88 protein-coding genes (1 of these 88 running past the window's edge) are annotated in these 115,343 nt (G+C 71.4%); 36 read left to right on the forward strand and 52 right to left on the reverse strand.

Features of this window, described 5'->3' with window-relative positions; genetic code table 11:
* Window positions 1–284 precede the first annotated feature (284 nt).
* The 6 genes from G4D85_RS04080 to hslO all read right to left on the reverse strand — a co-directional run bounded on the left by G4D85_RS04080 (window position 285) and on the right by hslO (window position 8,981).
* Window positions 285–1,730, reverse strand: a complete 1,446-nt coding sequence (locus G4D85_RS04080; RefSeq protein WP_164008030.1) for a sigma-54-dependent transcriptional regulator — start codon at window positions 1,728–1,730, stop codon at window positions 285–287.
* The gene (locus G4D85_RS04085) at window positions 1,727–4,237 is read right to left on the reverse strand and encodes an ATP-binding protein (protein WP_164008033.1); all 2,511 of its coding nucleotides are present in this window, start codon (window positions 4,235–4,237) and stop codon (window positions 1,727–1,729) included. The genes G4D85_RS04080 and G4D85_RS04085 overlap by 4 nt, the downstream gene beginning before the upstream one ends.
* Window positions 4,234–6,150 carry a selenocysteine-specific translation elongation factor gene (selB, locus tag G4D85_RS04090; RefSeq protein ID WP_164008035.1) on the reverse strand — a complete coding sequence of 639 codons (1,917 nt, stop codon included), beginning with the start codon at window positions 6,148–6,150 and terminating at the stop codon, window positions 4,234–4,236. The genes G4D85_RS04085 and selB overlap by 4 nt, the downstream gene beginning before the upstream one ends.
* 19 nt (window positions 6,151–6,169) lie before the next feature.
* Window positions 6,170–6,829, reverse strand: coding sequence for a phosphoribosyltransferase (locus G4D85_RS04095; protein WP_164008037.1), 660 nt, complete (start codon window positions 6,827–6,829; stop codon window positions 6,170–6,172).
* Between the two features lie 194 nt (window positions 6,830–7,023).
* Window positions 7,024–8,055 carry a Leu/Phe/Val dehydrogenase gene (locus G4D85_RS04100; RefSeq protein ID WP_164008039.1) on the reverse strand — a complete coding sequence of 344 codons (1,032 nt, stop codon included), beginning with the start codon at window positions 8,053–8,055 and terminating at the stop codon, window positions 7,024–7,026.
* A 35-nt stretch (window positions 8,056–8,090) separates the two neighbouring features.
* The gene (gene hslO, locus G4D85_RS04105; protein ID WP_164008041.1) at window positions 8,091–8,981 is read right to left on the reverse strand and encodes an Hsp33 family molecular chaperone HslO; all 891 of its coding nucleotides are present in this window, start codon (window positions 8,979–8,981) and stop codon (window positions 8,091–8,093) included.
* A 255-nt stretch (window positions 8,982–9,236) separates the two neighbouring features.
* Between hslO and G4D85_RS04110 the strand changes: the two genes are divergently transcribed.
* Complete coding sequence (locus G4D85_RS04110; protein WP_164008043.1) at window positions 9,237–9,917, forward strand: succinate dehydrogenase/fumarate reductase transmembrane subunit; 681 nt, start codon at window positions 9,237–9,239, stop codon at window positions 9,915–9,917.
* Window positions 9,918–10,039: 122 nt separating this feature from the next.
* Here G4D85_RS04110 and G4D85_RS04115 read toward each other — a convergent pair whose 3' ends face one another.
* Complete coding sequence (locus G4D85_RS04115) at window positions 10,040–10,546, reverse strand: single-stranded DNA-binding protein (RefSeq protein ID WP_164008045.1); 507 nt, start codon at window positions 10,544–10,546, stop codon at window positions 10,040–10,042.
* Between the two features lie 205 nt (window positions 10,547–10,751).
* Window positions 10,752–13,025, reverse strand: coding sequence for a D-alanyl-D-alanine carboxypeptidase/D-alanyl-D-alanine endopeptidase (gene dacB / locus G4D85_RS04120; RefSeq protein ID WP_164008047.1), 2,274 nt, complete (start codon window positions 13,023–13,025; stop codon window positions 10,752–10,754).
* 376 nt (window positions 13,026–13,401) lie between these two features.
* Here dacB and G4D85_RS04125 point away from each other — a divergent pair, with 376 nt between their 5' ends.
* Genes G4D85_RS04125 through dtd form a run of 4 tightly spaced genes read left to right on the forward strand, consistent with a single transcriptional unit; the run spans window position 13,402 to window position 17,139 of the window.
* Complete coding sequence (locus G4D85_RS04125) at window positions 13,402–14,883, forward strand: ABC transporter substrate-binding protein (RefSeq protein ID WP_240359059.1); 1,482 nt, start codon at window positions 13,402–13,404, stop codon at window positions 14,881–14,883.
* Window positions 14,880–15,794, forward strand: coding sequence for an ABC transporter permease (locus tag G4D85_RS04130; RefSeq protein ID WP_164008049.1), 915 nt, complete (start codon window positions 14,880–14,882; stop codon window positions 15,792–15,794). The genes G4D85_RS04125 and G4D85_RS04130 overlap by 4 nt, the downstream gene beginning before the upstream one ends.
* A complete protein-coding gene (locus G4D85_RS04135; RefSeq protein ID WP_164008051.1) occupies window positions 15,791–16,627 on the forward strand; it encodes an ABC transporter permease in 837 nt (278 codons plus the stop codon). The genes G4D85_RS04130 and G4D85_RS04135 overlap by 4 nt, the downstream gene beginning before the upstream one ends.
* 50 nt (window positions 16,628–16,677) lie before the next feature.
* Window positions 16,678–17,139, forward strand: a complete 462-nt coding sequence (gene dtd / locus G4D85_RS04140; RefSeq protein WP_164008053.1) for a D-aminoacyl-tRNA deacylase — start codon at window positions 16,678–16,680, stop codon at window positions 17,137–17,139.
* Here the strand turns inward: dtd and G4D85_RS04145 are convergent.
* On the reverse strand, window positions 17,136–17,981 hold the full coding sequence (locus G4D85_RS04145; RefSeq protein WP_164008055.1) for a hypothetical protein: 846 nt from the start codon (window positions 17,979–17,981) through the stop codon (window positions 17,136–17,138). The genes dtd and G4D85_RS04145 overlap by 4 nt on opposite strands.
* 24 nt (window positions 17,982–18,005) lie before the next feature.
* A complete protein-coding gene (locus G4D85_RS04150) occupies window positions 18,006–18,467 on the reverse strand; it encodes a PTS sugar transporter subunit IIA (RefSeq protein WP_164008057.1) in 462 nt (153 codons plus the stop codon).
* Window positions 18,468–18,699: 232 nt separating this feature from the next.
* Between G4D85_RS04150 and G4D85_RS04155 the strand changes: the two genes are divergently transcribed.
* Window positions 18,700–19,332 (forward strand): hypothetical protein, encoded by a 633-nt coding sequence (locus G4D85_RS04155; RefSeq protein WP_164008060.1) that lies wholly within the window; start codon window positions 18,700–18,702, stop codon window positions 19,330–19,332.
* Between the two features lie 238 nt (window positions 19,333–19,570).
* Here G4D85_RS04155 and hpf read toward each other — a convergent pair whose 3' ends face one another.
* From hpf to G4D85_RS04195, 8 genes are all read right to left on the reverse strand, one after another.
* Window positions 19,571–20,242 carry a ribosome hibernation-promoting factor, HPF/YfiA family gene (gene hpf, locus G4D85_RS04160; protein ID WP_164008062.1) on the reverse strand — a complete coding sequence of 224 codons (672 nt, stop codon included), beginning with the start codon at window positions 20,240–20,242 and terminating at the stop codon, window positions 19,571–19,573.
* Between the two features lie 260 nt (window positions 20,243–20,502).
* Window positions 20,503–21,285 (reverse strand): hypothetical protein, encoded by a 783-nt coding sequence (locus tag G4D85_RS04165; RefSeq protein ID WP_164008064.1) that lies wholly within the window; start codon window positions 21,283–21,285, stop codon window positions 20,503–20,505.
* Between the two features lie 66 nt (window positions 21,286–21,351).
* Complete coding sequence (locus G4D85_RS04170) at window positions 21,352–21,987, reverse strand: GNAT family N-acetyltransferase (RefSeq protein ID WP_164008066.1); 636 nt, start codon at window positions 21,985–21,987, stop codon at window positions 21,352–21,354.
* Between the two features lie 186 nt (window positions 21,988–22,173).
* Window positions 22,174–23,691 carry an RNA polymerase factor sigma-54 gene (rpoN, locus tag G4D85_RS04175; protein WP_164008068.1) on the reverse strand — a complete coding sequence of 506 codons (1,518 nt, stop codon included), beginning with the start codon at window positions 23,689–23,691 and terminating at the stop codon, window positions 22,174–22,176.
* A gap of 247 nt (window positions 23,692–23,938) precedes the next feature.
* Window positions 23,939–24,679 carry an LPS export ABC transporter ATP-binding protein gene (gene lptB / locus G4D85_RS04180; protein ID WP_164008070.1) on the reverse strand — a complete coding sequence of 247 codons (741 nt, stop codon included), beginning with the start codon at window positions 24,677–24,679 and terminating at the stop codon, window positions 23,939–23,941.
* The gene (locus G4D85_RS04185; protein ID WP_164008072.1) at window positions 24,676–25,296 is read right to left on the reverse strand and encodes an LptA/OstA family protein; all 621 of its coding nucleotides are present in this window, start codon (window positions 25,294–25,296) and stop codon (window positions 24,676–24,678) included. Before G4D85_RS04185 ends, lptB begins: the two co-directional genes overlap by 4 nt.
* Window positions 25,293–25,844 (reverse strand): LPS export ABC transporter periplasmic protein LptC, encoded by a 552-nt coding sequence (gene lptC, locus G4D85_RS04190; protein ID WP_164008074.1) that lies wholly within the window; start codon window positions 25,842–25,844, stop codon window positions 25,293–25,295. The genes G4D85_RS04185 and lptC overlap by 4 nt, the downstream gene beginning before the upstream one ends.
* Window positions 25,845–25,857: 13 nt before the next feature.
* Window positions 25,858–26,784 carry a lysophospholipid acyltransferase family protein gene (locus G4D85_RS04195; protein WP_164008076.1) on the reverse strand — a complete coding sequence of 309 codons (927 nt, stop codon included), beginning with the start codon at window positions 26,782–26,784 and terminating at the stop codon, window positions 25,858–25,860.
* 17 nt (window positions 26,785–26,801) lie between these two features.
* Here G4D85_RS04195 and astB point away from each other — a divergent pair, with 17 nt between their 5' ends.
* Window positions 26,802–28,124, forward strand: coding sequence for an N-succinylarginine dihydrolase (gene astB, locus G4D85_RS04200; RefSeq protein ID WP_164008078.1), 1,323 nt, complete (start codon window positions 26,802–26,804; stop codon window positions 28,122–28,124).
* A 149-nt stretch (window positions 28,125–28,273) separates the two neighbouring features.
* On the forward strand, window positions 28,274–28,795 hold the full coding sequence (locus G4D85_RS04205) for an aminoacyl-tRNA deacylase (protein ID WP_205525411.1): 522 nt from the start codon (window positions 28,274–28,276) through the stop codon (window positions 28,793–28,795).
* A gap of 18 nt (window positions 28,796–28,813) precedes the next feature.
* Here the strand turns inward: G4D85_RS04205 and G4D85_RS04210 are convergent, their stop codons facing one another.
* Both G4D85_RS04210 and G4D85_RS04215 read right to left on the reverse strand, forming a co-directional pair.
* Window positions 28,814–31,435 (reverse strand): O-antigen ligase family protein, encoded by a 2,622-nt coding sequence (locus G4D85_RS04210; RefSeq protein WP_164008082.1) that lies wholly within the window; start codon window positions 31,433–31,435, stop codon window positions 28,814–28,816.
* Between the two features lie 105 nt (window positions 31,436–31,540).
* Window positions 31,541–32,188: a hypothetical protein gene (locus G4D85_RS04215; RefSeq protein ID WP_164008085.1), complete on the reverse strand. Its 648-nt coding sequence runs from the start codon at window positions 32,186–32,188 to the stop codon at window positions 31,541–31,543.
* A gap of 98 nt (window positions 32,189–32,286) precedes the next feature.
* On the opposite strand from G4D85_RS04215, the gene G4D85_RS04220 reads away from it, so the two are divergent.
* On the forward strand, window positions 32,287–32,577 hold the full coding sequence (locus tag G4D85_RS04220) for a hypothetical protein (RefSeq protein WP_164009112.1): 291 nt from the start codon (window positions 32,287–32,289) through the stop codon (window positions 32,575–32,577).
* A 16-nt stretch (window positions 32,578–32,593) separates the two neighbouring features.
* Here G4D85_RS04220 and G4D85_RS04225 read toward each other — a convergent pair whose 3' ends face one another.
* The 3 genes from G4D85_RS04225 to G4D85_RS04235 form a co-directional block, all read right to left on the reverse strand.
* Entirely contained in the window at window positions 32,594–33,784 is a 1,191-nt protein-coding gene (locus G4D85_RS04225; RefSeq protein ID WP_164008087.1) for an acyltransferase family protein, read from the reverse strand.
* Window positions 33,781–35,079: a UDP-glucose dehydrogenase family protein gene (locus G4D85_RS04230; RefSeq protein ID WP_164008089.1), complete on the reverse strand. Its 1,299-nt coding sequence runs from the start codon at window positions 35,077–35,079 to the stop codon at window positions 33,781–33,783. Before G4D85_RS04230 ends, G4D85_RS04225 begins: the two co-directional genes overlap by 4 nt.
* Before the next feature lie 102 nt (window positions 35,080–35,181).
* On the reverse strand, window positions 35,182–36,150 hold the full coding sequence (locus G4D85_RS04235; RefSeq protein ID WP_164008091.1) for a nucleotidyltransferase domain-containing protein: 969 nt from the start codon (window positions 36,148–36,150) through the stop codon (window positions 35,182–35,184).
* Between the two features lie 205 nt (window positions 36,151–36,355).
* Between G4D85_RS04235 and G4D85_RS04240 the strand changes: the two genes are divergently transcribed.
* Window positions 36,356–39,115: an FG-GAP-like repeat-containing protein gene (locus G4D85_RS04240; RefSeq protein WP_164008093.1), complete on the forward strand. Its 2,760-nt coding sequence runs from the start codon at window positions 36,356–36,358 to the stop codon at window positions 39,113–39,115.
* A gap of 78 nt (window positions 39,116–39,193) precedes the next feature.
* Here G4D85_RS04240 and G4D85_RS04245 read toward each other — a convergent pair whose 3' ends face one another.
* From G4D85_RS04245 to G4D85_RS04255, 3 genes are all read right to left on the reverse strand, one after another.
* The gene (locus G4D85_RS04245; RefSeq protein ID WP_164008095.1) at window positions 39,194–40,219 is read right to left on the reverse strand and encodes a nucleotidyltransferase family protein; all 1,026 of its coding nucleotides are present in this window, start codon (window positions 40,217–40,219) and stop codon (window positions 39,194–39,196) included.
* Between the two features lie 5 nt (window positions 40,220–40,224).
* Entirely contained in the window at window positions 40,225–41,712 is a 1,488-nt protein-coding gene (locus G4D85_RS04250) for an MraY family glycosyltransferase (RefSeq protein ID WP_164008097.1), read from the reverse strand.
* Window positions 41,713–41,835: 123 nt separating this feature from the next.
* Window positions 41,836–42,984: a glycosyltransferase family 4 protein gene (locus G4D85_RS04255; RefSeq protein ID WP_164008099.1), complete on the reverse strand. Its 1,149-nt coding sequence runs from the start codon at window positions 42,982–42,984 to the stop codon at window positions 41,836–41,838.
* 146 nt (window positions 42,985–43,130) lie between these two features.
* Between G4D85_RS04255 and G4D85_RS04260 the strand changes: the two genes are divergently transcribed.
* The 3 genes from G4D85_RS04260 to G4D85_RS04270 are packed head-to-tail and all read left to right on the forward strand — an operon-like array spanning window position 43,131 to window position 45,936.
* Window positions 43,131–44,219 carry an acyltransferase family protein gene (locus G4D85_RS04260; RefSeq protein WP_164008101.1) on the forward strand — a complete coding sequence of 363 codons (1,089 nt, stop codon included), beginning with the start codon at window positions 43,131–43,133 and terminating at the stop codon, window positions 44,217–44,219.
* A gap of 11 nt (window positions 44,220–44,230) precedes the next feature.
* The gene (locus G4D85_RS04265; RefSeq protein ID WP_164008103.1) at window positions 44,231–44,986 is read left to right on the forward strand and encodes an FkbM family methyltransferase; all 756 of its coding nucleotides are present in this window, start codon (window positions 44,231–44,233) and stop codon (window positions 44,984–44,986) included.
* On the forward strand, window positions 44,983–45,936 hold the full coding sequence (locus G4D85_RS04270) for a glycosyltransferase (protein ID WP_164008105.1): 954 nt from the start codon (window positions 44,983–44,985) through the stop codon (window positions 45,934–45,936). Before G4D85_RS04265 ends, G4D85_RS04270 begins: the two co-directional genes overlap by 4 nt.
* Window positions 45,937–45,969: 33 nt before the next feature.
* On the opposite strand, the gene G4D85_RS04275 is transcribed toward G4D85_RS04270, so the two are convergent.
* The 3 genes from G4D85_RS04275 to G4D85_RS04285 form a co-directional block, all read right to left on the reverse strand.
* Entirely contained in the window at window positions 45,970–47,166 is a 1,197-nt protein-coding gene (locus G4D85_RS04275; protein ID WP_240359121.1) for an acyltransferase family protein, read from the reverse strand.
* A gap of 40 nt (window positions 47,167–47,206) precedes the next feature.
* Entirely contained in the window at window positions 47,207–49,129 is a 1,923-nt protein-coding gene (locus G4D85_RS04280; RefSeq protein WP_164008109.1) for an LTA synthase family protein, read from the reverse strand.
* A gap of 204 nt (window positions 49,130–49,333) precedes the next feature.
* On the reverse strand, window positions 49,334–50,359 hold the full coding sequence (locus G4D85_RS04285) for an ROK family protein (RefSeq protein ID WP_420821689.1): 1,026 nt from the start codon (window positions 50,357–50,359) through the stop codon (window positions 49,334–49,336).
* Window positions 50,360–50,625: 266 nt separating this feature from the next.
* On the opposite strand from G4D85_RS04285, the gene G4D85_RS04290 reads away from it, so the two are divergent.
* The 3 genes from G4D85_RS04290 to G4D85_RS04300 all read left to right on the forward strand — a co-directional run bounded on the left by G4D85_RS04290 (window position 50,626) and on the right by G4D85_RS04300 (window position 53,238).
* Window positions 50,626–51,186 carry a DUF2780 domain-containing protein gene (locus G4D85_RS04290; protein WP_164008111.1) on the forward strand — a complete coding sequence of 187 codons (561 nt, stop codon included), beginning with the start codon at window positions 50,626–50,628 and terminating at the stop codon, window positions 51,184–51,186.
* 125 nt (window positions 51,187–51,311) lie between these two features.
* The gene (locus tag G4D85_RS04295) at window positions 51,312–52,505 is read left to right on the forward strand and encodes an acyltransferase family protein (protein WP_164008113.1); all 1,194 of its coding nucleotides are present in this window, start codon (window positions 51,312–51,314) and stop codon (window positions 52,503–52,505) included.
* A gap of 316 nt (window positions 52,506–52,821) precedes the next feature.
* A complete protein-coding gene (locus G4D85_RS04300) occupies window positions 52,822–53,238 on the forward strand; it encodes a hypothetical protein (protein WP_164008115.1) in 417 nt (138 codons plus the stop codon).
* 17 nt (window positions 53,239–53,255) lie between these two features.
* Here G4D85_RS04300 and G4D85_RS04305 read toward each other — a convergent pair whose 3' ends face one another.
* The 3 genes from G4D85_RS04305 to G4D85_RS04315 are packed head-to-tail and all read right to left on the reverse strand — an operon-like array spanning window position 53,256 to window position 56,675.
* Window positions 53,256–54,173, reverse strand: coding sequence for a glycosyltransferase family 2 protein (locus tag G4D85_RS04305; protein ID WP_164008117.1), 918 nt, complete (start codon window positions 54,171–54,173; stop codon window positions 53,256–53,258).
* Between the two features lie 13 nt (window positions 54,174–54,186).
* Complete coding sequence (locus G4D85_RS04310) at window positions 54,187–55,137, reverse strand: glycosyltransferase family 2 protein (RefSeq protein WP_164008119.1); 951 nt, start codon at window positions 55,135–55,137, stop codon at window positions 54,187–54,189.
* Window positions 55,138–55,157: 20 nt separating this feature from the next.
* Window positions 55,158–56,675, reverse strand: coding sequence for an oligosaccharide flippase family protein (locus tag G4D85_RS04315; RefSeq protein ID WP_164008121.1), 1,518 nt, complete (start codon window positions 56,673–56,675; stop codon window positions 55,158–55,160).
* A 204-nt stretch (window positions 56,676–56,879) separates the two neighbouring features.
* Here G4D85_RS04315 and G4D85_RS04320 point away from each other — a divergent pair, with 204 nt between their 5' ends.
* Genes G4D85_RS04320 through G4D85_RS04330 form a run of 3 tightly spaced genes read left to right on the forward strand, consistent with a single transcriptional unit; the run spans window position 56,880 to window position 59,877 of the window.
* The gene (locus tag G4D85_RS04320; RefSeq protein ID WP_164008124.1) at window positions 56,880–57,548 is read left to right on the forward strand and encodes a class I SAM-dependent methyltransferase; all 669 of its coding nucleotides are present in this window, start codon (window positions 56,880–56,882) and stop codon (window positions 57,546–57,548) included.
* A 26-nt stretch (window positions 57,549–57,574) separates the two neighbouring features.
* Window positions 57,575–58,720, forward strand: a complete 1,146-nt coding sequence (locus G4D85_RS04325) for a glycosyltransferase (protein ID WP_164008126.1) — start codon at window positions 57,575–57,577, stop codon at window positions 58,718–58,720.
* Between the two features lie 32 nt (window positions 58,721–58,752).
* A complete protein-coding gene (locus G4D85_RS04330; protein WP_164009116.1) occupies window positions 58,753–59,877 on the forward strand; it encodes a glycosyltransferase family 4 protein in 1,125 nt (374 codons plus the stop codon).
* Window positions 59,878–59,884: 7 nt separating this feature from the next.
* Here G4D85_RS04330 and G4D85_RS48790 read toward each other — a convergent pair whose 3' ends face one another.
* From G4D85_RS48790 to G4D85_RS04345, 3 genes are read right to left on the reverse strand one after another with little or no spacing between them, the layout of a single operon-like run.
* Window positions 59,885–62,056 (reverse strand): hypothetical protein, encoded by a 2,172-nt coding sequence (locus tag G4D85_RS48790; RefSeq protein ID WP_205525412.1) that lies wholly within the window; start codon window positions 62,054–62,056, stop codon window positions 59,885–59,887.
* A gap of 8 nt (window positions 62,057–62,064) precedes the next feature.
* On the reverse strand, window positions 62,065–62,877 hold the full coding sequence (locus G4D85_RS04340; RefSeq protein WP_164008128.1) for a hypothetical protein: 813 nt from the start codon (window positions 62,875–62,877) through the stop codon (window positions 62,065–62,067).
* Window positions 62,878–62,896: 19 nt separating this feature from the next.
* Complete coding sequence (locus G4D85_RS04345) at window positions 62,897–64,921, reverse strand: serine/threonine protein kinase (RefSeq protein WP_164008130.1); 2,025 nt, start codon at window positions 64,919–64,921, stop codon at window positions 62,897–62,899.
* Between the two features lie 323 nt (window positions 64,922–65,244).
* Here G4D85_RS04345 and G4D85_RS04350 point away from each other — a divergent pair, with 323 nt between their 5' ends.
* Both G4D85_RS04350 and G4D85_RS04355 read left to right on the forward strand, forming a co-directional pair.
* Window positions 65,245–66,471 carry a glycosyltransferase family 4 protein gene (locus G4D85_RS04350; RefSeq protein ID WP_164008132.1) on the forward strand — a complete coding sequence of 409 codons (1,227 nt, stop codon included), beginning with the start codon at window positions 65,245–65,247 and terminating at the stop codon, window positions 66,469–66,471.
* 169 nt (window positions 66,472–66,640) lie between these two features.
* Window positions 66,641–67,789 carry a glycosyltransferase family 4 protein gene (locus G4D85_RS04355; protein WP_164008134.1) on the forward strand — a complete coding sequence of 383 codons (1,149 nt, stop codon included), beginning with the start codon at window positions 66,641–66,643 and terminating at the stop codon, window positions 67,787–67,789.
* Between the two features lie 12 nt (window positions 67,790–67,801).
* Here G4D85_RS04355 and G4D85_RS04360 read toward each other — a convergent pair whose 3' ends face one another.
* Genes G4D85_RS04360 through G4D85_RS04380 form a run of 5 tightly spaced genes read right to left on the reverse strand, consistent with a single transcriptional unit; the run spans window position 67,802 to window position 74,966 of the window.
* Window positions 67,802–68,944, reverse strand: a complete 1,143-nt coding sequence (locus tag G4D85_RS04360) for a glycosyltransferase family 4 protein (RefSeq protein WP_164008136.1) — start codon at window positions 68,942–68,944, stop codon at window positions 67,802–67,804.
* Window positions 68,913–70,388, reverse strand: a complete 1,476-nt coding sequence (locus G4D85_RS04365) for a hypothetical protein (protein ID WP_240359061.1) — start codon at window positions 70,386–70,388, stop codon at window positions 68,913–68,915. The genes G4D85_RS04360 and G4D85_RS04365 overlap by 32 nt, the downstream gene beginning before the upstream one ends.
* Complete coding sequence (locus G4D85_RS04370; protein WP_205525413.1) at window positions 70,385–71,512, reverse strand: glycosyltransferase family 4 protein; 1,128 nt, start codon at window positions 71,510–71,512, stop codon at window positions 70,385–70,387. The genes G4D85_RS04365 and G4D85_RS04370 overlap by 4 nt, the downstream gene beginning before the upstream one ends.
* 8 nt (window positions 71,513–71,520) lie before the next feature.
* Window positions 71,521–72,777, reverse strand: coding sequence for a glycosyltransferase (locus tag G4D85_RS04375; protein ID WP_164008140.1), 1,257 nt, complete (start codon window positions 72,775–72,777; stop codon window positions 71,521–71,523).
* Window positions 72,774–74,966, reverse strand: a complete 2,193-nt coding sequence (locus G4D85_RS04380) for a GumC family protein (protein WP_164008142.1) — start codon at window positions 74,964–74,966, stop codon at window positions 72,774–72,776. The genes G4D85_RS04375 and G4D85_RS04380 overlap by 4 nt, the downstream gene beginning before the upstream one ends.
* A 215-nt stretch (window positions 74,967–75,181) precedes the next feature.
* Between G4D85_RS04380 and G4D85_RS04385 the strand changes: the two genes are divergently transcribed.
* The 9 genes from G4D85_RS04385 to G4D85_RS04425 all read left to right on the forward strand — a co-directional run bounded on the left by G4D85_RS04385 (window position 75,182) and on the right by G4D85_RS04425 (window position 87,011).
* Window positions 75,182–76,540 carry a bifunctional glycosyltransferase/class I SAM-dependent methyltransferase gene (locus G4D85_RS04385; protein ID WP_164008144.1) on the forward strand — a complete coding sequence of 453 codons (1,359 nt, stop codon included), beginning with the start codon at window positions 75,182–75,184 and terminating at the stop codon, window positions 76,538–76,540.
* A gap of 85 nt (window positions 76,541–76,625) precedes the next feature.
* On the forward strand, window positions 76,626–78,326 hold the full coding sequence (locus tag G4D85_RS04390) for a hypothetical protein (RefSeq protein WP_164008146.1): 1,701 nt from the start codon (window positions 76,626–76,628) through the stop codon (window positions 78,324–78,326).
* A 269-nt stretch (window positions 78,327–78,595) separates the two neighbouring features.
* Window positions 78,596–79,345, forward strand: coding sequence for a pilus assembly PilX N-terminal domain-containing protein (locus tag G4D85_RS04395; RefSeq protein ID WP_164008148.1), 750 nt, complete (start codon window positions 78,596–78,598; stop codon window positions 79,343–79,345).
* Between the two features lie 56 nt (window positions 79,346–79,401).
* Complete coding sequence (locus tag G4D85_RS04400) at window positions 79,402–83,823, forward strand: pilus assembly protein (protein WP_164008150.1); 4,422 nt, start codon at window positions 79,402–79,404, stop codon at window positions 83,821–83,823.
* 56 nt (window positions 83,824–83,879) lie between these two features.
* Window positions 83,880–84,371, forward strand: coding sequence for a type IV pilus modification PilV family protein (locus G4D85_RS04405; RefSeq protein WP_240359062.1), 492 nt, complete (start codon window positions 83,880–83,882; stop codon window positions 84,369–84,371).
* Entirely contained in the window at window positions 84,368–85,567 is a 1,200-nt protein-coding gene (locus tag G4D85_RS04410; RefSeq protein ID WP_164008152.1) for a PilW family protein, read from the forward strand. Before G4D85_RS04405 ends, G4D85_RS04410 begins: the two co-directional genes overlap by 4 nt.
* Window position 85,568: 1 nt before the next feature.
* A complete protein-coding gene (locus G4D85_RS04415) occupies window positions 85,569–86,207 on the forward strand; it encodes a pilus assembly FimT family protein (protein ID WP_164008154.1) in 639 nt (212 codons plus the stop codon).
* Window positions 86,208–86,308: 101 nt separating this feature from the next.
* Entirely contained in the window at window positions 86,309–86,629 is a 321-nt protein-coding gene (locus tag G4D85_RS04420) for a c-type cytochrome (RefSeq protein WP_164008156.1), read from the forward strand.
* 58 nt (window positions 86,630–86,687) lie between these two features.
* Window positions 86,688–87,011, forward strand: a complete 324-nt coding sequence (locus G4D85_RS04425) for a hypothetical protein (protein WP_164008158.1) — start codon at window positions 86,688–86,690, stop codon at window positions 87,009–87,011.
* Here G4D85_RS04425 and G4D85_RS04430 read toward each other — a convergent pair.
* The gene (locus G4D85_RS04430) at window positions 87,008–88,501 is read right to left on the reverse strand and encodes a PAS domain-containing sensor histidine kinase (protein ID WP_164008160.1); all 1,494 of its coding nucleotides are present in this window, start codon (window positions 88,499–88,501) and stop codon (window positions 87,008–87,010) included. The two genes, G4D85_RS04425 and G4D85_RS04430, sit on opposite strands and share 4 nt — an antisense overlap.
* A 205-nt stretch (window positions 88,502–88,706) precedes the next feature.
* On the opposite strand from G4D85_RS04430, the gene mfd reads away from it, so the two are divergent.
* Window positions 88,707–92,300: a transcription-repair coupling factor gene (gene mfd / locus G4D85_RS04435; protein WP_164008163.1), complete on the forward strand. Its 3,594-nt coding sequence runs from the start codon at window positions 88,707–88,709 to the stop codon at window positions 92,298–92,300.
* Between the two features lie 107 nt (window positions 92,301–92,407).
* Here the strand turns inward: mfd and G4D85_RS04440 are convergent, their stop codons facing one another.
* Complete coding sequence (locus G4D85_RS04440) at window positions 92,408–93,007, reverse strand: flavodoxin family protein (RefSeq protein WP_164008165.1); 600 nt, start codon at window positions 93,005–93,007, stop codon at window positions 92,408–92,410.
* 191 nt (window positions 93,008–93,198) lie between these two features.
* Between G4D85_RS04440 and G4D85_RS04445 the strand changes: the two genes are divergently transcribed.
* Window positions 93,199–95,259, forward strand: a complete 2,061-nt coding sequence (locus G4D85_RS04445) for a hypothetical protein (protein WP_164008167.1) — start codon at window positions 93,199–93,201, stop codon at window positions 95,257–95,259.
* A gap of 113 nt (window positions 95,260–95,372) precedes the next feature.
* Complete coding sequence (locus G4D85_RS04450; protein WP_240359063.1) at window positions 95,373–96,752, forward strand: hypothetical protein; 1,380 nt, start codon at window positions 95,373–95,375, stop codon at window positions 96,750–96,752.
* Between the two features lie 53 nt (window positions 96,753–96,805).
* Here G4D85_RS04450 and argE read toward each other — a convergent pair whose 3' ends face one another.
* The 6 genes from argE to G4D85_RS04480 form a co-directional block, all read right to left on the reverse strand.
* Window positions 96,806–97,942 carry an acetylornithine deacetylase gene (gene argE / locus G4D85_RS04455; protein WP_164008171.1) on the reverse strand — a complete coding sequence of 379 codons (1,137 nt, stop codon included), beginning with the start codon at window positions 97,940–97,942 and terminating at the stop codon, window positions 96,806–96,808.
* Between the two features lie 81 nt (window positions 97,943–98,023).
* The gene (gene hutF / locus G4D85_RS04460; protein ID WP_164008173.1) at window positions 98,024–99,412 is read right to left on the reverse strand and encodes a formimidoylglutamate deiminase; all 1,389 of its coding nucleotides are present in this window, start codon (window positions 99,410–99,412) and stop codon (window positions 98,024–98,026) included.
* Between the two features lie 66 nt (window positions 99,413–99,478).
* A complete protein-coding gene (locus G4D85_RS04465; protein ID WP_164008175.1) occupies window positions 99,479–100,939 on the reverse strand; it encodes a TraB/GumN family protein in 1,461 nt (486 codons plus the stop codon).
* A gap of 99 nt (window positions 100,940–101,038) precedes the next feature.
* Window positions 101,039–102,514, reverse strand: coding sequence for a ChaN family lipoprotein (locus G4D85_RS04470; protein ID WP_164008177.1), 1,476 nt, complete (start codon window positions 102,512–102,514; stop codon window positions 101,039–101,041).
* A gap of 98 nt (window positions 102,515–102,612) precedes the next feature.
* Entirely contained in the window at window positions 102,613–104,121 is a 1,509-nt protein-coding gene (locus tag G4D85_RS04475) for a TraB/GumN family protein (protein WP_164008179.1), read from the reverse strand.
* Window positions 104,122–104,206: 85 nt separating this feature from the next.
* Window positions 104,207–104,692, reverse strand: coding sequence for a demethoxyubiquinone hydroxylase family protein (locus G4D85_RS04480; RefSeq protein ID WP_164008181.1), 486 nt, complete (start codon window positions 104,690–104,692; stop codon window positions 104,207–104,209).
* Between the two features lie 172 nt (window positions 104,693–104,864).
* Here G4D85_RS04480 and G4D85_RS04485 point away from each other — a divergent pair, with 172 nt between their 5' ends.
* Complete coding sequence (locus tag G4D85_RS04485; RefSeq protein ID WP_164008182.1) at window positions 104,865–105,179, forward strand: hypothetical protein; 315 nt, start codon at window positions 104,865–104,867, stop codon at window positions 105,177–105,179.
* A 78-nt stretch (window positions 105,180–105,257) separates the two neighbouring features.
* Here G4D85_RS04485 and G4D85_RS04490 read toward each other — a convergent pair whose 3' ends face one another.
* Entirely contained in the window at window positions 105,258–105,587 is a 330-nt protein-coding gene (locus G4D85_RS04490; protein ID WP_164008184.1) for a PQ-loop repeat-containing protein, read from the reverse strand.
* Between the two features lie 292 nt (window positions 105,588–105,879).
* Here G4D85_RS04490 and ligD point away from each other — a divergent pair, with 292 nt between their 5' ends.
* Both ligD and G4D85_RS04505 read left to right on the forward strand, forming a co-directional pair.
* Entirely contained in the window at window positions 105,880–108,813 is a 2,934-nt protein-coding gene (gene ligD, locus G4D85_RS49165; protein ID WP_240359122.1) for a non-homologous end-joining DNA ligase, read from the forward strand.
* Between the two features lie 224 nt (window positions 108,814–109,037).
* Window positions 109,038–110,000, forward strand: a complete 963-nt coding sequence (locus G4D85_RS04505) for a DMT family transporter (RefSeq protein WP_164008186.1) — start codon at window positions 109,038–109,040, stop codon at window positions 109,998–110,000.
* A 10-nt stretch (window positions 110,001–110,010) separates the two neighbouring features.
* On the opposite strand, the gene G4D85_RS04510 is transcribed toward G4D85_RS04505, so the two are convergent.
* The 3 genes from G4D85_RS04510 to G4D85_RS04520 all read right to left on the reverse strand — a co-directional run.
* Window positions 110,011–110,421, reverse strand: a complete 411-nt coding sequence (locus tag G4D85_RS04510; RefSeq protein WP_164008188.1) for a hypothetical protein — start codon at window positions 110,419–110,421, stop codon at window positions 110,011–110,013.
* Between the two features lie 75 nt (window positions 110,422–110,496).
* On the reverse strand, window positions 110,497–114,228 hold the full coding sequence (locus tag G4D85_RS04515; RefSeq protein WP_164008190.1) for an FG-GAP-like repeat-containing protein: 3,732 nt from the start codon (window positions 114,226–114,228) through the stop codon (window positions 110,497–110,499).
* A 34-nt stretch (window positions 114,229–114,262) separates the two neighbouring features.
* Window positions 114,263–115,343 carry the 3' portion of a hypothetical protein gene (locus G4D85_RS04520; RefSeq protein ID WP_164008192.1) on the reverse strand. Its footprint extends 452 nt past the window's final position, so the window shows 1,081 of its 1,533 coding nt (coding positions 453–1,533); the start codon falls outside the window, past its right edge — the gene reads right to left on this strand; the stop codon is at window positions 114,263–114,265.

The following is a 115,343-nucleotide window of genomic DNA, read 5'->3' on the forward strand; positions in this document are numbered from 1 at the left end:
GGGAACCGCCTTCAGCCCCGCTTCGATGTGTCCCGCGCATTCCTTTAGCAGCCGCCGTGCCAGCGTCTTCGCGAAGCCAAAGTCCAGTTTTCTCAAGGACTTGGCTCACCACCCGACGCTACTGGCCCCCCTCGATTGCATTGCAGCCCTGAAATGGAGTTGCAGAAGTGAAAACTACAAGTGATTTCGAGCACTTGCGCTTTTCACCGATGAACCCCCGTTTTCGGATCTGAATCCAAGGGTGCGGGAAAGCTACAGCGGTGGGCCTACCCCCCACATCCACCCTACTCGCGAGCCAGCTCACTGGGCGGGCGGAGGTTGAGGCGCTTCATCTTCCGCCAGAGGGTGGTGGACGAGACGCCCAGCTCGTCCGCGACGCGAGCGAGGTCCACGCCGTGCCGCTCCAGGGCCTGGGTGATGGCGTGGCGCTCGGCCTCCTCCACCACCTGGGCCAGCGTGGGCCCGGTGCCGGCGGGGCGGCTGACGCCGCCCTGTCCGTCCATGAAGCCGACGCTGGGCGTGCCATGGGACGGGGTGAGCCGGCCCTGGCGCAGGGGGAAGTCCTCGGGCAGCAGCTCATCGCCCTCGGAGAGTGCGGCGGCCTGCTCCACCAGGTTCTCCAGCTCACGCACGTTGCCGGGGAAGTTGTAGCCCATCAGGTGGGACACGGCGGAGGCGGACAGGCGCTTGGGCTTGGGGCTGCGCGCGTTGGCGCGCTCCAGGAAGTGCTCGGCCAGCGAGGGCACGTCCTCCAGGCGCTCACGCAGCGGCGGCACGCGCAGCGCCACCACGTTGAGGCGGTAGTAGAGGTCCTGGCGGAAGCGCTTCTCGCGCACCTCCACCTCGATGTCGCGGTTGGTGGCGGCGACGGTGCGCACGTCCACGCGCAGGGCGGTGGACTCGCCCACCCGGCGCACCTCGCCCTCCTGCAGCGCGCGCAGCAGCTTGGACTGGAAGGTGGGGCTGGTCTCCGTCACCTCGTCGATGAAGAGGGTGCCGCCGTCCGCTTCCTCGAAGAGGCCCCGGCGGGCCTTCACCGCGCCGGTGAAGGCGCCCTTGGCGTGGCCGAACAGCTCGCTCTCCAGCAGCGACTCGCTGATGGCGGCGCAGTTGACGGGGACGAAGGAGCGCACCTTGCGGCGGCTGTGAGCGTGGAGCGCGCGGGCCACCAGCTCCTTGCCGGTGCCGCTCTCGCCCTGGATGAGGACGGTGGCGTCGCTCTGGGCCACGCGCATCAGGCGCGTGGTGAGGTCCCGCATGGCGGGGCTGCGGCCCACCAGCGCGGACAGGCCGTGGCGCTGGTTGAAGTCGGTGGCGAGGTTGTCCACGTCCCGCAGCAGGCGGGCCCGCTCCAGGGCGCGCTCCACGCGGTAGCGCAGCTCGCTCTCCTTGAAGGGCTTGGTGACGTAGTCGTAGGCGCCCAGGCGCATGGCCTCCACCGCGCTCTCGATGGAGCCGAAGGCCGTCATCATGATGATTTGGAGGCGGGGGGCCACCTCCAGCGCGCGCCGGAGCAGCGTGAGCCCGTCCATGGGCTCCATCTTCAAGTCCGTCAGCAGCAGGTCGATGCTGCCGCCGGCCAGCTGGGCCAGGGCCTCCTCGCCGGTGGCCGCCTCGAAGACGGTGTAGTGCTCCGCGCGCAGGAGCAGCGCCGTCGTGGCGCGCATGTTGCGCTGGTCGTCCACGACGAGGATGCGTCCACGGAAGGGCGGGGTGTTCGCGTCGGTCATGGGAAGGACGGGGGCTGCGACAGGGGCAGCCGGAAGGTGAAGGTGGTACCGCGGCCGGGCGTGCTCTCCACGGCGATTTCGCCCCGATGCTCCTCGAGGATGCGCTTGACGACGGCCAGGCCCAGGCCGGTGCCCTGCGCCTTGGTGGTGAAGAAGGGCTCGAAGACGCGGTGGAGCAGCTCCGCGGGAATGCCCGGCCCCTGGTCCGCCACGTCGATGCGAAGCTGCTCCCTGCCCGCATGGGCCTCGCGGCGCGCGCGCACCTGTACCAGTCCCCCCTGCGGCATGGACTGGATGGCGTTGACGGCCACGTTGACGAGCGCCTGGCGGATGAGGCGCCGGTCCATGGGCACCGGCGGCAGCCCCGGCTCCACGTCCGACTTGATGTGGACGGGCCGCTCCGGCCCCCCACCCTGCACGCGCGCGGCCTCCAGCGAGTCCTGGAGCACGCGCCCCAAATCCTCGTGCTGGAGCACCGGGTCCCTGGGACGTGTGTAGTCCAGCAGGTCTCCGACGATGCGGTTGAGCCGGTCGCTCTCCTCGCCCAGGATGTCCAGCAGCATGGCCGCGTCACCGCCCGGGTCCAGCAGCCGGCGCAGCGAGGCCACCGCGTTGAAGATGACGCCCAGCGGGTTGCGCACCTCGTGGGCCACAATCGCGGACAGCTCGCCCAGGGCGGCCAGCCGCTCGCGCTTCACCATCTCCGCGCGGGTGGCGGCCAGCTCCGCGTAGCTGGCCCACAGGGACTCGTACAGGCGCGCGTTGGCGATGGAGAGCGCCAGCTGGCCGCAGGTGGCCTCGGCCAGCTCGACCAGCTCCGGCCCGAAGGAGCGCGGCCGGCGGGTGTCGTCCACCACCACCACGCCGATGAGCTCCTCGCGCGAGGTGAGCGGCAGGGCCAGCAGCGCCTTCTCCCCGAAGCGGTGGGCGAGCTGCGAGTCGAAGCCCCCGCCGGCGGCCGCCACGTCGTCGATGGCGATGGGCCGGCGCTCGCGGGCCACGCGCGTGGCCAGGCTGTCACCGTGCAGCGGCAGCACCACCGTGCGGAAGAAGTCGCGGTGGACGGTGGAGGCGGCGGCGCCGCGCAGCAGCTTCGCCGACTCGTCGTACAGCATGATGTAGCAGTTGGACACGTCCAGCAGGTGGACGAGGAAGTCGGACGCGACGTCGAGGATGCTGGAGGTCTCCAGCACGCCCGACGTGGTGCGCGCCAAATCCAGCAGCAGGCGCGTCTCGGCGAGCTGGCGCGAGGACTCGGCGCGCAGCCGGCGCTGCTCCAGCAGCGTCACCAGCAGCTCCGCCAGCGTCCCCAACAGCCGCACGTCCCGGATGTCGAAGGGCTGGCCCGCGGCGCGCAGCACCTGGAGGCTGCCGCACACCTCGCCGCCGCGCGTGAGCCGCGCCACCGCTCCGCACCCCAGCCGCCCGCCGGACAGCCCGCCCAGCGTCGCGCCCTGGTCGTCCGTGGAGAGTCCACCCTCCCCCTCGTCCGCCACCGCCAGCAGCCGGGTGAGCTGCTCCGCGTGCGCGCTGTCACGCACCAGGTCGGCCAGCCCCACGTGGGTGGCCAGCGCCAGCGCTCCACCCTGGGGAGGCGACAGGTGCAGCGCCGCGGCGCGGCCCTGCAGCAAGTCCGAGACGCGCGCCAGGAAGTCCTCCAGCGAGGGCGGCACGGGCTGGGCGACGAAGCGGGCCACCTGGGCCACCGCCTCCACCTCCCAGCGGCTGCGCGCGCCGTCCGCCTGCACGCGCGCGTCCGTCAGCGCGGCGCCCACCACCTTGGCGAAGAGCGTCAGCACCGAGCCATGGCGCGGGGCCACCCACGGCCCCTCCACCCACAGCACCTCGGCCTGAGGGCCACCCACCGGCAGGTACACGTGCGAGGGCGCGGCCCGGTCCGCGCCACCAAAGACGGGGCGCCCGTCCGCCAGCGACTCCATGCCCAGGCGCACGTCCTCCGGCAGGGGCTCGCCGTCGTGCGCCAGCAGCCGCTCGCCGTCCCAGCGCAGCAGGCGGCCCCGGAAGCCCGCGTCCCGCAGGCCCTTCAGCGCCACGCGGCGCACCGCGTCCTCGGAGTGCGCGGTGACCAGCTCCGCGGACGTCTCCACCAGGCACTCGGCCACCGCCATCTCCGGGGGCCGGTTCCCCATGAGCAGGCAGTTGAGGAGCAGCGCCCCGGCGCCGCCCTCCATCGGGAGGCGCGTCGCGAAGAGGGACACCTCGCGGCTGACGCCGCCCGCGCAGGGCACCTGGTAGGTCTGCGTCCGCGCCTCCAGCGGCGCGCCGGCCTCCAGCAGGCGGTAGCGCTCGGACAGGCGGCTGCGCTCCTCCGGCTGGACGAAGTCCATCAACGGGCGCCCCTCCACCTGCTCCCGCGGGAGCCCGAGCATGGCGAGCCACGCGTCATTCACGGCGGACACACGTCCGTCCACCACCGCCAGCACGGGGTTGCCGTAGGGCTCGATGAGGACGCGCAGGTCGGCCTCGCTGTAACGCTTCGTGCTCATCCGCGACGCAGCACCCGCTTCTCGCCCACCCGTAGCGTCACCTTCTCCCGGTCGAAGTACTCCGACAGCGGGATGACGAACTTGCGGCTCTGGCCGACCATTTCCTTGAAGGCCTGGGTGGTAATCTCCTTCTTCTCGCGCAGGTGGGCAACCAGGCGTTCGCGCAGGCCCGCGAGTGCCCCCGCGTCGAAGCACAGCTCCTCGCTGACCCGCACCACCGTCCCCTCCGCCACCATCACCTTCAAGAGCTCCTGGAGCCGGGGCATGGGCAGCAGCAGCTTCTGCGCCAGCTCATTCAGGGTGGAGGGCGCCAGCCCCGCCGCGGACAGCTCCGCCGCCAGCTTCGTCCGGGCCGCCTCGTCCCCCAGCGACAGCGTGCGGCCCCGCCCCTTGAGGCGCACCACCTCCTTGTCCAGCTCCACCTTCCCGCCGTCCACCAGCGCCTGCGTCACCCGCTGGAAGGTGCGCGAGTCCAGCTCGGCGGACAGGCGCTGGCGCAGCTCCTCGCGGGGCAGGCCCTCGCGCAGGGGCTCGCGCTCATGGAAGGCGGCCAGCAGGGCCAGCGCCCGCCCCTGCAGCCCCTCGAACACCTCGCCGGAGAGGTACAGCCGCCGCTCCCGGTCCACCAGCAGCGCCCCGCCCCGCGTGCCCAGCAGCTCCAGCGCGCGCGTGAGTACTTTTGGCCCCAGCCCCGAGCGGCCGAACAGCTCCTGCTGCGTCAGCCCCCGGTAGCCGGCCTGCCGCAGCAGCCACGCCACCTGCCCCGCCGGGTCCGCCTCCAGCAGCGGCGCCACCACCGTCGAGCCTCCCCCGCGGCGCCGGGGCGGCGTAATCGACAGGATGCGCCCCCCCGCCACCGTGGCCCCACGGCCGGGCAGCGCGCGCGCGCCGCGCAGGATGAAGCGCTGGCCCACCAGCGCGCCCACCGGGCCGTCCAGGCGCAGCTGCGCGAGCGCCGTCTCACCGGGCTCCAGCCGCTCCACGTCCAGCAGCGCCACCGTGGCCTCCACCTGCGCGGTGCCCAGGTGCAGCAGCAGCTTCTTGCGCCGGGGCAGCGCGGCCTCCGCCGCGGGCAGCAGGGCCAGCTCCACGTCCAGCATCCGCGTCTCCGGCAGCTCCCCCGAGCGCACCAGCACCATGCCCCGGTGCAGCGCCTCCGGCTCCACGCCGGTGACATTCACGGCCGCGCGCTGGCCCGCGTCCACCCTGGGCACCGGCTGCCCGTGCACCTGCACGCCGCGCACGCGCAAGGGGCCGGGCAGCCCGGGCAGCAGCGCCACCGCGTCCTCCACGGCCACCGTGCCCGACAGCAGGGTGCCCGTCACCACGGTGCCGAAGCCCTTGATTGTGAAGACCCGGTCCACCGGCAGGAAGGCGGGCCCCTCCGCCGGACGCTTCGGCAGCGCCCCGGCGGCACGGGTGAGCGCGGCCTTCAGCGCGTCCAGGCCCTCGCCCGTCTTCGAGGAGCAGGGCACCACGGGCGCGCCCTCCAGGAAGGTGCCGGCGGTGAGCGCGCCCAGGTCCGCCTCCACCAGCGCGCGCCACTCCGGGCCCAGCTCCGCCAGCAAATCCGACTTGGTGAGGGCGATGACGCCGGCCCTCACGCCCAGCAGCCGGCAGATGTCCAGGTGCTCGCGCGTCTGGGGCATGACGCCCTCGTCCGAGGCCACCACCAGCACCGCCAGGTCCACGCCGCCAGCGCCCGCGGCCATGGCCTTCACGAAGCGCTCGTGGCCGGGCACGTCCACCACGCCGGCCACCGTGCCGTCGTCCAGCGTCAGGTGCGCGAAGCCCAGCTCCAGCGTGATTCCGCGCCGCTTCTCTTCCTTCAGCCGGTCGGTGTCGATGCCGGTGAGGGCCTTCACCAGGGACGTCTTGCCATGGTCGATGTGGCCCGCCGTCCCGACAATCATCGCCCCACCCCGCCGGGGCTCACGCCCCCGCCTTGTCCGGGTCCTCGTCGAAGCGGGCGTCGCCCGTGGACGGCTCGTAGTCCCAGGGGAAGACCACCAGCGAGGCAGTGGCCAGCGCGCAGTAGTCCGGCGCGAAGCCCTCGGGCCGCGCCACCAGGCACGCCGTCTCCACCTTCTTCGCGCCCACCTCGCGCGCCAGCTGGGACGCCAGCTCCAGCGTGTCCCCGCTGGAGGCCACGTCGTCCACAATCAGCACGCGGCGCCCCTTCAGCTCGCGAGGCATCTCCCCGCTGAGCTTCGGGTTGCCCCGCGTCTTCGCGCCCTGCCCCCTGTCACGGCTGCGGCGGCTGATGCGCACGGGGAAGAACTCGCAGCCGAGCGCCGACGACAGCGCCCCGCCCACGAAGACGCCACCGTGGGCCACGCCCACCACCGCCTGCGGCGCGAAGGACTCGCGGATGGCGCCGGCCAGCTTCTGCACGGCGCGGTCGAACTCCGCCCAGGTCAGCTCGCGCGGGCCGGTGGCGGACCGGCCGCGGGACTGGTCCCTGCCCGTGGGCTGGCGGGGGGCCTCCACCTGCGGCGCCAGCACGAGGTCCGCGGGAATGGAGACCAGCTTCTCCGCCTGGCGCCGGGACGTCTTCGGCGCGGCAGAGGGCTTGGAGGGGGACTTCTTCACAGAGGGCTTCGTGGTGGGCTTGCGCTTGCCCTGGGCACTGGGCCCGGGCGCTGCCCGCTTGGTGGCCACAGCGGTAACTCCGGATGAGGTGCGTGCGGCCCCGTCATACCCCGAGGCACGCGCCCTGGCCACCTCCGCCCGCGTCGCCCCACCTCTTCAGGTCCGTACGAAGAGGTGGGAGCAACCCCACCCGCTCAGGCGGACAGCTTCTCTTCCACCATGCGGTCGGCCACCTGCTCGGGGCGAAGACCGGAGTCCTTCGCGCGCGCCAGCACCGTGTCGATGGTCTCGAAGATGAGCGCGGCGCGGGCGTAGGCCTTGTCCCGGTCATACCCCGCCCACTCCTGGGCCACGTTGATGAGGCCACCGGCGTTGGCCGCGTAGTCCGGCACGTAGAGGATGCCGCGCTTCGCCAGCTGCTCGCCATGACGCGTCGTGAGGAGCTGGTTGTTGGCCGCGCCACACACCGCCTTGACGCGCAGCAGCGGCAGGGTGGTGTCGTTGATGGCGCCGCCCAGCGCGCAGGGGGCGTAGATGTCCGCCTCCATCCGGTGCAGCGCATCGGCCGTCACCGAGGTGGCGCCGTACTGCTTCACGGCCTGCTCCACGCTGGCGGCGTTGATGTCGCTCACCCACACCTTCGCGCCGCGCTCGTGCAGCTCCTTCACGAGGTACATGCCCACGTGGCCCACGCCCAGCACGGTGACGCGCAGGCCCTTGAGGTCCGGACGGCCGAAGAGGTGCTTGGCCGTGGCCTCCATGGCGCGCGCCACGCCGTACGCCGTCACCGGCGACGGGTCCCCGCTGCGCTCCTTCAGGCCCACGACGTACTTCGTGTGCTTGCGCACATGCTCCATGTCGTCCGGGCTGGTGCCGCTGTCCTCGGTGGTGATGTAGCGGCCGCCGAGCGACTCCACCGCGCGGCCGAAGGACTCGAAGAGCTTCGCGCGGTCGAAGTTGCCCCGGGGCAGCATGATGACGGCCTTGCCACCGCCGTGGGGCAGCCCGGCGAGCGCCGCCTTGTACGTCATGCCGCGCGCGAGCCGGAGGGCGTCCGCGACGGCCTCCTCCTCGCTGGTGTACGTCGCCAGCGCGCGCGTGCCGCCCAGTCCGGGCCCCAGCCGCGTGTTGTGCATGCCGACGATGGCGCGCAGCCCCGTCTTGGAATCACTCAGGAGGTGGACGGCCTCGTAGCCGCCCTCGAGCAGTTGCGTGAAGTAGCTCATGGCGCGGCGGCAAGTACCGTTGAGGCCCGCTCAAGTCAAATCGCACCGGCCTCCAACATGGCCCTAATTTCCTCTCCTGGAATGACGTAGCGCGTCGTGCAGAACTGGCACGTGGCCTCGGCCTGGCCTTCCTTCTCCAGCAGGTCCGTCAGCTCCTCGCGGCCCATGGCGAGCAGCGCACGCTTCACGCGGTCCTTGCTGCACGAACAACCAAAGCGCAGCGGATAACGCGACATCACCTCGAAATCGGACTCCGGAAGCAGCGCGCGCAGCACCGCCGAGGCGCCGGCCGCCGCGTGCGCCTGGAGCACGGGCTCGAAGTCGCGGCGCAGGCGGACACCCAGTTCCTTGAACGCGTCCATGTCCCCGCTGGGGAGCGGCTGGACGAGCAGGCCGGCGACGGTGCCCAGCAGGTCCGCCTTGCCGTCGCCCGCGGAGGGGAGCTGGGCGAGCAGCAGGTGCGAGGGGAGCTGATCCGACTGGTGGAGGTAGCGCTCGATGTCGGCCGCGAGGTCGAAGTGCACCAGCTCCACCGAGGAGCGGTAGAACTCGCCGCCGCCCTGGTCCTTCAGCACGGACAGGAAGCCCTTGTTCCCCAGCACCGGACGCCAGTGGTACTGGCCCTCGCCGCCCACGTACTCCACGAGGAGGTTCTTCACGTACCCGCGGACGAGCCCGGAGGCGTCACCGTCCACGAAGAGGCCGCGCAGGGGGCCGTCGCACTCCACCTGGAGGTTGATGCGCGCGTCATGTTTCTGGAGGGCGCCCATGATGGCGGCGGCGGTGAGGGCCTGCGACAGGAGGGCCGCGGCGGCGGGGGCGGTGCCATGGGTGGTCCGCGCCTGGCGCGACAGCTCCGAGGTGGTGGCCAGCACCACGCGCAGGTCCGTATTCTTCAGCAATCCACTGACAAGCTCATCGGACATAGGCAAGCGACTAGCGTGCCCGAGCCCGCATTGCCCGCCAACGACAGAAGGCGGGCGCCGTGCCGCTCGCCAGGGGAGCAGCAGCCCCGGCCAGGGGGACGCATAAGGTCCGCCTTATGCCTCCGTGTGGGGTGGCTGGCGTCCGGGGGTGCGGAAGAAATCCAGCCCTCCGGCGGGAACGGTTATAAACCGCCGACCGACTGTCACTTGACTTGGACGCGGTAGCACCGCCCGCGCGCCGTCGCTGGAGACCCGATGAGCAGCCAAGCCGCCGAAGCCGTGCCGACAAAGACTCCGCTCCTCAAGTCCCGCCTGGGCTCGTTCCTGGCGGTGGTGCCGCTCTCCATCTGGGTGGTCAACCACCTCTGGGACAACCTGTCCGCCTTCAACGGCGCGGCGGCGTGGGAGACCTCGGTGACGAGCTACTCCAACCCGTTCGCCCAGGCCTTCACCCTCATCATCGTCCTCCTGCCGCTGCTCATGCACACCGGCTGGGGCATCGTCCGGCTGTTCAGCTTCAAGCCGAACAACGTCAGCTACAGCAACTACGGCAACCTCAAGTACCTCGTTCAGCGCATCAGCGCGGTGGGCGTCCTCTTCTTCCTCGGCGCCCACATCTGGCTGGCCTTCCTGCACCCGCGCCTGGTGGAGGGGCACCCGGAGCCGTTCTCCGACATCGCCCGGGAGATGCACCACCACATGCCCACGCTCATCGTCTACCTGCTGGGCACCCTGGGCACCGCGTACCACCTGGCCAACGGCCTTCAGAGCTTCGCCATGTCCTGGGGCATCTTCGCCAGCGACCGCTCCATGCGCCGCTTCGAGCCGGTGGTCATCGGCCTGTTCCTGCTCCTGACGGCGATGAGCTGGGCCGTCATCTACGCGCTCTACACCGCGGGCGCCGCCTTCAGCCCCGTGGGCGCCTCGCCTCCGTGAGGCCCCGAGCGCGGCGCCAGCACGGGCCGCGCGGGCCACGGCGCTGGAAGACAGACCGGCCGCCCCCCAGGGACTCGGGGAGCGGCCGGTTTCATTTCCAGGGGCTTCGGAGTGCCGCTGCGTCAGAACGGGATGTCGTCGTCGCCACCGCTGTGGCCACCACCCATGTTGCTGTCGTCCATGGGAGGAGGCTGCTGGCCGTAGTCGCCGTCCATGCCGTTGCCGTTGCCGCGCTGGGCGGGGCCCTGCCGGCGGCCACCACCACCGCCGCCGCTGCTCATGCCCTCACCGGCGTCACGCCCCCCGAGGAACGTCACCGCGTTGGCGACGACCTCCGTGGTGTAGTTCTTCCGGTTCTCCTTGTCGGTCCACTCGCGCGTCTGCAGGCGGCCCTCGACGTAGCACTGCCGTCCCTTCTTCAGGTACTCGCCGCAGAGCTCCGCGAGCTTTCCCCAGACGACGATGCGGTGCCACTCGGTCCGCTCCTGCTTCTGGCCATTCTTGTCCGTCCAGCTCTCGCTGGTGGCGATGCGGAAGTTCGCCACCGCCTGACCGCCCGGAGTGAAGCGAACCTCGGGGTCCGCCCCCAGGTTGCCGATGAGAATGACCTTGTTCACGCCTCCAGCCATGACTGCGTTCCTTTCACGAGAACCGACCCACCACGGGCCGGTTGCACCCCGCCAGGACAGCTCCTGGCAGGTTGGCTTCCACCTATAGCAGTGCACACCGACATGCGGGCCCGCGCAAAAAATGTTCCCCCGGGCCTGGACGCACGGCTGCTCCCCGGGCGAGGAGGCTCACGCCCGGGGTAGGTGTAGCTCTGGAACGCGGAGACTACCCGCCGGGACTCGTCTCGGCGGTGCGCGCCTCGGGCGGGTTGCCGGAGCGGCTCGGCGGGCGCGGCGCGGCGCCGGCCGGAGCCACCACCTGCACCGGGTCGAGGCCGTCCTGCGGCGGAACCTTGGCCTCGGCCACCTTCTGCGACAGCGTCGAGTCCAGCCCCTTGGCGAAGGCGGCGAGCCGCGGGTCCGAGGCGCCCAGCATGCGGCGCAGGGACTTCCAGAAGGGGTGGTCCGCCTGGCCGGCCTGTACCAGCGCGCGGGCCAGCAGCGAGGTGGAGGCGTCGCGGTCCCCGGCGCTGGCGGCGCGCAGGGCCACCACCAGCTCCTCGGGGGCGGTGCGGGCCACCTCGCCCAGCGCCTCGGACATCTCCTGCTGCGCCTGCGGGTCCGTCCCGGCGGCACCGGCCAGCTCCAGCACGCGGGCCAGCGCCTCGGTGTTCCCCCCGGCGGCCAGCTCCACCATGCTGCTGACGCCCGGCACCTCGACGGCGAGCACCCGCGCCACTTCCTTCAGCCGGCCATACACCTCGCCGGTGGCGGAGTAGCTGTCCAGCAGCGTGCGCGCGCCCAGGTAGTCATGCGGGTTGGACTGGTAGAGGCTCTCCGCCAGCACCGCGCGCACCGCCGGGTCTCTCTCGCTGCGCCACGCCGTGCGCAGGAAGCCGATGTTGCGCTGGTCGCGCTGCTTGCCCAGGTCCAGGTACGTCTTGATGCGGGCGGCCACGTCGTTGATGGCGCTCGCCGGGCGGCTGCTGTCGGCCAGCGCGGCCACCGCGTTGGAGGGCCCCAGGCTGGAGCCGGTGGCGGCCACCGCCGCGCCCAGCGCGTCCAGGCCGGCGATAATCGGACCGGCGCGGCCCGCGAAGTCGTTGGCCATGATGGAGAAGGTGAAGCGCTCACCGCCCGCGCTCGTCACGTAGCCGCTGAGCGCGGACACGCTCTCCAGCGTGCCCGTCTTGGCGCGCAGGCGGCCCACCGCGTCGCTGCCCTCGAAGCGGTACTTCAGCGTGCCGTCCTTGCCGGCAATGGGCACGGAGGAGAGGTACTCGGGGGCGAAGGGGAAGCGCTCGGACATGTGGCGCAGCAGCCGGTTGAGCTGCGTCGCGGAGAAGCGGTTGGCGTCGTTGAGACCGCCGCCGTTCTTCATGACGTAGGTGCCGCGAGGGATGCCCACGTCGCGCTCGAGGAAGTGCTCCACGACGTCCATGCCCTTGGTGAAGGAGCCCGGCGCGCCCCGCAGCTCCGCGCCCATCGTCTTGATCAGCTGCTCGGCGACGAAGTTGCTGGAGAGCTTGTTGAGGCGCTTGAGGATGACGTCCAACGTGTCCGACGGGGACACGTGCAGCATCTTCGCCTTGGAGGGCGTCAAGCCCAGCCTGACCTTCCCCTTCATCTTCACGCCACGGGTGGCCAGCATCTGCTTCAGCGTCTGCCCGAAGTACATGGGCGGGTTGTCGATCTTCTTCCACACCTTGGCGGCGGCGCCGCGCTCCTCGGGAAGCACGCCGCGGACGACAATCTTCTGCTGGGAGCCGGCCGGGGCCGACTTCACGAACACGCGGCGCGAGTGGCGCGAGCCGGTGGTGAGCTGGTTCTCCACGCTGAAGTAGTCGCTGGGCGGCTCCATCTCCACCGTGCCCTTGGCCCCGGGCCCGCTGCCGGGGCGCAGGTAGATGGCGACGGCGTTCCAGTTGAGGCTCAGCGCGCCGGTGGGGGCCATGTACGGGCGGTCCGTGTCCTCCTGGTCATAGCCGGGCGGCGTGCGCTCGGCGTCGAACCAGGAGTCGTCCACGACAATCTCGCCCACCTCGCGCACGCCGGTGTGCCACAGCTCGGAGACGATGCCCCACATGCGCTCCGTGGTGATGGACGGGTCGCCCTTGCCGCGCACGTAGAGCGTCTTGACCTTGCCGTCCGCACCCAGCTCCGGGTCCACGAGGAACTCGGTGTCGTAGCGGTACTCGGGCCCGAGCGACACGAGCGCGGCCGCCGACGTCACCAGCTTCACGTTGGAGGCCGGGTTGAGCAGCTCGTCGGCGTTGTGGCTGAACACGACAGCGCCGTCGTCCAGGCTCTGCATGTAGACGCCGACGCGGCTCGCCTTCAAGGGCGCGCGCTGGAGCACCTCCATCAGGGCCGTCTTCAGCGCCTCACGGTCCGCCCGCTTTTCGGCGGCGGATGGAGGCGCCGAGAGCGCGGGGCTCGGGAGTGTCAGGAAAATAATGGCCGTTGCGGCCAAGAAGGGGCTGGCTCGATGGACCTGCACACTCTCTCCGGGGAAGTTGCTGGCCATTATGGGGAAGGGGGCGAAAGCCCGGCAAGGGAGAGAGGCAGCGGGAGTCCACGGTTGGGCGCTCGCTGTTCCACCAGGCGGCAAGCGGATGCCTGGCATGTGGACTTCTTTTCACTGCGCTCTCTCAGAGTCCAAGACTACACGGGCGTAGAATGCCGGCTCTCTCTGACATCCCCCCTGTAATCGTGTGACAGATACGTTCCGCAGGCGCCTTCCTCCGCCCACCCGGGCCTCCATCCCTCCGAGTGGCGCGCTCCGGTCCTTCCGGAGCGCCCTCCTATCCGGCCTGCTGGCCCTGCTCGGCGGGCTTGGAGCGTCCGGGTGTCGCGAGGAGGCGCCGGCGGACGGCGTGACGGTGCTGCTGGAATCGCCGCCGGACAGCCTGGACGACCGGTTTGCCTTGACGGCCAACGGCCAGCGGCTGGCGGCGCTCATCACCCCGGGGCTGCTGGCCTTCGACGACGCGAGCCAGCCGACGCCGGTGCTGGCCGAGTCCTTCCGAGAGGTGTCCCCCACCCTCATGGAGTTCACCCTCCGCCCCGGCCTCACGTTCCACGACGGCAGCGCGCTGACGGCGGAGGACGTGAAGGCCACCTATGACGGGCTGCGGGACGCGGCGGTGCGCAGCCCCAAGGCGGAGCGGTACGCGGTGCTGGAGCGCGTGGAGGCGGTGGACGTGCGCACCGTGCGCTTCCACCTGAAGCGCCCCCATGCGCCCCTGCTGGCGGAGCTTTCCGCCGGCATCATCCCCGCCGAGCGGGCCAGCGCGGCCAGCGTGGTGGCACAGGGCGAGCACCCGGTGGGCGCGGGGCCCTTCCGCTTCGAGTCCTGGCCGGACGAGGAGCACCTCACGCTGGCGCCCTTCGCGGGCTGGCACGCGGGCACACCCGCCCTGCCCCGGCTGCGCTTCCGGGTGGTGCGCGACGAGACGACACGCGTGCTGGAGCTGCTGAAGGGGCGCGCGGACCTCGCGGTCAACGTGGTGTCTCCGGCGGTGCTGCCGGTGCTGCGGCGCGAGTCCCACCTGCGCGTGCTGTCCCGCCCGGGCACCGGCTTCGCCTACGTGGGCCTCAACCTGCGCGAGGGCCCGCTGGCGGATGCGCGGGTGCGGCGGGCCCTGTGCCACCTGGTCGACGTGGGGCCGGTGGTGGAGCACAAGCTGCACGGACTGGCGAAGGCGTCCCGGGGACTGCTGCCGAGCGCGCACTGGGCCTGGGCGCCGTCAGCCGGGTGCGGGTATTCACCGGAGGCGGCCGCGCGCCTGCTGGACGCGGCGGGGTACCCGGACCCGGACGGCCCGGGCGGCAGGCCCCGGCTGACGCTGTCCCTGAAGACGAGCACGGACCGGCTGCGGCGCGCGGTGGGGCTGGTGCTGAAGGAGCAGCTCGCGCGCGGCGGCGTGCAGGTGGAGGTCCGCGCCCTGGAGTTCGGCACCTTCTTCGAGGACGTGCGCCGGGGCCGCTTCGAGCTGTTCACCCTGAAGTGGGCCTCCGTCATGGAGCCGGACCTGCTGCGCGGCGCCTTCCACTCGGCGAACATCCCCGGGCCGGAGAACCACTGGGGCGGCTTCAACCGGGGGGCGCTGCGGGACGCGTCGCTGGACGCCCTGCTGGAGGAGGCGTTGCGCGTGCCCCGCGAGGAGCGGAAGGTCCTCTATATGGAAGCGCAGCAGCGGCTGGACGCGCTGATGCCCATCCTGCCGCTGTGGCATGAGGACAGCGTGGCCGTGGTGTCCACCCGCCTGGAGGGCTTCGAGCCGAGCGCCCATGGCCTGCTCACCCCGCTGGCCCGCGCGCGACTGGCTCCGGGCGCGGGAAAGAGGACACCGTGAGCCGACGCCTCGGGTCCGCGGTGATTGCCCTGGTGGGCGCCCTGCTCCTCGTGTCGCTGTTCCTGCACCTCGTGCCGGGAGACCCGGTGGACGTCATGCTCGGCGAGCAGTCCACGGAGGTGGACCGCGAGGCCCTGCGGCGCGCGGTGGGGCTGGACTTGCCGTGGTACTCGCAGCTCGGCGTCTTCACCCGGCAGCTCGTCACGGGAGAGCTGCGCACGTCGCTGCCCCCCTTCCAGCGCAAGGTGCTGCCCTCCATCGGCGCGGCGCTGCCGTACACGCTGGCGCTCACCGTGGCGTCCATGCTGGTGGCCCTGGCCCTGGCCCTCCCGCTGGGCGTGGCCGCCGCGGCGAGGCGGGGCTCCGCCGTGGACGCGGTGGCCATGGGCACATCGGTGGCGGGCGTGGCGCTGCCGCGCTTCTGGCTGGGCCCCATGCTCATCATCGTCTTCGCGCTGAAGCTGGACTGGCTGCCCGTCTCGGGCGCGGAGTCCTGGCGTCACCTGGTGCTGCCCGCCTTCACGCTGGGCACCGCGCTCGCCGCCTTCCTCGCGCGGATGACTCGCGCCTCCATGCTGGAGTCCCTGCGCGAGGACTACGTCACCGTCGCCCGCGCCAAGGGCCTGTCCCCGCGCACCGTGCTGTGGAAACACGCCTTCCGCAACGCGCTGCTGCCGCTGCTCACCGTGCTGGGACTGGAGTTCGGCACGCTGCTGGGCGGGGCCATCGTCACGGAGAAGGTGTTCGCCTGGCCCGGCATGGGCACCCTCCTGCTCACCGCGATTGAGAAGCGCGACTACAACACCGTGCGCGCCACGGTGCTGGTCTTCACGCTCTGCTACGTGGCCGTCAACACGCTCACCGACGCCGCCTACGCCCTGGCCGACCCGCGCGTGCGGAGGCGCTCGTGAGCCGGAGACCGCGCCGCTTCCGGCTGTCCTCCTGGGGCGCCCGCTTCGGGCTCGCGGTGGCCACCCTCTGGGTGCTCACCGCGCTGCTGGCACCCGTGCTCGCGCCCTATGCGCCGGACAGGGTGGACCTGCCCTCGGAGCTGTCCCCGCCCGACGCCGCGCACCTGCTGGGCGCGGGGGAGAACGGCATCGACGTGCTCACCCACGTGCTGTACGGCGCCCGCGTGTCGCTGCTCGTCTCCGTGTTCGCGGTGGCGCTGTCCGGACTCGTCGGCGTGACGCTGGGCGGTGTCGCCGGCTACGCGGGCGGCTGGGTGGACGAGGTGCTGATGCGCGTCGTGGACGTGCTGCTCGCCTTCCCGGGCATCCTCCTGGCGCTGTTCATCACCGCCGTGCTGGGCCCCAGCCTCGCCAACGTCGTCTTCGCCCTCTCCTTCACGGGGTGGACGGGCTACGCACGGCTGGCGAGGGGACAGGTGCTCACCCTGCGCGAGCGCGAGTACGTCCAGGCCGCACGCGCCCTGGGCAGCGGGCCGGGACGCATCCTCTTCCGCCACCTGCTGCCCAATGCCGCGGGGCCGCTGCTGGTGCAGGCCACCTTCGCGCTGCCGGGCGCCATCCTCGCCGAGGCGTCCCTGAGCTTCCTCGGCCTGGGGGTGCCGCCCGGGACTCCCTCGTGGGGCGCGCTGGTGGACCAGGGCACGCAGTACCTCCTGGTGGCCCCGCACGTGGCCCTCTTCCCTGGCGTGGCCCTGGCCCTCACCGTGCTGGGCTTCAACCTGCTCGGGGACGCGCTGAGGGATGCGCTGGACCCGCGCCACCTGGAGCGGTAACGGAAGGCCCCACGGGCCGGGGCCTGCGCCCGGGCCAGGAGGACACGTCGATGCGAGCCGTGGTGCAGCGGGTGCTGGAGGCGTCGGTGACGGTGGAGGGCCAGCGCGTGAGTGAAATCGGCCCGGGGCTGCTCGTCCTGCTGGGCGTGGGCAAGGGCGACACCGAGGCGGACGTGACGTGGATGGCGGAGAAGCTCGCCACCCTGCGCATCTTCGAGGACGCCGCCGGGAAGATGAACCTCTCCCTGGAGGACACCTCGAAGCAGCTCATCGTCGTCAGCCAGTTCACCCTCTACGGCAACGCCCAGAAGGGCCGGCGGCCCAGCTTCATCGACGCCATGGAGCCTGCCGGCGCGAAGGCCCTCTACGAGCGCGCCTGCGAATTGCTCCGCCAGCGCGGCCTCACCGTGGGCACCGGCATCTTCGCCGCCGACATGAAGGTGGCCCTCGTCAACGACGGCCCCGTCACGATTCTCCTGGAGAGCCCCGGCCCCGCCGCGCCGAAGCCCTAGATGCGGACGCCGGAGCCCTTGGTCACCAGCGCCGCCAGCCCCTGCTTCGCCAGCGCCGCGTGGCGGATGTGCGCCGTGAGCGCGCCCAGCTCGATAATCCAGTTCGCCGCGCGCGGGCCCAGGCCGGAGAACGCCACCGTGAGCGGCGGCGGCTGGGCCACCTTCCCCAGCCAGTAGCCGAGCACCTCGTCCTTCTCCGGCAGCGAGGGCAGCTTCATCCGCTCCTGCTCGCGCGCCAGCAGCCGCTCCAGCTTGCGCGGCAGGTTCACCTGCCAGTGCGCCACCATCCGCGCCGGACGCCAGGCCCAGTCCGCGAAGGCGAAGCGCTCGCTGGGGAAGTACTCACCCCGGCCCTGGGTGCTGAAGACGCGGTCCGGTGGGAACTCAGGGAAGGGCTCCCACTGCCCCGACAGCAGCGAGGCCAGCCCCATGTCGGCCATCGGCCGGAAGCGCATGCCGTCCCGCACCTCGCGCGAGCTACGCGCGTCCCAGTACGGGTAGCCCGGCTCCTCCAGCATCAGCGCCAGGTGCAGCGCCTCGTCCCAGGCGTCCGCGTAGCCGCCCTGCATCCCGCCCACCTCCCAGCCCGAGGGGCCTTCCTTCCAGGGCAGGAAGACGAGCCGGTCCACCAGGTCCGACCAGGGCTCCGCGTCCACCGCGCCCACCCCGCCGGGCACCGCCGTGGACAGCAGCCGCTCGCAGAGCATCCGCGCCTGGCCGTCAGCCACCCCGTCGAGCATGGACTCCAACGCGCCCGACGCGTCCCCCATGGCACGGGTGAGGAAGGGCAACACCTGCTCGTGGAAGAACCGATCGTTGATCGGTCTCAGGACTACATCCATGGAGCTCCCCCCGGAGCCAGCCGCTCAGGGCCGTGCATCTTCCTGGATGATGAGGGCGTGGATGTCCGCGGCCGTGGGGGCCTCGAGGATGGACGTCCGGAAGCGCGGGTTCTTGAACAGGCGCGAGATACGGGCCAGCGCCTTGAGGTGCACCCCCGCGCTGTTCTCCGGCGCCACCAGCGCGAAGAACAGGTGGGTGGGCCGGCCGTCGATGGCCTCGAAGTCCACCCCGGCGCGAGACACGCCGAAGGCGGCCTGGAGCTGCGCCATGCCCGGCAGCTTGCCGTGGGGAATGGCCACCCCCTCGCCGATGCCGGTGCTGCCCAGCTTCTCCCGCTCGCGCAGCACCTCCACCAGTCGGTCCGCGGAGAGCAGCGGGTGGGCGCGCACCAACGTGGCGCTCAGCTCGCGCAACACCTCCGGCTTCGTCCGCGACTGCATGTCGGCGATGACGGCTTGGGGGCTGAGGAACTCGGCGATTCTCACTGACGCTCCCGCGCTGGCGCTCCTGATGGCCGCAATTACTCCTCACCCTTCTCTAGCGCAAGGGTCGCCTGCCGTCCCGGCCCCCGACTGCGCTCACTGCGCATCATGGCGGACGGGAGAAGGGAGCGCCACACGACGCGACGCCCTCCCGTACTGGCGGACGATATGCGCTTCACGGCATGGCGTTTTTCCAGACGAGTCCACTCCACACCCCGAACACGGAGGACCTTCCATGAACCGCCTGCTGATGTCGACCCTTACCGCCCTCTCCCTCCTCGGCACCGGCTGCGCCGCCACCTCGGGTGCCCAGGGCGCCGCCAGCGGCGTGGCCCTGGGCGACGCGTCCGGCGAGCCGCTGCGGCTGGAGGGCGCGGCCATCACCGGCCCCCACTCCTCCCTGGTCATCGAGGAGGACGGCATGCGGGGCCGCTTCCGGACCCACTCCGTCGCGCTCAAGTGGGACTACCAGCAGCTGACGGGCTCGGTGGGCGACCTGGCCACCCGCCTGCAGCTCGCCGAGGGGGACGACACCCGCGTCTGGGGCGCCTTCGGCGGCACGCCGGTGGACCTCACCGAGGACGGGACGTGGCTGCAGGGCCGCGTGGGCACCTGCGCCTATGCCTTGAAGCGCGAGGGGGACGGCTTCAAGGGCATGCGGGAGTGCGGGGGCACCCTGGAGAAGGACATCCACGTGTCCTTCCCCCAGGCGCTCGCGACCCGGCCGGTGGGCGAGCGGGCCGCGCTGATGACGCTGATGCTCGTCAACATCAAGTCCGCGCCGGTGGCCCCCATCATGGGCTTCAAGCCCCGGGGCGGCGTGGAGCGGATGAACAAGTTCAGCGACTGCCGCTACGCCAGCTTCTGAGGCCCGGCGGGGCACCCGGGAGATATGCGCCGCGCCGGCGCACGTTCTTCCGGGGGAATGGCCCAGCCGGGCGGGAGCAGGCGCGGGGGGCGCCCCTTCCGTGGATGCCCGGGGCGAAGGCGCCATTCAGCGAAGTGACGCGCCCCGGCCACACACCGGGCCAGGGCAAGGCGCGCTCCGTCTCCTCGAGGGGGGTGACGGAGCGCGCCATCTTTTTTTGCGACGGCGCGCGGCCCGCTCAGGTGCCCGTGGCGGCGGTGGCCGTCGCGGGCGCGTGGGGCTCGATGAGGCCGTACTGCCCATCCTTGCGCCGGTAGACGATGCACAGCGAGTCCGACTCCACGTTGTGGAAGACGTAGAAGTCGTTGTTCATCAGGTTCATCTGCATCACCGCGTCGTCCACCGAGAGCGGCTTGACGGCGAGGTGGGTGGCCCGCACCACACGAGCGGAGGGGGGGACCTCGGCGGCGGGTGCCACGGAGAGGGACTTCGGCTCGGCCACCGCGGCGATTCCCGGGGTTGCCTCGTCCATGGCCTCCACGTCCGGCGGCATCTCGAACACGGCGTGGCGGACCCTGAGCTGGTTCACCAGGTCCTGACGGTGGTGCACGCGCTCCTTGCCATGATGGGTCTTCAGCTTGTCGCGGTAGCGCCGCAGCTGGCGCTCGATTTTGTCCATCGCCAGGTCGATGGACGCGTACATGTCATCGCTCTTCTCGCGCCCTCGCAGCACCCAGGCGCCGGAGTGGATGGTGATGTCGGCGTGGTGGAGGTGACGCTCCAAGGAGAGAACCACGTGGGCTTCCCCGGCCCGGTCCAGCAGTCGGTTCACCCGTTCGACCTTCTCGCGTGCGTACTCCTTGAGGGAATCCGACGTGCCGAATTGACGGAAGGTGATGTTGAACTGCATGCGTGGCTGCCTCCTAGGGTGAAAGGGGAGCTCCGTGACAGATCAGAAACGCTCTGCCCCCGCGAAAGCAACCCGCCCCCCCAGGTTCCCTCTTCCCGGCCGCACCACCCGTCCGAGGCCGGACATCCGGAAGGCACCCGGCGTCGCTGGCACGGCCCCCCATGAATGGACCGTGCCGGCGACCCTGCTAGAATCACGCGCCGCGTCAGCTCCACGAGATGTGTCGAGCGACGGTGACGCGGGTGCCCCGAGTGCCGGGGCTACTGAATCGTGATGACCCGCTCCTCCGAGTGGAACACGGCCCCTTCGCACGCGGCCACGCCCGTGCACTCCAGCACCGCGCCCGGCGCCGTCCCGCTCAGCGTCAGCAGGTGGTTGGCGACGGGAGTGTTGGCGGGGATGGTGAAGGTGACGAGTCCCTCCTCCTGCGTGGAGGGCACGGTGGCGGTGGCCAGGCCGCCCTCGCGCAGCAGGGTGACGGTGATGGGGCCGGGCACCTCCTCGCCCGGCTGCCAGCGGAACGAGTAGGCCTGCCCGCGCGCCAGCCGGTCCGCGGCCCCCGCCCCCTCGAAGGCGAAGCGGCGCTTGGTCTTCCCTCCCTGGATGATGAGGGACACGGTGCCACTGCCGTCCTGCAGGACGACCCGGGCGTCCTCGAGGGGCTCCTGCGCCCAGACGTTGGGGTCGAAGTCGAGGAAGGCGCGGGTGGGCTCGCACACGTCCCGGCCCGCGGTGTCGTTGATGCCGCCGGCCTCCAGGCGCATGGCGGTGCCATTGAGGGTGGCGGTGACGCCTTCGCCCAGGCGGGTGCAGCGGCCGCCCGCGGCCAGGGAGAAGGTGAGGGAGACGCGGTGGGCGCCGGCCGGCTCCACGCCCTCGAAGATGTCCACGTCGTTGATGGCCCAGGTGAGCGTGCGGTCCGCGAGCCCGGAGAGGCCAATCGTCTCGGAGTCATCACTGCCGCCACAGCCGGCCAGCAGGCCGAGCGCCACGAGCGCGCCGACGACGGCGCCCCGACGAAGAAAGGAGGGGGAGAGGTGCATACGTGCCGCACCCTATATCCGTCGGGCCCCGGAAACGGGAGCGCACGGCGGGGCGGGTGTCGGGTTTCAGCGGGCGAGGAAGCCCTCCAGGCGGGCCTTCACCTCGGGCCACTCGGTGTCGATGACGCTGTAGTACGCGCTGTCGCGCACGAAGCCGCCCCGCACCAGCATGTGGTTGCGGAGGACGCCCTCGAACTTCGCGCCCATCCGCTCAATCGCCGCGCGCGAGCGGGTGTTGCGCCGGTCCGTCTTGAGCTGCACCCGCATGACTCCGAGCGTCTCGAAGGCGTGGCGCAGCAGCAGGTACTTGCACTCGGTGTTGATGCGCGTGCGCCACGCCCGGCGGCCCAGCCACGTGTAGCCAATCTCCAGCGTCCGATACTCACGCTGGATGTCCAGGTAGCGCGTGCTGCCCACCGGCTGGCCCGTCTCGCGCTCCAGGATGACGAAGGCCTGGTCCGTGCCGCACTCCGCTCCCGCGAGCGCTCCGGAGATGAACTCGTCCACGTCCGCCCGGGTGCTCAGCACGCGGGAGAACCAGGTGAAGATTTCGGGCTCGCACAGGGCCGCCAGCGCCGGCGCGTGCTCCAGGCGCAGCGGCTCCAGGCGTACGGCCTGCCCTTCCAGCACGACAGGCGGGACGACGAGCGGCACGAGCTCGCGGCGGGGCAGGTCGGAATCAGACGGAGGGGAGGCGCTCATGACGCCGCACTGTGCCCCCGCGCGGACCTCCGGGCCAGGGACAGTCTCCAGGGCCGGCGGCCGTCACAGTCACGGGCCCGCCGGGAGCAAGCGCTCATGCCGGAGGACACGGCCGGGACCGGCCACCCTCACGGCCTCCACCCGCGGGAGGAGGCCCCCCTTCGTGCGAAGGGGGCACCCCGTGGCTCAGTAGTAGCGCTTGCGCTTGCTGCTGGGGAGGATGCCCAGCACCTCGCGGTACTTGGCCACCGTGCGGCGGGCAATCTCGGTGCCCTGGGCGCGCAGCAGCTCGACAATCTTCTGGTCCGAGTACGGGTTGCGAGGGTCTTCCTGCGACACCAGCTGCTTGATGTGGTGCTTCACCGCCTCGCTCGCGGTGTCCTCACCGGAGACGCGGGCGATGGACGAGTTGAAGAAGTACTTCAGCTCGAAGATGCCCTGCGGGGTGTGCACGTACTTGCTGGTGGTGACGCGGCTCACCGTGGACTCGTGCATGCCGATGTCCTCGGCCACGTCGCGGAGGATGAGCGGCTTGAGGTGGGCGATGCCCTTGTCCAGGAAGTCCCGCTGGAACTTGATGATGCTCTCGGTGACTTTGTAGATGGTCCGCTGGCGCTGGTGGATGGAGCGGATGAGCCACATCGCGCTGCGCAGCTTGTCCTGGATGAAGTCCTTCGTCTGGCCGGGGCCCACCGCGCCCGTCTTCAGCGCGTTCCGGTAGGTGCCGGAGATGCGCAGCTTGGACAGGCCGTCGTCGTTCAGCACCACCGTGTAGTCTTCCCCCATCTTGTAGACGAACACGTCGGGGGTGATGTACTGCGCGTCGTCGCCGCTGAAGTTGCGGCCCGGCTTCGGGTCCAGCTTGGGCAGCAGCTTCACCGCCTCCACCACCTCCTCCATGGGGACCTTCAGGTCCTTGGCGATGGCGGGCAGGTTCTTGCTCTCCAGATATTTCATGTGGCGCTTGATGATGAGGCCCAGCAGGGCCGCGCCCTTCTCCTTCATCCCCTGAATCTGGATGAGCAGGCACTCCTGCAAGTCACGGGCGCCGCAGCCGCGGGGCTCCAGCGACTGGATGCGGCGCAGCGTGCGCTCCGCCACGTGCATGGGCACGTCCGCCTCGTTCGTCAGGCGGATGAGCGGGTCGCCATCCACGTCCGGCAGCTTGAGGTAGCCGTCGTCATCCAGGTTGCCGAGGATGAGCATGGCGACGCGGCGCTCGGCCTCGTTCAGGCGCAGCGTGCCGAGCTGCTCCTGGAGGTGGTCGACCAGGTCCTCCTTCTTCACGAGGTTGGCCTCGAACGACGGCAGGTCGTCCGTGGCCACGTTGCCCTTGTTGGAGGCGGTGGTCGGCTCGTTGAACTGGTAGCTGTTGAGGTACTGCTCCCAGTCGATTTCGGGAGGGCCCTCGCCGTCGGCCTTGAACTCGGGGGCGGTGTCGGCCGTGGCGGCCGGCATCTCCATGTCGCGGGGCACCTCGGCGTTGTCCGCCTCCAGCGAGGCCTCGCCCGGCTCCTTATCAGCCACGTCGCCAGGCGCCTGCTCGTCTGGCTGCTCAAGCAGTGGGTTCTGCTCCATCTCCTCGCGGACCTGCTCGAGCAGTTCCATCCGCGAAAGCTGGAGGAGCTTGATGGCCTGCTGCAGCTGCGGCGTCATCACCAGCTGCTGGGCAAGCTTCAGGCTTTGTTTCAGTTCCATCGCCATGAGACGGGGCTCCCGATCTGATTCAGTCCCTTATAAACCGGGACCACAATCAAAGACCGTGCCAACGTAACAAGATGCCTGGGGTTCGTCTAGTGGGGGAAAGGTGGTCTCTTGCTTGCACAGCTCAAAATCTGCAAGGAAACCAACAACTTACACACACTCCGCGTGAGACGCGGGTGTTCACCCCACGACGCAAAAGTGGGGCCAACCCATCCTAGTCACTCGGTTGGCTGGTGGGTAGTGGTGCTCAGAGGGCCTGTTGCAGGCGGAACCGTTCCCCCAGGTAGACGGCGCGCGCCTTGGGGGAGGCGGCAATCTGGGCGGGGGTCCCCTCTTCGAGAATCTGCCCCTGTGCGATGATGTACGCACGGTCACAGATGCCGAGGGTGTCCTGGACGTTGTGGTCGGTGATGAGGACGCCGAGCCCGCGCTCGCGCAGGAGGAAGATCTGCCGCTGGAGGTCGCCCACTGCGATGGGGTCCACGCCGGCGAAGGGCTCGTCGAAGAGGATGAAGCGGGGCTGGGGGATGAGGCTGCGGGCAATCTCCGTGCGGCGGCTCTCGCCACCGGAGAGGTCCCCGGCGAACGACTCGCCCACGTGCGTGAGACCGAACTCCTCCAGGAGTGCGTCGGCGCGCTGCTCGCGGGCGCGCTTGTCCAGCCCCTTCTGCAGCTCCAGCACGGCGAGGAAGTTGTCGCGCACGGTGAGCTTGCGGAAGACGGAGGCTTCCTGGGGCAGGTAGCCCACGCCCCTGCGCGCGCGGCGGTGCATGGGCAGGTGGGTGAGGTCCTCATCGCCCACGCGCACCCGGCCGCCGTCCGGCGTCACCAGCCCCACCACCATGTTGAAGCTCGTCGTCTTGCCTGCGCCATTGGGGCCCAGCAGGCCCACCACCTCGCCGGGAGCGACGCTGAAGGACACGCCACCCACCACCTTGCGGCTGCGGTAGGACTTTTCCAGGCCTTCGGCGAAAAGCTTCGCGCTCACTTCGACGTCCCTTTCTGGGCGGGCGCGGGCTGCGCCGCCGGAGTCCCCGGAGTCACCGGAGCCTGGGTGGAACGGCCAGGAGTGCCCGTCCCCTTCCGGCGGGGCGTGGGCGTCTGCGAGGGCGGGGGCTCGAAGATGATGACGGCGTTCTCCACTTCGAGCCGCTCGCTACCCAGGGTGAGGCGAACCTTCGTCCCCCTCATGTACGTGGTCCCCTGGCGGGCCTCCGGGGAGCCAGTCACGACGAGCACGCCGCTGGACACGTCGTACTCGGCGCGCTCGCCTCGGGCCATGCGGTCGCCGTCCTCCGCCTGCACGCCGCCGGTACACACCACGCGCGTCACCACGCGGGGCTGGGTGTAGTAGGCAGTCATCCGGTCGCACCGCAGGTCCATCGTCCGGTGCTTCGCCTTCACGTTGCCCGTGAGCACGGCCTGCGTCTTCTCGCCGGTGATGAGGTCGGCGGAAATCTGCACCGGCTCCTTGATGTCCACCGGCGCCAGCGAGCTCGAAGGCCGCGCGGCCGCGGGCGGAGTCCCACCGTCGGCGGGAGCCGGGGCCGCTGCGGCGGGCGCGGGTTGGGCGACGAAGAAGGCCATCACGAGGAACTCAATCACTCTGCCGCTCCCAGCACGGTTTCCACCGAGCCTCCGAAGATGAACGTCTCCTCCCGGGTGGACAGCTCGAAGCGGTCCGCCCGGAGCCGGTAGTCAGGGCCCCTCACCTTCACACCCTCGTTGCCGCTCGCCTGCCCGGTGTTGGCGTCGTACGTCAACCGGGGCGTCTCGACCACCATGCCTTCCTCCGTGCGGATGACGACGCCGCCAGAGGCCACCAACTGCTTGGACGCGAGGTTGCCCTCCATATTCGGAGCGCTCACCTCCATGCCCCCCGAGGTGCCCGCCGGGCCCCTCACCGAGCCCTGTCCAGGAGGCACCTTCAGCGTGGCGTTGGTCCCCTGCACGTCGCCCCCGGCGCGCTGGTAGGTGAGGCGCTCGGCGGTGCCGGAGAGGGTGACCTGCTCGCCCTGGTAGGACCTCAGGCGCGCGCCATACAGCACCACTTGAGGTGGTGGCTCCTCCTGGGGGCCCTCGGCGCGGGGACGGGGCGAGCAGGCGGTGGCGAGCAGCAGGGCTGCGAAGCAGGCGGCGGTCAGTCGCGGCACGGGCCTCTCCTTATCACCGGGCCGCGGAGGGCGCCGCCTCGGGACGCGTCTTCCAGCGCTGGTGCATCCACACCCACTGCTCGGGCGTGCGGCGGATGGCGGCCTCGATTCGCGCGGACAGGGCCGTGGTGAGCTCCAGGGCCGCGGCCTCGCGGTCTCCTGTCTGGGGCACCGGCACCTCTTCCATGGACAGGTGGTACCCACCCTCCACGCGGTGGCAGAAGCCCGTCACCACGGCGGCGCCGGTGCGGATGGCCAGGTCCGCCGCGGCGCGGGGCGTGGCCGCCAGCTGTCCGAAGAAGGGCACGAAGAGCGACTGCACCCGCGTGTCCTGGTCGATGAGGATGCCGAGGATTTCGCCGCTGCGCAGCGCGCGCAGCATGGCCCGCGCGGCGCCCTCCTGGCCGCGCCAGATGCTCCGCACGCCGCCGCGCGCGCGGAAGCGGCCCACCATTTCCGTGAGGCGGGGGTCCGTCGTCTCCTTGGCGATGCTCTGGCTGGGGTAGCCCGCGCGCGCCACGCGGCGGGCGAGCAGCTCCCAGTTGCCCACGTGTCCGGAGACGAAGACGACGCCCTTTCCGCGCGCCAGGGCCGTCTCCAGCACGCGACGGTCCCCCTCCGGCCAGGCCACCAGGCGTTCCAGCCCCCGGTCCAGCGCGCCGGTGCAGGCCACCTCCAGCGCGGCGGCGCCCAGGTGGCGGAAGGCGGCGCGGGCCACGGCCTGCCGCTCCGCGTCGGACTTCTCGGGGAAGGCCACGGCCAGGGACTTCAGGGCCTTGCGTCGCTCGCCACCGGCCACGGTGTAGGCCATTGCCCCCAACCGCGCGCCCAGGGCCCGGGCGACACCCAGGGGCAGGGGTTGAAGGAGCAACAGCAGCCCGCGGATGAGCAGGTAGCGGAGGAAACGCTTGAGGCGCTTTGCTAAGGGAGGACGCTCCACGAGGCGTTCAATATCCCATGCGCGAATACAACTTCGACGGACTCGTCGGCCCCACCCACAATTATGGCGGCCTCTCGCCCGGCAACCTGGCGTCGCAGAGTCACGTCGGTGAGCCGAGCCACCCCCGGGAGGCGGCGCTCCAGGGGCTGGAGAAGATGCGCTTCGTGTCCGGCCTCGGCGTGGGGCAGGCGGTGCTGCCGCCCCAGCCGCGCCCGTCGCTGCGAGCCCTGAGGGCGCTGGGCTTCACCGGCTCGGACGAGGAAATCATCACCCGCGCCGCGCGCGAGGCGGAGCACCTGCTGCGGCTGACGTCCAGCGCCTCCGCCATGTGGACGGCCAACGCGGCCACGGTGGCGCCGAGCACGGACGCGGCGGATGGCCGGGTCCACCTGACGCCGGCCAACCTGTCGCAGATGTACCACCGCGCCATCGAAGCGGAGACGACGCACTCGGTGCTGGGCGCCATCTTCTCGAGCGAGCGGCACTTCACGGTGCACCCGCCGCTGCCGGGCAGCGGCCACTTCGCCGACGAGGGCGCGGCCAACCACACCCGGCTGGCCACCCCGGGGCACCCCGGCGTCCACCTGCTGGCCTGGGGCCGCAGCGCGTGGCAGGACGTGCAGGGCCCGAAGCGTTTCCCGGCGCGGCAGACGCTGGAGGCGAGCCAGGCGCTGGCACGGCTCCACAAGCTGGACCCGAAGCAGGTGCTCTTCCCGCAGCAGAACCCGGACGGCATCGACGCGGGTGCGTTCCACACGGACGTGCTGGCGGTGGGCAACGAGCGCTTCCTGATGCTGCATGAGCTGGCCTTCGTGGACCACCCGGGCCTGCTCCAGGTGCTGCGTGAGAAGCTGGGCCCGGACTTCCGCGCGGTGGTGGCCAGCAGCGCGGAGCTGCCTCCGAAGGACGCGGTGAAGTCCTACCCGTTCAACTCGCAGGTGCTGACGCTGCCGGATGGCACCATGGCGATTGTCGCGCCGATTGAGAGCCGGGAGACGCCCGCGGCGCGCCAGTTCCTGGAGCGCGTGGTGGCCGAGGACACCCCGGTAAAGGCGGTGCACTACCTGGACGTGCGCCAGTCGATGAACAACGGCGGCGGCCCGGCCTGCCTGCGCCAGCGGGTGTGGCTGACGGACGCGGAGCGCAAGGCGATTACCGCGGATGTCTTCTACACGCCGGCGCTGCATGACTCGCTGGCCGCCTGGGTGCGGCGCCACTACCGCGAGGTGCTGCGGCCCAAGGACTTGCAGGACCCGCAGCTGGTGCGCGAGACGATGAGCGCGCTGGACGAGCTGACGCGCCTGCTCAAGCTGGGCAACGTCTACGACTTCCAGCACTGAGTCGGGCGTCCATGCTCCCCTGCCCTACTGGCGGCCCGCCGGGCCGCCGCAGGGTCGGAGTGGCCACGAGGGAAGCAGTCGGCGTCCGCGCCCGATGGTCGGACACGGCCGGGGTCACCACCTTCTCTGACAAGGAGGTGACATTCCCAATGATTCCGGAATCCATTCAGCACTACCTCCGTCGAAACCGCGTGCGCTTCGAGCGCTACTGGCACCCCCACGCCGTGAGCGCCCAGGAGCTGGCGGAGGCGCTGCACGTCTCCGGCTGGCGCGTTGCCAAGTCCGTCATCGTCATGGCGGACCGGCAGCCCTGGATTGTCGTCGTGCCCGCGGCGGGCACGGTGGACCTGCACAAGGTCCGCGACATCATCGGTGCCCGCAACGTACGGTTGGCGACGGAGTCCGAGTTCTCCAGCTACTTCCCCGACTGCGAGGTGGGCGCGGAGCCCCCCTTCGGCGAGCTGTACAAGCTGCCCGTGGCCGTGGACGAGTCCCTCAGCCTGACGGAGCGCCTGCTCTTCCGGGCGGGCTCCCACGAAGAGGCCCTGGAGATGCGCTTCCAGGACTTCGCCACGTTGGAGTGGCCGCTGGTGGCCGCGTTCATCCAGGCGCCGCAGCGCCAGATGGTGAGCACACCCCAGCCCCAGCTGGAATCCCACGCGCCCGCCTGAGGCATCCCGGGCGGGCGGCTACCGCGTGTCCGACGCTTCACCCGCGCCGCCCGTATTGCCCAGCAGGTGCTCCAGTTCCTCGGCTCGAGGGTCTTTCGAGAGCTGCTCGCGGCGCGTGTCCACCCGCGCCCGCTCCGCGGACTCCAGCCGGGCCACCCAGGCCTCGGCGTCCTTGCGGGCGCTGGCGGGCAACAGGCGCATGCCCTCGTGCACCGAGCGCGCCGCCGCGTCATACCGCCGCAGGGCCTCCTGCGTGCGCGCCACCGCGAACCACGCATCCGGCCCGGGGGCCAGCCGTGCCGCCGTCTGCCGGCGCTCCACCGCGCTGGACAGCAGCCCCTCGCGCTCCAGGCACGCCGCCTCCAGTGACAGCAGCCGCGCCCGCTGCGCGTAGTCCGTGAGGAAGGGGGATACCGCTTGCAGCGTGTCCTTCGCTCGCCGCGTCAGCCCCGCGTCCAGCTGCCGCGCGGCCAGCGTGAAGGACAGCTCCACGTGGCCCGGGAAGCGCGCCAGCAGCCGCTCCAGCGTCTGGAGCGCCTCCTCACCCCGCCCCTGCGCCCGCAGCACCTCCGCGCGCAGCAGGTGCGTGTCCAGCGCGTCGGGCTCGCGGCGCTCCACCTCGGCGCAGGCCGCCTCGGCCACCGGCAGCTCGCCCTTTCGCAGCCGCAGCCGGGCCTCGCGCGCCCACAGGGTCGCCAGCCCCGCCCGGCCCTCGAAGTGCTCGCGCGCCCAGCCCGAGTAGGCCAGCGCCAGGTCCATCCGCCCCGGCATGCTGCCCAGCGCGTCCAGCAACCGCACCGCCACCTCGGGCGAGTCCGGCGTCAACGCGACCAAATCCTCCAGCGAGCGCGCCAGGCGCAGCGCCTCGCCCTGGAGCGCCCCCAGGTCCCCGGCCTCGTACGCCAGCCGGTACTCCAGGAAGCCCTGGGAGCCACGCCCCAGCGTCAGCAGCGCCCGCGCAGCCACCCGGTGCGACACCGCGTCCACGGGCGACAGGTAGAGCGCGCGGTTGACGAAGGCCAGGGACTGCTCCGCCCCCTCGCGCCCCCGCGCCGCGTACGCCGACGCCACCAGCCGATAGAGCAGGTAGTCCGACGGGTGCCTGTCGATGAGCGCCAGCCCGCGTGAGCGCACGTCGGCCTCGGGCGCTCGCGCGGTGACGAGCCCCGCCAGCTCCGCCTCCGCGTCCGACAGGTGGTGACGGCCGGGCACCAGCGCCACCAGCCCCAGCCCCGTCAGCGCCACGCCCGTGCCCAGCACCCAGGCGGAGGGCTTCAGGCCGCCCGGCTTCCCGGCCGCACGCTGGCGCGCGCGGGGACGTGCCACCGAGGCCAACACCACCAGCGCCGCCACCGCGCACGCGGGCAGCTCCAGGCTGAAGTCGAAGAGGTCATGCAGCGCCAGCGCCGCCACGCCCGCGAGCGACGCCAGCTCCAGCGCGTCCAGCCCCTCGCTGCGCAGCAGCCGCGTGAAGCCCCACACCGCCAGCGCCAGCAGCACGAGGCCCGGCACGCCCAGCTCCACCGCCCCTTGCAGCACCGCGTTCTCCGGGTGCGTGAGGGTGTTGGGGTTGGGCTCGGACTGGTAGCGCGGGAAGGCCGCCTCGAAGGCGCCACGTCCCATGCCCAGCACCGGGAAGGCCCGCGCGGCCTCCGCCATCATCGGCCACAGTGAGACCTTGGAGTGGCGCAACTCCTCCACGCTGTCCGCGCTGCGAGCCTCCACCCACAGCCGGTCCGCCGCCGCGTACGCGCCCACTCCCAGCACGGCCAGCAGCGCGACCAGCGCGGCGGCGCTCCGGGCCCAGACGGGCGGAGCGCGCCCCACCGCCTCGCGGCGACGGCGCAGCAGCAGCAACGCCAGCAGCGCCTGCCCGAAGACGAAGAAGGCGATGCCTCCGCGCGACAGCGACAGCACCACGCCCAGCCCCCCCGCTCCCGCCGCCAGCGCGTATGGCAGCGCACGCGAGCGGGGCCGCGTGGTGAGCGCCAGCCCCAGCGCCACCGTGGAGGACAGCCCGAGGAAACCCGCGAGGTGGTTGGGGTTGCCGAAGGGCGTCACCAGCGGGGGCCGCGCGTGGACCCATGACAGCAGGCCGAAGAGGGACTGCACGCCCAGCAGCGAGTGGCCCAGCCCCACCACCGCCAGCGCCGCGCCGGTGAAGGCCAGCACCGCCAGCAGCCGCTCCCGGCTGGGGCGCGCGCGGCACACCTGCACCGCCGCGAGGAAGGCCAGGAGGTACGCCACGTGCTTCGCCAGCTCACGCCAGGTGGCCGGCGGGTCCAGCGACACGGGCCGCGCGCCCTCCAGCCCCAGGGGCACCAGCGCGAACTCCCGCAGCGCCGCGGCCTCGGGGCTCAGCACGCCCAGCACGCCCGCCGGCAGCGGCATCAGTTGCAGCGCGCACAGCGCCGCGCCCGCCGCCAGGGGCACCGCCAGCAGTGGGAAGCGCAGGGACTGGCCCTGTCGTCTCGCACCTACCGCCGCCAGCACCGCCGCCGCGCCGGAGAGCGCCACCAGCGGCCAGAGCACCCAGCGCGCCGCGCCACCGAGGGCCACGGGGCCGAGCACGACGAGCGACGCCAGCGCCGCTTCGGCGAGCAGGGTGAATCGGGACGTGCCGCGGTGTGGGTAGGACATGCTCGGGGGCGGGGGGCGCTGGAGTATGTCACGGCCCGAAACGACCGCCCGCTTCCCGCCCCCACTCCCGGCCGCAAAGGGACCGGCCGTGCGTGGGGCGGCGCGTCAGAAGTGCAGGCCCACCAGGGGGAGCGTGGGATGGGGCCGCCACCGGCGCGCCTGCAGCGTGCTTCGCGCGTCGCGGCGGGTCTTCAAGTCGCGCAGGTCGTCCTCCAGGCGGATGCGCTCGCGGATGAGCTCCTCGCGGCGGGCGCGGTTCGCGCTGGACTCCCGCGAGCCGGTGACGAGGCCGCCGACGAGCAGCCCCACACCCACCGCGCCCGTCACCGACAGGCCCGTGCCGAGGCCCACCAGCGTGGACCTGTCATCACTGTCGTCCGCGTTCAGTCCGATGATGATGAGGGGGATACCAATCAGCAGCAGGGGCGACAGCACGTAGCCGAAGTACGCCATCACCAGCGAGCCGATGGGGAAGTTCACGTCGATGGAGCGAATCTCGCTCTGGAGCAGCCCCACCTGGCTTGTCAGGTCCTGGATGCGCGCTTCCAGCTCCGGGTCCATCTGCGGCGCGGCGGGAGGCTCGGACGGAGGCGCGGGCGGCGCGGCCTCCGACGGCGCGTCCGGCGGGGCCTGGGCCACCAGCAGGCGCGCGGACAGGTAGCGCCCGGACAAGAGGGCCTCGGCGGCCCGCGGGGACGGGGACGGGGAAGCAGGCGCGGCGGTCAGCAGGACGGCGGCGACGAGCGACAGCATGGGCGGGTCCTCCCGGGAGTGGGGCAGGCGGGCGACCCTAGCATCCACCCCGGTACGACTGGCATCGCGGACGGCTTGCATCCAGGGGTCCTTCTGGCATCTTCGCCGCACCCATGCGCCGCCTCCTCATCACCGCCGCCCTCCTGTGCTCCACCCTGTCCGGCCTCGCCGGCTGCAAGGGCGCCTGCCGCGAGCTGTCCGAGAAGCTCTGCGACTGCTCCACCAACTCCGTGGAGAAGGAGCTGTGCCTCCAGCGCGCCGCCCAGGAAGAGAGCCGCGTGGAGCCCACCGAGGAGGACGAGGCCGTCTGCGAGCAGCTCGTCGAGAGCTGCAACTGCCGCGAGGTGGAGACCGAGGCCGGCAAGCGCGCCTGCGGCCTGTCACGCTGAAGCCCCGCCCCGGGACTCAGGCCCCGGGCACCACCGGCCGCGCGGGGATGCTGGACTCCTCGTCCACCCACGGCTGTAGCGCCTTGCGCACCCTCGAGCGGAAGGGCGTCTCCACGTAGCGGTGCACCCCCACCGACGCCAGCACGCCCACGACCAGCACGAAGGCTAGCAACGTCACGGGCGAGTACACGTCCAGCGACGGCGGAAGCACCCTGGCCAGCGCGTGCGCCAGCCCCGACGCTGGGAACTGGAGGAGATAGAGCGCGTAGCTGGCCCCGCCCAGGTGCACCAGCAGCGGGCGCGACAGCAGCCAGCCCAGCGGGCCGCCCCCACGCGCCAGCCCGTACACCAGCAGCCCCGACGCGGGCGCCAGCAGCGCGTTGTGCATCAGCGGAAACGGAATCCGCGGGCCCGCCGCGCCCGCCGCCACCAGCAGCGCCGCGCCCACCGCCGCCAGCACCGCGCCGCTGCCCTGCTTCGCCCCGCCCGAGGCGCGCTCGCGCACGAAGCACCAGCCGAGCAGCACGCCGAAGACGAACTCGGGCAGGCGCAGCAGCGGGTTGAACTTGATGACCGTCAGCCACGTCGTCCAGGTGCCCGCATCCGTCGGAGCCGTCCCCTCCGGCTGCAGCCCCAGGTACAGCAGCGGCGGCACCAGCCCGAGCACCCACGCCGCGCCCAGCGCCACCGGCAGCAGCGAGGGACGCAGGCGCGGCAGCACGCGCGCCAGCCCGGGGAACAGCGCGTAGAAGACGGCCTCCACCGCCACGGACCAGCCGGGCGGGTTCCAGTAGAGCGCCAGCAGGGGAATCCACGCCTGCACCAGCGCCAGCGTGCCCAGGCCGCCGACCACCAGCTTCGCGACGGCCACCAACCACCCGTTGTCGGACACGGACGCGGCGATGGTGAAGGGCGCCGCGAGGAGGAACGTCAGGAGGTAGACGGGGTAGACGCGGGCCACGCGTGCGGCCAGGAAGGCGCGCGGCCCCGTCTCCATCCGACCGTCCCGGTCCAGGTAGTTCCAGGCGAGGACGAAGCCCGACAGGACGAAGAAGACACCCACGGCGGAGTAGCCCGCCCCCACCCAGTTGCGCAACCCCTCGGGGGCCGTGTCCATGCACGGCTTGCCGAAGTGGAACAGCACCACGTGGAGGGCCGCGAAGAAGCGCAGCCCCGTGAGCCCGTCGAGCGCCCCGCCCTGCTTCATCGACGGCCGATGCCGTAGTACGTGAAGCCCTGCTCGCGCATGCGCACCGGGTCGTACACGTTGCGACCGTCGAACACGACGGGCGACTTCATCAGGCCCTTCATCCGCTCGAAGTCCGGGTGGCGGAACTCGTTCCACTCCGTCACGACGAACAGGCCGTCCACGCCCTCCAGCGCCTCGTAGGGCACCGAGGCATAGCGGATGCGGTCACCGAAGACGCGCTTCGCGGAGTGCGCGGACACGGGGTCGTGCGCCACCACCTGCGCGCCCTTGCCGATGAGGCCCTCGATGACCTCGATGGCCGGCGCCTCGCGCATGTCGTCCGTCTTCGGCTTGAAGGCCAGGCCCCACACGCCGAACTTCTTGCCCTCGAGCGAGCCGTAGTGCTTCACGGCCTTGTTCACCAGCAGCTTCTTCTGGCGCTCGTTGGTGCGCTCCACGGCGCGCAGCAGGTCCAGCTCCAGGCCGTAGTCGCGCGCGGTGGCCACCAGCGCCTTCACGTCCTTGGGGAAGCAGGAGCCGCCGTAGCCCACGCCCGGGAAGAGGAACGGGTAGCCGATGCGCTTGTCCGAGCCCAGGCCCTTGCGCACGAAGTCCACGTCCGCGCCGACCTTCTCGCAGAGCGCGGAGATGTCGTTCATGAAGGAGATGCGCGTGGCCAGCATCGCGTTGGCGGCGTACTTCGTCAGCTCCGCCGAGCGCGTGTCCATGTAGATGACCGGGTTCTCGGTGCGCACGAAGGGCGCGTACAGCTCGCCCATGATTTTGCGGCCGCGCTCGGAGTCCACGCCGATGACGACGCGGTCCGGCTTGAGGAAGTCGTCCAGCGCGGCGCCTTCCTTGAGGAACTCGGGGTTGGAGACGACGTCGAACTCGATGCTCGTCACCTTGCTGATGGCGGCGCGGACCTTGTCCGCGGTGCCCACCGGCACGGTGCTCTTGTCGACGACGACGGTGTACTGCTTCATCGCCTTGCCAATCTGCTCGGCGGCGGCCAGCACGTACTGGAGGTCGGCGTCACCGCTCTCGCCTTCGGGCGTGCCCACGGCGATGAAGACCACCTGCGCGGTGGCCACGGCCTCCGGGAGGTCCCGGGTGAAGAAGAGGCGCTTCTCGCGCACGTTCTTCTTGATGAGCTCCTCGAGGCCCGGCTCGTAGATGGGCACTTCGCCCGCCTGGAGCATGCGGATCTTCCGCTCGTCGATGTCCACGCACGTGACGTCGTTACCCGAGTCCGCGAAGCAGGTGCCCGCGACGAGGCCGACGTAGCCCGTTCCGATGATGGCAATACGCATTGAAAGAGTCCCAGTTGGGATGTGTCTAGCGGACGACTCATACGCCGGGAGGCGCACCGAAAGGAAGCCCGTCCCCGGGGGCTGGAGGGCAGGCGGGCGGCCTTACTGGCCTGTGAGAAGCCGGCGCACCCGCTCCAGCCCCTTGAGGGCCGAAGTGCGCCCCGGGGTGCTCACCGCACCCACCACCGTCCGGTCCAGCAATTCGCGCGTAGCCCGACGCAGCGGGGGGAAGGCGGCGGTGGCGTCCGGGGCGGCCTCGGGGAAGAGGCGCGCGACGATGGCCAGGGACGTGTAGAGGGCGCGCTCCAGGCGCCACTCGGCGGCCCGGGCCAGCAGCGCGGGCACGTCCACCGGGCGCGAGTACGGGCCGCCCATGGCCTTGGCGCCGGTGATGAGCTCGCGCAGGTCCAGGAAGGACAGCCAGGGCACTTCGTACCCGTGGCGCGCGTGCTCCAGGGCCACCAGCAGCACCGCGTCCTCCAGGCTCGCGCGGAAGACGGAGGGGCCGTACATCTTCATCGGCATCGCCCGCTCGATAATGCCCGCGGCCTGCTCCCGGCGCTGGGGGCCCAGCACGTCCGAGTAGAGGAAGATGAGGGTGCGCCCGTCGGACACCGCCTTCGTGGCGCCGGTGCCCTCGGCGTCCTCCGGCTTGAAGTCGTGGTTGGCGAGGAAGCCGGCGAAGCCGTCCACGTCCAGCCGGCGCATCATCAACTGGAGCTCCGTGACGGGGCGGAAGGCGACGTGCGGGTAGAGGGAGTCGGCGAAGGCCGCCGCGCCGAACAGCACCAGCCTGCGGCCCTGAAGGTCGTCCACCATCTGCTTGAAGTTGACGAGCTTCATCACGTTGTCGTTGGCCGAGCCCTGGTAGATGGCCAGGAGCCTGTCGCGGACCCACTCCGGTACGTTGGCGCCGCCGAGCCGATACTGGAGGTTGTAGGCCGCCAGGGGCGCCAGGCCCTGGGAGATGGCCCAGTCCACGTACTCCTCCCACGGCGCGCCCCGCAGCGAGCCTCGCGGTGGGTCGAAGGAGGCAAGGACGCGGAAGGTGTCGAGGAGGCTCGGCGGCATGGGGGCCCCTTTAACGGGCCGGACGCCGGGCCTGCAACGCCCGCCTTCGTACCCCTGCTGTGTGCGCGGCCGGACACAACCGGGTAGGAATGGTGCCCAGGCGACACGCGCCAGCCCTTCGGGGTGGGTCCGGAAGGCCGGGTGGATGAATACCTCGGGGCTCGGTTCGTCTGCGGCCGGGCAGGCATCCGTGGGAGGTCTCTTCATGGGGCAGCAGGGCTGGACGGACAGACGGGCGGGCTCGTGGTGTGTGCTGGGAGCGCTCGGGCTGGTGGCGTGCAGCGGCAGCGCCCCACAGGAGCCGGCCGCCCAGGGGACGACGGCGGTGGTGGAGGCCGAAGCCCGCTGTGAGGTGCGGCCCCCCTTCGAGCCCCACTTCGAGCCCGAAGTGGAGTGGGCGTGGACGGACAGCCCGCTGATGCCCACGCACACCAACGTGGAGATGACGCCGGTGGTGGTGGACGTCAGCGGCGACGGCGTGCCGGACGTGGTGTTCAACAGCTTCGAGGGCTGGAACTTCAAGACGAACGGGGTACTGCGAGCCATCAGTGGAACCGATGGCTCGGACCTGTGGGCGGTGACGGACCCGGCCCTGCGGACGCGGGGCGCGGCGAGCGTCGCGGCGGGGGACATCGACGGCGACGGGCGGGTGGAGCTGTGCACCGTGCCGGAGAGCGCGCTGGGCCTCATCTGCTTCGAGCACACCGGCGCCTTCAAGTTCCGCGCGGATGGGCCCCGGCTGGACTGGGGCGGCGTGTCGCTGGCGGACCTGGAGGGCGATGGGTCGGTGGAAATCATCGCCGGCAACCACGTCTATGACAGCACCGGCGAGTTGAAGTGGGTGGGCAGCGACGGGGTGGGCGGCCCGCCGAACGACACCGGCCCGCTGGCGTTCGCCGTGGACCTGGACGGGGACGGGAAGCAGGAGGTGGTGAACGGCCGCTCCATCTACGGGCATGACGGCACGCTGAGGTGCACGGCCGAGGCCCTGGGCCACGGCCTGTCCGGCGTGGGCAACTTCGACGCGGACCCCGCGGGCGAGGTGGTGGTGGTGTGGGACGGCCACGTGTCGCTGATGGAGGCCGACTGCACGGTGCGCTGGACGGTGGAGCACCTGGGCGGTGGCGTGGGCGGGCCGCCGAACATCGCGGACTTCGACGCGGACGGGCAGGCGGAAATCGGTGTGGCCGGCGCGGCCTGGTACTCCGTCTTCGAGGCGGACGGGACGGTGAAGTGGCTGAGACCGACGCAGGACCACAGCTCCAACCGCACGGGCTCGTCCACCTTCGACTTCGAGGGCGATGGCCGCGCGGAGGTCGTCTACGCGGACGAGACGGCCCTGCGCATCCATGACGGCGCCACCGGCGAGGTGCGCTTCGAGACGCCGCACAGCTCGTGCACCGCGTATGAGAATCCGGTGGTGGTGGACGTGGACGGTGACGGCAACGCCGAAATCGTGGTGGCGCAGAACACCGCGTGCGACTTCGGCCCGTTCCACGGCATCCGCGTGTTCAGGGACAGCAAGGACGGCTGGGTGAACACACGGCGCATCTGGAACCAGCATGCGTACTCCGTCACCAACGTGGAGGAGGACGGCTCCATCCCCGCCCGCCCCGCCACCAACTGGCTCACGCCGGGGCTCAACACCTTCCGCACCAACAGCCAGGGCACGGGCACCGTGAAGCCCTTCGCCGCGCCGGACCTGGTGGTGGACGCGGTGTCCGCCACGTGTGACAGCGCGGGCGGCGTGACGCTGGGGGCGCGGGTGCGGAACGACGGAGATGCGGCGGCCTCGGCGGGCGTGCGGGTGGCCTTCTACCGGGGGGCCGCTGCTGACGGCACGCTGCTGGGCGTGGCCACGGTGGAGGACAAGGTGGATGCGGGGGCCGAGGTGTTCGTGGAGCTGGAGTTCGACGCGGCGCCCGGGGGCCGGGGCGAGGTGTTCGCGGTGGTGGATGACGACGGCACCGGCTCCGGGCGGGAGCTGGAGTGCCGCGAGGACAACAACACCGGCTCGGCGCTGGTGGGGCTGGAGTGCTCGGTGAACGAGCCGCCCGTGGCGGTGTGTCGGGACGTCACGGTGAGCGCGGATGCGATGTGCCGGGCCTCGGCCGGCGTGGATGACGGGAGCCATGACCCGGATGGGCAGCCGGGCCCCTTCACGGTGACGCAGGCGGCACCGGGGCCGTTTGGACTGGGGAGCCATGCGGTGACGCTGACGGCCTCGGACGGTGAGGCCAGCGCGGTGTGCACGGGCACGGTGACGGTGGTGGACACGACGCTGCCGCACATCGTCTGCCCGGCGCCTCAAGTCCTGGAGTGCACCGCGGGCGGGGCGAAGGCGTCCTACGTGGCGCGCGCGGAGGACAACTGCGGCCCGGTGACGGTGACGTGTACGCCGCCCACGGGGGCTTCCTTCCCGCTGGGACGGACGGTGGTGGACTGCAACGCGACGGACGGCTCGGGCAATGCGTGCGGGTGCGGCTTCTCGGTGACGGTGCGCGACACGCGGCCTCCTCAGCCGGGAAGCTCGGTGGGGGCGCGGCTGTGGCCGGTGGACCACCAGTACCGCACGGTGACGCTGGCCGAGTGCGCGGGCGTCGCGAAGGACGCGTGCGCGGGCGACCTTCCGCTGGAGCGCTACGGCCGGATTGTCCGCGTCACGTCGGACGAGTCCGAGGACGTGGGCGGCACCTGTGACGGCGCCACGTGCGACGACATGGACGTGCGGGTGAACGCGACGTCGGTGCAGCTCCGCGCCGAGCGCGACGACACGGGCGACGGACGTGTGTACACGGTGCACTACGTGGTGGAGGACCCGTCCGGCAACTCGGCGGCGGGGAGCTGCACCGTGGACGTGCCGCGCGAGTCGTATGGACAGCTGGTGGCGCGGGACAGCGGGCCGAAGTACTGCGTGGGCCAGGCGTGCCCGTCGGGCATGGGTGGCAGTCCGCTGTGCCCGTGAGGCCGTGAAGGCGACTGACTTCTCCGGGGCGCACCTCCATGCAGCCCTGGAGGTGAAGCCCCGGCCGCACAGCGCGCGTCAGCTCCGAGTCCGCGTCCGCACCGCGTTCCCCACCCGCCGCAGCGCATAGCGGGCCATGGCTCCAGGCCGGGGAGCCAGCAGCAGCTTCGCCGCCACCCAGGCCGGCTTGCTGCGCGCCAGCTCCGCGCCCAACAGCCGCTCGTCCGAGAAGAACCGCCCCGCCAGCACGCGCTGCCACCGGGGCGGCGCCAGCGCCGACAGCACCTCCTCGGGCACCGGCGCATCCAGCAGCCTCCGCGCCGCCTCCCAGCCATACCAGGCCAGATGCGGGAAGGCCGTCCCTCGCGCGCCCTCCACCACGCCCCGCCAGTCCAGCCCCGCCAGCGCCAGCAACTTCAAGTCGAAGACCCACGCCAGCCGCTGCAACAGGTGGTTGCTCGCGTGCAGCGACAGGTACACCGCCTCGTCCTCCGGCCGCAGCCACCGCACGCGCCGGCCCTCCACCTGCCCCTCCACCGCTCGCGCCATCAGCGCATCACCCTCCAGCGCCTGCCCCCAGCCCGCCAGCGCGCGGAAGTGCAGCTCCACCAGTCCCGCCGGCCCCACCAGCTCCAGGTGGTGCGAGTCCTCCTCGCCATGCCGCGCGCCGTCCCCCGCCCGCACCGCCAGCCCCAGCCCGGTCAGCGCCCGCACCGCCGCGTCCACGTCTCCCCGCGCCACCAGCAGGTCCACGTCCGTGGTGGCCCGCTGCAGCGGGTCCGGGTACAGCCGCTGCGCCAGCCCGTATCCCTTGAGCAGCACCGGCACCTGGCCCACCGCCGCCAGCGCGTCCAGGCTCCGCGTGAGCAGCGCCTTCACCCGCATCACCCGCGCCGCGCCCAGCAGGGACTCGCGGCGCAGCAGCGCGCTCGACTCAGGAGGCAGCACCCACCCGGCCCGCGCCACCGCGTGCTCCGCGAAACCCGCCAGCCCATGGTGCACGGCCGCGCGCACCAGCCCGTCGGCCTCCGCGTCCACCGGGGCCGCGCGCGCGGGTGCCTGGGGCCAGGACCGCAGCAACGCCCCGAGGGCGCGCGCGTCCACCGCCGTCACCGCCGCAGCGCGATGACGCGCCCGGGCTCCGGCACTTCCGGCAGCGCCTGGAGCCGCACGGCACGCTCGGCCACCGCGTCCGCCACCACCTCCAGCGCCAGCTCCTCGTCGCGGTTGATGGCCGACCGCCCGTCGCGCCACACCAGCAGCAGCGACCCGAGCACCTCCTCTTCGTCCTTCACGTCGATGCTCACCTCGAGCGGCACTCCCGCTCCCGCGGGACGCTGCGTCTCGAAGACGATGCCCTCCGTCTGCCCGTCCGACACGCGCTGGAAGCGCAGCTCCTGCCGGGACAAGTCCAGCGCCTCCGCCAGCGGCCGCACCGCATTCCACACGTCCTGCAGCGACGGAGCCAGGCGCACCGAGCGGGTGACGTCCTTCACCAGCGAGCGCAGCCGGATGTTGCGCTGCCGCACCTGCTGCACGTCGGACGCGCGCCGCAGGTCCAGGTAGCCCAGCTTGCGCATCAGCACCGCGATGACCACGCCCATGCCACACAGCAGCATGGCGCTCTGCGCGCTGTTGGCGAAGTTCAGCCCCAGCGCCGTCAGCGCGAAGAGGCCGCACAGCCCGTACAGCACCAGCACCGTCGAGCGATGGCTCAGCACCATGCGGCTCATCACCCGGTGGTGGATGTGCTCCCTGTCCGCGCTGAACATCGGCCGGCCCAGCATCGAGCGCCGCACCATGGCCAGCAGCGTGTCCATGATGGGCAGCCCCAGCGCCATCACCGGCACCAGCATGGCCACCGTCGTCCCGCTCTTCGTGCTCGTCTTGATGGCCACCGCCGCCAGCACGAAGCCCAGGAACATGCTCCCCGTGTCCCCCATGAAGATGGAGGCCGGGTTGAAGTTGAACACCAGGAACCCGAGGATGGCGCCCGCCAGCGCCGCCATCAGCAGGCACAGCAGGATGTCCCCCCGCGACAGCGCGAGGATGAAGTTGGTGCCCACGCCGAAGAAGGCCACCCCGCCCGCCAGCCCGTCCAGGCCGTCGATGAGGTTGAGCGCGTTGACGACGCCCACCACCCACAGCACCGTGAAGGGCAGGCTCAGCGCGCCCAGCGTCAGCTCCGGACCGAAGGGATTGGCGATGACCTCGATGCGGAAGCCCAGCGCGTAGAGCCCCAGCGCCACCGAGAGCTGCACGGCGAACTTCAGCCGCGCGCCCGAGCCCCTCAGGTCGTCATACAGCCCCAGCGCCGCGATGACCGCGCCGCCGATGAACAGGCCCGCCACCAGCTCCCGGTGCGAGCGGAAGTTGTGCCCCACCCCCGAGTCCACCAGGAACAGCGCGCACAGCGGCGCGAAGAAGCCTCCGACGATGCCAATCCCTCCCAGCCGCGGGATGGGGCGCACGTGCACCTTGCGACTGGAGTTGGCCTGGTCCAGCCACCCCCACGCCACGGCCCGGTTGCGCACGAGCAGCGTGAGCACCAGGGCCACCATGAGGGAGACGAGGAACGCGACGAAGAAGGTGATCATTCGAGTGTGCTGCCCGACATCGTGACGGCCCCTGGCTCGGCGCGTCAATGCGCGGCACGGTGTGATAACAACCAGACCCTACGCTTGCTTACCCAGCCACCAACCCTGCGAAATTCGAGGCTTTCAGTGCTGGCGGAGAAGTGCCTCGTAGAGAGACAGCGTGCGGGCGGCGATGCCCCGCCAGGTCATGCTCCGCACCTCGGCCTGGGCGGCCGTGCGCAGCGCCAGCAGTCGCTCACGGTCCTCCGCCAATGAGCGCAGCGCACCCACCAGCGCCGACACGTCGCCAATGGGGATGAGCCGCCCTGTCACTCCCTCGCGCACCACCTGGAGCGCCACACCCACAGGAGATGACACCGGCGCGAGCCCACAGGCCATGGCCTCCACCAGCGCCATGCCGAAGCCCTCCGCGTGGCTGGGGAAGAGCAGCACCTCCTCGTCCGCCAGGTGTCGGGGGAGCTCGGCGTGGACGTACCGCGGCACCACGCGGAGCCGCTCGCGCACGGCGGAGGGGAAGCTCGCCAGCACCTCGTCCTCTCCCAGCCCCGTGCCGTACAGCGACAGGCGGAAGGGAACGCCGCGCGCGGAGAGCCCGGTGGCGACTGCAACCACGTCGTCACGTCCCTTGCGCTGAATCCAGCTCCCCACGAAGGCCACCCGCAGGGGCGCGCTGTCGCTGACGGCGTCGCGGGTGCCGCTCGGCGGTGGCAGTCCGAGGAAGGCTTCGTCCAGGCCATGCGGGATGACGCTCAGCCGGTCCGCGGGGAGGCCCAGCCGCTCGCGTGAGAAGGCGGCGTCCTCCTCGTTGAGGAGCACGGTGTGGTCCGACAGCAACAGCGACTGGCGCACCTCCCAGAGGCGGAGGCCGCCATGGTACAGCGGGTACTTCCAGCTCAGCCGGGCGCGCCCCTCGCGAGCGTCGGCACGGAGGTGCTCGGACACCACGTGCTCCAGCCCGTGGCTGCGCGTCACCAGCGCATGGCGGGCGCGCGCACCGGGACGGCCCATGCGCGCCCAGGGCCACGCGTCTCCGGTGGTGATGTCCAGCACGTCGAAGCGGGCGGCCTCGCGCGCCAGCCACCGCGCAAGGCTCCAGGGGAAGCGCACGCCATGCCAGACGGTGTACCAGTCCCGGGTGGGGAAGGCCTCGTGGTAGCTGTAGTAGTCCACCTCGCAGCCCAGCGCGGACAGCGCCTGGCCCAGCGCGAGCGTCACGCCCGGGGCGCCCAGGTCCGGGTCCAGCGGATGGTGGATGCCGAGGAGGACTCGCATGAGCGGGGTGCCTTCTAGGCCATCGCGCCGCGCCCTGGCGACTTCTTGTTCCCTCCTTTCCTCCGGACGGCCGCCCCCCTGGTTGCTATTGACGCGCGAGCGCCCCGGAAGACAATGGCCGGCCCGCTGCCGTGGGCCGCGCCCTCATGTCCCCTTCCCTCCGCCCCACGCTGCAGGCGTGCCTCGACAGCCGCCGCAACAACCTCGACTTCCTCCGCTTCGCGGCCGCGTCGGGCGTCATCCTCAGCCATGCCTTCCCCCTGGGCGAGGGCCGCGGCACCGTGGAGCCCCTGGACCTCTTCTCGCGGGGACAGCTCTCGCTCGGCCGGCTGTGCGTGGCGGTGTTCCTGGTCATCAGCGGCGTGCTCATCACCCGCAGCTGGGAGCGCACGCCGGACCTGGCGCGCTTCACCTGGGCGCGCGTGCTGCGCATCTTCCCGGGCCTGGCGGTGATGTTGCTGCTCACCACGCTGGTGCTGGGCCCGGCCTTCACCACCCTGCCGCTGCGCGACTACCTGCTGTCCGCGGACACGCACCTGTACTGGCTGCGCAACCTCACCCTGGTGAATCCCCAGTGGGAGCTGCCCGGAGTCTTCGAGTCCAGTGCGTACTCGAAGGCCGTCAACGGCTCGCTGTGGACGCTGAAGTACGAGGTGGGCTTCTACCTGCTGACGCTGGGCCTGGGGCTCGCCGGCCTGCTCCGCAAGAGCATGGTGGCCGTGGGCTGGGTGGGCGCGGCGGTGGCGCCCTTCGTCACCGGGCGGCTGGGCTTCTGGCCGGAGCTCTACCTGTACTTCGGCGGCGGCGTGGCGCTGTACCTCTGGCGGGACAAGGTGCGGATGAGCCCGTGGCTGGCGCTGGCGTGCACGGTGGGGTGGCTCGCCCTGACCTGGCTCGGGTATGGCCGCATCGGCACGGGGCTGTTCGGCTCCTATGTGGTGCTGTACCTCGCCTTCCTGCCGGCGGGCCCGCTGGCGCACTTCGGGCGCCGCGGTGACTTGTCCTACGGCGTCTATGTCTACGCCTTCCCCGTGCAGCAGGCCGTCACCGCGCTGCTGGGCGGGCGCACGGAGTGGTGGGTGAACGCGGCGGTGTCCTTCCCCGTGGTGGTGGCGCTGGCCGCGCTGTCCTGGCATGGGGTGGAGAAACCGGCGCTGACGCTCAAGGACCGGCCGCCCGCGTTGCTCCGGCGGCTGCGGTTCGGCTCACGAGCCGCGATGCAGGGTAACGGATGATGAAGGCCCCCATGATGCGACTGAGAGACTTGCTGACGCCCCTGAGCCGGCTGCGCTACCTGGCCTGGCGTGCCCTGCCGCTGGGGCGACGGCTGACGGTGCGCCTGCGCTCGGGTGAGCGCCTCATGCTGCGGCCGCTCCCCGCCACGGACCTGGACACCGCGTTCGAGTTGTTCGTCGCCGAAGTCTATCGCCCGCCCTTCCCGGTGGAGCCGGACGCCACGCGCCGCATCGTCGACGTGGGCGCCAACTGCGGCCACTCGCTCATCTTCTGGGGCCGGCAGTATCCCCGCTCCCACGTGGTGGCCTTCGAGCCCCACCCCACCCACCTGGACCTGCTGGAGCGCAACGTGGCGCTCAACGCGCTGTCCGGCCGGCTGACGCTGCACCGCGCGGCGGCGGGAGTCAGCGCGGGCGAGGTCCAGTTCCTCGACGCGGAGAACCGCTCCTCCATCGTGGACGCGGCGTCGGGGCCGACGCTCCGCGTGCCGCTGGTCGACTTCTTCGACACCGTGGGGCCGGAGCCCATCGACCTCCTCAAGATGGACATCGAGGGAGGCGAGTACCCGCTGCTGAAGGACCCGCGCTTCGCCCGACTCCAGGTCCGCACGCTGGTCATGGAGTGGCACCGCACCTCCGAGCACCCGGACGGCAAGGCCTGGTGCGAGCGCGCCCTCGCGGAGATGGGCTACGAGGTCCGCGCCGGCATCTGGACGGGTGAGGAGAACGGACTGCTCTGGGCCCGTCGTCAGGAGGCCCACGGATGAGCACGGCTGGTGTGACGCTCGTCATCCCCACGTACAACGGGGCCCGCCGCATCGAGGACCCGCTGCGCGCCCTGCTCGCGCAGGAGGCCCGGCCCGAGTCCTTCGAAGTCGTCGTGGTGGACAACAACTCGAAGGACGGGACGGCCCAGGCGGTGGAGACGAGCCCGTCCGCGGCGGGCCTTCGCCAGCGCGGCGTGGACGTGCGGGTGGTGCAGGAGACCCGGCAGGGGCTGCTCTTCGCGCGCCTGCGCGGCATCCACGAGGCCCGCAGGGACATCGTGTGCTTCCTGGACGACGACAACGTCCCCGAGCCGAACTTCGTCACCGACGGGCTCGCGCTCTTCGAGGACTCGAAGGTCGGCGTCGTCGTCTCTCGGCTCTTCCCCCGCTACGAGGTGCCACCCCCGCCCAGCATCGGACGCCGCGAGCACCTGCTGGCCATCAACCACCGGATGGGCGACGCCGTCGTGGACTTCGGTGCCCGGCCCACCCTCGCGCCGACCATCGGCGCCGGGCTGTGGCTGCGCCGCGCCGCCTTCCTGGAGTCCGTGCCGTGGCAGACCCCCGAGCAGCTCATGCCGGACCGGCTGGGCACGCGCCTGCTGAGCGGTGGGGACATCGAGTTCGGCTACCTCCTCGGGAAGGCCGGCCATGAGCGCCGCTACGGGCCGACCCTGAAGGTGTGGCACATCATCCCGCGCTCGCGCTTCGAGACGCGCTACTTCCTGCGGCTCATCGTGGGCGTGGTGCGCAGCGAGCAGACGCTCGAGGCGCGCTACCTGGGCCGGCGCTTCCAGGGGCTCGCGCGGCTGAAGGCCTGCGCGCGGCTGGTGGGCGCGGGCATCGCCAGCCCCGCCCTGGCGCTGCGAGGCGACCCGGTGCGCGAGGTGCTCTTCGTGCTGGCTCGGCGCTGGGCGCAGGTCCAGGGGCCGTACACCCACCTGCGCTGACCGGGGCCCGCGACTGGCACGCGAGCCCACCGCTCAAGCGGCGCGCGGGACGACCTTGTCGGCGACTTCCTTCGTGGTGAAGCGGTCCTTGAGGCGCAGCAGGGGCCGCTCGAAGCACCGCCAGGACACGACGGTGAGCGCCAGCAGCACCGCGTACTCGAACAGCAGCGCGAGCGCGGTGGCCACGACACTCGAAGGAATGAGGCGCTGGAAGAGGGGCCGCGAGTAGTGGGCCCCCACCGGGAAGACGAGCGCGTGGAACAGGTAGAGGCCGTAGCTCACCTGCCCCATGAAGCGCAGCGGCCTCCACTGGAGCACGGCGTCGAGCACCCGGACACGTCCGGTGAGCACCCACCCCAACAGGCTGGCGAAGCCCGCGGTCCACAGCGTGTACACCCCCGCCACCAGCAGCGTGCGGAGCTGCGAGCCACCCGCGCCGACGAGCGCCTCCGGCGTGTGGATGGAGTGCCCCCGGTTGAAGAAGACCGTGACGAGCCCGAAGGCCGTGAGCAGCGCGGGCACCGCGAGGCGCCGCCCCCACCGCTCCAGGCGCTCCGCCGTGTGCTGGCCGTCCACCACCCCCAGCGCCAGCAGCCCTCCGAGCGCCAGCCCATCCAGGCGGAAGAGCGGGAAGGTGTAGACGCGGAAGGGCGAGACACCCTCCAGCAGCGCGGCATAGCGCGCCACGGGAGACAGCAGCACGCACGCCCACAGCAGGACGCGGAGCTGCCGGGGCTTCAGGAAGAACACCAGGAGCGGCCACACCAGGTAGAACTGCTCCTCGATGGCCAGCGACCACGTCACGTTGAGCGGCTCGGGCCCGAAGTCCGGCAGCCAGAGGTTCTGCACGTAGAGCGCGTAGAGCGTCCACGGATACCGCTCGGAATCGAAGGCCATGGCCGGCAGCAGCAGGCCCATGACGCCGAAGACGAACGCGAGCAGCAGGAAGTACAGCGGCCAGATGCGCAGCGCGCGCCGCACGTAGAAGGTGCGGAAGTAGGCACCGCGCTCGCGCGTCTGCAGCAGGATGCGGGTAATCAGGAAGCCGGAGAGGACGAAGAAGAGGTCCACCCCCGCCCAGCCCGCCTGGAAGAGGCCGCCGAGCGACGCGGTCTGAATCTCTCCCAGCGAGTGGTAGGCAATCACCAACAGCACCGCCACGCCGCGCAGGCCGTCCAGCGCGGGAAGGTGGCCGGGCAGGCGCAGGGGCTCCGAGGGCACGGTCCTCATCTCGGGCGCGACCATAGCCGGGTTCCTTCGCGCGTCCCCATCAGGGCGCGGGAGCCTCGGCCGTCGAGGGCCCCGCCGCCCTGTCCCTACGAGCGGGCACCACGCTGAAGCGCTCGCCCGCCAGCCGGTCAAAGGTGAGCAGGCGGTAGCGCCGCAGCCACTCGGCCGCGGAGCCCGGGGCGGGTGACACGGCATCGCGCTCCGACAGCGGCAGGTACTCGCCGGAGGCCGTCTTGAGCACGTCGCCCTTCACCACCGGGACAGCGCGGGACAGCTCGGTGAGGAAGGCGAAGAAGCCGTGGGGCTTCATCCCCGCCGCTTCGAGGATGCGCGGCGTGAGCATGCCCATGCTCAGGTGGACGTCCTGCTTCGGCATCGCGAAGTTCGACCAGAGGACCACGGGGACCTCGGCCATGCGCTCGCGCTGGGTGTCCGTCCAGGGCTCCTGGAGGAACCCCGTCTCCCGATAGAGGGAGTAGTTGGGGCCCAGCATCGGCAGGTGGTCGCCGAAGACGACCAGCAGCGTCTTGCGCGGCCTCGCCTCCAGCGCCCGCACCAGCCGCTCCAGGGCGCGGTCCGCCTGTCGGAGCTTGTGCGCGTAGTTCGTCAGCAGGAGCTTGTTTTCGGGCGACAGCTCCCCCAGCACCTGGACCTCCTCCGCGCCGGTGAGCGGGAGGCTGTAGGGGCCATGGGTGGACATGGTGACGGCCATGACGAACCGGGGCCGGCCCGTGTCCTCGAGCTGCTGGAGGATGTGGTCCACGACGGCCTCGTCCGACACCCAGGGGCCCTCCAGCTTCGCGGAGGCGAAGTCGGTGAGCGGCTGGAACGCGTCGAAGCCCAGCAGCGGGTACACCACGTCGCGGCTCCAGTACCAGGCGTGGAACGGATGGATGGCCGTCGTCTGGTAGCCGGCGTCCCGGAACAGCGAGGGGAGCGCCTCGACGGGCTTCAGCACGTAGTGCTGGTACGGGAAGGCGCCATCCGGGACGAAGGAGGCCGACATGCCCGTGAGCAGCTCGAACTCCGCGTTGGCCGTGCCTCCACCGAAGGCCGGGCTGATGAGGTGGCCCGCGCTGTGGGTGGCGGCGAGCCCGCGCAGGAAGGGCAGCGGGTCCGTGCTGAGCCGCACGCCCAGCTGCGTCGGGTCCCAGAGGGACTCCGCCATGTAGATGACGACGTCGACCGGCTCGGCGGGCACGGGGGCGGGCGCCTCCGCGTCACGGCCCAGGGCGGAGCGCACGGCCTCCACCGAGTACGCGGCCCCTGGCTCCAGGCGCAGCCCCTCCCAGTTCCAGAGCAGCATCAGCGGCAGCCCGTTGACCTGGAAGTTGGAGCGCTGGTCCCACACCTGATGCATGACCCCGAAGCGGATGAAGGCCTTCGGGAGCAGGGGCACGTGCGCGAAGAAGGTGATGAGGCCGAGGTACGCCAGCGACGCCACGGCGAGGACTGCCCGCGCGCGCCCGGGCAGCGGGAAGCGGGGGCGGCCCCGCCTCACGGCGCGCACGGTGGCCACGACGGCGGCCAGCAGGACGAGGCCCGCGAGGATGGCGGCGAAGGCCCCGGCGCCGGGAAGCAGCGTGGGCGCGAGCGACGTCACCTGCCGCCACTCCAGGAAGTCCCAGGGCACCAGCGGCCTGCCGATGAGCTGGAGCTTCCGGATGTGGAGCGAGGACGTGAAGAGCAGGCCCGCGCCCACCAGGCCCAGCGCGACGCCGAGCCGGTCCGTCGCGGTCCAGAGCAGCCCCACCACGCCGGTGAGGACGCCCACGCTGATGGCCATCGACCAGAGGTTGCGCTCGTGGATGCCCTGAAGGCCCGCGGGTGAGAACGCCGCGATGGACAGCTCCGTCGCGGCGACAAGCCCGGCGGAGGCCAGGATGACGCCGAGGCATGGCCAGAGGACGGACCGCTTCTCCTGGAACGAGAGCGCCTGCGGGTTCAGTGGACGGCGTGCCAACTGCGAGCGTCTCCGGGTTGCGCGTACCGGCGTGAGGGACAGGAAGTGTGGGTCCCCACGGTCTATTCCATGAAGTGCAACGGAAGCGCAACGCAAGACGCCGGGCCGTTGCCTGACTGCTCCGTCCCCCGGGCCCCATGAGGTGGGTGCTGTCTGGGATTGCCACCGGACTCCAGGCAGCCGGGCGAGCGCGGGGCGCCGCGCTCACTTCATCGGAGGCTGCCCCAGGAGCGCCGCGCCGATGGCGCCCGCCAGTTCCCCCAGCTCCGCCACCAGCACCGGAGGCTGGCGCTCGGGGACGAAGATGTGCGGGCGCATGGCCTCGTGGATGTGCTTCGCGTAGTCGGGCCCGAGCCGCGTGCCCAGTCCGCCGCCGAGGATGACGGCCTCCACGTCCAGTAGATTGATGGCCGAGGCGAGGCCCGCGCCGAGCATCCTCACCGCCCGGTCGATGAGCCACGTCGCCAGGGTGTCCTCGTCCGCCAGCGCCTTGGACCAGATGCTGCTCGTCAGGCGGGGGCGCCCCTTCTTGTGCATCAGCTCGAAGAGCATCGTCTTCTCGCCCCTGCGCACGGCCTTGCGCGCCCTGCGCTCCATGGCCGCGCGGCCCGCGTAGGCCTCCATGCAGCCTCGCCGGCCGCAGCCGCAGCGGGCGCCTCCCGGCTTCACCACGACGTGGCCGACTTCCCCCGCCGCGCCGCGTCCGCGCCAGGGGACGCCGTTCAGCACGAGCCCTCCTCCCACGCCCGTGCCCCACCACACGCCCAGCACCGAGCGGTACGGCCGCCCCGCGCCCAGGCGGTACTCCGCGGCCACGGCCACCTGCACGTCGTTGCCGAGCGCCACCTTGCCCTCCACCAGGTCTCCCAGGTCGGCGGCCACGGGGTACGGCTCCTTCCAGCCCTGCCCCACGTTGCTGACGTGAGACAGCGTGCCCTTGTTGGCATCCACCGAGCCCGGCGCCCCGACGCCCACCCCCGCGAGCCGCTGGGGCGTCACGCCCGCGGCATGCGTGGCTTCCCGCAGGGTGCCGTACATCGCCTGCACCACGTCAGCCACGCTGCCATCTCCGGGCGTCGGATGCCGGGCATGACCGAGGACGGCGCCAGCCGTGTCGATGACCACGGCTTCAATCTTCGTCCCGCCCAGGTCGATGCCTCCCCAGACACTCGACGTGTCGGAGGAGGGCTCCTTCGTCATCTCGACGTCCACCGAGGTTGCCTTGTCCATCTCCCGCCTCCGGAGCCCCCATCCGCCCGGGCTGCCTTCCCACAAAGATGCGCAGTCCCCCGCGGGGCGGAGCGGGAGCGCTCGGAGGGCAGGGAAGCAGTCCGCGCGCCCGCCAGCAGGGCCCGTGTCGGCGACGCACGGCGCGACGGAGCCTCGTGCTGTTCGCGACAAACGCTTCCGTGACGGTTCGCACAGGCCCATCGTCGAGGCTCGCTGGGTTAGAACGACGCCTCTCAGTTGGGCTCGGGACACGGAAGGAGCACGGAATGGACCTCATCGGACAGCTCTCGCAGCAGCTCGGTGTGAACGGTACGCAGGCGCAGGGAGTGGCGGGCTCGTTGCTGAAGCTGGTGCAGGGCACGGTGAAGGAGAAGCTGGGTCCGGACGCCGCGAACCAACTGGGCAGCGCCATTCCGGAGATGGACTCCTGGCAGCAGGCGGGCACGTCGGCCCCCCAGCCCATGCCGGGCGCTGGCGGCGGGCTGATGGACGCAATCGGTGGGCTCGTGCGTGGCAACGACGGGGGCGGGGGCGGCGGGGGCGGGGGCGGCATGGGCGCCATGCTGGGTTCGATTGGTGGCGTGGCGGCGCAGGCCGGTGAGGTGGCCGCTGTCGTCTCGCTGCTGGGGCGCTTCAACATCGACGCGAGCAAGGCGTCGCTCGTGGCCCCGCTGCTGCTCGACTTCCTCAAGTCGCGCCTGGACCCGGGGCTCATCAGCAAGGTTCTCGCGGTGGTGCCGATGCTGTCCGGCGGTAGCGGCGGCGGCACGCCCGGCGGGGGTGGCGGCCTGGGAGGGTTGCTCGGCGGACTGATGGGCGGTCACTGAGCACGCCCGCCGACTCCAGGGAGGGCAGCCGGGCGAGCAGCAGCGCACGGCGCCCACCCCGGGTGCCACGCATTGTCTGGCGGAGGAGGGCCGAGGGGCTGGTACGCTGACGCGGACTCCCCTCCATGTCCTCTTCCTCTTCCGCCCCTCGCCGCGCTCCGCTCGACGCCTGCACCGGGCTGCGCTTCCTCGCCGCGATGGGAGTGGTCGGCTACCACTTCTATTGCCCGCCTTGTGAGCCGGGCGCGCCGACGTTTCTCGGCAACCTCTTCCAGGCGGGCTTCACCACGGTGAGCCTGTTCTTCGTCCTGTCTGGCTTCATCCTGGCCTACAACTACCTGGACGACCGCGGTGGCTTCGTGGGGACGAAGCGGGACTTCTACCGGGCCCGCTTCGCGCGCATCTACCCCATCTACCTGCTGGCGCTCGTGGTGGATGTGCCCTTCTTCATCCGCAGCATCCAGATGATTGAGCCCGCCGCGACGGCGGGCGAAGTGGCCCGCATCTCCTTGACGACCCTCACGCTGACGCAGGCGTGGTTGGAGCTGGGCCGGCCCACGTGGAACATCATGGCGTGGACGCTGTCGGCGGAGGCGTTCTTCTATCTCCTGTTCCCCCTGGTGGGCCCGTGGCTCGCGCGGCAGGGCACCCGGCGGTTGCTCGCGGTGGCGGTCGGGACCTGGCTGCTGGGCACCACGCCCTTCATCGCCGGAGCGGCCGTCTCGTGGTGGGGACTGGAGGGCTCCACCTCGCTCCTGGGCAGTGGCCTGCGCGCGTTCGGTCAGCTCCCCGCGCAGCTCATCCCCGTCACCCGGCTCCCCGAGTTCATCGTGGGCATCTGCCTCGGGCTGCTCTTCTGCCGCCGCACCCAGGCGGGCCGCGTGGCGGTGCGGACGGCGGGGCTGCTGGCCACCGGCGCCGTGCTCGTGACGCTCATCGTCCTGCTTCCCCCCAAGCCCTCGCCGGTGGTGCAGATGGGCCTGCTCGTGCCGCTGTTCGCGCTGAGCATCTGGCTGCTCGCGGGGGGCGTGGCCTGGAAGGGAATGCTGCTGGGCACGCGCCCGCTCGTGCTGCTGGGCGGGGCCAGCTACGCGCTCTACCTCACGCACGGCACGATGATGGGCTACGCGCTCGCGCTCAACACGCGCACCCTCGCCCTGCCCCACAACGGGGTCGCGCTGCTGCTGGTACCGGTGGCCATCGCCTGCTCGCTCGTCCTCTTCAAGGCAGTCGAAGAACCCGGGCGCGAGTGGCTCCGGCGAATCGGGCGGGCCCGACCCGCGGACGTCCCCGCGACGGGCTCCGTCTCGCGCTCCTGAGTGTGACGAGGGAGCGGTAAATCCTGAGCACCCAGGGATGGGATTGCGCCTCCACGGAGCGTTCAGGTGAAGCGTGGCTTGCGTCACTGTGCGCGGCTTGACGCCGATCTACCGTTCTGGTTCAAGGCACCGCCCCGTCGCAGCTGTCCGTGAGGAGTCGTCCTCGCAGCACACCTCCCATGTCCTTGGGAGCCGCAGGCATTTCCGCCTGCGCGGCGACGGGCACATCCGGAGACATCTTGGAACAGCTCGAGAGGGGGCCGCGCCTCGCGTGCGCCCTGGCGGTGTGCTGCGATCTTCCTTTCCAAGTGAACCCATGCGACAGCTCATCCCCATCATTTGCGTACTGTTCGCGTCGTGCAGACACTGGTCGGGGCCACAGGACCTCGCGGGCCGTCCGTTGCTCGTGTGTCACTCAAACCAGGTCGCCGGGCTCCCCCTCTGCAAGGAGGTGGGTGGCCAGTATCAACAGGCACTCGGTGTCGCGCGCGCGGATTTCGAGCAGGTCCTCAAGGGCCTTCCCACTGGCGGCGAGCAGGCTGACTTCCTGCGATGCATGAGCCAGCTGACCAGCTACAAGGTCGCGATTGGAATCCTGAATGAGGACATCCAGGTCTTCTTCATCCCAACCACCGTCTGCCTCGAGAAAGGGGACCTCATGTCGGGAGCGGGGGCGACCTACACGGTGCAGAGAAGCGACATGAAGATTCTCAACCGCCAGCTTCATGAATGACTGAATGAAGCCGTGCGTCAGCGCCCCACGACGCGCTGGCGCACGGAGGTGGCCACCGCCCACGGCGGGAAGCCCAGCACGTAGCGCCAGCGCGGCGCGGCCAGGTGGAGCGACAGGCCACGCCGGTACAGCCCCAGCGCCAGGTCCGCGCGCCGCAGCGACAGCAGCCAGTGCGACACGTGGCGGAGGTTGTAGAGGAGCATCTCCAGCCGCTCGCGCCTGCGGGCCGCGCCTCCTGGGTAGCGGCCCAGCCGCTCCTGCTCCAACTGGTACAGCGTGCCCTGGTAGCTCAGCTCCAGCGCCGAGGACGAGGAGCCTCCGTGCTGGCGGTAGCCCACCGTCACCGGCGCGCGCACCCACGCGAAGCCCGGCTCCGTACCCAGCCGGTACAGCAAGTCGTAGTCCTCGCCGTTGATGCGCTTCGGGGTGAAGCCGCCCACCCGCCGCAGCGCCTCCGTGCGCACCGCCACCACGCACGCGGTGCGCGGCGTCGCGTCCCCAGCGCTCGCCAGGTAGTCCGGGAAGCCCACCACGCGCACCGGCGCACACGTCACCCCGGCCAGCTCCTCGGGACGCGCGAAGGACGCTGCCGTGCCCATCACCACCGAGGGCCCGCCCTGCGCTCGCAGCACCTGCCGGTACGTGGCCAGCGTCCACGGGAACCACAGGTCGTCACTGTCCAGGAAGACGACGTACTCGCCGCGGGCCTCCTGGATGCCCAGGTTGCGCGCCGCGCCCGGGCCCGCGTTGCGCTGTTGCAGCAGCCGCACCCGCCCGCCATGCCGCGCCAGCGTCTCCAGCGTGTCGTCGGTGGACCCGTCGTCCACGACGAGCACCTCGTAGTCCGTCTCCTCCTGCGCGAACACCGACGCGAGGGTGTCCTCCAGCAGCCGTGCCCGGTTGTAGGTGGGGATGACGATGGAGAAGAACGGCATGCTCAGGACGGCCTCACACCCGGGCGCGCAGGCCCATCTCGGAGATGCGCAGGAAGGTGGCGAGCTGCCGCCGGTACTCCGTCACATTCGTGCGCCCGCGCAGCAGCGTCTGCGTCAGCACCGCCGCGTTGTAGGGCAGCGTACCCACCAGGATGGCCCGCATCGCCACCTCGTGCAGCCGGCCGTGGTGCTTGCGGAAGTACGCCAGCCGCGTGCGCCACAGCTCGATCCGCACCTTGTCCGGCCCCGTCACGGACGGACGGAAGGAGCGGTTCGCCAGGTGCGTAATCACCGCCTCCGGACAGAACGCCACCTCCCAGCCCGCCTTCCACGCCCGCACGCACCAGTCCGTGTCCTCGGTGTTGCCCAGCGGAGACAGCTGCTCGTCCAGCAGGCCCACCTCCGCGAGCGCCTCCTCGCGCACCACGATGCAGGCGCCCAGCACCCAGCTCACCCGGGCCTCCTCGTGCCCGTACTGCGCCGGGTCGATTTCCCGCTCCTTGAGGAAGTGCAGCGGGCGCGGCAGGAAGACGAGGTCGAAGAGCTGCCCGGACAGCGACATGGGCCGGAAGGTGCAGTTCTGGATGGTGCCGTCCGCGTTCAGCAGCCGCGCACCGGCCATGCCCACACGCGCGTTCTCGTCCATGAAGCGCACCAGCGCGTCGAACGCCCCGTCGTGGACGATGGTGTCGTCGTTGAAGATGCAGATGTAGCGGCCCCGGGCCGCGCGCAGCACCTGGTTGTGGTTGGCGGAGAAGCCCTTGCGCTCCGTGTTGAAGAGCCAGCGCACCTGCGGGAAGTCGCGCCGCATCGCCTCCACGCCCCGGCCGTCGGTGGCGTTGTCGACTATCCACACCTCGAAGGTGATGTCGCGCGTCGTCGCGTAGAGCGTGCGCAGGCAGTCGTGCAGCAACTCCGGGTTGCTGTGATTGACGATGGAGATGACCAGGTCGACCTTCTTCATCGAATCGCTCGCGTCCTTCATCACGTAGCCGGGCCCGCCGGAGCGGCCGACGCCGCCCGCCGTGCCCGGACGAAGCCCAGGATGTCCTTCAGCTCGCCGAGGAGCGACAGCGTCCCCGGCAGCCGCTCGCGCGCCAGCACCAGCACCGCGAACAGCACCGCCCCCACCAGCGCCCGCGCCAGCGTACCGGCGACCGGCATCGCCAGTGCCGCCACGCACGCTCCCGCCAGCAGCAGTCCCACGGTGACGAAGGGCTCCACCACCTGCGCCACCAGCCCGCGCATGGCCGCGTTGAGGCGCGTCACCAGCCACGCCGTCACCCACAGCTCCACCAGCCCCACCAGCAGGCCCACCGGGCCGATGCCCGCCAGCCCGAAGCGGTGAATCACCCACGTGCCCACCGCCCACCTCACCGCGCCCACCCCTACCACGACGGCCAGCCGCTCCCACGGGCGCCCGCCCGCGTTCTGCGCCGTGGCCAGCAGGCCCGTCAGCGTGGTGAGCACCACCTCCAGGCTGAACCACTGCACCAGCGCCACCGCCGGCACCCACCGCTCGCCGAAAAACAGCGGCACCACCACCGGCAGCACCAGCACCACGCAGGGAATGGCGAGCAGCAGCACCGCGGACAGCCGCCGCAGCGACGTGCGCAGGTACTCGGCGAAGCCAGCCGGGTCGTCCTGCAGGCGGCAGTAGGCCGGGAAGGCCACTCGGTTGAGGACCACGCTGAGCATCATCGGAGTGGAGGCCAGCGCCCAGGCCCAGTTGACCAGGCCCACCGCCTCCTTGCCGAGGATGCGCCCCACCACCAGCGGCACCCAGCCGGCCACCAGCGCCGCCACCAGCGGCGGGAGCTGGAACGCCAGCCCGAAGCCCAGGAGCCGCTTGAGCACGTCCAGCCGGAAGGCCCCCCGGGGCCGCCACGGCGACGCCCACCAGACCAGCACCAGCCCCACCGCCCCGCGCGCGAGGCCGCCCAGCGCCAGCGACCACGCGCCGAAGCCCAGCGCCGCCAGGGCGATGGTGGTGACCACCTGCACCACGTTCTCCACCAATTCCGCGCGGGCGATGACGGAGAAGGCCAGCCGCCGCTCCAGCGCCATCAGCGGAATCACCCTCAGCGAGGACAGGAACAACCCCAGCGCGAGCGCCCACACCATGGGCACCGCCCCGTCTCCCAGCGCGTAACCGCGCGTGAGCTGGGGCGCGAGCGCGCAGACGGTGGCGACGATGACGGCGGTGAGCGCCTGGTGGCACCAGAAGATGGTGAACGTCTCGTCGCGGGTGGGCTCGTGCGGCTGGCGCACCAGCGCGGCGCTCAGGCCCAGGTCGCCCAGGAACACACCCAGCGACGCCGCGTAGGACACGATGCCGAACAGGCCATAGTCCGCGGGGAAGAGCAGCCGGGACAGGAACAGCGCGCTCACCACCCGCAGGCCCTGCGAAGCCAGGGTGCGGGCCGCCAACACGAACATGCCCTTCAGGGCACGGGCCTTCACCTCTCCGGTGCTGACTTCGGGTACAGCGGTCTCGGTCATGGTCCTGGTCGGTCCGGCCGGGCAGTGGCTCAGAGCCGCACGGCGCGAGCAGGGGGCGAAATGCTACCGGCGGCGCCCCAGGCCCACAAGCAACGCGAGGGCCTCGCGCGAAGGTTGGAGGCTCGCCTGCCGTGCGCCCCTGCCTGCCTGGACGCTCGCGCGCTTGTTGCGAGGGTGGAGTGCCAGGGCTACGGTCCGCCGCGCATGCTCCCTGGCGGCAATATCTTCCAGTTCCTGAAGCGCGAGGTGCTCGTCGGCGAGCACCAGGTCCTCCGCCGTACGCTGAAGGAGGCGCTGGTCGGCACCTGCGACAGCGTGCTGGACATCGGCTGTGGCTCGCACTCGCCACTGCAGAGCTTCTCGCACCTGATTCCGCGCACGGTGGGCATCGACGGCCACCCGGCGAGCATCGAGCGCAGCCGCGCCGCGGGCATCCACCGCGAGTACCACCAGATGGAGCTGATGGACGCGGGCAAGCGCTTCGGCCCGAAGAGCTTCGACGCGGTGGTGGCGCTCGACGTCATCGAGCACTTCGAGAAGCCCGACGGCTTCCGGCTGCTGGAGATGATGGAGTCCCTGGCGCGCAAGCGCGTCATCATCTTCACGCCCAATGGCTTCCTCCCCCAGGACGAGTGGGACAGCAACGTGCACCAGGTGCACCGCTCCGGCTGGGAGGTCTACGACTTCGAGCTGCGCGGCTACCGCGTCACCGGCATGAGCGGGTGGAAGCCGCTGCGCGGCGACTACGCGCTGCCGCGCATCCGCCCGTTCCTGCTGGGCAGCCGCCTGTCCATCCTCACCGAGCCCTTCGCCACGCGCTTCCCGCGCCATGCCTTCCAGCTCCTCGCCATCCGCGACATGGAGGCGTCCTAGCCCCGGCCCGGTGGCTGGAGCCGCCCATGCCCTCCGCCCCCGCCTGGCACCTCCTCACGGGTGAGTACGCGCCACAGCCGGGCGGCGTCGGGGACTACTCTCGGCTGGTGGCGCTCGCCCTCGCCCGCGCCGGGCAGCAGGTCCATGTCTGGGCGCCAGGGGACGCCGGCACCCGCGTGGAGGACGGCGTCACCGTGCACCGCCTCCCCGGGCTCTACACGCCCCTGGGCCTGCCCCGGCTGTCGCGCGGACTGGATGCGTGCCCGGGCCCTCGCCGGCTGCTGCTCCAGTACGTGCCGCATGCCTTCGGCCTGAAGGCGATGAACGTCCCCTTCTGCGCGTGGTTCGCCGCGCGCCGACAGGACGAGCGCTGGGTGTTCTTCCACGAGGTGGTGTACCCCTGGAGCCCGCGCGCGCCGCTGCGCCACCAGGTGCTCGCGGGCACCACGCGGTTGATGGTGCGACTGGTGGCCGGCGCCGCGGACCGCGTCTTCGTCTCCATTCCCGCGTGGCTGGAGCACCTGCCCGCCCGGGCCCGCCGTGGCGCGGGCCTGCACCCCGTGCCCAGCAACCTTCCCACCGAGGCGCCCGAGGCCGCCGTCCAGGCGGTTCGCTCGGGGCTGGGCAATGGGTTGGTGCTGGGCCACTTCGGCACGTACGGGACGAGCATCAGCGGCCTGCTGGAGCCAGTGCTCGTGCCGCTGCTGCATGCCGACCCGGAGCGCCAGGCGCTGCTGCTCGGTCACGGCAGCAAGGCGTTCCGCGAGGCGCTGGCCGGCCGCCACCCGGCGCTGGCCGGCCGACTCCATGCCGCGGGTGGGCTGGCTCCCGAGGACGCCGCCGCGCACCTGCGAGCCTGCGACCTGCTGTTGCAGCCCTATCCGGACGGCGTCAGCGCACGGCGAGGCAGTGTCATGGGCGGGCTGGGACTGGGCCTGCCCATCATCACCAACACGGGGCACCTGACCGAGCCGCTGTGGCGAGAGCTGGGCCCGGTGGAGCTGGTGGAGGGCACCGCGCCGGGGCCCTGGCTCGACGCGGCCGAGCGGCTGCTGGCCCACGCCGGGGAGCGCGCCGCACTGCATGAGCGAGCCACCCGCGTCTATCGCGAGCGCTTCGCGCTGGAGCGCACGGTGGAGGCGCTGCTGCGCCCGCAAGGCGGGGCACGGTGAGCACGCGCCCGAGGCCCCGGCTGGCCCTGCTGATGGACCCGCGTGAAGAGGGCTGGCCCAGCATGGACCTGGTGGGCGAGGCGCTCCTGGAGGGACTGGCCGCGCACCCCACCGAGGTCTCCGCGGTGAGCGTGCGTCCGCCGATGCCCCAGGTGGCGCGCCGGCTGCCGCGCCTGGGCCTTCGCAACGCGGCCTTCAACGCGGACCGCCTCCTCACCCGCTTCGGCCTGTACCCGGGCCGTGCCCTCCTCGCGAGAGGCCGCTACGACGCCTTCCACGTGGTGGACCACACGTACTCGCAGCTCGTCCACGCGCTGCCGGCCGGGCGCACCGGCGTCTTCTGCCATGACCTGGACGCCTTCCGCTCCGTGCTGGAGCCCCAGCGCGAGTCGCGCCCGGCCTGGTTCCGCCTCATGGCCCGCGCCCAGCTCGCGGGGATGGAGCGTGCCGCGCTCGTCTTCCACAGCACCCAGGCGGTGCGCTCGGAGCTGCTCGCGCGCGGCGTGGTGGACCCGTCCCGGCTCGTCTGGGCGCCCTACGGCGTGTCTCCGGAGTTCCACCCCGGGCCGGACCCCACGGACCGCAGTGAGGAGGTGCTCGCTCCCCTGGGCGGCCGGCCCTACCTGCTGCACGTGGGCAGCGCGATTCCGCGCAAGCGGCTGGACGTGCTCTTCGCCGTCTTCGCCGCGCTGCGGGCCCGCCATCCGGAGCTGCGACTGGTGCAGCAGGGCGGCACGTTGGGCCCCACGCAGCGCGCGCAGGTGGAGTCGCTCGGCATTGGCGAGGCGCTGCTCCAGCCGACCCGCCAGGAGCGTCCCACGCTGGCGGGGCTCTACCGCCGCGCCCGCGCCGTGCTGGTGACGAGCGAGGCAGAGGGCTTCGGCCTCCCCGTCATCGAAGCCCTGGCCTGCGGCGCGCCCGTGGTGGCCAGCGACCTGCCCGTGCTGCGCGAGGTGGGCGAGGACACCTGCGCCTACTGTCCCGTGGGCGAGGTGCCCTCCTGGGTGGAGGCCGTGGACGCGCTGCTCACCGGACGCCAGCCGCCCCCGTCGAGAGAGGCACGGCTGGCCCGCGCCTCGCGCTTCACCTGGGCCGCGCACACGCGCACCGTGCTGGACGCGTACCTGCGGCTCCTGGAGACAGGCTCCAGGAGCTGAACCGGCTTCAGCGCCGCGAGCCGCGAGGCACGGCCGAGCGCTCGCGACGCATCGCCAGCAGCGCCACCATCACCAGCAGCCCGGTGAGCGCCAGTGCTCCCGGGCCACCGCCGACAGCGCAGGACCAGCCCAGCGGGGGCGCGTCGCCCTCATCGTCCGTGCCGCCGTCAGACGTGCCCGCGTCCGTGCCACCGCCCGTGCCGGCATCCGCGGTGCCCGCGTCCGGCCTCGTGCCCGCATCGGTGCCCGCGTCCGTCCCCGTGCCCGCATCCGTCCCGGCGTCCGCGTCGGTCCCGGCGTCCGTGCCCGTCCCGGCATCCGTGTCGGCGGGAACAAGAACACTGGTCGACGCGAAGCTGGTACGCCCCACGCCATTCCTGGCCCGGACGGTGACGAAGCAGGTCTGCTGCGGGGCGGGCTGGAAGTTGGGGTAGGTGACGTGGGTGACATCGGCCCGCTCGGCACGGAAGCTCTGCACGTCCTCGCTCTGCTCCGCGTAGCCGATGGCCCACTCGTAGCCGATGATGCCGCTCTCCGCGTCGGTGAAGCCCGCCCACGAGATGTCGAGGCCACCCCCGGGGAGGAGCCGGGCCGTCACGGTGCCGGAGTCTGGAGCGAAGCGGTCCACCTCCAGGCGGAAGAGAAAGCCGTCCAGCCCGCCGTTCGACGTGGTGTCCGCGCCCGTGAGTTGATTCATCAAGTTGGGCGCGTTGGAGACTCCGCCGAGCGTGAGCTGCCCACCCGGACCCGCGGCGATGCCCTTCACCCACTCGGACTCCGTGCCCAGATTCTGCCCGCCCACATAGGAGGCCCAGAGCTTCTCCGTCACCGTCGGGTTCACCATGGCGATGAAGCCATCGGAGCCGTTGTTGGGACCGGCCGCCAGGTCGGAGTCGAACCCCTTGAGGGCAAACCGCGTCGGGGAAAAGGTCCTGCCCCCCACGTAGAGGTTGCCCACCGTGTCGATGGCGGCCTGCCCCTCCGTCCGCTCGTCGTTGGGACCGCCCACGCGCATGCCCTGTCCCCTGGCACCGCTAGAGGACATGGAAAGCAGGTAGACGTCCTTCCCGCCCAGGCCGGGGCTGAGGAAGTCGCTGGAGTCCGTGTTGCCCACGAGGACGAGGTCCCCACCGGAGCCGACCTGGATGGAGCGGACGTCGTCGTCATCGCCCGAGCCACCGACATAGGTGAACCAGGAGAACGCGCCGGTGCTGCTCAGGCGCGTGACGAAGCCGTTGTAGTCCCCGGACGGCCAGGGCGAGAGGGAGGTGAGCCCTCCCGCCACGAGGTCTCCCATCCAGCCTCCGACGTACACGCGGTCCCCGGAGGTCGCCACGGCGTAGGCCCGGTCGATTTCGCTGCTGCCGATGATGCGCGTCCACTCGACGATGGGGAATGCCGGCAGGCTGACATCCACCCGGGTGACGAACCCCTCGCTGACGGTGTCTTCGCCGCTGCGGTATCGAACGTTGCTCTCCGCCGTGCCTGGCGGGAAGGGCGTGGAGGGACTCCGCCCCGAGGTAGCACCGACGACGTACAGCACATCGCCGCCGGCCCCCAGGGCCAGGTCATACCCCTCGTCATTGAACGCGCTGCCCAGGTACATGAACCAGCCCAGTCGCCCATCCGGCTCCACCCGGGCAACGAAGGCGTCACTGCCTCCCTGGTACGTCTTGCCCTGGAACGGCGCCACCACGTTGGCGGGCACGCCGGGGGCGATGTTGATGGTGGGCGACCGCGTCGTCCCCACCACGAACGCCACACCTTCAGAGTTCACCACCACCCGCCGGCCGACGTCATCGGCGTCACCACCGAAGACGCGCGTCCACTGCAGCGCCCCGTCGTTGGACTCGGCATAGCGGGCGACGAAGACATCGTCGTTCGAGGTGGCGCTCGGCAGGCCCGCGTCGGCCGGGAAGGTGCGGGCGTCCGTCCTGCCCGTCACCACCGTCTGGCCCTGCTCGTTCAGCGCGAGCCCCTCCACCTCATCCGTGGTGAAGCCCGTGTCGACGCCGCCGTCGGGCAGCGTGCCGCCGCCCAGGTACGTGTTCCAGGTGATGTTCGGAGTCCACGTGGGCTCTGCCTGCGCCGTGGCCGGAGCCGGCAGCAGGACGAGCGCGAACGAGGAGAACAAGGCGGCCACGAGGGCGCCACGGAGGAAGCGCTGGTGCACGGACATCCCTTCCATCACGGAGACAACAAGTCGAAGCCAAAGCCCGCGGAAGCGGTCAGCGCGAACGAGCGGTAGCCCGATTCGGACACCTTGAAGAGCTCGGCGCCCACGTCCACGAGCGCGGTGAAGCTCGGGCCCAGGGCGAAGCGGGCGCCCACCACCGGACCGCCGCCATACGCGGACAGGCCGGGGATGGCCGTGCCACGCAGCGCGACGTGCGGACGGAACGCGCCGTCCCCCAGCACGAGGCCCAGCTGGAGCCCCGCGCCCACCTCGCGGCCCAGCAGCGCGCGCGCGCCCAGCTCGAAGGAGCCGCTGCCGTACGTCAGCCCGCCGCCCACGCCCACCGCCTTGCCCGCCGGGTCCATGAAGCCGAACACCTCCGGCAGCAGCCACGAGCGGCCCGACGCAGCGGGCTCCTCCGTGGGCTCCCCGGGAGACTCCGTGCTGTCCGCCGCCATCGGGTCCTTCACGTCCGGGGACGGCTGGCGCTCGGCGATCACCTTCTTGCGAAGCTCTCCGGCCAGCAGCACGAACTCCGGCGGGAAGAGGGCGGGGTCCACCGGCTGCTCCGGGTGGCTGCGCCACAGCTCCTCCAACTGGAGCCGCGTGTCCGCGTTCTCACCGAGCTCGTGCAGGGAGGCCGCGAGGTACAGGCGCGCGGCGGCGCGCTCACGCGCTCCCAGGCTCCTGTCCCGCAGCTCCAACTCCAGGGCGCGGCGGGCCTGGCCGTACTCGCCCCGCTCGTACAGCGCGATACCACGGGACTGAGCCAGGGCCACGGAAGGCAGGAGCCACAGGACACACAACAGGATGCTCGACTTCATCAGGCTCTCGATGCGGGGTTCACTGGATGGGCTCGAGCACGACGTGCTGCTCGGTCTGGTCACCCGCCAGGATGGTGACGTGGCTGCTGTACGGCAGCGTGAAGGCGTTGCCTCGCACTTCAAGCTTGTGGAGTCCCGCGGGCAGCTCGAGCTGGTACTTCCGCCCGTGGCTCTTGCCGTCCACGAGGACTTCCTTGACGTAGCCCTTCACCTTGAGCGTCAGCGTGCCCATGGCCGTTGTCGCGGGCTCACGGGCCTGCGCCTCGCGAGCGGCGTCGGTGCGGCCCGCCGGGGTGCGGCCTCCTCCCGCGATTCCAACGACGCGCGTCGTCCTCCGCGTGCGGACCGGCTCGTCCACGCGCAGGGCCCGCGAGTCCTTCGCCAGGACGGTGGCGGCCAGCGTGGGCGTCTGCCCGCCCGCCAGCTGGACATCATTGGCTCCGGTGGAGCCCGGTTCCATGCCGCCCATGCGGTCCGGTGGCGTCTCGTGGGTCGGCATCGCGACGGCCCGCGGCTCGGGAGCGGACTCGCTGGCGGTGGGACGCTCGCGGAGCGGCATCGTCACGCCCACGGCGCCCGCGGTGAGCGTCCTTGGCGTGGGAGGAACGGGCTCGCCGCCCCGCGACATCCAGGACGCGCCCGCCACGAGCAGGGCCAGCAGCAGCGCGCCGCCCACGCCGAACATCACCGCGCGCCCGCGGCCCGAGGGCACGGCCGGCAGGTCCTTCGACGTCGGCCCCATGGCCAGCGCAGCTTCCGCGTGGGTGAGCCCTGACGACAGGGGAGCCGAGGGGTAGGGGGTCGCGCGCCTGGTAGCCCCGGGGGGTCCGGTGCGACGGCCGGGCTGGCCGTAGCGCTCGGTGCGCACGCGCTGCGGCGGGACGGCGACGGACTCCTGGGAGAGGGTGGACGCAGCGCCCACCCGGGGCGGCGCAGACAGCTGCGTGGCGTCGCGGGAGAGCTGCTTGAGGATGCCCTTCAGCTCGCGGCGCACGGCCTCCGCGGAGGCGGGGCGCTCCTCGGGAGTCTTGGCCAGCAGCTGCATCACCAACGCTTCCAGCGCGGGGTGCAGCTCCACATAGGTGGAGGGCGACGGCGGCGGCGTGCGCACGTGGTGCACGGCGATGGCCATGGGTGACGCGCCCTCGAAGGGCAGCCGCCGCGTGAGCATCTCGAAGGCGATGACGCCCACCGCATACAGGTCCGTGGGCGGGCCCACCTGCTGACCGCAGGCCTGCTCCGGCGCCATGTATTCGGGGGTGCCCACCATCATGCTGGCGCGCGTCTGCGGCGTGCTGCCGTTGGGCGCCTCGCTGCGCTTGGCGAGGCCGAAGTCCAGCACCTTCACGTACTCGTTGCCGGAGCCGTCACGCACCACGAAGACGTTGCCCGGCTTGAGGTCTCGGTGGATGACGCCCGCGGCGTGCGCGGCGCCCAGCGCGCCGAGCAGGTCATCCAGCACCGTGACGACCTCCACCTCCAGCATGGGCGCGCGCTGGTTGATGACCTCGTCCAGGGGCAGGCCGTCCAGGAACTCCATCACCAGGTACTGACCGACGCCGGGGATGGTGCCGAAGCCGAAGATGTCGATGATGCCGCGATGGCGGATGGACGCCGCCGCGCGCGCCTCCGAGGCCAGGTCTCTCGCGCGGGCGCCCTCGGCGAAGTCCGGGCGGAGGACCTTGATGGCCACCTTGCGGCCGATGACGGGGTGCTCGCCCTCGTAGACGATGCCCATGCCGCCAGCGCCGATGCGGCGCTTCACGACGTAGTCGCCGAGCTGCTTGCCCACCATCACATCGCGCGAGACGGACTTCTCCCACTCTCCTTCTTCCGCCACGAAGGCCGCGGGCGCGCCCGACACGAGAGGACGCGCGGAGGCGGGAGTCGCGTCCGGCTTGCGCCTGACGGTGGCGTCGTCTTCGGCAGCGCCGTAGGGGCTGTAGGAACCAGGCGCCACGAGCTCGGACGTGTTGGGCGGGCAGACGGTGGTGCCCGCGGGGTGGGCAGACCCGCACCGGGCACACTTACGAAAATTGCTCATTGCTTCGCTCATCATCGCCCGTCCCCATACGCAATGGCTATCCCAGCTTGAAAGGGTCTCACTCGACCCCTTCCCCCTCTGGACGAGCCCACACGCCTTGTGGGAGCAACGATGTCTCGCGCCGGATGTCGCAATAAAACTTCGAAAAGGCAGGCAGCCTCACGCCGCGACACTGCGACTTTCATGTTTCACATGTCTCACGGGTTGCGACGGGGGCCGGAGACAGGGTGGAGCAGGGAACCCCGGGCAAGCCCGCACCCTTTATATGGGGAGTGCGCCCTGCCTTGACCGGTCCGGAGGCGTCTGCTTCGGTCCACTCCGTCTTGCGCATCCTCTTCCTCAATCCGGTGGGCATCCTCGGCGGAGCCGAGCGCGCGCTGCTGGATCTGCTGGCGTGCCTGAAGCGGTTGGACGCGGGGCTGTCGCTCCACCTGCTCGCGGGCACACCGGGGCCCCTGTTGGACGAGGCCAGCGCGCTGGGCGTGGACGCTCGCCTGCTGCCACTGCCCGAGCGACTGTCCTCCCTGGGTGACAGCGCCCTGCGCGGCCGGGGACCCGCGGAGGCCCTGCGCTTCGCAAGCAGCCTGGCGCCCACGCCGCTCCTGCTCGCCGGCTACGGCCGCTCGCTGCGGCGCGAGGTGGCGGCGCTGCGTCCGGACCTGTTGCACTCCAACGGCATCAAGACGCACCTGCTCAGCCCCTTCACCGCGGGGCTGCCGCTGAAGCGGGTGTGGCACATCCATGACTTCCTGGGCGAGCGGCCACTGGTGCGGCGTGCACTGGGGACGCTGGCGCCGCTGGCCTCCGCGGCCATCGCCAACTCGGGTGCGGTGGGCGAGGACACGCGCGAGGTGCTGGGCCGCGTGCCCGTGCACGTCGTGTACAACGGCGTGGACGTGGAGCGTTTCTCTCCCGGCCCGGCGGACGGCGCCTGGCTGGATGCGCTGGCCACCCTGCCACCCGCGCCCGAGGGGACGCTGCGCGTGGGGCTGGTGGCCACGTATGCGCGCTGGAAGGGGCACGACGTCTTCCTGGAGGCGGCGGCGGAGCTGGCGCGCTCGCACCCCACCCTGCCCGTGCGCTTCTACCTGGTGGGGGCGCCGCTGTATCGGACGCCCGGCTCGCAGTTCTCTCAGGAGGAGCTGCGCGGGCTCATCGAGGCGTGGGGACTCAGTGGCCGCGTGGGGCTGGTGCCATTCCAGCCGGAGCCGGCCGCCGTGTACCGCGCCCTGGATGTCTTCGTTCATGCCAGCACCCGGCGCGAGCCCTTCGGCCTCACCATCGCCGAGGCGCTGGCCTGCGGACGGCCGGCGGTCGTCTCCCACGCGAGCGGCGCGGCGGAGGGGCTCAGCAGCGGAGTGGATGCGCTGGCCGTGCCGCCGGGAGACGTGGGCGCGCTGGTGGCGGCGCTGCGCACCCTGCTGGAGGACGGCGCGCTGCGGGCGAGGCTGGGTGAGGCGGCTCGACGTACGGCGGTGGAGCGCTTCTCGCGCGAGCGGTATGCGAGCGAGGTGCTCGCGGTGTACCGCTCGCTCGTGCGTGGGCGCTGAGGCGACCTCACAGTCAGGGCAGGTTGTCGGGCTGGCTGTCGAAGCACGAGAGGCGAGGGTTGAGCCCTCGCACCGCCCGAGGTGTCCGGCGCGGGAGTCCTCCCGAGACGATGCCTTGACCCGCCCTGACGGCTCTGGTTCGGTCGCACGCGCACCCGAGGGCTCCCACGTGAAGCGGCCACGCCGGCTCGTCACCATCTCGCATTCCTACGTCGTCACACTCAACCGGCGCCTCGCCAACGAGATGGCGCGCGTGGGCGGCGGCGAATGGGACGTCACCGTCGTGGCGCCCCGCTTCTTCCATGGCGACTTGAGCCCCCTCACCTTGAGGCGAGAGCCGGAGGAGCTCGCCCGGGTGGAGGACGTGCGCGCCCTCTTCAGCCGCTCGCTGCACACCTTCGTCTACGGACCCGAGCTGCGCGCGCGCCTCTCCGGAGCTGTCGACCTGGTGCACGCCTGGGAGGAGCCGTACGTGCTGGTGGGCCTGGAGGTGGCGCTGCTCACCCCGCGCCGCGTGCCGTTCGTCTTCTGCACCGCGCAGAACCTCTCCAAGCGCTACCCACCGCCCTTCGCGCAGATGGAGCGCTTCGTCGTCCAGCGCTCCGCCGGCTGGGTGGCCTGGGGCGAGACGGTGAAGGAGAACCTGCTCTCCCGGCCCGGCTACGCCCAGCGCCCCGCGCGCTTCATCCCCATGGGGGTGGACGTGGACCTGTTCCGCCCGGACCGCGCCTCCGGTGCGGAGGTGCTGCGGGAGCTCGGCTGGGAAACCTCGGGGCCGCCCGTGGTCGGCTACCTGGGGCGCTTCGTGCCGGAGAAGGGCGTGCCGCTGTTGATGGAGGCGCTGGAACGGCTGACCACGCCCTGGCGGGCCCTCTTCGTCGGCGGCGGTCCCATGGAGGGCGCGCTGCGGGACTGGGCCTCACGCCAGGGAGACCGGGTGCGCGTCCTCACCGGGGTGCCCCACGGTGGCGTGCCGCGCGTGCTCAACGCCATGGACATGCTCTGCGCGCCCAGCCAGACGACACCGAAGTGGAAGGAGCAGTTCGGCCGCATGCTCGCGGAGGGCTTCGCCTGCGGCGTCCCCGTGCTCGGCAGCGACTCCGGCGAGGTGCCACGCACCGTGGGCGACGCGGGCCTCGTGCTGCCGGAGGCCTCTCCACCGGCGTGGACCACCGCGCTCGCCGCGCTGCTGGAGAGCCCGGAGCGCCGCCGCGAGTTGTCCGAGCGCGGGCGCGAGCGTGCCGTCACCCGCTTCGCCTGGCCCGTGGTGGCACGGGCCCACCTGGACTTCTTCAGCGAGACGCTGGACCGGAAGTAGTCGCGGGGCGGCTCAGCCCTCGCGCTCCACCACATCCACAATCGAGGCGGCCATGCCGTCCCACGTCTGCGCGCGCAGCGACTCCGACAGCGCGGCCACGTGCGGCGCCCACGCGGCCTCGTGCTCGCGCCACGCCTCCAGCCGCCGCACCAGCCCGTCCACGTCGTCCGGGTCATTCAGCAGCAGCCCGTGCAGCGAGGCCGGGTAGCGCTCCGCCACGCCCGCGGTGCGGCTCACCAGCGCGGGCAGCCCGGCGCACAGCGCCTCGTGGACACCCAGCCCGTAGGCCTCGTACCGCGTGGGCGCCACCAGCAGGTCCGCTGCGGACAGCAGCACCGGCACGTCCTTGCGGAAGCCGAGGAACTGGATGCGCCCGCCCAGCCCCTTCGCCTCCGCCTCGCGCTCCCACGCCTCGCGCTGCGCGCCCACGCCCACCACCTTGAGGTCCACGCCCCAGTCCCCACGCGCGCACAGCCGCGCCCACGCGTGGAAGAGCGAGTCGAAGCCCTTGCGCCGGTCCCCCAGCGCGCCCACGAACAGCGCCACGCGCCGCGACTCCGGCCAGCCCAGCGCCGCCCGCGCCGCGCGTCGCTCCTCGGGCGAGGACGGACGGAAGCGCTCCGGGTCCCCGCCGTAGTAGATGACTCGGACCTTCGACTCCGGCACGCCGGTGGCCGCCACCAGGTCCGCCCGGGTGCGCTCGGAGTTGGCGATGATGACGCGCGCGCGCCGCAGCGCCTCGCGCTCACCGCGCAGGTAGAGCCGGTGGCTCACCCGCCCCTTGAGCCGCCGCAGCGCGCCGCCCGAGGGCTCGGAGACGTAGGCGCCGTGGACGTAGTGCACCCAGTTGGCCGCGGGCACCGGGCAGTTGCCGCCGTTGGCCAGCACGCGCCCGCCTTCCGCCCGCGTGCGCAGCGCCCACGCGCGGCCCACCGCGTCCAGCAGCGGCTCGCCCAGGAGGTAGGCGTTGCCCGGCTTGGGCACGTGCACGAAGCGCACGTTGGAGTAGCCCCGCAGCTCGTCGGCAATCCGGTGCGCCACCAGCCGCACGGGGCCGCCCTGCTTCGCCAGCCAGAGCGCCAGCGCCAGGTTGGCCCGGTCCATGCCGCCCGTGGCGACGAAGTCACCGGCGATGAGGGTGTACGGTCTTCGCATGTGCCATGGCGCCAAAGAGCGCCGCGTTGAGCAGCCAGAACTCCATGCCCGTCTGGCTCATGAAGAACGAATAGCTGAAGGTCAGCGCCAGCGCGCCCAGGTTGTACGCGAAGATGACGCTGCCCCACAGCCAGAACTCGTCCCCCGTGTCGTCCTTGCGCAGGGCCACGCGGAACACCCACCACAGCGTGGCCAGCATGCCCAGCGGGTAGAGCACCAGCACCAGGACGCCGCCGTCGAAGACCCAGGCCGTCCACTGGATTTCGGCCCACAGCGCCGGGTGCTCCCGGTCACTGTTGTCGCCGAAGTACGCGTTGGCCATGCCGTAGCGGCCCAGGCCCGCGCCCAGCGGGTACTCCGGCACGAGGTGCTCGAAGGTCCGCACCAGGAAGCCGCCCCGGTTCTTCCGGTAGACATCCTCGGGATTCTCCTCGAACAGCGAGGACCAGCGCTTCACCACCGCGTCCCCGCCCACCGCCGCCGCCCAGCCGAAGGTGGCCACACCCGCGCCGCCCACCACCGCCAGCAGCGCCACCAGCCGCACCAGCCGGCCGCTGAGCGCGAGCACTCCCGCCATCGCGAGCAGGCACACGGCCAGCGTGACGAAGGTGGCGCGCACCTGGCACAGGTAGAGGCAGAGCAGCCCCATCAGGATGCCGCCCACGCTCAGCACGCGCACCCACCCGCGCCGCGCCGACAGCAGGAAGCCGCCACCGAGCAGCACGGCATAGAAGCCGCCCGTGGCCGCGCCGCCCGGGATGTCCGTCAGCCCCATGGGGCGGAGCACGCGCTCGCCGCTGGCGGTCTCGAACTCGAGGCTGCGCAAGTAGCCCTCGCCCAGGCCCTGCACCACCGACGACACGGCCGGCTGGAAGCGTCCGGGGAAGTACACCTGGAGCACGCCGACGGTGGCGCTCGCCACGTTGAAGAAGAAGAGCAGCGCCAGCGTGTAGCGAAACGACTTCGCGTCGATGGGCACCCGCGTCACCCACAGCAGCGGCGCCATGACGGAGAGCTGGATGCCCAGCTGCACCAGGGCCGCAAGCGGGCTGATGGTGCCGGGGTGGAAGAAGTTGAGCGTGGTGATGCCCAGCGCGCCCAGGACGAAGGGCAGCGCCGGGTGCTTCAGGCTGCGTCCCCGCACCAGCGCCAGCAGGGCCAGGCTGCCGCCGAAGGCCGTGATGCGCACCAGCATGCGCACCGGCGCGAGGGCGGGCACCAGCAGCGCGAGCTGGCAGACGATGAGCATGAGGATGAAGAGCGGTACCAGCCGCCCCGATTCGAGCAGGCCCCGGGGCTTGCTCCCCTGGACGGGCGCGGCGTCGGGCAGGGCCTCCAGCGGAGCCCCGGGAGCGCGGCGCACGTACCGGCGACGCAGCACACCCGGGCCCTGGAGCTGCGGCCTCGCCACACCGGGCGCACTCGGAGGACGCGGGCTCCTCATGACGCGCGCGCCTCCGGGGCGGCCACGTCCCGCAGGGCCTCGTCCAGGCCCCGCAGGTACACGGACGGGTCACACAGCTTCGCGGCGCGAGCCGGCCCCGCCGCGCCCAGCCGCGCGCGCGCCGCCGGGTCCTCGATGAGCCGCCGCAGCGCCTCGGCCAGGGGCGCGGGCTCGGGCGGGACGAGCACGCCGCACGTGGCGTCCACGATTTCCAGCGGCCCGCCCATCGCCGTCGTGACGACGGGCAGCCCGGCGTGCAGGGCCTCCACGAAGGCGAGGCCGAACGGCTCCGCGCCCACGTTGGGCTGGCAGTGCAGGTCCGCGGCCCGCAGCAGGCGCGGCACGTCCGAGCGCTGCCCGAGGAAGCTCACGCGCTCCGTCAGCCCCAGGCTCTCCGCCTGGGCCCGCAGTCCGGCCAGGTACGCTACTTCTTCCGGCCGCTGCGCGCCGCCGGCCACCCAGGCTCGCCAGCCCGGAACCTGCCGCAGCCGCCCGAGCGCCTCCAGCAGCAGCCGCTGTCCCTTCCACTCCTGCATGCGGCTGGTCTGGACGATGACGACGTCGCCCTCGGCCGCGCCCAGCTCCGCGCGCAGCTTCGAGCGCTCCGCGCCGCCCGCCTCCGACGGCCCCGACGCGAGCACCGGGTAGGCCAGCCGCCAGCGCGCGCGCGGGTAGACGCTGGCCAGCGTCCCGGCGGAGTAGCGGCTGTTGGTGAGGACCAGGTCCGGCTCGGTGACGCGGGCCCAGCGCTCCAGCCAGTGCCGGCCGTTCAGCGCGTCGTGCTGGTAGAAGACGAGCGGCACGCCGGCCGCGCGCACCACCGGGCCGAACAGCGCCTGCGGCCAGATGGCGTGGCAGAGGACCGCGTCGTAGCGCTCGCGATGGAGCAACTCCCTCAGCGCCTCGCGGGCACGCCACACCGTCCACGGACGGCCCACGCGCGCCTCGCCCAGCAGGTGGAGCGCGGCGCCCGTCTCGCGCAGCTCGCGGGCCAGCCTGTCCTCGAAGCACAGGGCGAACTCATGCGTCAGCCCGGGCTGGCGCCCCTGCTCCCGCGCCACCGTGTGCAGGAACGTCTCGATGCCGCCGTAGAGGTTGCCGCTGTAGACATGCAGCACGCGCATGGAGGGGCTCACACCCTCCCCGTCACGGCGCGCGGCGTGGCGCGCGGAGCCTCGTCCACCACCGGCGCGGGACGGCCCAGCGCCTCCGAGTACAGCGACAGGCTGCGCGTGGCCATGACGTCATGGGGGAACTCGGCCACCGCCCGCTCGCGCGCCGCGTGACCCAGCCGCTTCGCCAGGGCCGGGTCCTCGGCCAGCCGCCGCGCCGCGAGCGCCAGCGCCGCCACGTCACCCACCGGCACCGTCAGCCCCGTCTCCTCGTGACGGCTCACCCACGCCACACCCGAGTGCGGAATCGCGGTGTTGAGCACCGGCAGCCCGCTGGCCATCGCCTCCACCTGCGACAGGCCATACGCCTCGCTGCGCGCGTTGCTCGGGAACCACAGCGCGGTGGCCGCGCGGTACGCCCCGGCGAGCGCCTCCGGCGGCAGGTAGCCCGCCCACGTCACCCGATCCTCCACGCCCAGCGCCTTCGCGCGCTCGCGGGCCTCCGCCTGCAAGGGCCCCTGCCCCACCACCACCAGCCGGCCCGGCACCCGCGTCAGCGCCTCCAGCGCGGTGAACAGGCCCTTGTAGTAGACGAGCCGCCCCACCATCAGCCACAGCGGCGCGCCCGCCGCCTCCTCGCGCCAGCGCGCCTCCGCCGCCAGCGCCTCGGCGGACGGGTGCAGGTACGGCGACACATCGATTCCCAGCGGCAGCGCGCGCACCTTGCTCCGGAAGGCGCGCAGCAGCGGCGAGCCCGGCACGTACGCCTCGCTGGTGGCCAGCACCCGCCGGGCGCGCGCGTACAGCAGCGCCTCGAAGGGACGGAAGAGCGCGCCCGCCACCCGCTGCCGGATGACGTCGCTGTGGTGGGTGACGAAGAGGGGCGGCAGCCGGAACGCCACGTCCAGCGCCAGCAGCATGCTGGGGTTGGGCGTGTGCAGGTGCAGCACGTCCACGCCCCGCGCCAGCGCGCGCCGCAGCACGCCCGGCAGGTCCGGCATCACGTCCATGCGCGCCACGGAGGCGGCGCGGCCCAGGCGCACCACGCGCACCGTCCCGTCCCAGTCCTCGCGCGTGGCGCTGCGGCCGTGGAACTCGTGGCTGGTGCCCGCGCCGTCCGCCGAGTGGTTGGCGCACAGCACCTCCACCTGCGCGCCCAGCGCGGCCTGGGCCCGCGCCAGCGTCTGCACGTGGGCCTCCATGCCGCCGGACGCGGGCGGGTAGAACTTGCCCAGGTGCAGCACCCGGAGGCCCGCGCCCGCGGACGGCGCGCTCACGACTGCGCCACCCCGTCCTTGGAGTCCTCGGCGTACTGCCCGTAGCCCTGGTAGGCCAGGTACGAGTCCCCGTAGCGCGGCGCCTTCAGGTCCACGTCGTTGAGGACGGCGCCGTACATGCGCGCCTGCACGTCCGCCAGCGAGCGCAGCGCGCGCCGCGCCGACTCGCGGTTCGTCTTCCCCGCCTTCAGCACCAGCACCACGCCGTCCGTCTGCGTGGCCAGCACCGCCGCGTCCGCCACCGCGTTGATGGGCGGGCTGTCCAGGATGACGCGGTCGAAGCGCTCGCCCATGGCCTTGAGCAGGTCCGCGAAGGCCTGCGTGTGCAGCAGCTCCGCCGGGTTGGGCGGCAGCGGGCCGCACGGCAGCACGAAGAGGCCGGGCACCTCGGTGCTCTTCACCGCCTTCTCCAGCGTGCCCTCCCCCACCACCAGCGAGGAGATGCCCATTTCATTGGGCACCCCGAAGGCGCGGTGCAGCCGCGGCCGGCGCATGTCCGTGTCCAGCAGCAGCACCCGGTTGCCACTCTGCGCCATGGCCACGCCCAGGTTGATGCACGTGGTGGACTTGCCCTCCTGCGGGCCGCTGGACGTCACCACCAGCGTCTTGAAGGGCTTGTCCGGCGACATGAAGAGGAGGTTGGTCCGGATGGCCCGGCAGCACTCCGCCACCGTCGACTTGGGCTCGCGGTGGACGTGCAAGTCACGGTCACGCGGCGCCTTGTTGCCTTCGATGCGCGGCACCACGCCGAGGAAGGCCAGCCCCAGCCGCTCCTCCACGTCCGCCTGCGTGGCCACGCTGTTCTCCAGCACCTCCAGCAGCAGCGCCATGCCCAGGCCCGCCACCAGCCCCATCACCAGCCCCATCATCAGGTTGCGCCGCACGTTGGGCTTCACCGGCGCGAAGATGGGCCGCGCCGGGTCCAGCACGCGCACGTTGCTGGTGCGCAGCAGGCCCGACAGCTCGATGTCCTTGAGGCGCTTGGCCACCAGCTCGTACAGGCGCTGGTTGCTGTCCGAATCGCGCTTGAGCCGGTCGAACTCGATGGCCTTCTTGTTCACCGCGAAGGCCTCCTCCTTGGCCGTGTCCAGCAGGCGCACCAGGTTCTTCTCCTGCGCCACCGCCTCCGCCAGCGACGTCTCCGCCCCGCGCACGATGTTGCTCAGGCTCTTGAGGAAGTCCTCGCGCACCACCGACAACTTGCGGTTGCACTCCAGCAGCTTCGGGTGCTCGGCGAGGTAGCGCTCCCCCAGCTCCGCGCACGCCACGCGCGTCTCGGTGTACGTGCGCCGCAGGTCCTGGATGGGGCCCTCGTTCATCCCGGTGAGCGCCTCCGCCCACGTCTCGTCCTCCGGCGACGACTTGCGCAGCTTGTTGATGGCCTCCACGCGCGCCTGTTGGGAGGCAATCTGGATGCGCACCTCGGTCAGCTTGAGGTTGTACGAGTTGATGCGCTCGCTGACGATGCTCATCCGCGACTCCAGCGACGTGGACAGCATGTCCGCGTCCTTCTTGAAGTCGTAGACGGCCAGCTCGCTGGACTTGGACGTCGTCTCCAGCTCGGACAGCCGGACTTCCAGCCAGGTGCGCGCGTCCTCGGTGATGCGCAGCTTGAGGGCCAGGTTCTCCGCCATGTACGCGGCGGCCACCTCGTTGGCCAGCAGCGCCGCGCGCTTGGGGTCCAGGTCATCCACCGCGATGTCCATGACCCGCGAGTCCTTCGCCGGCACCACGCGGATGCGTCCCTGGAGCGCCGCCACCGCGTCCGCGGACTGCATGGCCTGCACGCGCAGCTTCTCGTCCTGCACCTGGGACAGCCCCAGGAAGTCCGCGTCCGTCGCCAGGCCCAGCTTGTCCACCACCCGGCTCGCCACCGCGCGCGAGGTGATGATTTCGCTCTGCGTGGCGTAGTACTCCTTGTTGAACCAGTAGTTGCTGCGCTCCTCGCCCATGACCTCCTTGACGTCCCCGTCGAGGAAGCGCGGCGCCATCACATCGATGATGAGCGAGGTGCTGGCGGAGTAGACCTTCGGCTGGCGCAGCGTGTAGGCCGCCGACAGCGCCGCCACCACCACCGCCACGCCGAGCACGACCCACTTGCGCCGCCACATCGCGCGCACGTGCTGCATCATGCCCGCGGGCGTCAGGGCGCCGGCACCGCCGGCCGGGTCGATACCGGTTCCATCCACGTCGCGTCTCTCCTGGAGTTCCTCTGGCGCGGCCCCGGCCCGGAGGCCATCCGCCCGACCTGCACCTACACCTATCAAGCGCCGTCGAGCGTGCCGGTTCCACGCGGGGTTGTCCATCGTTCCACCGTCGCCTGGACGCCCCCCATCCATTCATCTTCCAGACCTCGTCGGCCACGGACGCGCGCGTCCTGGCGGCCTGTGCTAGTCAGCGCCGCGTGACTCCCGCGCTCTCCTTCGTCCTGCCCTACACGCCTGGAAACGCCGACACCGCCGCCCGCTTCGCGCGGGAGCTGTCCCGGACCGCGGAGGTGGTGCTCGCCGGCGAGGGGCCCGTGGAGGTGACGCCCGGCCCCCGGCTGCACGTGCTCACCGTGCAGGGAGGCAAGGGAGCGGCCATCCGCGCCGCCCTGTCCCGGGTGACGGGCGCGGTGACGGTGCTGCAGGACCCGGACACCGCCTGGTCGCCGGACGTGTACGACACGCTGGTGGGCCCCATCCACGCGGACACCGCGGATGCGGTGTTCGGCCGCCGCAGCCGCCCGGGCCTGAAGGGCCTGGCGCCCGAGCAGCTCGCGGACCGCGCCCTGGGCCACGTCACCCGCTTCGTCACCGACGTGGCGCTGGCGGACCCGCTCACCAACCTGCGCGCCTTCCGCACCGAGGCCCTGCGCTCCGTCACCCTCACCAGCGACGACGACGCGGTGGACGCGGAGCTGGTGGTGAAGCTGGCCGCGCAGCTCTTCCGCCTCACCGAGGTGGCCCTGCCGCCCGTGCAGGCCGAGTCCCGCCGCCCGCGCGCCACGCACCTGTCCCGCCTGCGCACCCTGCTGCGCTACGCCACCGTGCGCGATGACGCCGACAACCAGCACGAGGGCTACACCACGCTGGAGCGCATGGACGGCGCCACCCACTACAACCAGTGGCTGGCCCGCCGCTTCCGCGAGCACCTGGGCCGCCGCGTGCTGGAGATTGGCGCCGGCATCGGCACGATTACGCGCGAGCTGGAGTCCGGCCTGGAGCTGCTCATCGCGCTGGAGGTGGACCGCTTCTACGTGGACCGCCTGAAGAACCTCTTCCGCGGCAAGCCCCACGTGCGCCCCTACCTGTCCGACGTGGCGCTGGCGGACTGGGAGTCCCTGAAGACGGAGAAGCTGGACACCATCGTCCTCTCCAACGTGCTGGAGCACATCCCCGACGACGCCTCGGCGGTGCGGCGCTTCCGGCAGATTCTGGCCCCTGGCGGCCGGGTGGTCATCCTCGTCCCGGCGCTGCCGCAGCTCTTCGGCGCCATCGACGAGGCCGTGGGCCACCACCGCCGCTACACGCCCGCCACGCTGCGCGCCGTGCTGGAGGAGAACGGCTTCGCGGTGGAGAAGCTGGAGTGGATGAACCTCGTCGGCATGCCGGGCTGGTTCGTCAACAGCCGCCTGCTGCGCCGCCGCGCCGTGCCGAAGCTGCAGCTCAAGCTCTACGACACGCTGGCGCCCCTGTTCGCCCAGGCCGAGTCCCTGGTGAAGCTGCCCGTGGGCATGAGCCTCTTCGCCGTGGCCCGCGTCACCGGGAGCGATGCGTGACACCGGCCCGCGGCGCTGGCGACGGCCCGCGCGGCGGAAGCCCCCACGCCCCGAGCCCGACACCCCCTGGAGGCAGGACCCACGGATGAGCGCCGCCCCCCAGTCCACCGCTTCCGGAGCGCCCTCGCCGCCCGACGCGCCCTCCCGCGCCTCCGAGCGCCCCGTGGCCACGGCGGCCGGTGCGCCCCGGGCGGTGTGGGCCGCGCTCGCGGCACTGTACGTGCTGCTGTTCCCGTACCACCCGGGCCTGCGCTCGCCCAACGAGCTGTGCCGGCTGTGGCAGACGCGCGCGCTGGTGGAGTACGGCACGCTCGACATCAACGGCGCGCTGCGCGACTACGGCTACGTCGGTGACTTGTCCGTGAAGGACGGGAAGTACTACCCCAGCAAGGCGCCGCTGCTGTCCTTCGCCGCCGTGCCGCTGTACGCCACCCTGCGCGCCGTGGGTGGAGGCCACCGCCACGCCGTGCCGGAGGTGCCGCTCGTCTTCTTCTCGCGCCTCTTCCTCACCGTGCTGCCCACGCTGTTCCTGCTGTGGCTGGTGCGCCGCTACCTGCGCGCGCACCTGGAGGCGCCCGTGGCGGACGCGCTCACGGTGACGTACGGGCTGGGCTCGCTGGCCTTCAGCTACTCGCTGCTCTTCATGAGCCACCAGACGACGGCGGTGCTGCTCTTCGCCGGCTTCTACGCGCTGTGGCGGTGCGCGCGCGGCGACTGGCGGGAGCGGGGCTACGTGCTGGCGGGCGCGTGCGCCGGGGCCACCGTGGCCGCCGAGTACACCGGCGCGCTCGGCGTGCTGGGCCTCGTGCTGTACGCGGTGCTCACCGTCCTCTTCCAGCCCCTCCCCGCGCGCGAGCGCCTCCGGCGCCTGGGCCGCGCCGCGGGCCTGGCCACGCTGGGCGCGCTGCCCTTCGTGGTGGCGCTGGCGCTCTACCACCAGGCCACCTTCGGCCACCCGCTGACGACGGGCTACAAGTACCTCAACGACGCGGCCTACCAGCCGTGGCACCTGGGCGGCTTCCTCGGCATCCGCACGCCGGACCCGCGCGCCTTCGCCCTGTCCTTCTTCTCGCCGCTGCGCGGCCTGTTCACCCTGTCCCCCTTCCTGCTGCTGGCGCCGCCGGGGCTGATCCTCATGTTGCGGCGGCGGGGGCTGACGGCGGAGGCGCGCGCGGTGGGGTGGATGGGCGTGGCGCTGCTGGCCGGCTACACGTACTTCACCTCGTCGTTCTCCTATGACTCGTGGGGCTGGACGACGGGGCCGCGCCACCTCACCGGGCTGGTGCCCTTCCTCCTGCTGCCCGCGGGGCTGTGGCTGGAGCGGCTGCGCGCGTCCGGGCGGACATGGGCGCCGGGCGCGGCGGCCATGCTGTGCGCGGCGTCCGTCCTCACCACCGGCGTGGCCACCTTCGTCAACTACATCCCCGACGACGTCTCCAACGCCGTGGGAGGGCTGGCGCTGCCGCTGCTGGGCGCGGGCTTCTTCCCCCCGGGCGTGGTGTCCTTCCTCGGCCTCCCCCAGCCGCTCGCGGGCGCGCTGCCCGGGGCGCTGCTGCTGGCCCTGGCCGCGTGGGTGTACCGCGAGGTGGCGCGCGCGCCCGGGCGGCGCTGGCCCTCCGCGGGCGCCGTGGGCGCGGGCCTCGCCACGCTGGCGCTGCTGGCCACCTTCCACGCGCTCACCACCGAGCACGACGACGCGGACCGCAACGCCGTGCGCTTCCTCCAGTCCGTGTGGCTCACCCCGCCCGGACGCGAAGTGCCGTTCTGGCCCCGTCCGGGCGCCTGAGGCGCGCCCCGCTTTCCCGTCTTTGACGGAGAATCCGGTGCCTCACAGTTTTTGAGAAACCAGTTGCAAGTGCCATGAACCCTCCACCTGGCCTCGCAACTTTTGCGGACCTCGCAAAGGTTGTCAGGTCAACACGTGTCACCTTCCACCCAGGGGTGGCCGCAAGGGGCTGAAAAAACTGGAGTCCACGCCCCGTGTGAGCAGGCCCGGGGATTGCTGAGGGACTCACCCGCTCTTCCCCGCTGCCGCTGTCCGGCAAGGAGCTCCAGGTGAATCGTCCCCAGCCCTACATGAGGCCGCTCGTGCGCCCGTCCGCCCATCGGCAGAGCCGGCTCGGGGGCCACCGGCGTGAGGAGCGCGGCATCGCGCTCATCATGGCCATCGCGCTCATCTCCTTCATCACCGCGGCGACGCTCATCTCCCTGCGCGCGGTCTCCACGGAGAGCGCCCTGCAAGGCCATGAGCGCCGCGCTCGCGAGGCCTTCTTCGCCGCCCAGGCAGGCCTGGCCGAGGGCCGGGACCTGGTGCGCCAGAGGCTGGGGACCGAGACGGTCTTCAACGGGGTCATCACCGGACTGGGAGTCGCATACCAGGCGCGGACCGGCTCCGGCACGGCCCACGTCGTCGAAACGGGCCTGCCGAGCGACCTCAACGTCCCCTGGTTCGAGGTCCTCCCCTGGACGCCCTACACGCTGACCACCACGCCGCTGGGCATGGCGGTCGACGCGGACGTCCTGGGCGCCAACCGGGAGATGAACGGGCCGGACGGCGTGCGCATCCCCGACTTTCCCGATTCCAGCAACGTGCGCTACCGCGTCTTCCTCGTCGATGACGAGGATGGCTCCCCCCGCACCAACGACAGCAACAGCCGGGCCTGGCTGGTGGCGGTGGGTGAAGTCACGGGCCCACCGGGAAGCCTGCCCCACCGCTCCATCGTCCGCCTCCTCATCACCCCTGCCACGAGCGGGGGAGAGGGCCCGCCCTGCCACGAGCTGGGCTGCGAATCGAATGAGGGTTGAGCCCCTCTTCCCGACTCCTTCCGAAGCACGCGAAGCCTACCCGCCAAGGACACGCCATGCGCCTCTCTAGCGTCCTCATCACCGCATTGGTCCTCGCCGTGCCTGGCGCTGTGCGCGCCCAGGACGCCGGTACCACCTTCAATCCCTGCATCGACACCACCGGGCAGGACCGCCAGCCCGACTTCACCGCCGACGCCGGCGGCTATAGCGCGGTGCTGCTCACCAACGACGCCCCGCCCAAGCTGCGCCTCAACACCAACCAGAACGTCCTGGACCCCGAGCGCATCATCCTGCCCTTCGAGCAGGACCTCGAGGCGCTCATCGTGGACGACCAGGCGGGCAACGGCGCGTCCCACACGCTGGGCTGGTTCTACTACCAGGACCTCATCGACAAGCAGTACATCGCCGTCAACGACGAGCAAGACGCCAACGACGACACCCTCATCGACGCGGACAACAGCGGCGTGCCGGACTTCCACGAGGACCTGTTCAACCTCAACCCGGCCCGCCCCTATATCGGCTTGAATCCCCGGTGCCCCCTCAAGCCGAACTTCACCCACACCCGGGCGGACGGAACCACGATTCAGCTGCGTGAGCCGGAGCTGCTCACCGGCGCCTGCACCGAGCCCAGCACCTACACCTCGGCGGGAGGTCCCCGGCGCTGGCCGGACGGTGACGCACGCTACCCCCAGCCCAGGCCGGGCGGAGGCGCGGTGGGCCGGGCCGTCCGGTGGGCGGACCTCAACCCTCCGCACACGAACCGCACCCTGACCATCAACGGCAACGGGCCGGCCTACACCCAGACGGACGGCTGGTTCAGCGACCAGGGCCTCTTCCCGCACATCCCCAACCTGCTCGAGCCCAAGGACCCGAAGAACGGCGACGACGGCATCGGCCACCTCGCCTTCCTGGCCACGGACGACGATGGGAACACGTGCCCCGGCTCCGACACGTCCGAGTGCCTCCAGCCGCGCATGGCCTGGAGCAGCGACGGCGGCACGCAGGTGGGCCCGGTCTGGGACCGCTCCGGCGCCAATGACGGCATCCCCGACTACAAGGCCAGCGCCTTCGACAACCGGGGTCACCTCATCCCCGGCAAGAACCCCACCGCGGCCGCCAACGAGGAGGACCGGCGCGTGAAGATTGGCCGCGTCCAGGGGAACAAGGAAATCGTCTTCTTCCTCGTCACCTACGTGGAGCAGATCTACGGCGAAGGCGGCCATGACTCCACCGACTCCTGCTTCATGACGCGGCCCGTGGCTGGGGGCCGTATCCAGTGCCAGCTGTGGGCCCATGGCGACATCAACGTCTTCTTCTCGAAGACGCTGCTCAACATGGACCTCCACCAGACGGCGGACCCCCTCGTCACCACCAAGAACCTGCGCACCGGGTGGCTGGGCAACGGCGCGTACGCGCGCCTGGAGGACCCGCTGTACGGCCGCGTCTTCTTCGACCAGGACCAGCCGAAGGAGGTCCGCTCGTACGGCCAGCGCGCGGCGCACACCATCGTCGGCGCGCCCAACAACAACCCGCGCGTCTGGATTCTCGGCTGGGAGGACCAGAACTCGGGCGGCAACCGCACGTACAACGACATCGTCATCCTCATCAACAAGCAGAACAACGGCGTGTTCAAGTCCGAGGTGGTGTCGGACATCTCGCCCAGCATCTCGCGTGACTACACCATCACCTCCGTCACGCTCACCATCGACGACCACCCGTTCTACGACCCGAACGGCAACAGCGGCGCCTGCACGCCGTCCATCCCCCAGCCGGACGGGACGACGTTCAGGCCGCGGCCGAAAATCACCTACCAGGTGGCCCTGGACTGCAAGGTCTGCGTCGCCAACTGCGACAGCACCAGCACCGACCCGGTGCTGGGGCCCCAGTTCGAGCCCAAGCCCACGGAGCCGGAGTGGGTCACCGTGCCCTTCACGGACCCCACCGCGCCTCCGGGCCAGCGCGTGGGAGCGATTGCCTCCATCGACAACCTGCTGGAGCGTGGCTACACGGGCACGCAGCTGTGCTGGCGCGCCGTCATGGAGAGCCCCGGGGAGGGCTGCCAGCCCACCATCGCCAACGTCAACGTGTCCTACAAGGCGCAGAAGGCCGGCCAGTACGCCCGCTCGAGCCGCATCCGCGTGGCCAACACCGCCCTCTTCGGCGTGGGCGAGGTGCCGGGCCGCAACTGGGTGGAGAGCGCCACCCTGAGCCCCTCGCTGCGCCTCAAGGACGGCCGGCCGGACATGAGCCCGCGCGGCCACGTGTACCTGAAGAAGCTGTATGAGCCGGAGAACCCATCCGTCCTGCTGGACGACAGCAACGTCACCAACCCGCCGGTGTGGGACGCGGGTGAGGTGCAGCGGCTCTCCATCAGGAACGGAGACCCCGACGCCCGCAAGCTCTACACCCTGGTGGGCGGTACGCGCACCGAGGTGAAGACCAACATCACCAACAACACCCACCCCCTGTTCCCCACCACGGGCACGGACAACCTGTGCACCGATGTGCCGCGGTACGACCTCAACAACGATGGGTTGTGCAACCCGGCCGACCGGACCGTGCTGAAGGACTGGCTCTACGGCTGGGAGAAGCTGGACCCCGCGGCCCCCAACAACGCGACCCTGTCGCCCCGGCGGACCTGGCCCATGGGCTCCATCAACCTGTCCACGCCTGCCATGGTGGGACCGGTCACCGAGCCAGCCTGGATGTCGAACCCCCTGGTCACCGAGGCGGAGAAGACGCGGTTCCGCACGGGCTTCAAGGACGCCACCGCCATCGCCGGCCGCCGGAGCGTGGCCTTCGTCGGCACGAACCAGGGCCTGCTGCACGCGCTGAGCGTGGGCAAGTGGAACGCCAAGAACGACCCCTGCACCGACGCGACGGAGTACAGCGGCCACTTCGAGCTCACCAACACCAGCCCCTGCTCGAATACGCGCCAGTATGGCTCTGGCGAGGAGCTGTTCGCCTATCTGCCCGGGAAGATGCTGCGCAACTACGTGGAGACGTACCTGCGCACGCCGCGCGTCGACCGGCCGCCAGCGACGATGGACTCCTCGCCCACGTTCGCGTCCGTGGACCTGGGCCCGAACACCAACGTGGATAGCACCGGCACCAACGACTACAACGCGAGAAGGGGCTATGTGCCCGGCGCGAACGCGTGGACGCTCAACACCGACCCCACGCTGAACACCGGCGCCAAGACGGTGCTGGCCAGCGCCGCGGGTCCCAGCCAGAGCGTCTTCTTCGCGCTCGATGTCACCGACCCCAACCCCGCGAACGCCAACTACCCCTGGCCCATGTGGGAGTACGACATCAACAACGAGTACTACCACACCAACGACAGCTCCAACGTCCCCTGCGTGAACCGCAGCAGCCACCCGGACTGCCGCAACATCGCCGAAATCTTCCAGGCCAACCTCGGTGCGGCGACCCCGGTCCTGGCGGACACGCGCGGCTCGCGGCACAACCCGCTGCTGGTGCGCATGGACTTCGGGACGCGCGGCGGCAAGAAGTGGGTGGCGGCCTTCGCCACGGACTTCACGCCGAGGACCGGCACCGCGGGCACGCTCTACCTCATGGACGTGAAGACCGGTCAGCCCGTCACGGTCAACCACGGCTCCGGCATGAAGCAGAAGCTGGCGGGCGTCGTCACGCTGGGCACCACCGCCCTGACGGACCACAACGAGGGCATTGGCGGCAGCCCCTCGAGCGTGGACGTGGACGGTGACGGCACCTACGACGTGCTCTACGTGCCGTCCACGTCGGGCAAGGTCTACAAGATCAACCTGCGGGACGTGGATGCCAGCCGGGGCTACGGCAAGGCCATCAGCTCGTGTGTCATCGCGAACGCGAAGACGGCCACCTACTCCAATGGGTCCACCGTCGAAGACCCGAACAGCCAGCGCATCTACTCCAACCTCACGGTGCGGACGACGCGGACGGGCTCCAACGCCACCGTCGACATCTTCTTCGGCACGGCCAACAACCCGGACACCGACACGGACCCGGACGACCTGGCCGCCACGCCGCGGCGCTACCACATCATGGCCTTCAGGGACCCGACTCCGCTGACCCCCAGCTGCACGGTGACCCAGCAGTGGGTCCAGCGGCTGGACCTGGGACAGGCGGTCTGGGGTGGTCTGGCCATGCGCGAGGACGCCATCACCGCGGCCACCGCCGTGGGCTCGCGGGCGGATGTCTGCAGCGTCAGCGATGACACGAGCGGCAGGCTCTACTCGCTCAGCAGGAGCAGCGGCGACGCGCTGCCGGGCAGTGGCACCGAGCTGAGCGGCCACAGCTTCAGCGCGCCGCTGGCCGTCGGCCAACGGCTCATCATCTTCAACTCCACGGCGGGGACGGGTACGCCCCAGGGCACCGGCCTCGTGGACCCTCCACAGGGGAACGCTGGAGGCAGCACGTCGCGGGTGCTCATCTGGGACGTGCGCCCCGGCGGCAACATTCGTGAGGTGATTCCGTGAGCAGTCCGCGGCAAGGGACGGCGGTCGCCCCCCGGGGGGCGACGCTGATGGAGGCCATGGCCACCATGGTCGTGCTGATTGTCGGCATCCTGGCGGTGTCGCTGACGGTGCTCGCCGCCTCCCGGCAGAACCGCCGTAACCTCATCCAGGCGCAGGCGAGCGTCATCGCGGAGCGGGAGCTGGAGCGCATCATCGCCATGGGCTGCACGGGTGTGCCGCCCACCCCCTGCTCCAACGTCCAGGGGCTGGATGGCTTCACCCGCCGGATGGCGTGGGCGGTGAGCGGCCAGCCCCAGGAGGTGGTGGTGCCCGGCCCCGTCCCGCCGGGACTGCTGTTCGACGTGGCCGTGGACGTGGACCCGAACCTGGCGGGGCTCTATGAGGGAGTCGCGATGGGCTCGCCCGCCCTGAATCGCTTCGTCGACGGGCAGCAGCTCCAGCAGGTCATCAACGTGCGGGTGCTGGTGAGCTGGCAGGACAACCTGATGAGCGGCCTGGCGCCCGACACGCGGCGCGCGGTGGTCCTGCAGACCCGGATGGTCCCATGAGTCAGTCGCTTCGACCTCTTCCCCGAGGCTTCACCCTCATCGAGGTGATGGTCGCCAGCACGCTGTCGCTGCTGGTCCTCACCGGCGCCATCTCCGTGGGCGTCTACCTCCAGCGGCGCGGGATTCTGGAAGAGCGCACCATGGAGGCCCAGAACGCCGGGCGTGCCGCGCGAGACCTCATCGTCCCGGCCATCCAGCGGGCGGGCGCGGGGTTCGGCAGGGCCCGGCTCAACGTGGGCGGCAACGGCGCCCAGGTGGACCAGCGCTACGCGGTGTGGGTGACCACCGACGCGGCCTTCCCGGGCGATGCCACCTTCGCGCCGCCCACGGGCGTCTACGCGGGCCTCATCTCGGACGCGGTGGAAATCTGGGACGCGGACTCGGCTCGCGCGGTGCAGCTCGCCACCGGTCCTACTTGTAATGTTGCTCCTTATCCTGGGAGCGTCTGGACGGGTACCGTCCTGTGCGCCCACAACGTCCCTGCTGGGGGGCCTGCCGCGAACAGCCTCGCGGTGGTGACGAACCCCGCGGTCGAGACGGCCTGTGTCGGAGTGGTGGGGGCCGGCGCCACGGCCACCACCATTCCCTGGACGGCCGGAGTGCCGGGCCGCCCCCTGCCTCCGGGAAGTGTCTGCTCCGACCCTGGCCGGCCGGACGCAATCTTCGGCGCCCCCGGAGTCAACAACTCGCTGTTGATGCCCCTGAGCGTGCGCTCCTACCGGGTCAACTGGTTTACGGGCCGGCCGGTGCTGGAGATGGACCCGGACGGTTCCGCTGGCGTCGCCGCGTACCAGCCCATGGCGCAGGACATCGAGCGCATCAAGGTGCGGCTGGGACTGTACACCCCGAGCCTCCCCAACAACGACGTCCTCTTCTTCCCGGACGTGGCGGCGGGGCAGCCCGCGGTGGACCAGTGCACCAACGCCACGTGCTGGGCGAGGGTGCCGGGGGACGACGCGGGCACCCAGGGAGTCAGCGACACAGGGCCTGGCAGCGCACGTGACGAGCTGATGCGCCGCGTGCGGCTGGTGGAGGTGCTCATCACCGCGCGCACGCTGCAGGCGGACGTGGACGAGGTGGCCCGGGGCGCCAATGGCGCGACGCTGGACGAAGAGGGCAACCCGGTGGACGGCTTCAAGCGACGGCACTTCATCCAGCGCATCACACCGCGCAACTTCGCGCTTTCGGGAGGCTGACATGCGCGCTCTACCCCGTGGCATGACGCTCCTGGAGCTCATGGCGACCGTGGCCGTCATCGGCATCCTCATGGCCCTGGCCATCCCCAGCCTCCAGGGAACCATCAACAAGCGGCGCATGAGCGGTGCCCAGCGCGCCATCTTCCAGCAGACCCTGGAGGCGAGACAGCAGGCGCGCCGCAGCCGCCAGCCGGTGCGGCTGGCCATCATCGACTCCGTCGGTGAGAACGGGCGGACGAGCCCCGCCCTGAGGTGGGAGCAGCTCGACTGCGTCGCCGGCGACACCTGGGGCTCCCAGTGCCCCATTCCCGCGTGCCGGGCACAGGCCTGCGGCACGGGCGGCTGCACCTGCTCCGTGACGGGCACCCCGGTGCCGCTGCCTCCCAACCTGGACGTCAGCAGCCTCGATGGCCTGTGCTGGCTGGACGGCGAGGCCGGGACGGTGGTGGCCCGCGCCGGGGCGACGACATGCGCCCCCGCCAACCCGCCCCCCGCGGCCGGCACGCTCCTGCTCCGCCAGGGTGACGGCGCGGGCAACTACCAGGTGGACCAGGTCTTCACCATGAATGCCCTGACGGGTGCCTTCAAGAGCGTGGACTGCACCTACACCCCGCGCCCCGCCGAGTGCCCCCCTCTCTGAAGCGCTTCGGGCGGCCCCCTCCCGACATATGCTCCCCCCGCCCCGCGCCACCGCGAGGCGGGCACCGAGCCCCGCGGGCCCCTCCCGAGGAGACACTGAAGATGATGAAGCGGTTCGCCCTGGTGATGGTCCTCAGCCTGGCCACGAGCGCCCACGCGGACGACGTCGCCGACGTGTGGAAGGCGAAGTGCAAGTCCTGCCACGGCGAAGACGGCAAGGCGAAGACGAAGATGGGCCAGAAGGAGTCCATCGTCGACCTCAGCCAGCCCGCCTGGCAGCAGGCCGAGTCGGACGCCGAAATCCGGCAGGTCATCGCCGACGGCTCCCCCAAGAACACCCGGATGAAGGCCTTCAAGGACAGGCTCACCCCCCAGCAGATTGACGCCCTGGTGGGATACATCCGCACCCTGAAGGGAAAGTAGCTGGCTTGAATTTCCCCGCGAGGCCGCGCGTCATGGGGGGTGAGAAACGGAGCCGCCCATGAAGAACCTCACCGTCGCCCTCGTGTTCTGCGCATCCATGGCCAGCCTCTTCACGTCGCTGCGCGCGGACGCCGTGTCGTCCGTGCGCATTGAAAAGGGCCTGTCCCGGCCGGAGCCCCTGTCGCTGCTGGGCAAGAAGGACGACGGCAAGGGCGGCGGGGATGACGACAAGAAGGGCGGCAAGGACGACGAGGAGGACGAGGAGGAGTACCGCGCCCGCTACTCCGGCCTGTCCCAGCATGCCGCCCTGGAGCTGGTGGACCCGGGCGCCCTGGAAGACGTCCTCCGCGTGAGCGCGGGCCTCCGGTTCGGCGCCCGCTAGCGGGGCCCTGGCGGCGGCCGGGCCACGCGGGGCAGCGTCACCGCGAAGCAGGTGCCGGCGTCCACCGACGACGCCACGTCCACCCAGCCCCCGTGGGCGGTGACAATCTGCGAGACGATGTAGAGCCCCAGGCCCAGCCCGTGGTGCTGGGGCTTCGGCTGGCCCGGCTCCAGCGTCGCGCGGTGGAAGGGCGCGAAGAGGCGCGTGCGCAGCGAGTCCGGAATGGGCGGCCCTCCGTTGTGCACCTCCACCCGCTGGAAGTGGCCGTCGGCGGCGGCCAGCCGCACCCTCACCTGCGTGCCTTGAGGGCTGTGCTGCAGGGCGTTGCCGAGCAGGTTGGACAGCACCTGTCCCAGCCGCTCCTCGTCCCAGACGCCCGTCGAGTCGCCCTGCACCTCCAGGCAGACGCCGCGCTCCGGGTGGGCGGGCTCCAGCTCGGAGATGATGCGGCGGCACACCTCCTCCATGCACACCTCGCGCGGGCGCAGGGGAATGCCCCCGGCCATGCGCGCCCGGGTGAAGTCCAGCAGCTGCTTCACCAGCCGGGCCATGCGCCCGGCGCTCCCGTCGATGCGCTCCACCCCGCGCCGCACGTCCGGCGTCAGCGTGTCCCTGGCGAGCAGGGCCGCGGCGGACAGGCGCACCGCGGCCAGCGGGTTGCCCAAATCGTGCCCGAGCACGCCGATGAAGCGCTCCTGGAAGCGCGCCTCCTGCTCGCGCTCCAGCTCCAGCCGGCGCCGCGCGGTGACGTCCCGGCTGATACCGAAGAGGGCGTAGACGGTGCCGTCGCCCCGGCGCAGCACGCCCTTCGTCGTCTGCCAGATGCAGTCGGTGCCGGGGCCGCCCTCGGAGTCCTCGTAGGTGGCCGTCTGCCCGGACTCCGCCACCGCGCGGTCATGCTCCAGCGTGGGCCTGGCGTTGTCGGGGCCCAGCAGCTCCGCGTCCGAGCGCCCGAGGATTTCGTGGGGCTCGCGGTTGAAGGCGCGCGCGGTGGCGGGGTTGATGAGCACGTAGCACCCGTGCAAGTCCTTCACGTAGATGGCGTCCGTGGCGCTCTCGATGACGGCGTGCAGCAGGTCATGGTCCCTCCGCAGGGCCTCCTGGGCGGCCATGCGCTCGGTGAGGTCCTCCAGGAAGAGGACGACGCCGTCCTCCCAGGGGGACACGCGCGCCAGCAGCCACACGGTGCCCACGGGGGACTGGCGGGACAGGCGCGCCACCTCGGGCTCGCGGCGCACGGCCACCCGGACGCACACGGCGAACAGGCCGCACTCCCCCGCCCACGGCGCCTCGTCCAGCAGCCGCTGGCGCACCAGCGGACGCTCCTCGCGGCCCAGCCAGCGCTCCGCGTGCGCGTTCGCGGAGACACACTCGAAGTCGAGGATGCCTCCCACCGCGGAGCGGACGCTGCGCAGCACGACGACTGCCTCGGACGGCGGCAGGTCTCCCCCACTCCCCGAGCGCTTGTTGCTCCCACGACCCGATTGCATGTGGCGTGGCACCCCCCAGCGATGCCGTTGGGTGAAGCCTCGCCTGGGGGTGGGCAGGGGGACAACCGGCCCCCGGGGTGGCCGAAGCGTGCCGGAGCGAACCTGGGGGGCGATGTACCCCCTGACAACACGACAGGCGGCGCGCTCTGTCGTTGATTTGGCCACGGCGGGCCCCTAATTACCCCGGGGCCCTCAGGGTCCACTCATGGACACTCCCTTCACTCAGAGGCTGGATGGCGAGGCGGCGCCGCACGGCGGCATGCCTCCGGTGGCAGGCGACCCTCTCGCGCAACTGCTGGACGCACTGCAGCCCGGCCGCCGTGCGCGGACGCAGGGGCTGAAGGGCGCGGCGCGCGGCCACGTGCTCGCCCGTCTGCACCTGGCGACGCAGGCGCCGCTGGTCTGCGTGGCGGTGGACGAGGAGGCAGCCGATGCCCTGGCCGCCGACCTGTCCTTCTTCCTGGGAGGCACCGGCAGCCTGCTGGAGCCGCGCGTGCTGCGGCTGCCCGCGGACGAGATGCTGCCGTACGACGAGCTTTCGCCCGACGCGCGCACCGTCACCGAGCGGCTGGGCGCCCTCTTCCACCTGGGCCAGGGCACGCGCTTTCCCGCGGTGGTGCTGTCCGTGCGCGCGCTGTACCGCCGCGTGCTGCCGCTGGACATGATGACGTCGCTGTCCGAGCGGGTGGTGGTGGGGCAGGACTTCGACCGCGACTCGCTGGCGCTGAAGCTGGCGCGCATGGGCTACCGGAACAGCCCGCTGGTGGAGGACGTGGGGACGTTCTCCGTGCGCGGCGGCCTGCTGGACGTCTTCAGCCCGCTCTACGACAAGCCGGTGCGCCTGGAGTTCTTCGGCGACACCATCGACTCCATCCGCGCCTTCGACCCGCAGTCGCAGCGCACGGTGGACTCGCTGAAGGAGGTCATGCTCGTGCCGGCGCGCGAGGTGCTCCTCACGGACCAGACGCGCCCGCGCGCGGAGGCCGCGGCCCGCGCGGTGGCGGACCGCATCAACCTGCCCACCATTCAGCTGCGCGAGCGGCTGGAGGCGCTGCGCGAGGGGCTGCCCGGCTTCGGAATCGAGGGCTTGCTGCCCGGCCTCTTCGAGGGCGGCCTCGCCACGGTGTTCGACTTCCTGCGCACGTGGGGGCAGGAGGCGCCCGTCTTCTACCTGGACGACCCGCTGGGCGCGGACCGCGCGGCCGACGAGCTGTGGTCGGAGCTGGAGCGCTCCTTCACGGCGGCGGAGGAACGGCAGGACCTGGTGTCCCCGCCCCTGGAGCACTTCCTCACGCGCGACGCGGTGACGGAGCGGCTGGGCGCCTTCCGCGTGGTGGAGGGCGGCGGCCTGTCGCTGGCACAGCAGGAGCGGCCCCCGGTGCTCTTCAGCTTCGGCGGCACCCAGGATTTGCGCGAGGCGATTCTCGCGCACCATGGCGAGGAGGGCGCCCTCAGCCCGCTGGTGGAGCGCCTGCAACGGTGGCGGGACATGGGTGTGGCGTGCGCGGTGGCGTGCGGCACGCTGAGCCAGGCGGACCGGCTCAAGCGGCTGTTGCAGGACCGCAGCGTCATCGTGAAGGTGCACACGGAGCCGCTGGCGGACGCGTCGAAGCTGTACGAGCCGTCCATCTGGGCCCACCTCTTCACCGGCGAGGTGAGCCACGGCTTCGTGGACGGCGCGGGCGGGCTGGCGGTGCTGGCGGACGAGGAGATTTTCGGCGTCCGCGCGCGAAGGCGGCCCAAGCGCAGCAAGAAGCTGGACGCGTTCGCCTCGGGCTTCGGAGACCTGAAGGAAGGCGACCTCATCGTCCACACCGACTTCGGCATCGGCCGCTACGCGGGCCTGACGAAGATGGAGGTCAACGGCGTGCCCGGGGACTTCCTCGTCCTGGAGTACGCGGGCCGGGACAAAATCTACCTGCCGGTGGGCCGCATGCGGCTCATCCAGAAGTTCTCCGGCGGCGACCCGGACACGGTGCAGCTGGACAAGCTGGGCACCACGAGCTGGGAGAAGACGAAGAAGCGCGTCAAGGAGCAGCTGCTCAAGATGGCGGCGGAGCTGTTGCAGATTGCCGCCGCGCGCAAGGCGCACCCGGGCCATGCCTTCAGCGCGCCGGACCGGTACTTCGCCCAGTTCGAGGCGGACTTCGAGTTCGAGGAGACGCCGGACCAGGCCAAGGCGATTGAGGACGTGCTGGCGGACATGCAGAAGCCCCAGCCGATGGACCGGCTCGTCTGTGGCGACGTGGGCTATGGCAAGACGGAGGTGGCCATGCGCGCTGCCTTCAAGGCCGCGCTGGACCGCAAGCAGGTGGCGGTGCTGGTGCCCACCACGGTGCTGGCGCAGCAGCACTTCCTGTCCTTCAAGAAGCGCTTCAAGGACTACCCCGTCACGGTGGAGGTCATCTCCGGCATGAAGAAGGCGCCGGAGGTGCGCGAAATCCTCAAGCGGGCCAAGGAGGGCAAGGTCGACATCCTCATCGGCACGCACAAGCTGCTGGGCGGCGACGTGGCCTTCAAGGAACTGGGCCTGATGATTGTCGACGAGGAGCAGCGCTTCGGCGTGAAGCAGAAGGAGTCGCTCAAGAAGTGGCGCTCCCAGATTGACGTGCTGACGCTGACGGCGACGCCCATCCCCCGCACGCTGCACATGAGCATGTCCGGCGTGCGCGACATGAGCATCATCGCCACGCCGCCCGAGGACCGCCGCGCCATCCGCACCTTCGTGATGAAGCACGACGACGCCGTCATCAAGGAGGCCATCGAGCGCGAGGTGGCGCGCGGCGGGCAGGTGTTCTTCGTCCACAACCGCGTGGAGTCGCTCCCGTCCATTGAGCAGCAGCTGAAGACGCTGGTGCCCCAGCTCAGCATCGGCGTGGCGCACGGGCAGATGGGCGAGGGCCAGCTGGAGAAGGTCATGCTGGCCTTCACCGAGCGCAAGCACCAGGTGCTCCTGTGCACGTCCATCATCGAGAGCGGCATCGACATCTCGAGCGCCAACACGATGATTGTGAACCGGGCGGACCAGTTCGGCCTGGCGCAGCTCTACCAGCTCCGTGGACGCGTGGGCCGCAGCAAGGAGCGCGCGTACGCGTACCTGCTGGTGCCGTCACGGCGGGCGGTGACGAAGGACGCGCAGCGGCGCCTGGAGGTGCTCCAGAACTTCACCGAGCTGGGCGCGGGCTTCTCCATCGCCTCGCACGATTTGGAGATTCGCGGCGCGGGCAACCTGCTGGGCGACAAGCAGTCGGGGGCCATCGCCGAGATTGGCTTCGACATGTACGCGCAGCTGCTGGAAGAGGCCGTGGCGGAGATGCAGGGCCAGCCGCCTCGCGTGCAGGTGGAGCCGGACGTGACGCTGCCCATGCCGGCGCTCATCCCGGACGACTACGTGAGCGACGTGCACCAGCGGCTGCTCTTCTACAAGCGCTTCAGCCAGGCCAGCCACCCGGACGAGGTGACGGACCTGCGCGCGGAGCTGGTGGACCGCTACGGCGAGGCGCCGGACGAGGTGGACTCGCTGTCCGAGCTGACGCTGCTGAAAATCGACATGCGCGACTTGCGGCTGCGCGCGCTGGAGGTGGGCACCGGCCGGCTGGTGGTGACGCTGGGCGCGGACGCGCTGCTGGACGGCGCGAAGGTGGCGGGGCTGGTGCAGCGCTCGAAGGGCGTCTACCGGCTCACCCCGGACATGAAGCTCATTGCCCGCGTGCCCCAGGGCGCCAGCGGGCATGACCTCATCGCCGAGGCGAAGAAGGTGCTCCGCGACTTGAGCCACTGCGCGCTGCCGCAGGCGTAGCGCGGCGGGCAGGCACGGTCGTGAAAGAGAAGAGGCCCGGGACCTGAGGGTTCCGGGCCTCTTTCATTTCAGGAGCAGCGGCCTCGCAGCGGCCCCAGGTAACAGGCTCAGGCGGCCTGGGGCTCCGCCGCCACCGGCCGCACCAGGAACTCGCGGGCCGCTTCGAGCGCGCGCGTGTCGGTGAGCACCTGCCCCGGCGCGGAGCCATGGCCGATGAGCGCACCCCGCCAGCGCAGGCTCATGTAGCCCGCCGTCAGTTGCAGGCTCTGGATGGGCGGCTGCGCCACGCCGTCGTCCTCCTCGGAGGAGTGCGCGGTGACAAGCGACAGCACCTTGCCCTGCATGCGCTCGCGGAAGCGCAGCTCGGGCAGGCGCAGCCACCAGGACCAGTGCTCGAAGTAGTGCTGCGCCGTGGAGGACAGGTGGTACCAGTAGATGGGCGAGACGATGACCAGCTCGTCCGCCGCCAGCGTGCGCTCTGCCAGCGCGAGCAGCTCCGGGACGGGCTTCGGGTAGCTGCTGCCCGGCGCGTGGCGCAAGTCACGGAAGGGCTCACGCAGGTGCTCCTCCAGGCGAAGCCACTCCACCGCCGTGCCGGACGGGAGCGCCTCGGCGGCGCGGCGGGCGAGCTGCTCCGCGTTGCCGCCCACGCGGGAGCTGGACAAGAGGAAGAGGACGCTGCGGGAAGTCGAGGGGGTGGAGCTCATGGCGGGTCCAGAAAGGAAGTGGCGCTCTCTTAACAGGGCACCGGGCCGGACGCAGAAGTGCACGCGTCACTCCGCCGGGCAGTGCCAGCCCCACACACGTGGAGCGCTGCGCCCTCCGACCCCTCCGTCGGGAGCAGGCGGCCCGGTTCCGCGCCTTGATAGGCTCGGCGCAGGTGCACACAGGAGTGTCCATGGCGGTCGCGCCTCCAGCGAACAGGATTCCGTCCCGGACCGTCGTGCTGGGCGGAATGGGCAATGACGACGCGAGCGGGCTCTCCGCGCGGCTGCTGACCGTGCTGGAAGGAGCCCTCGCGCTGCCCGGCTACCGCTTCGAGCGACTGGAGGACGCCAGGCCCGAGGACCTCCAGACGAACCGCTGGAGCCAGCGCGACGGCCCGGTGATCCTGGTTGGAGTGGTGGGGGACGTCCCGTCCCTCGAACAGGAGTACGACCGCGCGGAGGCGGCGGGAGGCACCTGCCTCATGTTCGCGCTGAGAGGGAGGAGCCGGAGCAGGTTCGAGGAGCGGCTCCTCGCCGAGCGGGGCATCACCGAGTTCGTCGACTCACCGGAGGAGCTCCTCCAGGAGCTCGTCCGCGCGGTCCGCGCGTGGGAGCAGAACACGCTGGGAGGGTTGCTGCTGGAGGGACAGCGGTTCAGGGTGCTCCACGGCGTCCCCCGGTTCGAGCCCGTGCGCGTCGACGAGCTCGTCCCCCATCGCGGCAAAGAGGAGGTCCTGGTGTTCCATGGGCCGCCAGGGCCAGAACTGAAGCGCATTGCCCTCGATTACGCCGCTTCGCGAGCGCCCCTCCGGTTCCTACGGGAGGACGTGCCTGTCCTCCCCGAGCTGCTCAAGCCCTACTTCGGCAACCAGGAGGCCCTCTTCGTGGAGGAGGTGGACCAGCGCCCGGCTCGGGAGACCCACGCCCTGGTGCGGACCCTGAGCGACGCTCCCCCTCGCAACAGGGATGAGGGCCCGCGGCTGGTGCTCACCACGCGCACCAGCCGCCTCGGTGCGCTCAAGGCGATGCTGCTGGGACAGGGCTTCCAGGCGCGGGACATCCTCGTCCAGGCGCTTCCCGTGTCGGACGCACCGGAGGAGCCGCGCCCGGCCGACGACGGAGCCCCCCTGGCCCCGCCCCTCGAACACCCCGTGAACCAGCCCTGGGTAGCGCCCGAGGTCAGTGCCGCGGTCACCGCGGCCGCCGAGGAGCAGGGGAAGAACCTCGGGGACTCGCTCGAGCTCGTGCTGGTCGGAGACTTCCCGCGAGATGACCAAGGCAAGCAGTTGCTCCAGGAGCGTCTCGACCAGGCGGCGCGGACGCTGCTGGACGCCTGCGCCACTCCCGAAGAAGCCCTGGCCCGGCTGACCTGGAGCATCCGCGGACTGCGCGACGCGGGTCATCTTCCTCGGGTGTGGGACTTCTTCCAGACGGTCGCCAGCATCTCGCCGCAGGCCCTGCTCCACTGGGGCCAGGTGATGATGCGCGAGCCCACGCATCCCCTGCGGGATGACATGGAAGCCCTGCTCTGGCCACTGGTGCACTCGGAACCCGAGCTCGCGCGCGTCCTGGTGGATGCCCTGCGCGAGGAAGGCCATGAGGACCTCCTCATGGCCCTCGGCTTCGGTCCGAAGTACCTGGAGGTCCTGGGCGCGGAGCGGCTCCTCGCCATTCACGAGCGCCTGCTCACCCACCCGGAGCGCGCCGTGCGGGTCGCGGCCTTCAAGCGGGTGGGCAACGACAGCGTGCTTGCCGGGGAGGTCCTCGCCCGACTGCTGCTCACACACCGTGGCTCCGACATCGAGGAGCCGGCGACAGCGAAGGTCTGGGCCCTGGCGGTGGGCAGCTTTCGCGTCTACGACGCGTGTCGCGTGGAGGACAAGGAGGCGCTGGCGGCGGCACTGCGGGCGCCACGCTCGCTGGGCCCATGGTGCCACTTCCTGCTGCAGCGGCTCGCCACGGACGTGCCGGCCGCCCTCGTCGACCTGATGCTGGCGCGAATCGAGGCCTCGGCCGAGGCGGGCGCGGACCACGAGGCCGTCCCCGTCATGGAGGCGTGGCGGGACCCTCCGTACCAACAACTGCCTCCCGAGGAACGGCAGCGGGCAGTGGCTGTGGTGGAGCGACTGCTCGAGCACAAGCACTCCGCGGTCCGCGCGCAGGCGCGGCGGTGGCTCGCGGACCTCGTCGTGGTGAAGCCGCCACGTCCGGGGACGGTTGCGTGCCCTACGCCGGATGACCCCGAGGCTTGACACAGGCGCGCCCTCCATCGTCTACCCGGGCCATGACCCTTAATACCCGACAGACCAGAACACCAAGAAGGCTCGGACTCCCTGCCCTGCTCGCCGTCACCCTCGCGTGCCTGGTGGTTTCCGCGTCCCCGGCCCAGGCGCAGGCGTGGACGCTGAGCAAGGCGCAGCGGCAGGAGTTCCTCCACTACTACGCCCCCGTCGTCTTCAAGCGCGCCAACGGCAACGACAGCCGGCATGGCTACGACTGGATTACCAACTTCGACTTCGACCAGGACGGGAACTTCTCCAACAACAAGCTGAACTGGAAGGACATCGAGCGGTACGTCGATGCGGCGCGCGCCGGGACGGGCGCGTACAGCCACTGGCGCATCCGCCCCACCCTCTACACGTACCTCGTCGAGTACATGGACGGAGGGAAGAACCTCGTCCTCACGTACCACATCTACCACGCGCTCGATAAGAACGCGGCCGGCGACTACCAGCTCCACGACTGGGAGCGGGTGGAGCTGCACGTGAGAGGCGTCGTCGGCTCGCCGGGCAATGGCGAGTCCGTCGCGTTCGCCGTCGTCACCCAGCACAAGCGCAACGTCGTGCGGGCCCAGGGCAGCACCGAGCTCAACTTCATGCAGACGGCCACGGGCAAGCACCTGCTCATCTGGCAGGCCGAGTGGTCCGACAAGCTGCTGGCCCCCCACGGGCAGGAGCTGCGCTTCGTCGGCGACTCGTACGCGTGGATTGCCACGCAGCTGGCGACGCCCACCGCGAAGGCGGAGGTCGACGTGAACAACGACGACGGCCGGAAGAAGGTGCACTACGCCTTCGTGCCGCAGGGCTCGCCCGCGGCGGTCTCCACGCTGGGCGCGCGGGCCATCACCTACGCGACGGCGGACTCGCTCGCGAGCCGCTCCGACAATGGCAGCTCCGTCACGTGGCCTGGCGTCAAGCGCGTCACCTACGAGCTGCAGGACATCGCGGACATCCTCCCGACGCACTGGCAGCACGGCGGCTACGCGACGCACTGGCTGGGCACCAACCCGCTCGACTTCTGGATGGAGAGTGGCCTCACCAACGAGGCCGGCGCGGCTGAGGTCACCCCCGGCATGAACCGCTTCTTCCCGCAGACGCGCGACATCGAGAACGAGGACGAGCGCGAGGGCTACATCGCGAAGAAGTGGTTCCTCGGCACCTATGAGCTCAATGCCAGCGCCTCGGACACGGGCGGCGGCGGCTCGGGCGCCTTCCACGACAACGCGTGGGCCAGCACGATGCCGGACTCGCGCGGACAGACGCGCGCGAGCGCGAGCGGCTACACCAGCTCGCCCAACTCCTTCTGGTGGCAGCACGACTACTTCGTCCACACCGGCACCGTCGACTCGACGGACGGCGTGGAGGCCGGCTTCTGGCTGCCCGGGCCTTGGTACCTGCCGGCCCAGGGCGGCTTCGACGGGCGCTGGGTGCAGCTCTTCGACGACCGACCCGGCCAGGAGCCGTGAGTCCGTGGTCAGGGGCGTCCATGCGCCGCCCCTGACTCCGGCGACTCGGCGACTCAGCGCGCGCCGCAGAAGTGGGCCACGGCACGCGACAGCGCGGCCTCGCAGCGCACCAGGTCTTCCACCGGGACGTACTCCCCCGTCTGGTGCGCGACGCGGATGTCGCCGGGGCCGAACACCACCGCCTCCGCGCCCAGCTCCGTCATCTGCGGCGCCTCCGTGCCGAAGGACACCGTGGTGGACGCGTTGCCGCTGACCTGTTCCAGGAAGCGCACCACCTCCGCGTCCGCCCGCGTATTCACTCCCCGGTCCGTGCGCCCCACGCGGATGTGGGCCTCGAAGGCCGGCTCGTCGCGGACCAGTTCCTGGCGGATGGTCTCCAGCAGCTGGGGCACCCGCTCCGGCGACTGGCCGGGAATGGGACGCCACTCCACGAGGAAGCGGCACGCGCCGGGGATGATGTTCTTCGCCTTGCCGCCCTGGATGACGCCCACATTCACGGTGGTGAAGGGCGGCTGGAAGCCCTCGTCACGCTCGTCGCGCAGCACGGTGTTGGCCAGGAGCTCCAGCCGCTGGAGGAAGCGCCCCGCGCGGAAGATGGCCGACGCGCCCGAGTCCGGGTACGCGCTGTGGCCCTCCTTCCCCAGCACCTCCACCTCCGCCAGGCAGTAGCCCTTGTTCGCGCGCACCGGGGTGAGCCGCGTGGGCTCGCCGACAATCGCGTGCCGCGCGCGGCCCAGGCCCGCCTCCACCAGCTTCTTCGCGCCCACCAGCCCCACCTCCTCGTCGGCGGTGAGCACCACCATCAGCGGGGCCCGCACGCGCTCCGCCTTGAGGGCCGCGTGCAGCGCGCAGGCGATGAAGCCCTTGGTGTCGCACGCGCCGCGCCCGTAGAGCCTCCCCTCCTTCTCCGTCAGCCGCAGCGCGTCCGTCCACGCCGCGTCGAAGGGCACGCAGTCGGTGTGTCCCACCAGCGCCAGCTCGGCGCGGCCGGAGCCGCCCTTCACCGCGACGAGGTTCACCTTCTCCACGCCCGCGTCGTCGAGGTAGTGCTGGCGCTCGGCCGTGAAGCCCGCGGCCTCCAGCTTCGCCTGCGCGTAGTCCACCAGCGGGTGGTTGGGACGGGCGGACGTGGTGTCCATGGCCACCAACTCCGTCAGGGTGGCTCGCAGCGCGGGCAGCGTGTCGCTCATGGGTACGACCTCCAGGAGCCGCGTCATGCCACCGCCACGCGCGGCGCGCCAGCCCCTGGAGGCGCTCCCGTGGACCACCGTTCAGGGGTACAGCGTGCGGGACAGGGCCTGGAAGCTCCGCCCGCTCTCCTCCGCCAGCGGGTGGCGGCCGTCACGCACCACCACGCGTCCGGCCACCGCCACCTCGCGCACGGCGGCCTTGTCCGCGCCGAAGACAATCGCGGCCAGCAGCGACTCCGGGCTCGCGCCGGTGAGCGACGGGTGGTGCAGGTCCACCGTGAAGAAGTCCGCGGGAGCCCCCGCCTCCAGGGCTCCAGAGGACAGGCCCAGGCTGCGCGCCCCCTCCACCGTGGCCATCCCCAGCAGCCGCGCCGCCAGGCCGTCCATGGCGCCACGCCCCGGGTCCAGCACAGCGCGCCGCAGCCGCGCCAGCCGCAGGTGGCCTTCCAATTGGCGTGCCTCGTCCAGCAGGTCCACCGTGGCCTGGCTGTCCGAGCCCAGGCTGATGCGCGCCCCCGCGCGGACCAGCGCGTCCGCCGGGACGATGCCGTCGCCCAGGTTGCGCTCCGTGGAGGGACACGCGCACACCGTCGCCTCGGCCCGGCCCAGCAGCGCCACCTCCTCGTCCGTCAGGTGGACGCCGTGCACCACGGTGAAGCCCGGGCCGAGCAACCCCAGGTCCGAGAGCAGCTCCACCGGCCGCCGGCCATGCTCGGCGAGACAGGCCTCGATTTCCTTCGGCTGCTCCGCCACGTGCATGTGCACGGGCAGGCGCTTCGCCGCGGAGCTGGAGAGCGCGGCCAGCCACTCCCGGGGCACCGCGCGCACGCTGTGCGGCGCGAGGCCCACGCTGACCGCCGCGTCGTCCCGCGTCTCTCGCACGAGCGACTCCGCCGAGCCGAGGAAGGCGTCCACGTCCCCGTCGATGAAGCGCCGCTGGCGCGGGTTCTCCGGCACCTTGAAGCCGGCGCGCGCATAGCCCACGCGCAGCAGACAGATGCGCAGGCCCACGTCCCGCGCGGCGCGGATGACGGCGTGCGCCAGCGTGTTGCGGTCCGCGTACGGCGTGCCGTCCGCCTGGTGGTGGAGGTAGTGGAACTCGCCCACGGTGGTGATGCCGGCCAGGGCCATCTCCACGAAGGCCTGCCGCGAGGCGACGTACACGTCGTCCGGCCCCAGCGACTCGGCGGCGCGGTACATGGCCTCGCGCCAGCTCCAGAAGTCGTCAGCCTCGCGGCCGGAGGCGACGTACTCGGTGCGCCCGCGGATGAGGCGCTGGAAGGCGTGCGAGTGGCCGTTGACGAGCCCCGGCAGCAGCGCGCGCCCCGGCAGCCGGACGGTGTTCGCTCCGGCGGGCACGGGGCCTTCAGCAACGACGAGCCCTTCCGCGCTCACGCACAGGGCCCTTCCTTCGTGGAACCGGCCTCCGGTGTAGAGGAGGTCCGGCTGGTAGACGGTGAGGTCGGTCACCCCGGCAGCGTACGTCAGCCGACCGGGGGCCGCAGCAGCGACGGAGCGGACCGCCGCACGCCACCGTCAGCGGGTGGACGCGTACGAGGAGCCCTCGTCCTTCAGCGGGTGGCCCGAGTGGTCATCCTCGCCCGGCCGGCCCATTCCCTTGTGCACCGCCGGTGCGGACGCATTCACCGGGCCCACGTAGAAGACGCCGTGGTAGCCCGCGTCGTTCCTCCCATCCCAGCGGTGGACGAAGAAGCGGTCGCCGTTGTCATTCCCCTTCGCATTGCGAATGCCGCAGTCCAGCTTGTCCTTCGCGCCCTTGGTGTCCACGGCGCAAATCCAGGCCGAGCCGCTGTCGTACGCCATGTCCAGCGCCACCACGTCGTCGAGCTTCTCCTCCAGCAGCAGGCCCATGGGACGGTAGGTCTTGTCCCACGGCAGGCCCGACTTCGTGCGCGCGTGGATGTTGCCGGACAGCACCACGTAGAAGCGCTCCGACGCCGACTCGACCTGGTGCTTCACCGTGGCCGCCATGGCGCTCTCACGCTGCTGCCCCTGGGCCTTGGGGTGGTCGAAGACGAAGGCCTCCAGGTCCAGGCCGCGCGAGCGGAGCTGGCGCAATTGCTCCAGCATGTTGGCCACCGCCTCGCTGCTGCGGCCATCCGGGTACGGGCTGCGCCAGAAGGGCGCCTCCATCAGCTTGAGCCAGTCCTCCTCGGTGCCAGCGCTCTCCAGGAAAGCGTCCACGCGCGTCTGGTTCTCCAGCGGCAGTTCCAGGCCCACCGTCACCGGCATGCCCGCCACCATGGCCTGACACGCCGCCTGGGCCACGAAGCGCGGCACCTCCTGCGTGCCGTGCATCTCGCCCAGCAGCAGCACGGCGCCCTTCTTCGCATGCTTGCCCAGGCCGATGATGGGCAGGCCGCACTCAATCGCCATTGCGTTGGGCGCTTCCTTCGCCTCGGGCGCCTTGGCCACCTGCACCGGCCTGGGCGCGTTCTCCTCCTTCGCGAGCTTCGGCGCCACGGAGTTGAACACCCTCCACTCCATCACCAGGTCCCGCGAGCCCTGGCCGGACTCCGCGAAGAAGGAGTTCTCTCCCTGCGGCGCGTCGAAGTAGGCCTCCAGGTCCTCGACGCTGAGCTCCTCGCCGCCGCCAAGGGCGCGGCTGACGCCCCAGGACAGCTGACCGCCCGTCGGGGAGAGCGTCTTGTTGGCGCTCTTGGTGATGCGGATGATCCACAGCTTGCTCTGCGTCGGCGACTCGCGCTTGCCCAGCACCATGTAGCGGTGCCAGTAGCCGGAGATCTTCGAGCCGCCGAACTCCTGGCGCCAATCCGTCTGGAGCACCATGCTGCCCTTGTCCTCGCGGTAGGGCAGCTTGTTCTCCGTGAAGAACTCGCGGACCTGGGGCCACATCTCCTCCAGGGGCCGTTCGTAGATGGCCTCCCGGTCCGGGATGTCCAGGTCACCCATGCGGGCCGCACAGCCCGACAGGCCCCAGACCAGCATCACCACCGCGTAGAACACCGAGCGCATTCACGTTCCCCTCGATTGAGCTTCGAGCAGGGAAACGGATGCGCTCGGACGGTATATCGACCGCCCGAGCACATGCCCGCGGGTGCTGGGGAGTCTCCGTCAGTGAACGGAGGCGACCGACGAGCCCTCGTCCTTCAGCGGATGAGCCGAGTTGTCATTCTCGCCCGGCCGGCCCAGCCCCTTGTGCACCGCGGGCGCCGACGCGTTCACCGGGCCCACGTAGAAGACGCCGTGGTAGCCCGAGTCGTTCGCTCCATCCCAGCGGTGGACGAAGAAGCGGTCGCCGTTGTCCTTGCCCTTCGCATTGCGGATGCCGCAGTCCAGCCGGTCCTTCACGCCCTTGCTGTCCACGGCGCAAATCCAGGCCGAGCCGCTGTCGTACGCCATGTCCAGCGCCACCACGTCGTCGAGCGTCTCTTCCAGCAGCAGCCCCATGGGACGGTACTTCTTGTCCCAGGGCAGGCCCGACTTCGTGCGCGCGTGGATGTTGCCCGAGAGCACCACGTAGAAGCGCTCCGGCGCCGAGTCCACCTGGTGCTTCACCGTGGCGGCCATGGCGCTCTCACGCTGCTGCCCCTGGTCCTTCGGGTGGTCGAAGACGAAGGCCTCCACGTCCAGACCGCGCGAGCGGAGCTGGCGCAGTTGCTCCAGCATGTTGGCCACCGCCTCGCTGCTGCGGCCGTCCGGATAGGGGCTGCGCCAGAAGGGAGCATCCATCAGCTTCAGCCAGTCCTCCTCGGTGCCGGCGCTTTCCAGGAAGGCGTCCACGCGCGTCTGGCTCTCCAGCGGCAGCTCCAGCCCCACCGTCACCGGCGTGCCCGCCACCGTCACCTGACACACCGTCTGCGCCAGGAAGCGCGGCACTTCCTGCGTGCCGTGCATCTCTCCCAGCAGCAGCACGGCGCCCTTCTTCACCTGCTTGCCCAGCCCGATGATGGGCAGGCCGCACTCAATGGCCATCGCGTTGGGCGCTTCCTTCGCCTCGGGCGCCTTGGCCACCTGCACCGGCTTGGGCACGTTCTCTTCCTTCGCCAGCTTCGGCGCGACGGAGCGGAACACCTTCCACTCCATCACCAGGTCTCGCGAGCCCTGGCCGGACTCCGCGTAGAAGGAGTTCTCCCCGCGCGGCGCATCGAAGCGGTCCTCGAAGTCCTCGACGGAGACGCCCCCCACCGAGTCGTCATTGCCGTCGTTCAGGTTCCGGTTCACGCCCCAGTCCAGCTCCTTGCCGGCAATGGAGAGCGTCTTGTTGGCGCTCTTGGTGACGCGGATGATCCACAGCTTGCTCTGGGTGGGGGACTCACGCTTGCCCAGCACCATGTAGCGGTGCCAGTAGCCGGCGATCCTCGAGCCGCCGAACTCCTCGCGCCACTCCGTCTGGAGCACCATGCTGCCCTTGTCCTCGCGGTAGGGCAGGTTGTTCTCCGTGAAGAAGGTGCGCACCTCTGGCCACATCTCCTCCAGGGGCCTGTCGTAGATGGCCTCCCGGTCCGGGATGTCCAGGTCACCCATGCGGGCCGCGCAGCCCGTCACAATCAAAGCCAGTACCGCCACCACATATGCCGAGAGGCGCATCGTCAACTCCCTCCAATCCAGACCCAGGAGGTAACGGAAGCCTACACGCGACATATCGGCCACGCGAGCCCCCGCCCGCGTGGCCGTGGGTGCCACCGTCAGCGGACGGAGGCGAACGAGGAGCCCTCGTCCTTCAGCGGGTGGACCGAGTTGTCGTTCTCACCCGGTCGACCCAGCCCCTTATGCACTGCCGGTGCGGACGCGTTCACCGGGCCCACGTAGAAGACGCCGTGGTAGCCCGCATCGTTCCTCCCATCCCAGCGGTGGACGAAGAAGCGGTCGCCGTTGTCCCTGCCCTTCGCATCGCGGATGCCGCAGTCGAGCTTGTCCTTCACGCCCTTGCTGTCCACCGCGCAAATCCAGGCCGAGCCGCTGTCGTAGGCCATGTCCAGCGCCACCACGTCGTCGAGCTCCTCCTCCAACAGCAGGCCCATGGGACGGTACTTCTTGTCCCAGGGCAGGCCCGACTTCGTGCGCGCGTGGATGTTGCCCGAGAGCACCACGTAGAAGCGGTCCGGCGCCGACTCCACCTGATGCTTCACCGTGGCGGCCATGGCGCTCTCGCGCTGCTGCCCCTGGGCCTTGGGGTGGTCGAAGACGAAGGCCTCCACGTCCAGGCCGCGCGAGCGGAGCTGGCGCAGTTGCTCCAGCATGTTGGCCACCGCCTCACTGCCTCGGCCGTCCGGATAGGGGCTGCGCCAGAAGGGAGAATCCATCAGCTTCAGCCAGTCCTCCTCGGTGCCGGCGCTCTCCAGGAACGCGTCCACGCGCGTCTGGCTCTCCAGGGGCAGTTCCAGGCCCACCGTCACCGGCGTGCCCGCCACCATGGACTGACACACCGTCTGGGCCACGAAGCGCGGCACCTCCTGCGTGCCGTGCATCTCGCCCAGCAGCAGCACGGCGCCCTTCTTCACCTGCTTGCCAAGGCCGATGATGGGCAGGCCGCACTCAATCGCCATCGCATTGGGGGCCTCCTTCGCCGTGGGCGCCTTTGCGACGCGGATCGGCTGCGGCGCGTTCTCCTCCTTCGCCAGCTTCGGCGCGACGGAGCGGAACACCTTCCACTCCATCAGCAGGTCTCGCGACCCCTGGCCGGACTCCGCGAAGTAGGAGTTGTCCCCGCGCGGCGCGTCCATCATCTCCTCCCAGTCCTCGGGGCTCGTGGTCGGCGGGACGAACTCGCCCCCGGTCGGGGTGCCTCCGTTCTCGCTGCCACCGCCGCCGCGTCCAGCCCGGCTGACGCCCCAGTCCAGCTCCTTGCCCGCCACCGACAGGGCACTGTTGGCACTCTTGGTGATGCGGATGATCCACAGCTTGCTCTGGGTGGGGGACTCACGCTTGCCCAGCACCAGGTAGCGGTGCCAGAAGCCCGCCACCTTCGAGCCGCCGAACTCCTGGCGCCACTCGGTCTGGAGCACCATGCTGCCCTTGTCCTCGCGGAAGGGCAGCTCGTTCTGCGTGAAGAAGGTGCGCACCTCCGGCCACATCTCATCCAGGGGCCTGTCGTAGATGGCCTCCCGGTCCGGGATGTCCAGGTCACCCATGCGGGCCGCGCAGCCCGTCATCACCAAAGCCAGTGCTACCGCCGCGTAGGCCACCAAGCGCATGTGTTACCCCTCCTCAAGAGCAAACCTCGAGAGGGGAACGAGGGCGCGTCCGGGGCATATCGGACACGCACGGACACGGGCGACCTCAGGCCTGGGCCTCGGAGCCTCCGTGGATGACGGCGCGCTCCCGCTCCCATGGGCGGCTGCGGACGGCCTCGCGAATCCAGATGACGTGGCGACGCTCGTCCTCGCGGTGCTTCTCGATGAGGGCGCGGACGTCCGGGGTCCACTCGAACCGCAGGGCCAGCTCGTAGACGCGGTTGGTGTACTCCTCGTTGCCCATCATCGCGACCAGCGCGGCCTCGGTGCCCATCATGCTCGTCATGGCCGTCAGCCCCTTCATCGCCGCGCCCTTGAGGTCCGGGCGCAGCTCCACGGGCTCGCCTCCGAGCTGGTGGATGAGGGTGTTGAGGTCCTGGACATGCCGCATGTGGTCGATGCGGTAGTCGTTGAGCCGCTCACGTACCAGGGGCTCCGGGATGCGACAGAGCGCGGCGTCGTACGCCCCCACCGCATCCGCGTCGAGCTGGGCCAGGCTGCGAAGCTTCGCGACTGCGGAATTCTCGGCCATGTCGACCTCCTGGAAGCGGACCCTGGCCAATGTGAGATGGCTCTTCCCGCAGGCCAACCTGTCCCCGGGAAGTACCCCTGGCCCGGTCCGAGAGCAGGCGGGCAGGCATGCGAGGGAGCCGGGCCCCGGCATGCGCACTTTTGACCCGCAACCCTTCCGCTGGAGGAACCCCATGAAGAACGAGGACCTCGCCACCACCCGCGTCGAGGAAGCGACCAAGCGAATCCCCTCTATTGGCCTGCTGGGCGTCGCCGTGGGCTCCGTGGTGGCCAGCGCGACGCTGATGGCGCTGGGCCGCAAGCAGGCGGCGCTCTTCGTGGGTCAGTGGGCGCCGACCATCATCGCGTTCGCCATCTACAACAAAATCGTGAAGACCTTCTCCGCTCCCTACGACGAGGACCAGCGCCTGAAGCACGGCGACAACGCGTCCCTCATCAAGTCGCCGGAGGAGCGGCGCCGGCAGGAGTCGCTCCGGCCACTGAGCTGAGGCGTCCTCCCCTGCCCTCTCGCCCCAGGGGCGGGGGTCGGGCCCAGCGGAGTGCGGCCCCCCGAGACGGCCTCGGGCTCAGGCGTGGAGGGGGCGGGCGGGCTCACGGCCTTCGCGATTGGCGCTCGCGGCCAGCACTCCACGCCTCCGCTCCGCGCGGCGGTGCTTGAAGACGATGACCACGCCAATCACGGCGCTCAGCAACAGCAGGGCATTGGTCACCACGAAGACCCAGTTGCCCACCAGCAGGCTGTAGATGGTGAAGCCCGTGGAGGCTGTTATCTGCCCCACGAAGAGCCAGTTGGACACGCCCTCGCTGGAGCCGGACTTCCACTGCTTGTGGACCTGCTTGCCGATGGTCAGCACCAGGATGAGCGAGCTGAACCAGCCGATGGCTTCGGACCCCATGGACCCTCCGGGCACTGAGGATGCGCACGTGCTCACGGGAGGACATCCGGCGGTGCCCGCCTCCTCTTCGGCCATGCGCCGGAGCGCGGCATGCAACGCGCACGGGAGCCCCTACCCTGAGAACTGGGGGGTGTGCAGTACGCACAGACACGCGTCCCGAGCCCGGTCTCAGCGGGGCCCGGTTGGCTGGCGGCTTTCCGGACGATGGGTGGGGGCCCGGGGCGCGTGACTCCCAACTTCTCAGCGCTTCGCGTGATTTGCCGCTGGCCCGCTGGATGCCAAAGGTTTGAGCGTGAACCGCCCCAACGCACGCCTTCAGACCTACCGAAGCAAGCGCGACTTCCGTCTCACGCCCGAGCCTGCTCCCGAGGCCGCCGCCCGTGCACGCAAGGACGGCGCCCCCATCTTCGTGGTGCACAAGCACGATGCCACGCGGCTGCACTACGACCTGCGGCTCGAAATCAGCGGAGTGCTGGCGAGCTGGGCGCTGCCCAGGGGTCCCAGCTACGACCCGGGCGAGAAACGGCTCGCGGTGGAGACCGAGGACCATCCACTGTCCTACGCCGGCTTCGAGGGCCACATCCCGAATGACGCGTATGGCGGCGGGGACTCGCTGCTGTGGGACCGCGGCACCTTCGACACCGTGCCTCCAGGGCAGGCCGAGGTGCAGCGCGAGAAGGGCCGCCTGCTGGTGGAGCTCCAGGGCGAGAAGCTGAAGGGACGCTGGCACCTCATCCGCACCCACCTGCGCGGCAGCGGGAAGAAGACGCAGTGGCTGTGCTTCAAGGCGAAGGACGAGACGGCGGCCCCGGACTACGACGTCACCGAGGCGCGCCCGGAGTCGGTGAAGAGCGGCCAGGTGAAGACTCGGGGCCCGGTGAAGCGCGGCGCGAGGAAGCGCGCTCCGGAGCCCGCGGAAGAGGCGCCCACCGGACGCACGAAGCACGTGGCGAAGGGACGCAAGCTGGCGGCGCCCCGCACTCCGGAGGCGCTGCTGGAGCGCGTCTGGCCGCCCATGCTGGCGCGGCTGTCCGTGCCGGAAGAGGCCGGCGACGCCACGCACGTGTACGAGGTGAAGTACGACGGCTTCCGCGCGGTGGCGGCGCTCCGGAGCGGGAAGCTGACCTTCCAGAGCCGGCGGGGCAATGACCTGTCCGCCCGCTTCCCGGCGCTGGCGGAGGCACTGCGCGGCCTGGACGTGCACGACGTGGTGCTGGACGGTGAAATCGTGGCGCTGGACCCGAAGGGACGCTCGCGCTTCCAGTTGCTGCAGAACCAGGCCGGCGTGGAGCAGCGCTACGTCCTCTTCGACGTGCTGTGGCTGGATGGCGAGGACCTGCGCCAGCTGCCGCTGGAGGAGCGGCGCGCACGGCTGGAGAAGCTGCTGAAGGGCGTGAAGCTGCCACTCCAGGTGTCTGAGCGGGTGGAGCTGCCATTGGGGCGCGCGCTGGCCACGGCACAGCGGCGCGGATGGGAGGGGCTCATCGCGAAGCGGAAGGGCTCGCCGTACGTGGGCACCCGCTCGGCTGACTGGCTGAAGCTGAAGGTGCTGGCGGGCCAGGAGGTGGTCATCCTCGGCTACCTCCCCATCCAGAACGAGCGGGCGAAGACGGAGCTTGGCGCGCTGCTGGTGGGCGTCCACGACGAGGGCGGCTTCCGCGACATCGGCAAGGTGGGGACGGGCTTCAGCTCGAAGGACCGGAGCGCGCTGCGGCAGCTGCTCGACAAGGACCGTGTGAGCAAGCCGATGGCGATGGACGCTGAGCCTCGCAAGGGCGCGGTGTGGGTCCGGCCGAGGCACGTGGCGCAGGTCCAGTTCACCGAGTGGACCGAGGACGGACGGCTTCGCCACCCCGTGTACCAGGGACTGCGCACGGACAAGCGGCCGGTGGAGGTGGTGCGCGAGCAGCCCGCCCCCGTGGCCCGACAGGCGCGGAAGCGTGAGGACGAAGCGAAGGCCCTGCCGGACGCGGCGCGCCGCGATGTACGGCCGGTGCGGGAAGGGACGACGGGTGGGCAGATGCGGAGCACATCCAAGACGAAGCGCGCGGCGGGGCGAGATGGCTCGAGCCCCCAACGCACACCGAAGCGCGCGGCAACAAATACCCGGCACACACCGAAGCGTGCGGCCACGAGCCCCCGGCTCGCGGTGGAGCGGGACACCCCGGGCTCGCAGCGCACACCGAAGGACTCGGGCCCCCGTACCCGGCTCGCGGCGGTGCGCGACACCCCGGGTTCCCAGCGCACGCCGAAGCGCGCTACCGCGGACACTCGACGCGCACCGGCGCGGGCTGCCACGGGCACCCGACGCGCACCGGCGGCGCTGGCGGCGCGCACGGCGGCTGTGCGCGGAAAGAACGTAGAGGCCGAGACGGGCGAGGGTCGCGCGAAGCTGACGCACGGTGACCGCGTGCTGTTCCCGGACAGCGGACTGACCAAGGCGGACGTCTTCGCGTACTACCGCGAGGTGGCACCGCTGATGGTGCCCGTGCTGGCCGACCGCCCCATCTCCGTCCAGCAATGGCCGGCCGGCATCAAGGCGCCGGGCTTCTTCCGCCACGAGCTGTCCGGCATCCCCGACTGGGTGCCCACGCTGAGCGTGCGTCACGAAGAGAAGACTCTGCGCCACGTCAACGTGAAGGACGAGGAGCCACTGCTGTGGCTGGCCAACCAGTCCGCGCTGACGCTGCACATGTGGCTCAGCCGCGCGCCCCGGCTGGCGCAGCCGGACATGCTGGTGCTGGACCTGGACCCGGGCAAGGGCGGCTGGGCCGACGTGGTGACGGTGGCGATGGCACTGCGCGAGAAGCTGGAGGCACACGGCCTGCGGGGCTACCCGAAGACATCCGGCAAGCGCGGCCTGCATGTGGTGGTCCCGCTGGCGCCGGGACACACGTACGCGCGGACCCAGGCCTTCGCGAACCGGCTCGTCTCGGAGCTGGAGGTAGACCTGGGCGACATCTCCACCACTCAGCGCTCCATCGACAAGCGCGGCGGGCGGCTCTACCTCGACGCGGGGCAGAACGCGCGCGGCAAGACGGTGGTGGCGCCCTACTCGCTCCGCGCGAAGGACGGCGCGCCCTTCTCCGCACCCGTGAAGTGGAGCGAGGTGACGAAGCAGCTGGACCCGGCTCGCTTCAACCTCAAGACGTTCCGCAAGCGGCTGGATTCAGTGGGCGACCTCTTCGCCGAGGCCATGAAGGACCGGCAGACGCTGCCGGAGTGAACCGGATTCTCGTGCCGGTGGCCCCGTCCCCGGACGACTGGCATGCGGAATGACGGTTCCTTCCGCCTCCCTTCGCGCCACGGAGCCCCGCTCCCTGGTGGCGGCCATGCGGAATGACGGTTCCTTCCGCCTCCTCTCGCACGGGGGTCTCCGCCCCGCCGCACACGCCAGGTGCCGCATCCGGCCGTGCATGCGCGAGCGCCCGGTGTTAGTCCGGCGCGGCCATGTCCTCCGCCCCCGTCCCGGGCCCCGTGAAGCCCGGGGGCCCGCTGAAGGTCGCCCTCGCCTACTGCACCTGCTTCCTGCTGTGGGGCTCCACGTGGTCCGTGGTGAAGGTCGGCCTGGAAGACCTGCCACCTCTACGCTTCGTGGGCATCCGCATGCTGGTGGCGGGGCTGGCGCTGCTGCCCTTCGCCCGCTCGCACGGAACTTCGCTCGGGCCAGGGATGGGGCGGCGCATCGCCGGGCTCGGTCTGCTGCAGATCGCCATCCCCTTCGGCCTGCTCTTCGTCGGGCAACAGTGGATTCCGTCCAGCTGGGCGGCGCTGCTGTTCTCCACCTTCCCCATGTGGCTGCTGCTGGTGGGCCGGGTCATGCTGCCCGACCAGCGCCTCACCGCCCCCAAGCTGCTGGCCGCGGGGCTGGGCGTCGCGGGCGTGGTGATGCTCCAGCACTCCGGACTGGGCTCGCTGAAGGTGTCGGGACACATGCTGCTCGGGGGCCTGCTGTGTCTGACCTCGGTGGCGGTCATCGCCGTGGCCAACGTGCTGGCCAAGAAGCACATGGGCCACGTGCCCGCGCACGTGCTGGTCTTCGGTCAGACGTTCAGCAGCGCGCTCCCGCTGCTCGTGCTGTCCTTCCTGTTCGAAGCGGGCCAGCCGATGAACTGGAGCACGCGCTCGGTGCTGGCCGTGCTGTACCTCGCGCTGTGCGGCACCGTGCTCACCTACCAGTGTCTCTACTGGCTGCTGCCGCGCATCTCCCTCGCCGCGCTGGGGGCCATGGCGTTGCTGGACACGCTGGTGGCGGTGGTGGTCGGAGTGGTGTTCCTCGACGAGCCCCTCACCCTGTCACTGCTGCTGGGCGGCGTGCTCATCCTCGGCGGTGCCGCGCTCGCCAACCTCATCCCCGCCAACGAGCCCTCCCGGCGGGACGCGCCACCCGCCGGAGCGCCTCACTCGCGCTGAAGCGCCACCGTCAGCGCTTCGCCTTCGCCGCGCGGTGATGCTCAATCCAGGCGCGGGCCTGCTCCGGCGTGTCCGCGTAGTTCACGTCCACCGGCTCGCCGTTCAGCATGACGCCCACCATGAGGCTCTTCGTGGTGGCCTTCTGGTCCAGCCCCGCGCCGATGTAGACGATGCCCTGGAACCAGTCCGCCTTCGCGTGGTCCACGAGGTAGCGGCGCGACTCCGCGCTCAGGTGCGAGCTGGCGATGTCCGCCGCCAGGTAGAAGCGCCCGCCCTCCGCCATCTCCTTGTAGACGTTGCAGGACCACTGCGACGACTCCACGCTGACGGGGCCCCGGAACCGCGCCCAGAGGACGTTCGGCTCCGGTGGCTCCACCCACGCCCGCTGCCCCTCGAACTGCCACTCCCGTTGCCGTGACATGAAACTCCTACAAGGAAAACGGAACCAGCATAGGCCCGTTCCCTCGCGGAGACCAACCGTGTCGCGGCCGACTCCTCAGAAGGTGAGCGGCAGGGCGAAGGCCGTGCCGTTCTGGGTGCCGGTGCGGAAGCTGCGAGGCGCGCCGATGAGCAGCAGGGGCGGCGTCCCGGTGGCGCCGGGTATCACCGCCACGTCCTGTCCGAGAGCACTGCGCTCCGCGCCATCTCCCACCACCATGAGGAATGGGGAAAGCGCGCCCACCTGACCCGCGCCGCCCGCGTAGAGGAACACGGCGCCGCCGCCATCCGAGGCATCCGAGGCGCCCGGCGCGCCCACCAGCAGGTCCGGCACGCCGTCGCCCGTCAAGTCACGGCCGCCCGCCAGCGAGGCACCGAAGCTGACCGCGCGGGTGCGGTGCACCAGCGTCACCGGCTCCAGCCCGTCGCCCAGCGCGCCAATCACCAGCGGCTGGCCCGCGGTCTGCCGCTTGCTCATCTCCGACAGCAACTCCGCCTTGTCGAAGAGGAGCACCACCGGCTGCGTCACGCCTTCGAAGGGAAGGCTGGAGGCGCTCACCGCCACGAAGTCGCGCGCATCGCCGAGGAACCGTCCCGCGCGGGCGATGCCCACGCCCAGGCCCAGGTTGTTGAGGTTCAGCTCGCTGTCTCCGGCCACCCGCAGCACGGTGCCGGTGGTGCGGGCGCCACAGCGCGTCCCGCCCGTGTCGAAGCCGAAGAGGATGGCCACGCCGGAGCGGGTGCCCTCCGCGTAGCGCCAGGCCAGCTCGTCACAGCCGTCGCCGTTCAGGTCTTCCAGCGTCGCCGGCACGGACGTCTGGAGGCTCAGCGAGGGCCACGAGTAGACGGGGTCGCAGGCCATGGTCAGCTTCGTCAGCGACGCGTCCTCCGGCGCGCGGCCCAGGAACACCTCCATGCCCCTGTCGCGCAGGACGCCGAGGTCCTCCCTGCCGTCGCCGTTGAAGTCGAAGCCGCCCACCAGCCCGCGGCCGATGGCGCTGCGCCTGCACCGTGCGTCCGTCTCCGGTGTGCAGCCCGGAAGCTGGGTGGGCGCCCACAGCCGGTAGGCCGGCTTGAAGGTGCCGTCCTCCTGCCCCAACGAGACGAGCACGCCGCCCACGGACAGCGTGCCGCTGGTGACGCACGCGGCGTTGACGCTGGCGTAGGTGTTGGTGAGCTCGGTGTTGGAAGCCGGGGTGCCGGTGCCCGGGACGAAGAAGCTCGTCGCCCCCACCACCAGGTCCGGCCGCCCGTCGCCGTTGAAGTCGGTGAAGGCCACGTCCGCGCCCACGCTCCGCCCCGCGCGGCTGGGCGAGGGCGCGCCCTCCTCCGCCACGCGCGCCGTGGCCGGCAGGGCCGCGTCGTGCACGTAGGCCCGGCCGATGGACAGCGCGTCGCCGTCCGCGTTGGAGCCCGCGCCGGACCAGCCCGGCGCGCCCACCAGTGTCAGGGCGCGGTTCTGCGGACCGCGCGCCACCGCCACCGTCTCACCGAAGCGCTCCACGCTGGGCTTCGTCGGCACCATGATGCCCGTGCGCGGCCACTCGGCCAGCGACGCGCCCGCGCGCTGGTACAGCTCCACGCGGCCGGTGAAGGCGCCCTGGTCCGACGAGGCGCGGCCCGAGAAGGCCACCAGCACCGCGCCGCCCGGCAGCGTCCACGACGCCAGGCCCGCGCCCAGCGTGTCCGACTTCGCCGTCCCATTGAGCGAGGCCAGCGGCTTGTTGATGACGCTGCCCCTGGCGAGCGTCGCCAGCGGGTACACCAGCACCTTGCCAATCCAGCGCTGCGCGTTGTTGGCCGCCGTCCCGGACGCCCGGGGCGCGCCCAGCAACAGCTCCGGCCCCGCCTCGCCGTCCACGTCCAGCACCGCCCAGCTCCGGCCCGCGAGGATGCCGCCCGCGTCACCGTAGATGCGGGCGAAGGCCTCCTCGAGCGTCACCTGGGGGGGCGTGGCCGGCGGCTCGCCCGTGGGCCGGCGCTCACTCAAGTCGAACAGGAGCGCGCCACCCGAGTCGCCGCCGGACTGGACTCCGCCGCTGGAGCGCAGGTCCGGCGAGTTGAGCTGGTCCGCCACCGCCACCAGCAGCGGAGGCCGCGAGCCCTCACCGGGGACGGAGCCCAGCCGCCACGTGCCCTCGGCGGTGTCCGCGGTGTTGGCGGGCAGCACATACACGTCCGGCGACGGACGGAAGCGCGAGCCGTCCGGCCGCGCGAAGAAGACGGAGATGGCCACCTGCGAGCCCGACACGGCGCCCTCGGCGTTGTAGCGCGACACGCGGCCGAGCGCCGCGAGGTCCGTGCGGCCGTCCCCATTGAGGTCCGCCGCCACCACCGCGCGCCCCAGGTCCGAGTTGCTGCGCGACACCAGCGCGCCCTCGCGCGTCAGGTCCGCGCCGCCCAGCCGCATCGTGGGCAGGTCCGGCACCGGGCTGTCGGCCTCGGAGAAATAGAGGTCCACCGTGCCGCGCCGGTTGATGGCGCTGGTGGGGGCCAGGTCTCCCAGCGGCGCACCCGCCACCAGGTCCATGTCCCCGTCCCCGTCCATGTCCGCCAGCGCCATGCCCGCGCCGAACGCGGCGTCCCGCAGCAGGCCGGTGAGCTGGTTGCGCAGCGGGGCCGGCGCGCCGCCCTTGAAGGTGTAGAGGTACACCGCGCCCGCGTTGCTGATGGCCAGGTCCGCGCCCGGCGACGACACCACCAGCTCCGCGCGCGAGTCCCCATCCAGGTCGCCCGCGGCCAGCGCGTCACCGAACGCCGCGGTGTCCGTGGTGCCGGTGAGCACCCAGGTGGGCGCCGACGGCAGGCCCCCGGCGCCGCCCTTGAAGATGAAGACGGCGCCGCCCGCGGGCCGGCCCAAATCGCTCTCGCGCTGGCCCACCGCGAGGTCTTGAATCCCGTCACCGTCGAAGTCCGCCGTCACCATGCTGGCCACGTCCGTGAGGCGGCCATGCGCCTGCCCCGGGCGGGTCAGCTCGTCCAGCACCCGCACCTTCACCTGCGCCGTCTGCTTCGTGAAGGGGTCCGTCGCCGTCAGCGCCACCTCGCCGGTGGCGCCCGCCTCCAGCGACAGCCGCCCGCCCGCGAGCGCGCCGGGGCCGGACACCTTCGTCCAGTTCACCCTGTCACTGCCGCCGCGCGTGGCCAGCGGCACCGAGGCGCCGGAGGGCACTGCGAGGAAGGCCGGGTCTCCGGTCAGCTTCGCGCCCGTGCGAATCTGGTACTGGAGCAGCGCCTCGTCGCCCGTGGACGCGTCGCGCACGGTGAGCAGGTCCAGCCCCTCGCGCGTGCCGGCCGTGTAGACGCCCTCCGCCGTGAGCGTGGCGCCCGAGTCGCTCTTCGTCAGGGTGTACGTGGCCGAGCCCAGGAGCCCTTCCACCGCAATCTGGAACGAGGTCCCCGGCGGCAGCTCCGCGCGCGCGGGCGCGACGTCGAAGGCGGCCAGCACCGACACGGTGGCGCGGGCGTCTCCGGGGCACTTCGCGTCCTCCACCACCAGCGTGTCGCTGGCCGGGGTGCGGCCGGCGACGAAGCGGTTGCCGATGAGCTCGCCGGACGAGCCGCCCGGCTCCAGCAGGAAGCGGTAGTGGCCGCTGCCTCCAGTGGCCGCGAGCGACACCGGGCCGGAGACGCGCACGCGCGCGGGCTCGGCGGTGAGCGCCAGCGGTGGCAGGCCCGTGCACAGGTCCACCGTGGGCGGCAGCGGCACCACGCGCGCGGGGTCCAGGTCGTCCGAGCAGGCGGCGGCGAGGAGCGCGAGGAGGGGGGCCGCGCGGGTCAGTCGAATCATGTCAGGTGCCTCGAGGGGGTGCGGCGGCTTCGCTTCAGGGCTTCGCGCCGGACGCGGCCCAGCGCTGAATCAAGGTGATGAGCTGCGGGTCCAGCGGTCCGTCCGCGGGCATGCGCTTCTCCCGCACCGCGGCGGTGATGCTGGTGGCGTTCGCCTTCCACAGCTCGTAGGTGTTCAGCGGACGGCCCGGGCTGGTGGTGTGGCACTTCGCGCAGCGCGACTTGTGGATGGGCTGGATGTCCGCCGCCCAGCCCACCGCCGCCGTGGAGAGCGGCTGGTACTCGAAGGGCACGGAGCGCTTCGCCTCGGTGCCGTCCGCGAAGCGCGCCACCACGTCCAGCGCCTGACGGCCGGCCTCCAGGCCCGCGAAGGAGTAGGGCTTGAGCGTGCCGTCCGCCTCCGCGCCGCCCAGGCTGTACTCGGGGCCCGTGGCGGGCACCTCCACGCCGCCCAACTGGAAGACGACCTGCGCGGGCTGCGTGCCCGGGGGCACCACCGCGCGCACCACCAGCCCGTCCTCCACCACCTGCATGCCCTGGTGCAGCCCCGACACGCGCGGCACCGGCGCGCGGCTGATGGCCACCGCCTGGCCGCCGAGCTGCACCCACGCACAGCCGCTCTCGTCCGCGGCGAGGAAGCGGAACTCGCTCATGTCCAAATCCGAGGCCACGCCCCACGTGCCCGCGTCCGCGTCGTACAGCAGCAGCGCGTCGCTCGACTTCACCCAGAGGAAGCGGCCCGCCGCGAGCAACTGCGCCGGCCGCTCGCCCAGGTCCACCCGGCGCCAGCCGTCGCGCGTGCGGCGCAGCAGGCCCTGGTTGGTGAGCGCCCACAGCTCGCCGGCGTTGCCCACCGCCGGGCCCAGGCCCGCCAGCGACTCCACGGCTTCGCCCTCTTCCAGCGGCGCGCTCGCCTCGCGCACCTGGTAGGTGGTGACCCCGGTGGCCACCGCCACGCTCAGCTTCCCGTCACGCAGGAACCAGACGCCCGGGGAGCCATCCGCGGCCGGCGCCGCCGCCATGGAGGTGATTCCCGTGAGAGCGCCGCCGTCCACCTTCAGCGCGGACAGCGTGCCCTCCTGCAGCCGGTACAGGCCGCTGGCATGCGCCAGCCAC

Source organism: Pyxidicoccus trucidator (assembly GCF_010894435.1).
GTDB classification, from domain to species: domain Bacteria; phylum Myxococcota; class Myxococcia; order Myxococcales; family Myxococcaceae; genus Myxococcus; species Myxococcus trucidator.

Bases quoted from the DNA above. Each gene is read 5' to 3' on its own strand.
- G4D85_RS04225 (WP_164008087.1), bottom strand. From the start codon at position 33,784: ATGAAGCAGGGCGGGGCGCTCGACGGGCTCACGGGGCTGCGCTTCTTC.
- G4D85_RS04325 (WP_164008126.1), top strand. From the start codon at position 57,575: ATGCCCTCCGCCCCCGCCTGGCACCTCCTCACGGGTGAGTACGCGCCA.
- G4D85_RS04205 (WP_205525411.1), top strand. From the start codon at position 28,274: ATGATTCCGGAATCCATTCAGCACTACCTCCGTCGAAACCGCGTGCGC.
- G4D85_RS04485 (WP_164008182.1), top strand. From the start codon at position 104,865: ATGAAGAACGAGGACCTCGCCACCACCCGCGTCGAGGAAGCGACCAAG.
- G4D85_RS04480 (WP_164008181.1), bottom strand. From the start codon at position 104,692: ATGGCCGAGAATTCCGCAGTCGCGAAGCTTCGCAGCCTGGCCCAGCTC.
- G4D85_RS04170 (WP_164008066.1), bottom strand. From the start codon at position 21,987: ATGAGCGCCTCCCCTCCGTCTGATTCCGACCTGCCCCGCCGCGAGCTC.
- G4D85_RS04300 (WP_164008115.1), top strand. From the start codon at position 52,822: ATGCGACAGCTCATCCCCATCATTTGCGTACTGTTCGCGTCGTGCAGA.
- G4D85_RS04235 (WP_164008091.1), bottom strand. From the start codon at position 36,150: ATGCCGCCGAGCCTCCTCGACACCTTCCGCGTCCTTGCCTCCTTCGAC.
- G4D85_RS04415 (WP_164008154.1), top strand. From the start codon at position 85,569: ATGCGCGCTCTACCCCGTGGCATGACGCTCCTGGAGCTCATGGCGACC.
- G4D85_RS04440 (WP_164008165.1), bottom strand. From the start codon at position 93,007: ATGAGCTCCACCCCCTCGACTTCCCGCAGCGTCCTCTTCCTCTTGTCC.
- G4D85_RS04285 (WP_420821689.1), bottom strand. From the start codon at position 50,359: ATGGACAAGGCAACCTCGGTGGACGTCGAGATGACGAAGGAGCCCTCC.
- G4D85_RS04165 (WP_164008064.1), bottom strand. From the start codon at position 21,285: ATGCACCTCTCCCCCTCCTTTCTTCGTCGGGGCGCCGTCGTCGGCGCG.
- G4D85_RS04255 (WP_164008099.1), bottom strand. From the start codon at position 42,984: ATGCGAGTCCTCCTCGGCATCCACCATCCGCTGGACCCGGACCTGGGC.
- dtd (WP_164008053.1), top strand. From the start codon at position 16,678: ATGCGAGCCGTGGTGCAGCGGGTGCTGGAGGCGTCGGTGACGGTGGAG.
- G4D85_RS04340 (WP_164008128.1), bottom strand. From the start codon at position 62,877: ATGAAGTCGAGCATCCTGTTGTGTGTCCTGTGGCTCCTGCCTTCCGTG.
- G4D85_RS04115 (WP_164008045.1), bottom strand. From the start codon at position 10,546: ATGGCTGGAGGCGTGAACAAGGTCATTCTCATCGGCAACCTGGGGGCG.
- G4D85_RS04270 (WP_164008105.1), top strand. From the start codon at position 44,983: ATGAGCACGGCTGGTGTGACGCTCGTCATCCCCACGTACAACGGGGCC.
- G4D85_RS04215 (WP_164008085.1), bottom strand. From the start codon at position 32,188: ATGCTGTCGCTCGTCGCCGCCGTCCTGCTGACCGCCGCGCCTGCTTCC.
- argE (WP_164008171.1), bottom strand. From the start codon at position 97,942: ATGAGCGACACGCTGCCCGCGCTGCGAGCCACCCTGACGGAGTTGGTG.
- G4D85_RS04505 (WP_164008186.1), top strand. From the start codon at position 109,038: ATGTCCTCCGCCCCCGTCCCGGGCCCCGTGAAGCCCGGGGGCCCGCTG.
- G4D85_RS04210 (WP_164008082.1), bottom strand. From the start codon at position 31,435: ATGTCCTACCCACACCGCGGCACGTCCCGATTCACCCTGCTCGCCGAA.
- selB (WP_164008035.1), bottom strand. From the start codon at position 6,150: ATGATTGTCGGGACGGCGGGCCACATCGACCATGGCAAGACGTCCCTG.
- G4D85_RS04110 (WP_164008043.1), top strand. From the start codon at position 9,237: ATGAGCAGCCAAGCCGCCGAAGCCGTGCCGACAAAGACTCCGCTCCTC.
- G4D85_RS48790 (WP_205525412.1), bottom strand. From the start codon at position 62,056: ATGTCCGTGCACCAGCGCTTCCTCCGTGGCGCCCTCGTGGCCGCCTTG.
- G4D85_RS04465 (WP_164008175.1), bottom strand. From the start codon at position 100,939: ATGCGCTCGGTGTTCTACGCGGTGGTGATGCTGGTCTGGGGCCTGTCG.
- G4D85_RS04155 (WP_164008060.1), top strand. From the start codon at position 18,700: ATGAACCGCCTGCTGATGTCGACCCTTACCGCCCTCTCCCTCCTCGGC.
- G4D85_RS04365 (WP_240359061.1), bottom strand. From the start codon at position 70,388: ATGAGGAGCCCGCGTCCTCCGAGTGCGCCCGGTGTGGCGAGGCCGCAG.
- G4D85_RS04265 (WP_164008103.1), top strand. From the start codon at position 44,231: ATGATGCGACTGAGAGACTTGCTGACGCCCCTGAGCCGGCTGCGCTAC.
- G4D85_RS04320 (WP_164008124.1), top strand. From the start codon at position 56,880: ATGCTCCCTGGCGGCAATATCTTCCAGTTCCTGAAGCGCGAGGTGCTC.
- G4D85_RS04490 (WP_164008184.1), bottom strand. From the start codon at position 105,587: ATGGGGTCCGAAGCCATCGGCTGGTTCAGCTCGCTCATCCTGGTGCTG.
- G4D85_RS04260 (WP_164008101.1), top strand. From the start codon at position 43,131: ATGTCCCCTTCCCTCCGCCCCACGCTGCAGGCGTGCCTCGACAGCCGC.
- hpf (WP_164008062.1), bottom strand. From the start codon at position 20,242: ATGCAGTTCAACATCACCTTCCGTCAATTCGGCACGTCGGATTCCCTC.
- G4D85_RS04370 (WP_205525413.1), bottom strand. From the start codon at position 71,512: ATGCGCGTGCTGCATGTCTACAGCGGCAACCTCTACGGCGGCATCGAG.
- G4D85_RS04275 (WP_240359121.1), bottom strand. From the start codon at position 47,166: ATGAGGACCGTGCCCTCGGAGCCCCTGCGCCTGCCCGGCCACCTTCCC.
- G4D85_RS04310 (WP_164008119.1), bottom strand. From the start codon at position 55,137: ATGAAGAAGGTCGACCTGGTCATCTCCATCGTCAATCACAGCAACCCG.
- hslO (WP_164008041.1), bottom strand. From the start codon at position 8,981: ATGTCCGATGAGCTTGTCAGTGGATTGCTGAAGAATACGGACCTGCGC.
- G4D85_RS04430 (WP_164008160.1), bottom strand. From the start codon at position 88,501: ATGCAATCGGGTCGTGGGAGCAACAAGCGCTCGGGGAGTGGGGGAGAC.
- G4D85_RS04305 (WP_164008117.1), bottom strand. From the start codon at position 54,173: ATGCCGTTCTTCTCCATCGTCATCCCCACCTACAACCGGGCACGGCTG.
- G4D85_RS04405 (WP_240359062.1), top strand. From the start codon at position 83,880: ATGGCCACCATGGTCGTGCTGATTGTCGGCATCCTGGCGGTGTCGCTG.
- G4D85_RS04475 (WP_164008179.1), bottom strand. From the start codon at position 104,121: ATGCGCTTGGTGGCCTACGCGGCGGTAGCACTGGCTTTGGTGATGACG.
- G4D85_RS04290 (WP_164008111.1), top strand. From the start codon at position 50,626: ATGGACCTCATCGGACAGCTCTCGCAGCAGCTCGGTGTGAACGGTACG.
- G4D85_RS04330 (WP_164009116.1), top strand. From the start codon at position 58,753: ATGGACCCGCGTGAAGAGGGCTGGCCCAGCATGGACCTGGTGGGCGAG.
- G4D85_RS04250 (WP_164008097.1), bottom strand. From the start codon at position 41,712: ATGATCACCTTCTTCGTCGCGTTCCTCGTCTCCCTCATGGTGGCCCTG.
- G4D85_RS04230 (WP_164008089.1), bottom strand. From the start codon at position 35,079: ATGCGTATTGCCATCATCGGAACGGGCTACGTCGGCCTCGTCGCGGGC.
- G4D85_RS04295 (WP_164008113.1), top strand. From the start codon at position 51,312: ATGTCCTCTTCCTCTTCCGCCCCTCGCCGCGCTCCGCTCGACGCCTGC.
- G4D85_RS04345 (WP_164008130.1), bottom strand. From the start codon at position 64,921: ATGAGCAATTTTCGTAAGTGTGCCCGGTGCGGGTCTGCCCACCCCGCG.
- G4D85_RS04360 (WP_164008136.1), bottom strand. From the start codon at position 68,944: ATGCGAAGACCGTACACCCTCATCGCCGGTGACTTCGTCGCCACGGGC.
- G4D85_RS04470 (WP_164008177.1), bottom strand. From the start codon at position 102,514: ATGCGCCTCTCGGCATATGTGGTGGCGGTACTGGCTTTGATTGTGACG.
- G4D85_RS04315 (WP_164008121.1), bottom strand. From the start codon at position 56,675: ATGACCGAGACCGCTGTACCCGAAGTCAGCACCGGAGAGGTGAAGGCC.
- G4D85_RS04445 (WP_164008167.1), top strand. From the start codon at position 93,199: ATGGCGGTCGCGCCTCCAGCGAACAGGATTCCGTCCCGGACCGTCGTG.
- G4D85_RS04100 (WP_164008039.1), bottom strand. From the start codon at position 8,055: ATGAGCTACTTCACGCAACTGCTCGAGGGCGGCTACGAGGCCGTCCAC.
- astB (WP_164008078.1), top strand. From the start codon at position 26,802: ATGCGCGAATACAACTTCGACGGACTCGTCGGCCCCACCCACAATTAT.
- G4D85_RS04145 (WP_164008055.1), bottom strand. From the start codon at position 17,981: ATGGATGTAGTCCTGAGACCGATCAACGATCGGTTCTTCCACGAGCAG.
- G4D85_RS04390 (WP_164008146.1), top strand. From the start codon at position 76,626: ATGAGCGCCGCCCCCCAGTCCACCGCTTCCGGAGCGCCCTCGCCGCCC.
- G4D85_RS04425 (WP_164008158.1), top strand. From the start codon at position 86,688: ATGAAGAACCTCACCGTCGCCCTCGTGTTCTGCGCATCCATGGCCAGC.
- rpoN (WP_164008068.1), bottom strand. From the start codon at position 23,691: ATGGCGATGGAACTGAAACAAAGCCTGAAGCTTGCCCAGCAGCTGGTG.
- G4D85_RS04240 (WP_164008093.1), top strand. From the start codon at position 36,356: ATGGGGCAGCAGGGCTGGACGGACAGACGGGCGGGCTCGTGGTGTGTG.
- G4D85_RS04420 (WP_164008156.1), top strand. From the start codon at position 86,309: ATGATGAAGCGGTTCGCCCTGGTGATGGTCCTCAGCCTGGCCACGAGC.
- G4D85_RS04410 (WP_164008152.1), top strand. From the start codon at position 84,368: ATGAGTCAGTCGCTTCGACCTCTTCCCCGAGGCTTCACCCTCATCGAG.
- G4D85_RS04510 (WP_164008188.1), bottom strand. From the start codon at position 110,421: ATGTCACGGCAACGGGAGTGGCAGTTCGAGGGGCAGCGGGCGTGGGTG.
- G4D85_RS04515 (WP_164008190.1), bottom strand. From the start codon at position 114,228: ATGATTCGACTGACCCGCGCGGCCCCCCTCCTCGCGCTCCTCGCCGCC.
- G4D85_RS04080 (WP_164008030.1), bottom strand. From the start codon at position 1,730: ATGACCGACGCGAACACCCCGCCCTTCCGTGGACGCATCCTCGTCGTG.
- G4D85_RS04085 (WP_164008033.1), bottom strand. From the start codon at position 4,237: ATGAGCACGAAGCGTTACAGCGAGGCCGACCTGCGCGTCCTCATCGAG.
- G4D85_RS04400 (WP_164008150.1), top strand. From the start codon at position 79,402: ATGCGCCTCTCTAGCGTCCTCATCACCGCATTGGTCCTCGCCGTGCCT.
- mfd (WP_164008163.1), top strand. From the start codon at position 88,707: ATGGACACTCCCTTCACTCAGAGGCTGGATGGCGAGGCGGCGCCGCAC.